The sequence below is a fragment of the Exiguobacterium sp. s192 genome, from assembly GCF_018618795.1.
GTDB lineage: Bacteria > Bacillota > Bacilli > Exiguobacteriales > Exiguobacteriaceae > Exiguobacterium_A > Exiguobacterium_A undae.
Genome location: NZ_JACSMS010000004.1, coordinates 56,755 through 172,097 on the forward strand (window position 1 = coordinate 56,755; position 115,343 = coordinate 172,097).

Genomic DNA, 115,343 nt, shown 5'->3' on the forward strand with positions numbered 1-115,343 from the left:
GACGTACGGACCCGTTTCTCCTTCAAACTTCAGCATTTGTTCGAGATCAAATTCAATGTTGTTCATCCGCTCATTTTTAAGATCATGGAAAATAACAGCGCCGACACCCACTTCACGTGCCGTCTGCTCCGCATTCGCCAGGTTAGGATTTTTCTCGGCGATGTTCTGTTTTGCGACATTAATCGCATCTTGAAGGACTTCTTCTAAGAGAACGATCCGCCCCTTACGTGTCGACATCTTTTTGCCGTCTTTCATGATCAGACCAAACGGTACATGATGCATGCCGTCGACATTTTCAAAGCCAAGTTTTTTCAAGACTGCGAACAATTGCTTGAAGTGCAACGCTTGTTCACCGCCGACAACATAAAAGGCTTGCTCAAAACCGTATGTCTCAAGACGATACACGGCAGCCGCCAAATCACGTGTCGCATACAACGTCGCTCCGTCTTTTTTCTTGATCAAGGCAGGAGGCATTCCTTCTGCTTCGAGGTCGACGACCATCGCACCTTCCGACTCGACCAGCAACTCTTTTTCTTCGAGCAAATCGATGACATGTTGCATCTTGTCATTGTAGAATGCTTCCCCGTTCAAGCTGTCGAAGCTGACACCCAGCATTTCATACACACGGTTGAATTCAACAAGTGACACTTCGCGGAACCATGTCCAAAGTGCCGTCGCTTGCTCGTCACCTTGTTCGAGTTTTTTGAACCAGGCACGACCTTCATCTTCTAAGCCCGGGTTTTCTTCCGCCTCTTCGTGGAAACGAACGTACAGTTTGAGCAATTCTTTAATTGGCTCAGCGCGGACATCTTCTTCCTTGCCCCACATGTTGTAAGCAACCATCAGCTTGCCGAACTGTGTTCCCCAGTCTCCGAGGTGATTGATGCCGACGACTTCGTATCCTTTTTTCCGTGAAATCTGGTTCAATGCGTTTCCGATGACCGTTGAACGGAGGTGCCCCATTGAAAACGGCTTCGCGATGTTCGGAGACGAGAAGTCGGTGACGATTGTTTTCCCGGTCGGCTCACTTGAACCGTATGCCTGTTGCTCGTCTAACACACGTTTGACGATTTCACGCGAAACGATTTCCCGGTTCAAGAAGACGTTGACGTATGGTCCGGCAGCCTGAACATTTGAAAAAAGTGGATTATCGATTTTTTCAGCCAGTTCCGTCGCAATCATCATCGGTGCTTTCCGGAATGCTTTCGCGAGTTGGAAACAAGGGAAGGCCAAATCTCCGTGGTCCTCATGTTTCGGTTGTTCGATCAGTTGTTCAATCTCTTGTTGCGACAAAGCATCACCGATTACGCTGTGTAATACTTCCGCATATTGTTGCTTATAACTCATGTTATTCCCTCCAACAGTTTATTTTTTCCAATAAAAAACGCCCTTTGCGCAACACGCAAAGAGACGGAATGACCGCGGTACCACTCTTCTTGGTGTCGACGGTGCGACACCCACTTTAACTGGGGATAACGGGGGGCCCCCGGCTACGCCTGATCAGGTTGATTCGGATAGCATCTCGGAAGTGCGTTTCACGGTTTTTCAATCCATTCAGGCTTCCACCATTCCCTGATTCGCTGGTCGATCAAATGATCCCGTTACTTTCTTCGTCATTGATTGTTTGATATCTTCCACATTATACGCAATCCGCTTCATTCTCTCAACCTTATTTTTTTGTAAATCCCTCATCATAATTTCCACAAAACGGGTATAAGTAGGGAAGGACTGTTAAAGGAGGGGACGCATTGTGGTCTACTATCAAAAAGTGGCACGGACGAGTTGGCTTGTGTTGTATCTCGTTGCCGGTCTGCTCACCTTTGCTTTACTCGCACGTCCGACGCTGATGGACTTTCCACTTTCTTTTGGTAATGCCGTCTATCTTCTGGCACTCATCATTTTATTCCAATTCGATAACGTCCGTCGTGGCGGGATTTATTATACCTTTCAAGAAGGCATCATCTTATTTATCTTCCTCAACTATGGTTTGTTGCCGTCGATCCTGCTCAGCCAAATCGGCATCATCATCTTTCAAGTTTTCTCTCATAAAAAAGAAATCCGTCTCAAACGATTTTTATACTTGTATCCAATCAACGTCTTGTTTGATTTGTTTTATCTCGCTTGTCCATCACTCGTTTACTTGGCGCTCGGCGGCCCGATCGGTACCGGATTCACGTACTCGGAAGCCATTATTCCCTTTTTAGGGTACTTGACGGCGGTCATGCTCGTCTCTTACGTGCAATGCCGTTTCGTCAATCGTGTCCTGTATCTGAAGTATGATTGGATCCGTCTTGTCCGTTTGCAGACGCTGGTTTACGGGACGAGCATGCTGTGTGCGTTTCTCGGCATCTGGTTTTATGATGAAAATCCGCTCATCGCTGCTTCCGTCTCGGCCCTCATCTTGCTTTTGTTCAAACGGTTGCTTCAGCAACGGGGCGTGACGATCGAAGCCAACGAAAATGCCAAACGGTTTGACGATGCGAAAGAGCACCTCTTGATTTCCCGTTTCGAACGCGAGACGATTGACTCGTTATTGATTGATTTGCCTCGTCTGATCGACTTCTCGGAAGGCTGGATTTCGATTCAACAGCAACGGAAACAAATCATCTATAACATCCGGACAAAGACGGTCATCGATGTCCTTCCCTTGTTTCATTCGTTGTCGGCCGAGCAACTTCAGACGCCAATCATCCACGGTCTCCGGTTTGATTGGGGGCAAGACATCCAAATTGATTTGCCGGTCGACCGGCATTCGATGCTCGCCATTCCTTCGATTACGAACGAAGACGTCGATGTCTCGATTGTATTGTTTCATCAAATAGCCGATGCCTACGATGAGGCAAAGGCGGATGAGTTGTCGCGTTTACTCCGGATTTTCTGTCGTTCGCTGCATCGCTCTCAGGAAACGCATCAGCTCTATGCTGAAAGTCGAACCGATGCGTTGACGGAACTGTCCAACAGCCGTGCTTTTTATGAAGAGGGCGCCTATCAATTCAACTCCGACCGTTATCCGTTGTCGATTATTCTGTTCGACATCGATCACTTTAAGTATGTTAATGACACGTATGGTCATAAAGTCGGTGATCTCGTTCTTCGTGAACTCGGACGCCGTATCCGGTCCTTGCAGCAAACACGGCAGGATGTCTTTGCCGCCCGTTACGGTGGAGAAGAGTTTGTCCTCTTGCTCCATCAGTGTCCGCAGAAGCAGGCGATTGATTTCGCAGAGATCATTCGTCATGCTGTTCTTGACCGCCCTTTTTTGGTCGACGGACACCGCTTATCGATTACAATCAGTCTCGGCGTCGATACGGTCGAGCATCCGGGTGAACGGACCTTTGAAGAGTCGCTTCGTCAAGCCGATCATGCCCTTTATGTCGGCGGCAAACATAACGGTCGAAACTGTACCGCCCATTACGCTAATCTTTGAAAGGTCGTGACTACTTTGTCCATTATTGAAATCGAACACACCATCCCGATGCTGAAATCACCTCGTACCATCCGGATTTATCGCCCGACGGAACTGTCAGCCGAAGAAGCACTCCCTGTCATCTATATGCACGACGGGCAAAATGTGTTCAGTGGCGAAACCGCGTCCTTCGGAAAAGGATGGGAAGTCCATCATGCGTTGCACGCGGTCAAGTTACATGCGATGATTGTCGCCATCGACAGCCCGGACGACGGGATGGATCGATATGACGAATATGCCCCTTGGACGGATGAAGCTTTGCTCATGCGCACTGCCTATCCTTCCCACCGGACAGCGATTGGCGGAAACGGCAAGCAGTATATGGACTGGATCGTCCACGAATTAAAACCGCATATCGACACACATTACGCGACGATTCCGACCGACACGACCATGATCGGGAGTTCGATGGGCGGCGTGATTTCACTTTATGGATTGTTCGCCTATCCTGAAATCATCACACGTGTCGCCGCCTTATCGACCGCCGGCTGGGCCAACTTCTCCTCCTTACTGGAGTTCATCGAACGCAGCCCCCGTCTATCGGAACAGCATCGTTGCTACATGGATGTCGGCACCAAAGAAGTCAGTGGACCGATGACCGAAAATGACTATTTGCACACGAATGATGTGCTCGCCAAAGCGGTACAGAAAAAAGTCGACAGTGCGACCTATACTGTCATTCCAAATGCCGTTCACCACGAAACGGAATGGGCCAAACGGATGCCGGATATTCTCCGCTTCTTGTTTTCATCGTAAAAAAACAGGCTGACGGCATTCCCCGTGAGGATGCCGTCAGCCTGTTCTGATTGGTTGTGTTTACTTGACGAGTGCTTCCGCCTGTTCTTTGATATAACGATTCCGCGGATGCTCACGGCATTCATCTGAACAAGACCGCATCACTTTCGGTTCGCAGTCCTCGCAACAGAAGTGTTGACGATTACATTCCGGGTTCGCACAATTCACATAACGTGTCTCGTCTTTCCCGCAGTAGTAACATGTCGAGACGACGGTCGGATTGACTTCATTGACAGGTACTTGTACACGTTCATCAAACACATACAATTCGCCTTCCCAGTCTTCTCCACGTGTCGCTTCATCTTTTCCATACATGACGACGCCGCCCTTAAGGTGGAAGATGTCATCACTGTTTTGACGTTTCCGGAAGTAGGCCGTGAATTTTTCACAGCGGACACCGCCCGTGCAATACGTCAGGACTTTTTTCCCTTCAAACAGGTGCTCATTTTCATCGAGCCATTGTGGGAATTCCCGTGATGCGTCCACGTCGACTTTGACGGCATTTTTAAAATGCCCGAGATCGTATTCATAGTTGTTCCGGACATCCAAGATGACGACATCTTCATTTTGCATCATGTTTTTCCACTCAGCCGGTTCGAGATAGGCTGCATGTTCTTCCGGCACGTTGAATTCATCTTCAAAACGCCATGTCACGAGCTCACTCTTGTAACGGACAAAGATTTTTTTGAAGGCATGCTCGTCGACCTCATCGATTTTGAACTCGATGTCACTAAACCGTGGGTCCGCAAGCAAGTCTTGCATGTACTGTTCTGTCTGTTCGACCGTTCCGGACAACGTTCCGTTGATTCCTTCCGGTGCGATCAAGATTCTTCCTTTGATGCCGAGCTCTTTGCAATAGGCAAGATGCTCCTTTGTTACTTGTTCCGCATTGTCGATTGGAACATACTTATAAAATAATAGTACGCGATAAGGTTTCATAATCCTCATTGGCCCCCATGTCAGTTTTTTGCAGTAAAACGAACGTTGGCGAACGAAGCGTCATAGCTATTAGCTAGCTGGGAACGCCTGCAAAACGCACCCATTTAAGTATGATACCAACTTCGTTTGAATTGTACAATTGCTATGTTACGGATCACGATTACATAATGTCTCTCCCTTTCTGACGACGAAAGAGTTAAAATAGAAGATAGCAGTTTATTTTGTAAGGAGGATTTCGAATGCTCCAAACCGTCCGTCAGTGGATTGAACAGATGATTACGTTTCTTCAGGATCTTCCAGGCGGAGCTTCGACTGGATTAATTGCCCCGTTTCTTGAATCCTTGTTTCCATTCCTTCCGTTAGTCTTGATCATTTCTGCTAACGCAGCAACATATGGTTTTTGGATGGGTGTGTTAGTCTCGTGGGTCGGAAGTATGCTTGGTTCACTTGTCGTTTTCGCTTGTATTCGTTATTTATTTCGCCGCCCCGTCACACGGTGGCTTGAACAACATAAAGGCGCACAACAATGGATTGAACGTGTCCGGCATATGAGTCCGATTTCACTCGGGTTTTTCTTCTCACTCCCGTTCATGCCGGCATTCATCATTACATCCATTTCGGCGATGATTCAGCTGTCGCTTCGGACGTACTTGATTGCGGCCGGAGCCGGTCGATTGATTGTCGTCATCATCTTTTCCTTAATCGGTAAAGAATGGTCGACTTTTTTAGAACGACCGATTCGACTTGTTTTCCTGTTCCTGATTTTACTCGCCATCTGGGGAGTCAGCCGCGGAGTGGAAGAAATCATCAAACGGCGTGCCCTCGCCCGTCGTTCGAAAGTGCTCCGCGAAATTGAGCAAGACATCGAACACAATAACAAATAACTTACCCGCTAAAGCGACAGATCTCTTTTATCCTCAAAGAGATCTGTCGCTTTTAAGTGATTGAACGGTCAGGTTTTGCGTCCATTTAGACACAGGACTTTTGGATCATTTTCTCACACTATTATTATACTTGAATATCGTTCACATTTTGTCCAACATTGGAAACGCTTACATTAAATTGGTAAGACCAATATTAGTATAATTTCATGTTTTTCCTTCATTAAATTAGGATAGATTTTCCAACCGGACTGTCTCTATAATGAATTTAAATTCATTTTTAAAGGAGGCGTCCCTATGCACCAAGTATCGGAATCGACGAAGACGGAGACGACACGCTCCGCACAGACGATTGTCGAAAGTGCTTCATTTCGACAACTGATGCACGAAAAAAACAGCTTTATCATTCCTGCGATTCTGTTTTGTCTTGTCTTTTATTTTACCCTCCCTGTCATGACGAGCTATTTTACATTTTTAAATCAACCGCTGATCGGAGATATCACAGGTGCTTGGCTATTTGCTTTCCTTCAATTCATCATGACGTGGACGTTCTGTACCCTCTATAACAAAAAAGCCCGTTCGTTTGACCGATTGGTCGAACAGATCAAGGAGGAGTCCCGATGAATTATACAGCTGTCGCCCTGTTTTCGGCGATTGTCGGTTTGACACTCGTCATTACATATTTTGCCGCACGCAAAACCAAAACAGCCAATGACTTTTATACAGCGGACGGCGGACTGACCGGAGCCCAAAACGGAATGGCCATCGCTGGAGATTACATGTCGGCTGCTTCCTTTTTAGGAATTGCCGGTATGATCGCCTTAGCCGGTTTTGACGGATTTTTTTATTCGATTGGTTTCCTCGTCGCTTATCTCGTGGTGCTCTATCTCGTCGCTGAACCGTTGCGAAATTTAGGAAAATATACAATGGCGGATATGATCGCGGCCCGTTTCAACGCTTCCAAAGTCCGGGGTGTCGCCGCGATGAACTCGATCGTCATCTCGATTTTCTATATGATCGCCCAGCTCGTCGGAGCCGGTGCCTTGATTGAACTGTTGCTAGGTATCCCGTACACAACGAGTGTCATCATCGTCGGTATCCTGATGACGGTCTACGTCGTCTTTGGCGGTATGACCGCGACGTCGTGGGTGCAAATTATCAAGGCCGTGCTTTTGATGGCCGGAACAGCCGTCATCTCCTTTATGGTATTTGCGAAGTTTGATTTTTCAATCATGAAGATGTTTTCCGAAGTCAAACAAGCGACACCACTCGGCGATTCGTTCTTGAATCCAGGGAATAAGTTTAAGCTGCCGCTTGATACGATTTCGTTGAACTTGGCGCTTGTCCTCGGAACAGCCGGACTGCCGCATATCTTAATTCGTTTTTTCACCGTCAAGGATGCACCAACTGCCCGTAAATCCGTTGTGTATGCAACATGGATCATCGGTGCGTTTTATATCTTAACGATTTTCCTTGGTTTTGGAGCTGCCGCGTTTGTCGGTTCGGAAGATATCATTGCCGCAAACGCTGCCGGAAACATGGCAGCCCCTCTGCTTGCTCAAGCACTCGGCGGCGACTTACTCTTTGCCTTCGTAGCTGCCGTCGCCTTTGCGACGATCCTCGCCGTAGTTGCCGGACTGGTCCTGTCTGCCGCTTCCGCCTTTGCCCATGACTTCTACAGTCACATCTTACGTAAAGGACAAGCGACGGAAAAAGAACAAATGACGGCTGCTCGGCTGGCATCGATTGCCGTCGCGCTCGTTTCAATGGTCTTGGCACTGTTTGCCCAATCCATGAACGTCGCCTTCTTGGTGTCGCTTGCCTTTGCTGTTGCGGCAAGTGCCAATTTACCCGTCATTCTGCTTACGATTTTCTGGCGCCGTTTCAGTACTGGCGGAGCCGTCACCGGAATGATGGTCGGACTTTTTTCTTCTCTGATTCTCGTTGCGCTCAGTCCGAATATCTGGGCAGTCGACGGTTCAGCCTTGTTCGTCGGGGAAGCTCTATTCCCGCTGGCGAATCCAGGAATCGTCTCGATTCCACTTGGTTTTCTAGGTGCGATCATCGGGACGCTTGTTACAAAATCCGACGAGGTTGCCGGTAACTTCGAACGGATTCTCGTCAAAGCCAATACCGGCATCGATACAGCGACGGAAGTGGCTGCATCCAAAGAATAATCCCCTCGACGGCTCCTTCAACCCCCTTGAAGGAGCCGTTCCCTTTTACATTTTGCAGGTAGATTGCCATACTTACCGTATTATAGATCGTGAAAGGAATGGCATAGATGGACTTTTATTATTTTTTACCTCTCGGATTTTTCATTGGCATCATCTCTGGTTTTTTCGGAATCGGCGGCGGAATCATTCTGACTCCGTTATTGTTGATTCTCGGTTTTGCACCAAGTGTCGCCATCGCGACGAGTTTAATGCTGACATTGGGCTCAACGGTCTCCGGTACGCTGTCCCATCTCCGTTTAAAAAACGTCGTTTGGCGTGACAGTCTGGTAGTCGGTTTAGTCGGTATCATCGGCTCTACCATCGCTACTCCCATCGTTCTTCGATTGGAAGAAGTGAACGGGGCGCATATGGTCATCTCGATCGTCTACATCGGTCTGTTATTATACTTCGCCAATAAATTCTTGCGCCCCAAATCAACGACCGGTCCTCAGACAGGTTGGAAAAACCGCTATCTTGCCCTTGCTTTCATCGGCTTGTTCGCTGGTTTCATCTCGTCTTTACTCGGGGTCAGCGGTGGATTCATCATTACACCGTTACTGGTCGGGATTGCCGGTTATGAACTCAAACGTGCCGTCGGAACAAGTATCGCCTCTGCGTTATTGATTGTGTTATCCGGTCTCGTCAACTACACGGTCGCGAGTACCGATGTTGACCTCCTCGTCGGTATCATGCTGATCATCGGCGCCTTGCTCGGTGCGCCGATCGGTGCCAAACAGTTGGCCCATTTTGAGAGTGCCTTCGTCAAAAAATATTTGGGCATCTTCTATTTGACGGTTGCATTGAGTGTGCTTCTAGAAGTGCTTCATTTCAACGTTGCTTCCTTGATTGTGCTGATTGCCCTCAGCCTCGTCTTTTTATTGACCCTGGTCGTCTATGGTCGGAGACGTTCTGCGAAACGGTAACTTATTTTTCTTACGTGCAGCAGTCTGCACACAACATCAATTGCAAAAAAAAAACGAGGATGGCAGATTGTAAATCTGCCATCCTCGTTTCTCGTTTCATCTGATTTCATCATGCTACCCGTCGAATCGTTCCCGCCTCATATTGTTTCGTATGATCGATGACGATTTTCGACAGCAACAACATACCGATCAAGTTCGGTATCATCATCAGCCCATTCGCGATATCCGCAACCAGCCAAAGCGGCTCCAGATTCGCCACCGCACCGTAACATGCAGCAACCGCAAAAACGATCCGGTACGCTTCATTAAAACGTGTTGCACCACTTAAATACTCCAAACATTTTTCTCCGTAGACGTACCATCCGATAATCGTCGAATAGCCGAAGAAGAACACCGAAAAAGCAACAATCCAGGCTCCGCTTGATCCAAGGACACTTGTAAAGGCGGCTGAAGTCAATGCTGCGCCAGACAGCGACGCATCGTGGGCAACACCCGATAACTCCCCGCCCGTTGGATCCCAAAAACCGGTCGTCATCAACACGAGCGCCGTCATCGTACAAACGATGATGGTCACGATGAACGTACTGGTCATCGAAATCAACCCTTGTTCCGCCGGACGTTCACTTTTAGCCGAACCTGCAATCAAGGCAGCCGTTCCAAGCCCTGCTTCGTTCGTGAAGATTCCGCGCGCGACCCCAACTTGCATCGCAACCATGATCGAAATACCCGTGAACGCTCCCGCCGGCGCAAGCGGTTCAAACGCATATTGCACAATCAGTCCAAGTGCCGGTAACACTTGATCCGCCTGAATGACTAAAATCAAAAGTGCAGCACAAATGTAGAGCAGACTCATCAAGGGTACAAAAATCGTCGAGATCGAGCTGATCCGTTCCAATCCGCCTCGGATTGAAAAGTAGACCGCAATCGCCAAGAGGATCCCGAATGCAAGCAACGGAACGTGGAACGTCTGATTTAATACTGTCGACATCGCGTTGGCTTGAACCGTATTCCCGACACCAAACGACGCGATTAAACCGAAAATCGCAAAGGCAACCGCGAGTGGTTTAAATCCTTTTCCAAGCCCTTTTTCAATATAATACATTGGTCCACTGACTACTTCCCCGCGATCATTTCGTTCGCGGTAAAGAATCGCAAGTAAACTTTCGGCATATTTGGTCGCCATTCCAATCAATCCGATGATCCACATCCAAAAGACAGCACCCGGTCCACCCATCGTCAAAGCGACGGCAATACCCGCGATGTTGCCGTTTCCGATTGTCGCAGCAAGTGATGTCATCAGCATTTGAAAACTGCTGATTTCCCCTTTACCATGCTCGGATTTCGTCAATGCCAGACGAAACGCCTGTTTTAAGCGCCGAAATTGTAAGCCGCGTAAACGAATCGTAAAGTACAGTCCTGTCCCGACCAACAAGACCATGCTGGGAATTCCCCAGATCCATGAAGAAATTAGTTGTAACACATCCATATTCGTTGATCCTCTCTCTCTTTAACCTACACTCTGTCGCCCACCTTAGCACAAGTTTGTTTAATCTTACAATCCATTACGAAACTTTTTGTGATTTTACACAAACCAAGATATACTGAGAACATCAGCATGTTCAGAGAGAAAGAAGGAATGTCTTTATGTTAGAAGCGACCTACCATTCGCTCGATGATTTGGCGGAAGCCATCGGAATTGCCTTAAACGCACCGATCACGATTGAGGATCGAAATCATCGATTACTGGCTTACAGTACCCATACTGCCGATACGGACCCGGCCCGGATTGCAACCATCATCGGTCGACGGGTTCCGGAATCCGTCATCGATCAACTTTGGAAAGATGAAGTCATTCAAAATCTGGCTGCCCAAGATGAACCTCTCATCATTTCGGCTCGGACCGGTGTCGGTCTGAATGATCGGGTGGCAATCGCCATTAAACAAGATACGGAAATTCTCGGCTACATTTGGTCGATCGCCCGGACCACGCCTTTTTCAACAACGGAATTGGCAGATTTAAAAAAAGGTGCCCTGCTCGCCCAACGTCAGTTGCTCGCAATTGATATGCAAAAGAAACGGCAGGAAGAAAAATCGGAACAGTTCTTTTTTGAATTGCTTCATGAAGACATGCCCGAATCGGAAATCCTGAAGACCTTTTCGAAACTCCACTTGGCTCCACCCGGCATCAGTCGGTTGATGGTGATCCGCTTCTCGGAGGCCATCACACCCCGTCTTGCGGATCGGTTGCGTTACTTGCTGACGATTCAGCAAACCGTTCGTCCGCTCCTGTATGCGTATGATGAAACGGATTTTATTTTGTGGATCAGCACAAACGATCAAGATGCCCAACACGAACGGCTTCAATTTGATGCCTTCATCCAATCGTTTCGACAAATGCTCGCGGAGCGGTTCAATTATACGAACTTCATTTCTGCCAGCAGCGAAGTGTTCACCGGTGTCCAATCCATTCCGGACCGTTACGAAGAGACGGGAATCGTCTTACGGTTAAAGGATGCCTTTCCCTTTGAGCTGGACGCGGTGACCCGGTATGAACGGCTCGGGTTATTCCAACTGTTGCCGATCTTTTCCGAACGCTTGCGCCGACGGACCGTCCGGCTTGAAGAGATTGAGCGGTTGCGTGCGTACGACGGCAAACATGCTGCCTCCTTATGTGAAACGTTGGAATGGTTCCTTCACTATGACGGGAACGTCAAGCAGGTGGCTTCCCATCTGCACGTCCATCCGAATACAATCCTGTACCGGATGCGCCGGATCGAAGAAGAAGCCGGCATTCGGATGGAGTCACTCCCGGAACGTGCGCTCCTTTACTTGTATTTAAAAGCAGACCGTTATCCTTTGTGATTTTTCACAAAGGATTGTCTGTATTTTTGAAATCGCCGATAAAGTAGAACGCTTTCATTTCTCGTATACTGAAGGGGAAGTGAAACACTGTTTGTTTATTCGCGAAAGGGGATCGCATTTATGATCATCGGAGTATTAAAGGAAATTAAAAATAACGAAAACCGTGTTGCGTTAACGCCTGCTGGGGTAGCAGCCTTAACGGGTCAAGGACATACGGTCATCGTCGAAACAACTGCCGGTATGGGGAGTGGCTTTACGAACGAAGAATATACGCAGGCCGGTGCACAAATCATCGAAACAGCTGCTGAAGTTTGGGCAACCGCTGAGCTTGCACTTAAAGTAAAAGAACCGGTTGCTTCGGAATACCAATATTTCCGTCCGGAACTGACATTGTTCACGTACTTGCACCTCGCAGCAGAACCTGAGTTGACACGCGCACTCGTTGATTCAAACATTACAGCCATCGCTTACGAAACAGTTGAGAAAAACCGGACGTTACCACTCTTAACACCGATGAGTGAAGTGGCTGGTCGGATGGCGTCACAAATCGGAGCCCAGTTCCTGGAAAAACCGCATGGCGGCATGGGCATCCTGTTAGCAGGTGTTCCTGGTGTCCGTCGTGGTAAAGTCACGGTCATCGGTGGCGGTGTCGTCGGAACAAACGCTGCGAAGCTTGCGGTTGGTCTTGGTGCAGATGTCACCATCATCGATGTCAGTCCGGAACGTCTCCGTCAGCTCGATGACATTTTCGGGAATTCAATCAATACACTGATCTCAAATCCGTACACGATTGCGGAAGCAGTCGCTGAAAGTGACCTCGTCGTCGGTGCCGTCTTGATTCCGGGAGCAAAAGCGCCAAAACTCGTCACGGCTGAGATGGTCGAGCGGATGAAACCGGGCTCTGTCATCGTGGACGTTGCCATCGATCAAGGTGGTATCTTTGAAACCGTCGATCGGATTTCAACACATGATGATCCGACATATGAGAAATTCGGTGTCGTCCATTATGCTGTTGCCAACATGCCGGGTGCTGTTCCCCGCACATCGACACTCGCTTTGACGAATGCGACACTTCCTTATGTTCTGGAACTCGCAAACAAAGGCACACACCGCGCACTCGCTGAGAATCCGGCTCTTGAAAAAGGTCTGAATGTCGCGCAAGGGTTCGTCACGTACGAAGCTGTTGCACGCGACTTAGGTTACACGTATAAATCCGTTGAGGATGTTCTGCACTTGCACGCTTAATCGCATCATATGCAAATAAGAAACAGTCCGTTGCTTCGCGCAACGGACTGTTTCTTATGTCAGATATCCTATATGATTATGATGAAAAGATAACATGACATAAGGTGGACTAGATATGACACATACGTTACACGCACATTCAAACGACATCACGATTCCCTTTGCGGAACTTGATCTCTTAAATCACCTGACTTCTGAAAACGAGATGGACGGACTGCATGAAAAAATCCAATACCTCCAGAAGTTAGCACCGACCCATCCCCTTCTCGGCATCGCACATGCCTATACTTTGTTTCATGCGAAAGAATTTTCAGCGGCACGTCAACAAATCGAGCTAGCGCGAGACAAGACAGGAGATCATGTCCGGGCTCATCTGCTTCTCGGTTTGATGAGCGAAATGGAGCAATTTCAACATGAGGCAGAACAACATTTCTTGACTGCCCTCAAGCTTTTCCCGGGCGAACCGATCGTCCATCGTTACCTTGCCGTTCATTATTATGACCGTACATTTCATGGGGAGGCTGCGCATCACGCTCTCCAGTATTTGAAAAAGATCGGTCCTGACAGAGAAGGGACACTGATGATGGTCGATATGATGCAGTCGATGCCGGATCATGACGACTATGTCTTGGAATCGCTCTACGCAATACTGCTCGAAATCCCTGAGCATCGGCACGATATGGTGTTTCATGCCATTGCCGCTAATAACGCTGAAATGCGGTATGACGCCTTTTGTAAGACACTTGACGGTGAACCGGACGAAGCAACCACTGCGCGGCTCGATTCGCTTCTGTCTTTGATGGTCGAACATAGTATGTGGGCAGCCATCCATGATCAATCCGACGAACGGATGTACCGCAAGATTTTCACCGATATGTGCCGCGACTTGACGTTTCGTCATGCCGGACTGCGATCCGTTCCGTTGTATCTGTCCATCCGGTCGCGGTACTGGATGAATCGCCTGCAGCACCGCGGATGACTTAAAGCGCAAAGGCGACGAGGGCACCAATCGTCAATGGAATCAACAAGTTGTCGGTGTCCCGGTACGAAACGGCTTCAATCAACGTGGCGATATTGGCCAGTAAAAATCCGTAGCTGACGGCGAGCCAAGACGGTAATTCATAAAACAAAAATGTTACCGTCAGGACAAGGAACGAGGCGAGGAACATTGCGATGCTTCCCTCAAACGATCGCTTTATGTTTCCGCGGGTATAAAATGTTTTTCCAAAACGTTTCCCGACGAGAGCGGCCAATCCGTCTCCCCAGGCCAGAACCATGCTTCCCGCGACGAGAGCCATCGGTTCCTGTTCGAAAAATAACATGACTAATAAGGCCAAGGCGACTGGGTAATACACCGTCCCGTATGATACTCGCTCGACTTGATTCATCTGTCCGTCACCTCGTTTTAAGGTGATGAGATTCACAACCGTGAAGAACAGCAACGGGACGATTGCAATGTACCACTGATCGATCCAGGCAAGCGCCAGAAAGACCCAATGTCCGACCGCGATATGAATCCATTTCCGAACCGTTTCGGGTTGTGCCTGTATTTTCCGTCCTGTCCACTCCAATCCGGCTAAGACGATTCCGACGATGACGATTGTTCCAATTGCAGCAATCCACTCCATACGAATCCCCCTTTTTCTGATAGTTCCATTGTACTTCGTTCGATTGGCGTTTGCTCTTTCGAACCTCCATTTGTTAACATAAGGTCAAATGACGTTCTAGAGAGGAAGTATTCTGAATGTATGATGCTCAAGCAGTTCAAACGTTATCTGGCTGCCTGCTTCGTTTAAAAGAAGGCAAAGGAATCGGTACACTCGTTTCTGAAGAGGAAGCTGAGCTTCCAAAAGTAATGACACGTCTCAAACAGTTCGACCCAACAAAAAATGGGTTGTCCATTAATGAAATCGTCCATCTTGCCAATGCATTGATCGGGGAACATATGTCGGCAACGACGATTCAAAACTGGACGAAACGAGAAGTCCGAGACATCATTGGTGTCCCGCACCGTGGTAAAAAATATTCAATCAACCAAGCTGCCATCATCTACTTGCTCGATGATTTGAAGCACCTCTTTTCATTAGAAGAAACACGGGAGTTATTGACGATTGTCTTTAAAAACCCGAATATCGATGAGGATGACTTGATCAGTCCCCTCGATTTTTATCTTGTTTATACACAACATGCCGAAACCAGTGGTCCGATTGAATTGACGGAAAAACGTCTGAGACGCTCATTAGAACGCATCAACGCCTACCGCCCTGAAACGGTCCATGTCCTTCAGCTTTGTCTCTATGCACGCCGTATATCGCATCTGACGCACGAAGCGAAGCAACGCCTGCAACATGTCTTACACACTTAACAAAAAAAAAGATGTCCGCCCGATGAATCGGGGGACATCTTTTGGGTTAGACCGCTGTAAGCGATTTGTAGTTGACGTTATTCGTCAGACTTTTTAAGACAGAGAGCAATTCATACATCGACAGTTTATCCGCATCTTTGACAAGGCGGTACTCATCACCGTCCTGCAATAATTCTGCGACGACTTCGCCTGCTGAACTCCGAACTGAGAATTTTCCTTTTGTCAGGTCGAAGGAAATCGTATACGTGCCACGTTCATACACGTTATACTCACATTTCTTCGAGAAGAGTGAAAATTTCTCACGCATTTGACCTACTTCTTGACCATCGTGGTTCATCACGACCCATTTTTTACATGTCGGGATGAACTTACCAAACGCTACCCCTCTACCTTCACCATTCATTACTTGGACACGACCCGTTTCGTCGTGTTGAACTGCACCAATCATTTGGTGCGATTCATCATAAATCGCGGCATGACCTTGCGAAAAAACGCAACCCTGCACATAGACAACTTTGCGCAACAGAAATTCTCCTCTCACTGCTAAAAAGTGCTGGTATTTCGTCCCCAGTATATTTAGACATTCCTAATAATTTGATTTTCTTTATCTGACTGATATTTCGTTAACGAAAATGATTATTGCACCGTTTGAACAAATTGACAACCCCCTTTTGTCGACAATCATTCGACAACCTTAGCGAAAGCCAATCTCATGGGCAAATTCCAGTAATTCTTTTCGGTCAATCAATCGAATCCGGTTCGGTTCCGCCAACTGATAAGCGGCTTCCGTATAAGTCGAATTCGTAACGACCCATCCTTCATCCATGTCGTAAAACGGGACAGCCGCAGCCACTTGCTGCACGGCTTCCAAACCAACTGCTGAACTGTATCGTTTCGCTTGAATCGCAATCCTATACCCTTGTGCGTCTTCAATCAACAAATCTGCTCCGAAATCACGTGAGGCCGGTGTCAACTCGACACGATACCCGGCTGTTTCAAAAAGCTCGACCAACCATTCTTCAAACTCTCTGCCTTCCATCCGATCCAGTCGATTTTCAAGCGATGGTGTCAGGAAAGAAAGGATTAAAAAGAGTATACACCCTACTATACTGATAATCAAGATTAAAGGTTCCCATGAACTCGAAATAAAATAAGATCCAATTATTCCGATAAATGCGAATAGCAAGGCAATCAGCCTTCGTTTCGTCCGTTTCTGCATCGTCATTTTTACTCCTTTTTCGTATCGTTCGATTTTCGTTTCTTTTTCATCATACTAAAATTTATCGCTCCCTTGTTTCTCAAAGAGGAACGTCATGTCCAAGTGGAGAATAAAGACAAAGAGTACGTAGTGAACAGCACTACGCATCATTAACGGCAATTGGGTCGTTTTATTTCTTTTAAGGAGGCAGCTCATGGCAGAACATTCATCTCCTTCTTCAAGCAGAGTCATCCATGCAACGTTACGCGCTCTCGAAGAACCTGTCGTGTTGGTTGATCGACTAGGTATGATCGACTTTGCGAATCCTGCATTTCATAAACAGTTCCTGACAGCGTCAGCTGATGTTTCGCTTACTTCATTTTTTTCAATAGAAGAAACACTTTTCCCGCTCTCTCGTCAGGTCCGGATCGTCTCTCCCCCCTATGCGTTAACATTTTCACCGGTGGAGCAGACTGATTTTTATCTCGTGACCATCAAATCACTCGACTTAAGACAGCTGTTGAACTCAACGATTGATGCCGCTTTGCTTGTGACCGACTCGGATTTCTTCATCACCTCGATGAATGAAGCGGCGAGTACACTGTTCGGATTTGATTTGACGCATCCGCTCGATCACGTCACACCCATCGCATTGCATGATGCAGACGAATTTCAGCTTCGAAAACAGCACCTGGAGCAGTTGAATCTAAAAAATCTGGCGGATGAAGACATTCTTTTACTTCACGGTCGGGATACGGAAAACGAATGGACCTACCATCGAAAAGACGGCTCACGTTTTCAGGGACGTCTCTATATGACACGACTCGAAAGCGGCGGATTTTTCTTATTCATCACGGACATCAGTTCACAAAAACAAGTCGAAACGCATCTTGCCAAAAGTGAACGCCGTTTCCGGCTGATTGCCGAGTCCGTTCTTGAAGCGGTCATCTTCCATGATCAAGGTGTGATTCTCGATGCCAATCGTGCTGCTGAAATCATCTTTCGGACGAAACTCGAACTGATGAAAGGACATCAGATTCTCGATTTCATTCAACCTGAATTTCAAGAGTCTGTCATGCGACGCATCGCCGCCCACTATGAGGAACCGTATGAAGTCATCGGACAGCGGGCGGATGGAACATCTGTCGAAATTGAGGTTTTCCCGCGTGAAATCACCTACGATAAAACACGGATGCGTGTCGCTGTCGTTCGGGATATCAGTGAACGGAAAAAAATCGAAAAAATGTTGGAGCGTGAAAAAAATGCCATCATGCGTCAGCGGGACATCACCCAGTCCATTCTTCAAGCTTCCAATGAAGGCTTTTTACTGACGGAGGAAGACGGCAGCTTTATCTACATGAACGTCAAAGCGCGAAAATTACTGGATGTCCCGGGCATCGCCCCAAGTAAGATTCAGGAACGGATCAGCATGATCCCAAATCTGGATTTAGCAACCCGCTACGCCATGTTGCAGCAAGTTGAAGAGTTACTGGCCGGAAAACATTCCGAAATTTCTTTCCGGTTCATGTTACAGCAGCCGGATGAATCCAGTAATCATTACTTTGAATTTTATGCGACATCAATCAAAAAAGAACGCAGCCGCTTTTCCCGGCATGGTTTTTTGTTTGTCTTCCGTGACCGGACAGAGGAACAAAAAATGGATCAAGTCAAAGATGAACTTGTCAGCACCGTATCGCACGAATTACGCACACCACTTGCCTCGATTCTCGGCTTCATGGAACTGCTGCGCTACCGGCAACCGACACAGGAGAAAACGACACGATACATCCAAATCGTCCATGAGGAAGCCAAACGGCTGACGACACTGTTAGACGACTTTTTGGATATTCAACGGATGGAAGGCGGTAAACAAGATTACGTCTTCAAGCCGTTCTCCTTACGTCAACTTTTGCTCGAAACGATCGAGACGTTTGGCGAACATGCCGAAACCCATACGATTCAGGTTCATTTGGAGGATGACCCGATCATGATCTTTGCCGACGAAAACAAGATCAAACAAGTCATCATCAATCTGTTATCGAATGCCATCAAATATTCTCCTTCCTGTGACCACATCGATGTTCGCTTGAAGAAAACGGCGGATCAAGCCAGTTTGACCGTCATCGATTATGGACTCGGGATTCCACAAAATGCGTTTGATAAGCTCTTCACGAAATTTTACCGGGTCGATAACTCAGCCATCCGCAAGATAGGCGGCACAGGGCTGGGACTTGCCATCTGCAAGGAGATCATTGAATCCCACGGTGGTGCGATTTCCGTCGAATCGGAACTGAATCAAGGATCGACGTTCACGATCGTACTGGATCTCGATCCACGAAAGGAATTTGAGAAACTATGAAACGAACTTACTTGATGACCGGTTTCCCGGGTTTTTTGGCAACGAAGCTCGTCGAGCGACTCGCACTTGTACCGGAACAAATTGACTGCTTTTATCTGCTTTATCTTAAGCAGGAGCAGGCCGGCGCCGAGGATCAGAAAAATCATTTTTTGAAGACGACTGCCTTACAAGAAGAACAGTTGATTTTAATAGAAGGGGATATTACAAAAGAAGGACTCGGCTTATCGGAAGCAATGCAGCAAGAGCTTGCGTCCCGTGTCACCCACCTTTTTCATCTCGCCGCCCGTTATGATTTAGCGACTTCGTATGACCTGGCGTTTCGGATTAACGTCATCGGAACATCCAACGTGACACGACTGGCGCATACATGCGTCCATCTGGAACGATATGTTTACTTCAGCACGGCTTACGTGTCCGGCTTACGAACAGGGACGGTATCCGAACAGGAACTGCTTCATCACGCTGATTTTAAAAATGCGTATGAGGAAACCAAATATTTAGCGGAAGTCCGGTTCCGCGACGAAATCGGTACGCTTCCGTATACCATCATCCGTCCCGGTATCGTCGTCGGACATTCACAAACCGGCGAAACACCGAAATGGGACGGCGTCTACTTTATCTTGAACGCCCTTCGCCTGCTGGACACGTTTGCCCCCTTGCCGTACGCCGGTCGGGCAAACGCACTCGTCAATCTCGTTCCGTATGATTATGTCGTTGCGGCGACTACTTACTTGAGTCATGCGCCAGCCGGAATCCGGACGACCTATCATTTGACGGATCCCTTCCCGCACGGCGCACGGGCGATTTACGAAATGCTGCATGTCGTCTATTACGGTTCCTATCCCCGCGGGGTCGTCCCGTTTCGTCTCGTCACATCGCTATTGACGCCGCGTGTTGCCAAACGATTACAGATGCAGCGCCAGACGCTCGATTACTTCGTTCACCCGGTCCGTTATGATACGAGCAACACATTACGTGACCTCGACGGGACAGGCATCATCTGCCCTGATTTGGCAGAACTGATTCCCCGCCTCGTCACCTATTACAAAACAAAACATTCACAGATTGGAGAACCCTTATGAACGTTTTAATCACCGGGATGAACGGAACGGTCGCTCCTGTCCTTGCAGACGTCTTCCGTTCCCACCATTACGACATCACCGCCTGGGACCGGTCCGTCGTCTCAACGACTGACCCTGCTATCATGGAAGCGTTCATCGATCGGGTCCAACCCGACCTGTTGCTCCATATCGGGATGGGTCCGGCCGAATTCGCCGAAACGCTTGCGCGGCTGTCGTTTGAACGAAACATTCCGTTTCTGTTTACAAGTACTGCTTCCGTCTATGCCGACGACCAAATAGGACCGCATGATCCTACCGTCGCACCGGCAGCAACGGATGAATACGGCGCATACAAACGAACGTGCGAACGTCTGATTCAAGCGGTCAACCCCGATGCGTACATCGTCCGGATCGGTTGGCAGATCGGACAAGCAGCCGGATCCAATAATATGATTGATTATCTGGAACGCCACGCGGTCACCGGTCCGATTCCTGCCAGCACACAGTGGTATCCTTCCTGCGCCTTTTTAGAAGATACGGCACAGACGCTGTACACGATTGTTACGACGTATACGCCCGGTCTTTATCTGGCGAACGGGAATTCCAATCATTCGTTTTTTGAGATCGTGACAGCCTTGAACACTCTGCACGGTGCAAAGTGGCAGATTCTAGAGGACAACCGCATGACACGCGATGACCGGATGACGGACGCACGCGTCGCCATCCGACCGATTTCAGAACGCCTGTCCTTCGTCCATTAAAAAAGTGTCCTCCGTCCCAATCAATACGGGCGGAAGGACACTTTTTTTGACTGTTATAGAAACTCAACCAATCAACATGTTTTCTTTTGGATAACGAATCGTCCGGTCGTGTTGCATCGCAAAGGTGAAGAGAATCGTCAAGGACCCGACCCGTCCAACCAACATCATGAACATGATCAAGGATTTTCCGAAATCATTTAATTCTGCTGTGACATTCAAGGACAATCCAACTGTTCCGAACGCTGAAACCGTTTCGAAAAACAATCCGATGAACGGCACGTTTGGTTGCGATAAAGCAAGCAGCGTCGTGATCAAGGCGATGAACAACAGACTGAACACGGCAATCGCATAAGCTTTTTGAATCGCTTGTGGCCGAACGGTCCGACGCATCAACACCGTTTCCCGTTGCCCCCGCAAATAGGTCCAGACATTCTTTAGAATGACGGCAGCCGTCGTGACCTTAATCCCCGACCCCGTTGAGGCCGAACCTGCCCCAATGTACATCAGGACCATCATGAGCCCGATCGAGAGCGGCACCATCGTCGTCAGATCAATCGTCTGAAAACCTGCCGTCCGTGTCGTGACGACTTGGAAGAATACAATATGGAGCGCCTCAAAAAACGAATACTCTTTGAGTGAACCGAGATTCGATACCCATTCGTAGATCATCATTGCAATGACCCCAAGACCATTGATGACGAGCAGCGACATGACCATTAATTTCGAATGGAGCGAAATTTTTTTCCAACTGCGCTTCGCTGATAAGTCGGCGATGACTGTAAACCCAAGTCCACCAATCATCAATAACGCGGCAATCGTCAGGATAAAGGTCGTATCCTGCTGGAAACCGATCAAGTTGTCGCCCCATAACGCAAAGCCGGCATTGTTGAAGGCCGAAATGGCGTGGAACAATCCATAGTACAACGATTTCCCGAATGTGTACTTATACTGAATAAACAAGTCGAGCGCAATCAGGACCATACCGATCAATTCGACGACGACGGTCGTGACGATGATATTCCGCACCAGACGAATCGTTCCGCCCGGACTGTCGAGATTAAACATCTCTTGAATGATGATCCGTTGACGAATCCCGATTTTCCGACCGGTTACACTCAATAAGACAAGCGCAATCGTCATGAAGCCAAGTCCGCCGACCTGAATCAACAGCATTAAAATGATTTGCCCGAACAGATTGTAGGCTTCCGCGATATTGATCGGCGATAATCCGGTTACGGTACCGGCAGACGTCGCAACAAACAAACAATCAATAAAGGAAACATCTTGTCCTGCTTGCTGTGAGACCGGCAACCAGAGTAAAAATCCCCCTAACAGAATGGTCAGGGTAAACCCCATCGCAATGAACCGGGCCGGCTTATCAAATTGATGATAAATCAGTTCCCCGAGCCGTCCAAACTTGGCCAATCGCGAACGTCTTTTATGTGAAAACATGTTCGTACTCCTCCTATGTGAAATGACCCAATTGCATCTATCATACTCTCTCCAAAACATTAGTTCTATCTAATTGTACAATCTGCTAAACCTTTTCGTTTTTTTTTGGTAAAATAGATAAAAGTCGACGTTTAATCATAAAAGGAGGTTGAGGGAAACAGTGGACCCTAGGACGGCTGAACATTCGATTGAAGATGTCTCGCGAAGGCTGGAACGCCAATCACAATGGATGCCCGCACAGTTGTATTATCAGTTCGAGGAGTTATTATCACTACATGTGGATCAATCAATTCTGAATGAATTGTATATTGCATTAAAAAAATACGATGTATTAACCGATATAGAGCGTGACGAACGAAACGAAAGCATTCAATTGCTTATCGACGAAAACGGCGCTTGATACTCGGTTTTTGGATTTCCGAGCAGAAGACGCCTCTTCTGCTCTTTTTATTTTTCGTTCACGATCAGACAACATGGGGAAAGGTGGCACAAACAAATGGATATCGTGTCGATTATTGGTATTATACTAGGCCTCATCACCCTAGTCGGAGGAATGATTTTAAAAGGGGCTTCGCCGGTCGCCCTCTTGAACCCGGCGGCACTTGTCATCATCTTTGCCGGAACGATTGCGGCCATCATGATCTCATTTCCGAAAGAGCGACTCAAAATCGTTCCCGCTTTATTTAAGGTCATCTTCTTTGAGCAAAAACTGATGACGAAACAAACGCTGTTGCAACAGTTTTTAACACTTTCGACACAAGCTCGAAAAGAAGGATTGTTATCACTCGAAACAGCACTCGAAGAAGTGGATAATGCCTTCATGCGCCGTGGTGTCATGATGGTCATCGACGGACAACCGTCTGAATATGTCGAAGATGTCATGACCCGCGATCTCGAAAACATGACGGAACGGCATCATGCCAACGCCAACATCTTTACGCAAGCTGGTACATATGCACCGACTCTTGGTGTACTCGGAGCCGTCATCGGACTCGTCGCTGCCTTGTCCGATCTGTCGGATATCGAAAAATTGGGCCATGCGATTTCCGGTGCGTTCATCGCAACCCTGTTCGGGATTTTCACGGGATATGTCCTCTGGTTCCCGTTCGCTACCAAACTCAAGCAAAAATCAGCCAATGAAATCCAACTGTATGAAATGATGATCGAAGGGATTTTATCGATTCAGAATGGAGAGTCCCCTAAAAATCTGGAGGATAAGCTACTTGTGTATCTGACACCGAAGGAGCGTGCGACGTATGAAACGGAAAAAGAAGCCGCATGACGAACATATCTCCGAAGGTTGGCTGATTCCTTATGCCGATCTTCTGACGTTGTTGCTTGCCTTGTTCATCGTTCTGTTCGCTTCGAGTAATGTCGATGCCGTCAAGCTTAAAGCGATGTCCCAATCGTTCAGTTCCGTCTTTAACGGCGGTTCCGGGATGATCACGAACAGTTCGTTGTCGACCTCACAGGAAGAAGAGGACTCCAAAAAGACGGATGCCCGGACAAAGGCGCAAAGTTATGAAATCGCCGAACTTGAAAAAATCAAGGAAGAAGCAAATGACTACATCAAACAACAGAAGCTCGAAAAAGACATCAAAGTCGAAGTGACGAATGAAGGACTGGTCTTTACAATCCGTGACCGTGCGCTCTTCTCCCCTGCCCAGGCCGAAGTGCGTGGCAATGCCGTTCAGATTGCCCAGGGGATGAGTAATTTACTCGTCAAAGCCGGTCAGCGTCAGATTCAGGTGTCCGGTCATACGGACAATATTCCGATCAACACGGCACAATATCCGTCCAACTGGGAGCTGAGCACCGAGCGGGCAATCAGCTTCATGCGGGCGCTCCAACGTAATCCGCAGCTTGCTCCTAAACGGTTTACCGTCAGTGGATACGGTGAATATCAACCGATCGCTTCCAACCAGACGGAAAGCGGTCGGAGTCAAAACCGCCGTGTCGAAGTATTGATTCGTCCGTTGATTGATATTAAAGCACAAAATGTTCTCGACGAGACGAAAGTCACGCCATCATAAAAGAAACGCAAACAGGTCCATCCTCGACTATTCCGGGATGGACCTGTTTGCTGTTTTAATAATACGGACGAATCATCAAGTAGACGATGACACCCGTAAGACTGACGTACAACCAAAGCGGCATCGTAAACCGTGTCCACTTCTTATGTTTTTCGAAATTTTGATTTAACGCATGGGCAAGCGACATCAGAACCAATGGGACGATGACTGCCGCTAAGATGATGTGTGAAATCAAAATAAAGAAGTACAACGGACGGACAACCCCTTCTCCTCCGAACTTCGTTGACTCACTGACCGCGTGATAAGTGACGTACGAAATCAGGAACAGCGTCGTCGTCGTCATCGCACCACCGATAAAACGACGGTGGTTGATACGATTTCCACGGCGGATCGAAATCCAGGCTCCGAGTAATAACATGAATGTGAAGCTGTTAAAAATCGCATTCAAGAACGGAAGGATCGTCCAGTCAAACCCGTCACCGACTTGTAACGGCGGCGCAAAAAATAACAGTGCGACCAACAAATTGATAACGAGCGTCAGGATAATGACGAGTGGAACAAAATTACGTTTTTTTGCGGATTGTTGCATGAATTATTCTCCTTGTTTCCAATCAAAGTATCGTTTTAACCATTTTGGTAATGGACCATCAAACAACCGTTCACGCCAGTACAGATCGGCTGCACGCTGGACGGCTGCTCCTCGGATTGGATACGGATGGACGACACGCGACAGTTGACCAACCTTATCTTTACGGGCCATCGCATAGACGACTTCCTGCATCCATTCGCCCGCCTGTTCGCCAATCGCGTGGGCACCAATCAATTTCCCCCGCTTATCCGCAATCAGTTTGACACGCCCTTCCGTCCGACCGTTAATGACAAAACGATCGACTTCATCGAGTCCTGTTTCGTAGACTTTGATGTCGTCATACTTTTGACGCGCCTCTGCTTCCGTCAATCCGAGATGGAAGAGCTCGGGCGTCGTGAATGTCACCCATGGCACCGCACGGTAATCCGGTTTTGTCCGTAAACCGAACAAGGCATTCGTGACGACCGTTTTTCCTTCAAGACCCGCAACGTGCGTGAACGGTAACGATTGAATCGTGTCACCGACGGCAAAGATGTGACGTTGGTTCGTCCGAAGCGACGCATCAACTTGAACATATCCTTTTTCGACTTGAACACCGGCCCGGTCAAGACGCAATGCTTCGATCCGTGGTTTCCGTCCAACTGCGACGAGTACCGCATCCGTCTCGATGACACGTGATTCGTCTCCCGTTTTGACCGTCACTTCAATCCCGTTCGCCGCTTTCCGGACACTCGTGACCGTCGTGGCGAGATGCAGCGTCAACTCTTGTTCGATTTGGCGTTGCAACACGGTGACCATGCTTCTGTCTTCCTTCGGCATCAAGGAATCTGCGCCTTCGATGACCGTCACCTCGGTTCCGAGATGCGCATAAGCTTGTGAAAGTTCGAGTCCGATTGCTCCGCCGCCAATGACGAGTAATCGTTCAGGACGTTCGGTCTGTTCAAAAATCGTCTCATTGGTTAAATAAGAAATCGTATCCAGTCCGTCGATTGGTGGGACGATCGGCTGTGACCCGGTCGAAATGACGAATTTTTCACCAACAACCAGTTGTCCCGCCACTTCAACTTCATTGGCACTTAAGAAACTCGCTTCCCCGATATAAACATCTACACCCAGATCTTCAAAACGTTTTGTCCCGTCATGCGATTGGATGATGTTACGTGCCCGATCGACACTTGCTTTCGTCTTCGCATAAACGGCGTCCCCGTTCAGTGTGATGTTATATTTAGCTGCCGTCTGCTTCATGACATGGACATCATGGGCGGCTTCGATCAACGCTTTCGAAGGTACACATCCGTAATGCAGGCAGTCTCCCCCTAAATGCGTATGCCGTTCAATCAATGCAACGTGGGCACCGAGACTTGCTGCACCCGCAGCAATCGTCATTCCGGCTGCGCCCCCGCCGATTACGACCAACTGATAACTTTTCATCGGGAAACCTCCTTATATCGTGTTGCAATCTCTTCCATCCGTTTCCGGTTGACACCCCAGTCCGAATATCCGACGCGTGAAGCCGAGCGGAAATGGACGAGCTGAGCCGATGGATCAAAATAAAATTCGACATCATCTTTGAAACGTAGAAGTTTGCTTGAGAACACCGCATGAATGTACTGGGCATCTTCTTTCACGACGTCCACCCGGTCCAAACTTTGGAGAATCCGCATGATTTGAAACTTTGATTCTGTCAGATTGCCTTTAAACGGTAAAGGTGCCATTTTCAACGCTTCTTTGTCCGTTTGTGTCGATACCGCATTCGGTTTCCCGGTCAGCGGACTTAATGTTCCGTTCGATACGCCAAGTGCCATGACTGATTCCTCCATTCGTTTCGTCTTACAGTAAATCTCTATTCCCATTTTACTTTACCAGTTCGGTTTCGAAAGCGCTTCTCATTTGACTTTTTCGTTATGCTTTTGTGACCGGCAGGAGAATCGTCGCGATGGCGCCCCCTTCCGGCTGGTTATCGATGAACAGTTTTCCTTCATGCGCTTCGACGAGTTCGCGGCAGATGGCCAGTCCGAGCCCCGTTCCACCTTTCCCTTTCTGGACCTGATAAAACTTCTCCGTTACGTGACGGAGGTGATTTTTCGGAATCCCGGGTCCTTCATCGCTGAAGGACAGGAACAAGACCCGTTCCGAACGGACCAGACGGATCGTGATTTCGCCGCCTGTCGGTGAAAATCGAATCGCATTATCGAGCAGGTTCAGGAAAACTTGTTTCAATCGATTCTCGTCGTATAGACCAATCACCTGTGCCGGCAGTTTCCGGACGATCCGGATGTCTTTCTCCTCCAGTTTTTGACGCAGCTGTGCCGTCACCGCCTCAATGATTTCCGTGAGGTTGACTTCTTGACGGTATAAAACGAGGCGGCTCGTTTCAAGCTTGGAAAAGTCCAGCAGTTGTTCGACCAGTGAAATCAACCGTTCCGTTTCCGAATGGATGATTCCCATGCCAAGCGAGGCTTCTTCCGGCAAGCGTTCCGGTTCTGCCAGTAAGGTTTCGCTCCAGCCTTTGATTGAGGTCAGCGGCGTTCGCAGTTCATGCGAGATCCCCGAGATGAACTCGTCTTTCAGTGTTTCCTGTTGTTTGATCTGTTGTCCCATATAGTTGATCGTCCGGGCCAACTCGCCTAATTCAAATGTATATTCCTCATTCACTTTGACATCATAATGTTGTTTCGCAATCTGATCGGACGCACCGATGACTTCCTGGATCGGACGGACGATGGATGAGACGAGGCGTGACGAATAAATGTAAGCCAGTCCCCAAATCATGATCCCTAAGACAAGAATCGCCAAACAGATCTCGACAACCCGCTGATCAATTTTGGCGAGTGAGGTCGTATACCGAAGAGCTCCTGTCGTTTGACCAAACGATACGACCGGTTCCGTCACTTCCAACAAATGTTCGTCCGTACTCGGGTCGTCATACCGTTTCGTAATGGTGTCGCCTGCCAACAGACGGGTTGCTTCCTCTTTTGTCAGGTTCCGCTTGGATACGAAGCCGGTCGACGAGTAACGGGGGACTCCCTTGACGTCCAACACTTCGATTTCAGCGTCCGTATACGCATACGAATCGAGGACTTCATGAATCGTCGCCTCAGAATCCTGAAAATCATACGCCAGTCCGCTGTTGGCGAATAAAACGGCGCTGGCATTGGCGTGCCGTTTCAGGACATCCGTTGCCGTCACATAATAATAGTTGTACGTCACGAACGATAAGATGCCGATGACAAGTAACACCGTCACGGTAATGATCGTCATGAAACGCATCAGAATCTGTCGTTTCATTTTTCGTTACGCCATTTGTATCCATGACCCCATAACGTTTCAATGAACTCGGGTTCGGCTGGATTTTCTTCAATCTTTTGACGCAGGCGACGGATGTTGACATCGACCGTCTTGCGATCGCCAAAGTAATTTTCGCCCCAGACGGCATCCAACAGTTCATCACGCGACATGACTTGATCTTCGTTTTTGATGAAGTGACACAATAAATCGTATTCGGTCGGTGTCACTTCCACATCCACACCTGCTTTTTGGACACGTTTCGCCCCAAGATCGATTCGAAACGGTCCGGACAGCAATTCACGCGGTTGTTTACGGCGACGTAACGTCTCGACGCGACGAAGTAACGATTGAATCCGTGCGAGCAGCTCCGCGGGGCTGAACGGCTTCGCGATGTAATCATCGGCTCCGACACTTAAGCCCATGACTTTATCTTCTTCACGCGTCCGTGCCGTCAACATGATGATGCCGACGACTTCATCTTTAGAGCGGGCTTGTTCGCAAACGGCAAATCCATCGACTTCCGGCATCATGATATCGAGCAACAAAATATCAAACGTCTGCTGCTCAAACTGGTCCAATGCCTCCCGTCCGTTTTCTGCTTCAATTACTTCATATCCCGCTCGCTTTAAATTAATGACGATGAAACTGCGAATCGCATGTTCATCCTCAGCCACTAATATTTTCGTCATCTTGATTTCCTCCTGCTTTCGCTTTATTCCACAAGGGCTACGTTTGCTGCATATTCGTCATACGATTGATTGGCATCGATGACGTAGACATAATCAATGCCTTCTTTGATTTTTTTCTTTTGTTGGCTGGCGATATACTGATTTTTCGGAATGATTTCGAGTTCAAAATCAATCATGCCGGTTTCCCGATTGATGAAACGGACCCGGTTATCTTTTTTCTCGATTGTTTCGCGTGTGGCCCAGTTCGCCGGGAAACGCATGACGAAGTTATACTCAAGATCGATGTATTGTTCTTCCCGCAATTCAAATCCGCTTTCGAGAAACGGTTGCACATTGGCGCCGTTCCAGGCATAGTACGCCGTGATACGCGGTTTGTCTTCCGCAGTGCGTCCGACACTTCCTTCCGGTGTGTACTGATGGGCGAATTCAACGACTCCATCTTGATCCACATCTTTCGGGAAGGTGTACATCGGCTCAATGATTTCTGTGATTTGATCAAAATTCACTTGATTGAGCTTGGCTTGATCAAGCTGAACGAGCATTAAATGCATCGCCGCTTCACGCGTAAAGGACACGAGCAGTCCTTTTTCCTTTGCTGCATTGATGATGTCGACCTCAAATAAATCATGATCGGCAAACAGATCACCTTCCCGCATCGGCAGGGATATGGCTTGACGGACGGAAGGAGTCAACGCTTCCTCGTAATAAACCAGCTCTGTCGGTTGACCGGTTTTCAGCAACAGCATGTCTTGGCGTTTGTCTTGATTCAAGTCGGCGATCGTCAATCGATCGTATGTATCGACTTCCGTGACACGCATCGAAGACTTCAGCAGATCCTGCAAGACATAGACGGTATTTTTCTCAAGACTCGTGATGCCGATGACCAACTGATTCAGGGTTTTTGATGGATTGGCAAGGACGTGGAGTTGATCAATCGAACGACCTGCCGCAATCGGCTGACTGACACGCAACACCCACTTCTTTTTCATCCGCTCGTGGACCAACAGGTGGATTTGGAACGTTCCGTCCTGATTGATCCGGTAAAACGTAACCGCTTCTTCCTGACCGTCCCGATCCAAATCAATCAGTTCATACAGTTTGGAAAATGATTGATTGCGGGGCGCCACGATTTCGGCCTGTGCCGGTAAATCGGCATCAATTCTTGTTTTTAACGACTTTTCCCATTCCGGTAAAGCCGGATGTTCCAATAACGAGGCAGGGTGCGGGAATGTGAGACCACATCCTGCTAAATATAGGGTCGATAAGAAAATAACAAAATATTTCATCAGACGAATATCCTTTCCGTACATACTCTCTTCAAACTTTATCACACTCTTTCGAGAGAGAGTAATTGTGGAAGAGGAGTCAACTTGTTAAGATGTAACAGATATTCGAAAGGAGTTTACACTTATGGCTTATGAAATGATCGTACTTGATCTGGATGATACATTATTGACGAGTGATCACACGATTTCTCCAAAAACGAAACAAGCATTACTCGATGCACAGCGTCGTGGAAAAAAGGTTGTCTTGGCAAGCGGACGTCCGACTTACGCCATGATCGATCTTGCGAAAGAACTCGAACTCGCCCGCTACGGCAGTTACATCTTAAGTTTTAACGGAGCTTCCATCATCGACTGCAAGACCGATGAAGCACTCTTCTCCAGTACCCTTCTTCCGGAGACTGTCCATCGTCTCTATGATTTAAGTCAACGGGAAAACATTGACATCCATACGTACGTCGGACACGAAATCTATACCCAACACCCTAATCCATACACGACGACCGAAGGGGAATTGACAGGAATGGACGTCGTCACTGTACCCGATTTTAAAGCAGCCATCACAGCACCTGTCGTGAAATGTTTGATGCTCGCAGAAGAAAACCGGTTGGCGGAAGTCGAACAAAAACTGCAACTCGAATTGGCCGGTGAACTCGCCGTCGCCCGTTCCAAACCATTTTTCTTGGAATTCACAGAGGCCGGTGTCACAAAAGGAACCAGTCTCGAATGGCTTGCCAACCGCCTCGGCATTAAGCGCGCCGACGTCATCGCGTGTGGCGACGGCAACAACGATTTATCGATGATCGAATGGGCCGGACTCGGTGTCGCCATGGCGAATGCCGCCGATACCGTTAAAGAAAAAGCCCAGTACATGACCGCCTCGAATGACGAAGACGGCATTGCCCTCGTCGTTGAAAAATTCATGATGGACTAACAATTTCGACAAAAAAGCATTCGATTCCGGTGTCCTCGGAGTCGAATGCTTTTTGTTGTGTTAAGACATACACCAGTCAATCGTCGGGCGACCTTGTTGATTCAACCACTCATTGGCTTGCGAGTACGGACGGCTGCCAAAAAAGCCGCGACTGGCCGAAAGCGGACTGGGATGAACCGATTCCAAGACCAGATGACGCGTCGTATCAATCAAACTTTTTTTACTTTTCGCATGGTTCCCCCACAGAATGAAGACAATCGGTTGCTCCTGTTGTCCCAATACTTCAATCACACGATCCGTAAACGATTCCCAGCCTTTTTTCGCATGCGAGCCGGCTTTTCCGGCTTCGACCGTCAAAGACGTGTTCAGCAAAAAGACCCCTTGCTTGGACCATGCCTCGAGATTGCCCGTCGTCGGCGTCGGACAATCGAGATCGGTGACGAGTTCCTTGTACATATTCCGCAAAGAAGGCGGAATCGCGACACCGTCATTGACAGAAAAACTTAATCCGTTGGCTTGATTCGGTCCGTGATACGGATCCTGACCTAAAATGACACACCGGACATCAGCTGGTGCCACAGCATCAAAGGCATGAAAGATTTGATCTTTTGGCGGATACACGGTTGTTTCCCGGTAAGCCGTTTTAACGAAATCCCATAAACAGATAAAATATTCTTTTTCTTTCTCTTCTTTTAAGATTTCCTGCCAGGCTGAATGCATACGGCTCGCTCCTTTTTCAGTCTCAAGCCCCTGTTCGTTCGGCTTGATTCTGCTATGATGAGTAATGAGGTGGAATAAACATGATTCAAACAACACAGTTATTTGGTTTGCCTTTTGTCAACGCAACACCATCGACATGGTATACCCATATTAAAACGATTTTACACAATAACGAAAAAGCCTTTCTCGTCACGGCTAATCCCGAACTGGTCCTCCGTTCGTTGCGCGATCCCGCTTACAATCATATCTTACAACAAGCGACATACATTACACCCGACGGAATCGGCGTGACGGCCGCCAGTAAACGGATGGGCGAACCCTTAACGGCGACCTTGCCCGGCATCGAGACGGCACGTGAACTTCTTCGGACGGCAGATGCCTTGAAAAAACGTGTTTTTTTACTCGGTGGTCGACCGGAGGTCATGAAAGCTTTACTTAAACAGCTGTCCATCCGTTTTCCCGATATCCAGTTCGTCGGTACGTTTCATGGATTTGGGAAAGAAGAGGAAGCCGCCGCCGCCATCCGCTCGGCTGATGCCGACTTGATCCTCGTCGCGCTGGGGGCACCCAAACAGGAGCAGTGGATTGCTTCCGTCTATGATCAACTGGATCACGGCATCTTCATCGGTGTCGGCGGTGCTTTTGATGTCTGGTCCGGTCACAGCAAACGGGCACCCAAACTGTTTCGTAAACTCAAGCTCGAGTGGCTGTACCGGATTTCCAGCCATCCGCGTGGATTCGAGAAATTAAAGGATCTGTTGCTGTTCGTGTTACTCGTCTTACGTAAAAAATCACGTCTGTAAACACAAAATACCCGCTGTCCGTTTGAAGGGACAGCGGGTATTTTTGTTTCTTATGCGTTGACTGTTGAGAATGAACGACCGAGTTCTGTTGCTTTAACGATCGCTTCTTCTTTGATTTCTTCTGCTTTTTCAGGGTTCATTGCCATACCTTCGATGAACAATGCGTTGTAGTCTGTTACACCTGTGAAAGCAAGTGCTTGACGGAGGTAGTCATCTCCGAAGTTGAGTCCTGAACCAGTGTAGACACCGCCTGTTGCTTGGATGTGGAGTGCTTTTTTGCCTTCCATCAATCCTTTAGGACCTTCTGCAGTGTAAGCAAACGTTTTACCTGCAAGAAGAACGCTGTCGATGTACATTTTGAGACGTGCTGGGAATGAGAAGTTCCACATTGGCGTCACGAATACATATTCGTCCGCTTCCATGAACTGCTCAAGGTGCTTCGTCATCGTACCGACTTTTGCGATTTCAACTTCTGTGAGCGCTTCGCCTGTTGCGAATTTTCCCCATGCGCTTAATACGTCTGTATCGATTTCTTGAACATCTTCGTTGTATAGGTCAAGAACTTCCACTTCAGCGTTCGGGTTAGCTGCTTTGTAGCTTTCGAGGAAAGCTGCACCAGCTTGAAGGCTGAATGAGTGTTCCGTTGATTTCGGGTTTACAGTTACATAAAGTAATTTAGTCATTTTTATTTCTCCCTTTTATCTAAAGTAATTTCTGTAAGTAAATATACCAACACCGTTTTCTTTTGTCAATTAGTTTGATTTCGAAGAATTCAGCAAAAAAAGCTTAATCATGACGATTAAGCTTTTTTTGAATGCGTATAATGATCTGCTTTATGACCAATCCGTTTCAATTGGTCAATCAACTGTTCTTTTTCTTCAATTGAAAGATCGCTGAATAAGTCCGTTAAAAATGCTTCGTGTTTCGGGAAAGTTTCTTCCATCAACGTCCGACCGGCTTCGGTTAATGTCCCGAATGTCACACGGCGATCTGTCGGGCACGATCGTCGGGCAAGAAGTCCACGGTTTTCCAATTTATCGACGACATACGTCACACTGCCGCTTGTCAGTAAAATCTTATCACCGATTTGTTGAAGCGGTGTGTCTCCTTTGTGGTACAACAACTCAAGTACACCAAATTCCGATAAATTCAATTGATGTGTCTTGATGTCCACCTTTACTTGTTCCGTTACCGCATGCATTGTACGAGATAGAACAACGAGCATTTTTAATGCCAGCTTCGAGTCTGTCGATTCCATTTTACGTTCGCCCCTCTTTATCTTCATTCGAAACAATCATAGACCTCTTTTTTCCATTGGTCAATTCCAGCTCGGATTTCTACCCTTTCGACAGACGCCCCACATTTCCCTTGCCGTGAAACGCGTTCCACAGATTATGGTCTTGATATACACTACAAGGGAGGCTTTCATCATGTCATTGCAAACAATCTTACAACGGCTTTTCCAAAAAAATGTGGCATTTGAATTAGCGATTGAACAACTGTATACACCAACCGGCTACTACCTGTGTAAACATACGCTGGTCGCCCAGTACAAAGAGTTGACGCCGGCTCATCAGGTCGAACTGTTGCAAAAAATTTCCGAACAGATTGAGCGCTCGACCTGGATCGAAGGATCGATTACGAAACAAGACTGGATCCATCTCCACCAGCAACTATCCAACAACCGATAGGAGGAACCTTTGATGACCAACATTCGTGACTTGGCACGTGAAGCAGATGTTTCAGTGACGACGGTCTCGCGTGTCCTTAACCATCATCCGTATGTGGCGGACGATAAACGAAAAGCCGTCCAAGATGCCATCCGCAAACTGGGTTACATCCGGAACCAGACAGCCGTCCAGTTATCCACCGGACAGACCAAGACGATTGGTGTCATGCTCCCTTATGTCGACCATCCGTATCACGCCGCCATCCTCCAAGGAATCGCCCGATGTGCTTTCGAAGAGGACTACCGGTTTTTGACCTGGCAGACGAACTATGTCAAGTCACACGAACAAACCGTTCTGCAAGCGCTCGCCCAACGTGAAGTCGATGGACTGATCATCGTCTCCCACAGTCTTGCCGTCGAGGACATTCTAAACTATGAACAATACGGACCGATTGTTTTTTGTGAACACCATCCAGATGTCTCTGCTGTCTATATCGATCACTATACAGCGTTCCAAAAAGGGTTGGCTGCCTTCCAGTCCCTCGGACATACCGAAATCGGCATTTGTCTCGGCCGACCGGACAGCACCAATAGTCTTGCCCGAAAACGAGCCTATCAGGATACGGTGGCATGTACGCCGTCAGAATGGATTTACGAACATTCGCTGACAATCGAGGATGGTGCAAGTATCGCACGCCACTGGTTAAGTCAGCCCCGACGTCCGACCGCTCTTTTGACGGCAAGCGACCACGTTGCGGCCGGTATCATCCTGGAACTGCGGAAACGGGGCTACCGCGTTCCGGAGGATTTAGCCGTGATCGGTTTTGACGGCAGTGATTTGGCCGTCGTCTTGAACTTGACGACCGTTGCTGTCCCTTATGAGACAATCGGGCGGGAAGCTTTCTCCATCGCGATCAGTGATACGTGGCGCGATCATCCGCAAATCGAAATTCCGACCACGCTCTTGAGTGGAATAACCGCGAATCTCGCTGTGAATGCACGTTAAAAAAGGTCATCAAACGGCTCGTTTCTGCCGTTTGATGACCTTTATTTTATAGTTGTGACCGTTTCAGATCATGTTACTGTGTTGATTTCTTTTTCCGAAAACGGGCAAAGAATTCATAAACGATCGGTACGATCAACAGTGTCAACAAAGTCGAACTCGTTAATCCACCGATGACCGTTACACCAAGTCCTTTCGAAATCAGTGCGCCGCCCTCAAGACCTAACGCGAGTGGTGATAACGCACCGATTGTTGCGAGAGCTGTCATCAAAATCGGACGTAGTCGCGTTCCGGCTGCATCAAGTAATGCCTCCCGCGTATCCAGCCCTTCATTTTCCTTATGAATGACACGGTCAATCAGAACGATCGCATTTGTGACGACGATTCCAATCAACATCAGGGCACCAATCAACGAGGAGACAGAAATCGTTTCACCTGTAATCAACAGGGCAAGTAAACCACCGATGATCGCAAATGGAAGCGAGAACAAGATGACGAGTGGCGTCAATGCTCCACCAAACGTGACGACAAGGACAAGATAGACGATCGCAACTGCTGCCGCCATCGCAAGTCCAAGTTGCGTGAACGATTCTTGAATCTGCTCCGTCACTCCGCCTGCGTCATAGGATACACCTGTCGGAAGGTCAATTTTCTTGACGGTTTTGTCAATCGCCTGGGAGGCTTCCGTTGCTTTATCTGTTTTCAGTTCTGCCGTGACGGTCGCGACGAGTTTTCCATCACGTTCACTGAGTGAATCCGGTGTCGTTCCTTTTTTGACCGACACGAACTCTGATAATTTCCGTACGCCGAGCGGCGTCGTGACATCCGTTTCTTCCAAGTCATTAATCGAATCATACGTCGTCTGTTCGTTTGGTACGATGACGTCCAATTCTTTTCCGTCTACTTTTATAGTAGAAAGTGGTTTTTCTTCCCCTTGGACATTTGCGATGCCTTGGGCCAGTTGTGCAGTCGACACACCAAATTCCGCTGCTTTTTGTTGATCGACTTCAAACGTGTATTGTGTGTACGACTCTTTTAAGTCTGTCGTCACTTTTCGAACGTATTTCGATTCACCCTCGATGGCTTCAACGAACTTAGGTGTCATAGTTTGTAAATCTTCGATCGAGTTGGCATAGATTGAATACGAGACACCCGAAGAGGCCGCTCCGCCGCTGAAGTCTTGTTCTTTCCATTCTCCAGTCGGGATATCTTGATTCAACTGTTTAATTGCTTGTTGTTTAATGTCTGCAAAATCTTCTGTGTCCGGATCATACTGGGCAATGAAGACGGCTTGTTTCGTGTTTCCCGGGTTCAGTGGATTCTCTCCGCCGACCGTAAACTGTAAGTTGTCGACACTGCTTTGTTTGTCAAAATAAGCTTCTGCCTGGTCAGCCGCCTTCAATGAATCTTCCAGTGTTTGACCTGGTTTTGGATTGTAGGTGACATAAAACGTTTTTTCACTCTCTTGATTCAAGAAGTTGACGCCGATTGCCGGGACGAGTGCAAAGCTGCCGATCAGCATCAGAACAGCCAGACCAAAGACCACAAGTTTATGGTTCAAGGACCAGTTGAGTACACCACGGTACCAGTTCGCGAGTTTACCGCCATCTTCTTTTTCCGGTTTTGGTGCCTTCCCGCGTTTGAATAATGAATCGGCAAACATCGGTACAACCGTGACCGCAACGATCAACGAAGCAAACAGGGCAAAGACGACCGTCAAAGCGAATGGCAGGAACAACTCGCCGACGAATCCAGTGACGAATCCAAGCGGCAAGAAGACCGCAATCGTGACGATGGTTGACGAAGCAACCGGAATGAACACTTCACGTGTTGCATCGATGATCAGGGCTTTTCCTTTTAACGGTTCAGTCGGATCCGTCAATCGCCGGTAGATGTTCTCAATGACGACGATGGAATCATCGACGACCCGACCAATCGCAACGGTCATCGCACCAAGCGTCATGATATTGAGTGAGATATCCAGCTGTTTCAAGACGAGAATCGCCATCAACAGAGAGAGTGGAATCGAAATGACGGCAATGATCGTTGATTTTATGTTACGCAGGAACAAGAGAATGATGATGACCGCGAACAAGGCACCAATCAAGGCCTTGCTGACCATCGTCGAGACCGACTCTTCGATCGGTTTCCCTTGATCCAGGGTGACGGATGTTTTTACGGTGCTGTTATCTTTCTCAAAGGCTTGAATCGTCTCTTTGACGGCATTCACGACTTCGACGGTATTCGCATCCTGTGATTTCGTCACTTGAACACCAATCGATCGTTCTCCGTTCGACCGGGAAATCGATTCTTCGATCCCTTTATCCTCGATTGTCGCCAGTTGCGACAATTTGACGGTCGGTACTTGGGTCGGAGCAGCCGTTGCGGGTGCCGCTGGGTTTGAAGCGGGTGCCTCCGTTGCTTGTGTTGGCGCTCCAGTTGGTGCTTGTGCTCCTGCTCCAGATGAAGCCTGGCCTGTTTCCGCTGACGGCTGTGGCGTGTACGGTAAACGCAGATTTTTCAATTCATTGACGGTTGTCGCTTTTCCATCCAATACAACCGCCTGCTCTTGATCTCCCAACTCATACAAGCCGAGCGCCAAGCGGGAATCATTTGCTTGAATCAGTTGTTTGACGTTCTCTTCCGTCAATCCATACTGTTGTAATTTCTTTTCATCAAACTGAATCTCGATCCGGCGAATTTCTTGACCCGCAATTTGTACTGTCTGCGCCCCTTCAATTCCTTCGAGTTTCGGTTGGAGTTCACTTTCAACCAGTTTGGTTAAATCGGACAACGAACGTTTTTCGTCTGATACGGCAAATCCGATGACAGGGAAGGCATCAAAGGAAATACGGGAAACTTGAGGTTCCTGTGCCCCTTCCGGCAACTCGACGTTCGCTAACGCCTCTTTCACTTTCTGCTCCGCTTCGTCCATATCGGTACTGAAGCTGTAGTCGATTTGCAGATTCGATGCATTTTGGAAAGACGAAGAACGGACCGTTTCGACGCCGCCTAAGTTCTCTACTTTACTTTCAAGTTCACGACTCACTTCGTCCAACACTTGTTCCGGGGTCGCACCTGGATAAATCGTCGTTACCGAGACCGTTGGTGTCGTGATGTCTGGTAACGTTTCGAGTTTCATCGTCGTTCCGGCATAAATTCCGGCAACCGTGATGATGATCGTCAGTAGCCAAAGAGCAAACTTGTTATTGACTGAAAATTGAATGATACGCTTCATGGTAAGGATTCGCCTTCTCTCTTCTTTTTCAATTTATTTCTCATGTCCGGATGCTTGATCCATTGCACGTGCTTGTGTAAGTAAGCGGTTAATCAAGGACTGGCGAAGCTCGGGTGTAGGCTGGCCAAATTGAAAATGTTCCGACATCTTTAAGCCGTCTAACGTAAAACGAATCATCATCGCATCAACAGGATCCGTCTGTTCCATCAACCGGTCAAAAAATTGATGGACCTGTTTCTTTCGTTCTTCAACGAAATCAGCATTTTCCTTCAAAAATGACAATAAAAACACGACCGTATCGATATCCAGACAAATCTCTTCGTCGCGCTGGGCTTGGAGCATGACGAATGCTTCCATTTGACCAAGCCCTTCTTCACGATAGGTTTGATATTGCTGAAACTGACGGGCTTCTTGTTCTTCGATGACCCCCATCAGCAATTCTTCTTTTGAAGCAAAATGATACAACAGCCCCCCCTTTGACACGTTGGCCTGTTTCGCCACTTCTTCAAGCGTCAATTGCGGAAAACCCCGAGTCAGCATGATTTGAACCGTCGCATCCGTAATCCGACGTCTTGTTTCTAATGCTTTTGCACTGACCATGGTCTCTCTCCTTTCTTTTTACTGTACCGTCCGGACGGTTTCTTTTATAAATATACGAATTTCTTTTCGACTTTGCAAGATTAAATCGATGTTTCACGTGAAACGCTTTCTGGTTAGACAATCTACATCCGAAACAACAAAAAAATCCACACGATTCCCGCTCTTTTCAGATCGGGAACATGCGGACTTTTTCAGATGATGGTTAAACGTCTTCGCGGGCACTTTCCATTAAGGCTGCATGCATCGCTTCTGCTAACTGATGTTCACGCAAGACATGCACCCCGCGATCCGTCGGTCCTCCGGGAGCTGCCACATCTTGAATCAGTTCTGCCGTCGGCCGTTCTTCATGCAACAGTAGTTCCGCCGAACCCTTCATCGCTTGTGCGATGATTCGCCGTGCAGCGGATTCATTAAAACCAGCTTTCGTTAACACCGGTGTCATGGCGCCGACGATTTCATAGAAGAAAGCGGGACTGCATCCTGCTGCTGCCATCAAATACGGCATGGTCGAAGCATCCGTTTCAACCGTTTCACCGACTCGTTCAAACAACGTCGTTGCTTGCCGTTTCTTGATGTCAGAAACATGATCACCGAACCAAAGACCGGTCATGCCTGTTCGAAAGGCGACAGGCGTATTCGGCATCGCACAAACCGCTCCACACGTCACATGCGCTTCGATCTCGGCGGGTGTGATGTGGGCTGCGACGGAAATCAGAAGTTGATCCGTCCAACGGTGTTGTTTGATGTATTCCAGGACACCGTCCGGTTGCATCGCTAAGACGATGACATCAAACCGATCGATTTGTTCGTCCGTCGTCGTCCGCACCCCATACTGCTCTGCCAAGGCAAAAAGTCGGGCACGATCCGCTCGGTTCGTCATCGTAATCGTCTGCGGTGAGATTCCGGAATCAATCCATCCCTTGACGAGTGCTTCACTCATCGAACCTGCACCTACCATTAAAATGTTCATGTTCATTCCTCCCAACAAAAAAAGGACCAGTCGCTGCTGGCCCTTTTGGATTTCCTAGTCATTATACACGAACGGCTAAATCTTCGACAGCAACGACACGCAACCCTTTTTCATTCAACTTCTTGACGATTTTCTTTTTCGTCTTGTCATCACAATCTGTTGGTAACGTGATCAAGACACGACGCATGACACTACTTTTCGCATCAAGTGTCATGAGACTTGCGACCGTCGAATATTTATTGACGATTTTGGCGATTTTTTCAAGCGCACCTTTTTGTTCACTGAGTGCCACTGTTAAGACATAACTTCCCGAATCACGGTTCCATGCTTCTTCCAGCATACCGAGCATCTTTCCGTGTGGTAAGATACCGAAAAATTGTCCGTCATCGTTCAGTACCGCGATATACGGAAGTTCTTTAATGGAAAAGAAGACTTCAAAGAAGTTGCTTCCCGTATAGATGAACTTCGTCGTATTCTTAATCAATGTCATGACATTGTCGTCTAAACTGCCGCCATTCATGCCATGGCGATAGATGTGCATTTTATAGATGTTCCCTTTGAACTGTTGACCGGATTGATCCAGAACGGGTACACAACGATATCCCGTTTCTTCCAACGTCTGTAACGCTTCACGGAGCGTGGCTGTTTCTGATACTTTGACACACTGGTGTTTCGGGATGCATAAACTTTGAACGAGCATACAAAACGTCCTCCTCTTTCCTCTTCATGGTTCTGGCTGAACTGCCGATCGATCCTACCTAGCTTATCATTCGCTTTTGGTTCTCGTTTTCCTGCTTTCCTTCTATTCCCTTCTCAACACCAACCGAAAACACAACTTTCCTTTAGAATCAGGAGGAAAAACCTACGATTCAGTAGGTTTTTAAATCATTATTAAATCGGCAATCTGCTTTACATTAAGATTTATTAAGATTTCGTAAAGAAGAGCCATAGTTGTATTCTTTTACAATAGCGTCTGATACAATCGAACTCGTGAAGTTACTTCACTATTCTTGTTCTTAATATGGAGGCAGAAAGAATGTTTAGTAAAAAACAAGATCCATTCGCAGTGAAATTATCTGAGATTGCAGGACACCTGAAACAAACGTCACAATTTTTCGTCGATTTTAAAATTAATGGTATTGCCGATGTTAAAGAATTCGCCCATAAAGTAAAAGATTTTGAAACAGCTGGTGATGATCTGATGCACCAACTCATCATTGATTTAAACAATGCTTTCATTACACCGATCGACCGTGAAGATTTATTGGCACTCGCTAATTCGCTTGACGATGTTCTCGACGGTTTTGAAGAATGTTCAGCTATTTTTGAAATTTATAATATCGTACAAGCAGACGAGCACATGATCCGCTTCGTCGATGAGATCCACATTGCTGTCAACGAACTCGCTTTGGCGATGGACCTGTTGGTTGCCCGTAAACTTCAACCGATGCGTGAACACGTCATTAAAGTAAAAGAACAAGAAACGATTTGTGATAACTTACGTCGTAAGTCAATCAAAGCCTTGTTCGCTACAGAAACCGATCCAATTAAAATCATCCAATACAAAGAAATTTATGAATCGCTCGAATCAATCGCCGATTACTGCCAAGATGCAGCAAACGTCATTGAAACGATCATCATGAAAAACGCATAAGTGAGGAGCGAACGAGATGGATAGTCTTTTTATCATCACCGCCATAATCGTCATTCTCGCACTTAGCTTTGATTTCATTAATGGTTTCCACGATACAGCGAACTCGATTGCGACTTCGGTGTCGACTCGTGCTTTGAAACCACGTCACGCAATCATTCTTGCGGCGACGATGAACTTTTTAGGTGCCATTACGTTTACTGGTGTAGCTAAAACAATTTCCGGCGATATCGTCGATCCTTCGACACTTGAACACGGAAGTTATGTCGTCATTGCCGCTTTACTTTCTGCCATCGCCTGGAACCTTTTGACGTGGTACTTCGGTATTCCGTCCAGTTCTTCGCACACGCTGATCGGTTCAATCGCCGGTGCTGCGATCGCCTCAGTCGGATTTGGCGGAATCGAAGCAAAAGGACTTTTGAAAATCGTCCAAGCCTTATTGATTTCACCAATTCTTGCGTTTACACTCGGTTTCATTGTCTATGCCATCTTTAAAGTAGTCTTCAAGAAGGGTAATCTGGCGAAGACGAATCGTCGTTTCCGTCATATGCAGATTGCGACAGCTGCCCTTCAATCGTATACGCACGGAACGAATGATGCCCAAAAAGCAATGGGGATCATCACGCTTGCTCTGATTTCTTCCGGTTACCAAACGGATCACGAAGTCGCGACATGGGTTAAGTTATCATGTGCGATCGCGATGGGTCTCGGTACATCGGTCGGTGGATGGCGGATCATTAAGACTGTCGGTGGACAGATCATGAAAATCCGTCCCGTCAACGGAGTTGCGGCTGACTTAACGTCTGCTGCCATCATCTTTGGTGCAACCGCGATTCACTTGCCGGTCTCGACGACACATGTCATTTCTTCTGCGATTCTTGGTGTCGGTACATCACACCGGAAAAAAGGAGTCAAATGGGGTACGGCACAACGGATGTTGATTACATGGGTCATCACACTCCCGATTTCAATGGCAGTGGCTGCTCTCATTTACTACATTCTTGATTTCCTTTTCATCCGATAATCCCGATTCCCCGTCTAGTTTGAATAGATGGGGAATTTTTGTCCCCGTTAAGCTCAGGGAGTTGTCGCTTCGCCTATAATTCGCTATGATTGATGGCAAGAAGAATCGCTTATTTTATTTAGGAGGAATTCCAAATGACAAAACGTAAAGCCTTAACAATCGCTGGTTCTGATACAAGTGGTGGTGCCGGTATTCAAGCTGACTTGAAGACGTTCCAGGAGCTTGAAGTCTACGGGATGAACGCGTTGACGGTCATCGTCGCACAAGACCCCGATCAATCTTGGCACCATGCGGTTTATCCAATCGATGCCGAACTCGTCCGGACACAAATCCACACGGTCCTTGGAGGAATTGGCGTTGACGCGATGAAGACGGGTATGCTCCCGACTGTCGAAATCATTGAAGTCGTTGCTGAAAAAATCAAGTCATCCGGCGTCAAAAACGTCGTCATCGATCCGGTCATGGTGTGTAAGGGTGAAGACGAAGTCCTCAATCCAGATACAGCTAACGCTTTACGTGATGTCCTGACACCGCTCGCTACGGTCGTGACACCAAACGTCTTTGAAGCGGGTCAATTGTCCGGTCTCGGAAAAACACCTTCGACAATCGATGAAATGAAACTGGCTGCTGCCCGGATTCATGAAAAAGGCGCACAATACGTACTCGTCAAGGGCGGCAGCAAGATTGACCACCCACGAGCAGTTGACGTGCTTTATGACGGAAAAGAGTTTATCCTAATTGAGGACGAGCGTATTGAGACACCGTACACGCATGGAGCAGGATGCACCTACTCCGCCGCCATCACGGCTGAACTCGCAAAAGGAGCTTCCGTGGAACAAGCGGTCCGGACTGCGAAATCGTTTATCACCTCTGCGATTCGTAATTCATTCCGTTTGAATGAATATGTCGGTCCGACTGACCACGCTGCTCACCGAACAGTAACGTCTTAATCGCTCAAGAAGTCCGCGCAACGATCGCGGACTTCTTTCTGTATAGGAAGGGGATACACCATGCAAGCACTTGATTTAACCGCTGTACAAGACTATATCGACAAGCATGCCAATACACCACTGTACGTTCACGTCGAGACGACGAACGGTGCGTATGCGACCCACCAGGATCCGACGTTCCACAGTGCCGGCATGTTTTTCCGCAACGCCGAGATTACGTATGAACGTGGACTGATTACAGGAAACGGTCCCTACCGGATCGGCTTGAAACTGGCACACGGCTGGTTGTACGGAGAAGGATTAACGGATTACGAGTTTGCCGGAGATCAGCTTTTGATTGCCGGTCATGACATCGAAGGGCGTCTTGCGATTGCCTTCGAACTCAGTCCGACCCCATTCGCGCAGGGCGCAGAGGAGGTAGAATGATGGCTTACAACGAACAAGATCATCTACTCGTCATCTTCCCTCACCCGGATGATGAAGCGTTCAGCTCAGCCGGAACGATCATTGAGCATGCTGAAAATCGGGGACCTGTTACGTATGCCTGTTTAACACTCGGAGAAATGGGACGCAACATGGGACGTCCTGTCTTTACGAACCGTGAACAGCTCGCGACGATCCGAAAACGCGAACTGATTGCGGCATCGGAAAAAATGAAGATTTCTGATTTACAAATGTGGGGACTCCGCGACAAGACGGTCGAATTTGAAGATGAAGCAATGCTTGCGGAACGGATTGGCAAATTGATTGAAGAGACTCGACCAACACGCGTGATTTCGTTTTATCCGGGTTACGCCGTCCATCCGGATCACGAAGCAACGGCACGTGCCGTCGTCCGGGCTCTTCGCGCAATCGAAGAAACCGAGCGTCCTGAATTTTTAGCAGTCGCCTTCGCCAACAATACGCGCGATGAACTCGGTGAAGGAACGTTTATCCATGACGTCAGTGCCTATACCGAGCAAAAGATCGAAGCCCTGCAGGCACATGCCTCACAAACCGGCGGATTGATGAAAGTCATCTCAGAAGACTCGAACATCCGCGACCTGCTGGTAACAGAACGGTATTACCATTATCCGCTTTAATTCTTCCACCCTCGAACGCTTTTAGTTCGAGGGTGTTTTTTGTCTGACAAAATCTTGGATTAGCAGTCGACTTTTGGAACACCTTCTGCTAGTGTCAATAGTTGAGACTGTGTCTCCGGAGTTCGTAACCTCCTCCGTCACAAAAACTAGGAATGGAAGTGTACATTATGAAAAATGAACGTGCTCTTGTCGTCTTCAGTGGCGGTCAAGATTCGACGACCTGCCTGTTTCAGGCACTCGCCGATTATTCGCAGGTTGAAGTCGTTACCTTCAACTATGGACAGCGTCATGCCGCAGAACTTGACGTTGCCCGCACGATTGCATCCGAACTCGGTGTGAAACACCATGAGCTCGACCTCTCGCTCCTCAGTCAATTAACAAGTAATTCGTTGACTGACCACTCACAATCGATCACGACGAATGAAGACGGATTGCCCTCTACATTTGTAGACGGTCGGAATCATTTGTTCCTGTCTTTCGCAGCTGTCCTCGCAAAAGGACGTGGGATTCGCCATATCATCACCGGTGTTTGCGAAACGGACTTTTCCGGTTATCCCGACTGTCGTGATTCCTTCATCAAGTCACTGAACGTGACCCTTAACCTCGCGATGGATTATCCATTCGTGATTCATACTCCGCTCATGTGGCTCGACAAAAAAGAGACATGGGCATTAGCTGATTCACTTGGCGCATTTGATTTTGTCCGCGAGCGGACATTGACGTGTTACAACGGAATCATCGGAGACGGCTGTGGCGATTGCCCGGCATGTGAATTACGGAAAAAAGGCTTAGATGCCTACATCGAGGAGGTCCAACATACATGAAATTCAATTATGAAGCACCCGAAACAGTCGAGCGTCCGACGGGCGACTCGCTTATTTATACAAAATCACGTGTCATGATCGTCAAAAAATTGACGTTTGATGCGGCGCACCATCTGTATGACTACGACGGCAAATGCCGGGCTTTACACGGTCATACGTACCATGTCGATCTTGGAATCAGCGGATTTCTCGATCATCGCGGGATGACACTCGACTTTGGTGATTTGAAAAAGATTTTTAAAGAACACCTTGAACCGTTGCTCGATCACCGTTATTTGAACGAATCGCTTCCTTACATGAACACAACGGCTGAAAATATGTCGGCCTGGATTTTTGAGACGCTCGGAAAACATTTGCCGGACGAACGTGGTTTGCGTGTCGAGTTCGTCAAACTGTACGAAACACCAACTGCTTTTGCGGAAGTCCGTCGGGAATGGATGCTTGAGTCATGAGTCAACTGAAAAAAACACCAAAGATTCCTGTACTCGAAATCTTTGGTCCAACCTTCCAGGGAGAAGGACGATCAATCGGTCAAAAAACGATGTTCGTCCGGACCGGCGGGTGTGATTACTCTTGTGCCTGGTGCGACTCAGCCTTTACATGGGACGGATCAGAGAAACCGGATTTGATGACAGCAGAAGACATCCTCACGCAACTGGATGCTCTCGGCTCCTACGGTCACGTCACGATTTCCGGTGGTAATCCGTTACTGCACGCGTCCATCGGGACACTTGTTGATGCCTTGAAGAGCCGCGGCATTACGATGTCGGTCGAAACACAAGGTTCCTACTGGCAAAACTGGATCCTCGATATTGAAGACGTCACGATCAGCCCCAAACCACCGTCGAGCGGTATGACCGTTGATTATGACCGTCTCGATGTATTTTTCAAACGGTTACCCGAGCAGCAACGGGCCGTCAAAATCGTTATTTTTGATGAGGCAGACCTTGATTTTGCCGCTGCCGTCTCCGAGCGCTATGCCTTGAAGACCCTTTATTTATCGCTCGGTAATCCCGATCCCGCGGAAGAAGGTACGATTGCCCCGCGGATGTTGTCCGATTTAAAAACTTTATGGGAACGCGTTGCAGGTGATGCACGATTTAATCATGCACGGGTTCTCCCACAACTACATGCCCTCGTTTTTGCGAACGATCGCGGCGTCTAAGGAGATTAATTATGCGTCCAGAAGATTTAAACGACTTGTCTTTACTTGGTCAAAAGTCCGTCCCTTACATTTTTGAATACCAACCGGAAGTGCTTGAAGCTTTCCCGAACCGTCATCCGGAAAACGATTACTTTGTTAAATTCAACGCACCCGAATTCACAAGCCTTTGCCCGATTACGAATCAGCCGGATTTCGCAACGATCTACATCTCGTATATTCCGGACGAGAAATTGGTGGAGTCGAAATCATTAAAACTCTACTTGTTCAGCTTCCGTAACCACGGTGATTTCCATGAAAACTGCATCAACGTCATCGGGAAAGATCTCGTCAAATTGATGGAACCCCGTTACCTCGAAGTCTGGGGCAAGTTCACGCCACGCGGCGGGATTTCGATCGACCCGTACTACAACTACGGTAAACCGGGAACGAAATATGAACAGATGGCCGAACACCGTCTCTTCAATCACGATCTCTACCCTGAAACGATCGACAATCGTTAAGACTCGAAAAAGCCTCCAATTGCCTTAGGCAGTGGAGGCTTTTTTAAACCGGTCAACTGGACGGTAAATCAATGATTTTTGCCCCTTGTTCGTGTAGACGAATCATTTGGGCCGGCCAGATATGCCGCAATAAATGGTCATACGGGACGTTAAGTGTTTTTGCCAAACGTTCAATCATCGAAAATGACGGGTGTGCGATACTCTGCTCAATCCGTTCCATCATTTCCGGTGTCGTTTCTGTCAGCTCAGCCAATTGCTCCAAGTTAATCTCTTGCCGCTCACGTAATGTACGAATCCGCTCCCCGTAATTTTCGAGAGGACTTATCGTTTCGCTCATAATGTAATCTCCTTTTCTAAGCAAACCACACTCCGCTTTTGTTCCTGTTAACTTATTCCCGAATTTTCTTTTTCAACACCCCTTCCCTTCATGATATTCAGGATATGAAATATAATTTTAAAAAAATCATAAAAAAAGACTAGCTTTTTAAAAAGTTATCGCTTACAATTTTAAATGCAAACGGTTGCATTAATCGCTTACATTATTGCACTAAACAGACAGATAAAAGAGACATAGAGGAGTGAGACCACATGAAAAACAAGATTTCATTTGATTTCTGGCAAAAGCTAGGGAAAGCGTTAATGGTAGTCATCGCAGTCATGCCAGCAGCCGGAATCATGATCTCGATCGGCAAGCTGATCGGAATGTACGGCGGCGATCTCGCCCTAATGCAAACGATTGCAAGAATCGTTGAAGATTTAGGGTGGGCCATCATTACTAACCTGCACGTCTTATTCGCGGTCGCGATCGGTGGATCGTGGGCGAAAGAACGGGCCGGTGGAGCATTCGCTGCCTTGCTTGCCTTTATTTTAGTCAACCGTGTCACAGGCGCTATCTTCGGTGTTAACTCAACTATGCTCGCGGATCCAAAAGCAACCGTCACTTCGTTGTTAGGTTCGGACTTAGTCGTGAAAGATTATTTCACTTCCGTTCTCGGTGCTCCTGCCCTGAACATGGGTGTTTTCGTTGGTATCATTTCCGGTTTCCTTGGAGCCGTACTGTTTAATAAATTTTATAACTTCAGCAAATTACCAGATGCATTAGCTTTCTTTAACGGAAAACGGTTTGTCCCATTCGTCGTCATCGGTGGATCAGTTGTCGCCGCATTCGTCCTGTCACTCGTTTGGCCGTTCGTTCAAGGATTATTGAATGACTTCGGACGCTGGATTGCAACATCACGTGATACAGCACCGATTCTTGCACCATTCGTCTACGGAACACTTGAGCGTCTTCTTCTGCCGTTTGGTCTTCACCATATGTTGACAGTTCCAATGAACTATACGGAACTTGGCGGAACGTACAAAATCCTTACCGGTGCAGCACAAGGTTCAGTCGTTGCCGGTCAAGATCCACTCTGGTTGGCTTGGATCACCGATCTCGTCAACTTAAAACAAGCCGGCAATACACAAGGCTACAATGATTTGATCAACAGCGTCGTTCCAGCACGTTTCAAAGAAGGACAAGTTGTCACATCACTTGCTTCTTTAATCGGTGTCGCTGTTGCGATGTATATGTCGGTTGACGCAGACAAAAAGAAAGCTTACAAACCTGTTTTCTTATCTGCTGGTCTTGCAGTCTTCTTGACAGGTGTTACAGAGCCGATCGAGTTCATGTTCATGTTCATCGCACCTGTTCTTTACGTCGTTTATGCCGTCTTGACCGGTGTCGCGTTTGCGCTTGCAGACGTGATGGATTTACGGATTCATGCCTTCGGGGCCATCGAGTTGCTGACACGTATTCCACTGATCGCCAAAGCAGGACTTCTCGGTGACTTGATTCGTTTCATCGGCGTCTGTATTTTCTTCTTCTTCTTGAACTTCTTTACGTTCCGTTTCGTTATTAAAAAGTTCAACTATGCTACACCAGGCCGGAACGGAAACTACCTTGATGACGTAGTGGTAGCTGACGGTGCCGCAGCGACTTCAGAAGCAGCTGCGACTTCCGATCAGTCACAAGCTTCGCAAATCATCGGTTTACTTGGTGGTCCGGCGAACATTGAGGAAGTCGATGCCTGCATGACACGTTTACGCGTCACGGTCAAAGATCCAAACCTGGTCGCGCCTGAGTCCGATTGGAAGTCAAACGGTGCACTTGGTCTTATCCTAAAAAATAATGGCGTGCAAGCCATTTACGGTCCAAAAGCGGATGTCCTGAAATCGGATATCCAGGATCGAATCGGCGCATAAACCAAATGGATTAGGGTAAATAAGAAAAGGTGAAGCTCATCATGAGTTTCACCTTTCTTTATTGAAAATCAGGAGGAACAGCAGATGCGACTACTTACGTTAAATTGCCACTCATGGCAGGAAGAACAACAACTTGAGAAATTAAATCAAATCGTCACGCACATCATCCAGCAGGATTATGATGTGATCGCTTTACAGGAAGTGAGTCAGCTGATGGATACACCAATCCTCTATGACAATATCCGTGAAGATAATTTTGTCTACTTGATTCAACAGGCATTGCGTAAACAAGGTCTCGACTATTCGTTCGTCTGGGATTTTTCGCATATCGGATATGATGCCTACGAAGAAGGTCTTGCCCTCTTGACCAAACACCCGATCATCAAATCTGATTCCTATTACATCAGCCGGAGTCAGGATACGATGGACTGGAAATCCCGGAAAATCGTCCGGGCGACGATTGATGTCAATGGAACACACATCACGTTCAACTCCTGTCATCTCGGATGGTGGGAAGATGCGGAGGAACCGTTCAGTGAACAGTTTAATCACTTGATTGCACGGATGGACCCCCTCGAATGGACACTGTTCCTCGGCGACTTCAACAATGATGCCTTAGAACGCGGGACGGGTTATGACTACATGGTGCAACGCGGACTGCACGATGTCTTTTTGTTGGCACAGGAAACCGTTGGTGTCGAGACGGTTGAAGGAAAAATTGACGGTTGGGAAGAAAATCAACACGGCTTGCGGCTCGACCTTGTCTTATCGAACCGAAAAATTGATGTCGATCGTGTTGGTGTCGTGTTTGACGGTGTCCTGGCACCGGTCGTCTCCGATCACTTTGGCGTCGAGGTGGATATTTCCATTCAAAAAGAACCGATTTAACTGTTGACAACGCTTTCTTTTCTCATTATGATGAGGGCAACAAGTAAATAGTGCGGATTGTGACAGTACGGCTGGCAAGACCGATTCAACACCTCGTTCGTGAAGGTGTTGTTCGGTCTTGCCTTTTTTTGTGGCCTGTTGCCATCGCACGCCTTTCCTAAAGGAGGAAATCAACATGGATTACAAGCAAACTGCAGCACGTGTCCTTGAACTGGTTGGTGGTCGAGAAAACATCATCACAGCCGCCCATTGTGCGACGCGCCTGCGTCTCGTTTTACACGATGAATCCAAAGTCGATCAAGCGGCACTCGAAGATTTGGATGGTGTCAGCGGGGCATTCTCCAGTTCTGGTCAGTACCAAATTATCTTCGGAACGGGAACGGTTAATAAAGTTTTTGCTGAATTCGCACCACTCGCTGGTGTGAAGCTCGATGGAGAAGAACCGCTCGATGTAAAAAAAGCAGCTTCTCAAAAACTGAATCCCTTTGCCCGTCTCGCACGTTCCCTGTCCAACGTGTTCGTTCCGCTGATTCCGGCAATCGTTGCAGCCGGTTTGTTGATGGGACTGCTTGGTATGATCAAAGCGTTCGGTTGGGTCAGCGGTGACTCGGCAATCGTTCAATTGTTGGATATGTTCTCGTCTTCTGCCTTCATCATCTTACCGATCTTGATCGGTTTCTCAGCAGCACGCGAGTTCGGCGCCAATCCGTACCTCGGTGCCGTCATCGGTGGAATCATGACGCACCCGTCGTTGCTGAACCCGTGGACACTCGGAAACAGTGAACCGGAAGTGATGAACTTCCTTGGGATGAACATTGAATTGATTGGATATCAAGGAACGGTTTTCCCTGTTCTCCTGACAGTTTGGGTCATGGCCAAAATTGAACAACAAGTGCGCAAACGGACACCGGAAACACTGGATCTGCTCGTCACACCATTCGTCACGATTCTTGTGACAGGTTTTCTTGCCCTCATCGTCATCGGTCCAATCGGAACGTTGCTCGGAAAAGGGATTTCATTTATTCTTGTCTTCTTCTACGAACAGTTCTCCGTCGTTGCCGGACTGTTGTTTGGTGGTCTGTACTCAACGATCGTCATTACGGGGATGCACCACAGTTTCCATGCGATTGAAGCCGGCTTGCTGGCAGATAAGAGCATCGGTAAAAACTTCCTCCTCCCGATCTGGTCGATGGCCAACGTCGCGCAAGGTGGAGCCGGACTTGCCGTTTACTTCATGACGAAAAACGTCAAACTGAAAGCACTGGCGCTCCCTTCTGCGTTTTCTGCTTTCCTCGGTATCACAGAACCCGTCATCTACGGTGTAAATCTGCGACTCGGTAAACCATTTATCGGCGGCGCCATCGGTGGTGCCATTGGCGGTGGTTACGTCGTCTTGACACAAGTCGCGGCAAACGCCTATGGATTGACCGGCATTCCGATGATCGCAATCGTCGCTCCACTCGGTGCCTCGAACTTGATCAACTATCTGGTTGGTTTTGCGATTGCCGTAGCGACTGCTTTCGTCGCCACTGTCATCCTGATGCGTCTTGACGCACGGAAACAAAAACAGACAGATTTGGCTGCTTAACTAAACGATGCGACCCCTTGAGAATCCTCTTCGGGTCGCATTTGTCAGTTTTCTTAGTTGAAGGATTAGCCGTATAATATAAATAGAAAGGAGGTAGTCAGACTGATCATCTATAAGGTACTCAACAACAATGCGATTGTTACAAAAGAAAACGGTCAAGAACGAATCATCATGGGACCAGGCATTGCTTTCGGTAAAAAAAAGAAGGATCCCGTCGATCCGTCCAAAATCGAAAAAATGTTTATTCCGTCTTTTGAAAATGCAGAACAGTTCAAGGAAATCTTAACGACGACACCACTTGATATCATCGATTTGTCGGAGCAGATCATTTCCTACGCAGAGGGAGAACTGAAAACACCTTTTCATGACTACATTCACGTCAGTCTGACTGATCACCTCGCCCACGCCGTCCGGCTCGCCCGGGAAGAATTAGTCGTTCACAATCGATTGGCGGAAGAAATCCGATTGCTCTATACCGCAGAGTATCAGATCGGAGAATGGTCCGTAGCCCACATCGAAAAGAAATTGGCTGTTTCTTTACCGAAAGAAGAGGCTGCGAACATTGCACTCCACTTGTACAATGCCCGTCAGCAGCATCCGAATATGGCCACAGCCCTGCAAACGGCTACTTTATTAAATGAATTACGTGAACAAATTGAAGCCTTTTTTGGGCAGACGATTGAAACAACATCGATGACCTATTATCGATTCTTCACTCATATGAAACTGGTTTTGGCCCGGATTGAACAGGGGCAAACGTTACACGATATGGACGATGTGATCTTGTCTGCCGTCCAAACGCGTTATACCGACGCCTTCCGTTGTGCCGAAAACATGGCGGCTTGGCTCGAACAGGAATTACAGACGACGGTCCCGATTTCGGAAGTCGGCTATATGGCCCTTCACGTTGAACGGATTCGTCCTGATTTTGAAAGGAGCAAATCGTATGAGAATTTATAGTCTTGGAGAAGCATTAATTGATTTGATTCCACTGGATACAGACAACCTGACCTTTCAAAAAAATCCGGGTGGTGCCCCGGCAAACGTTGCGGTCGGTTTAGCACGACTCGGTGCAGACAGTTACTTTTTAGGTTCTGTCGGTGACGATTCGATGGGCCATTTCCTCAAAGATACGCTGCATCATTACGGTGTCAAAACGGACCATCTTGTCTTTGATCCGGAGCATAAAACAGGTCTTGTTCTCGTCACGAACTCGGCCGATGGTGAACGCTCATTTGAATTCATCAACAGTTACCGCGCCGATATGAGTTTTCATGAAAAAGACATTCCCACCTCACTCGCAGATGCCGATCTTTTGCATATCGGATCGATTTCATTGATTTCCGGGGACTCGGTCGAGGCGACACGTCGCGCCATCGAGATTGCGAAAGAACATGCTGTACCGATTTCCTACGATCCGAACTTACGCGAATCTTTGTGGTCTGATTTAGAGGCGGCCCGTTCAACGATTCGTTCCGTTTTACCGGATGCGCAGATCGTTAAGCTGGCCGAAGAAGAGCTGACCTTTTTGACGGGACAGACGAATCTCGACGAAGGCGCGGCCGAACTGTTGGCCGAATATCCGATTCGCTTACTCGCTGTGACACGCGGGGCTGAAGGTTCTCTTCTTTACTCGGACCGCTCCATGGCAGAAATCAAGGCGATTTCCGTCGATGCCGTCGATACGACAGGAGCCGGAGACGCATTCATGTCAGGACTTCTGCATCAGTGTGCCATCCGCTCGTTTTCGTTTGACTGGGGTGAAGAGGAATTACGGGACATCGGTCGGTTCGCCGCGATTTCCGGAGGATTGGCGGCATCCGTCAAAGGCGCCATGGCTGCCTTGCCGACGCTTGACGAAGTGTCACGACGATTAAATTAACCCTGCCGTGAGACAGGCAACTTTCCCGCATCACACAACAAGGGTGGCAGAATTATAATCTGCCACCCTTGTTTGTATTGCTTCACTTTTTACTGACCCTTCAGAAACGCCTCGATGACCGTCAACGTTTCATCCTGTTGTTCTTTTGCGCTCAACGGACTTGAATTGTCGCCCTTCTGTTTTCCGTACATCCCGAAGTTAGCATGATTTCCGTCCTTAATCAGATGGAATGTCGCATCAGACCGAACGTCCGCTTTACTTGCTTCAATATCCTTTACGGGCAGGACGCCGTCACGACCACCGTACACCGTCAATGAAGGTGTATCAATGGCGTCGATCGGATAGGAGGCGAGGAAAATGATGCCTTTGATTTTTGGACTCTCGTCTAAAATCGTCGATGCTGCGCTCCCTCCCAGTGAGTGACCGATCAGGTACCACCGTTTGACATCCGGATGATCATCTATGATTGATAATCCTTCATTGGCGTTGAGTAAAGCGATGTTAAACGGCAATTTCGGAATCATGACGAAATGTTCCTTCTCCGCGAGTTGTTGCCCGATATAACTGTACGCCGCAGGGTCTACTTTGGCACCTTGATAAAAAATAAAGCCGGTTTCGCTCTTCGGATCCCCAAACTGATACCCTTGTCCGACTTTTTCTCCGAGATACGTTTTAGCTTCCGCGGTCGGTCCATAATCGAACTGTGACCACACCATAAACACGACGATGATGATGGCTAGAAGACTTGCAAAACCGATTCCGATTCGTTTGATCCATTTCTTCATCTTCATCTCTCCCCTCTCTTTCTTCTACCCCTTACAATGTGATACATCACATATGAAAATTAAGTTTTGAATTTTCAGTTAATGTAAGCGTATCTATCTCTTTTTCAATATTTGGTTTAAGATAAAAAAAGTATCGGTTATTCGAAAGGGGAATCATTTGTTTTGCCACGTACTGTTGTATCTACGATTCAGTGGTTTTTATTTATCATTTGTACGAACATTGCCCCGCCACTCGCGATTGCTGCCTCATTTGAATTATCAAGTGCGGATACCCTCGCTTTCCTCTCACGTTGTTTATTCGTTTTTGCGATTTTAAGTCTGATTCAAGTTTTATTTGGTCACCGTCTGCCGATCATGGAAGGTCCTGCCGGAATCTGGTGGGGTGTATTCGCCCTCTACTCGTCGATCGGCATCACATTATACGGCAGTTATTCCACGACACTGCAGTCACTTGGGTTCCTGCTGATCCTCAGCGGCATCATCTGTATCATTCTTACCCTGACCGGTGTCCTGCGTCGACTCGTTCCGCTGTTCACACCACAGGTCATCGGTGTGTACATGCTACTGTTGTCTGCTCAATTATCAGGGTCTGTCATGAAAGGGTTGCTCAACATCGAAGACGGCAAGATTCAAGTCCTCCCTGCCATCATCTCCATCTTGACCGTCATCGTCTCGCTTTACCTCGAACGCAGTGACCGATTGCGGCAATATGCGTTATTGATTACCTTACTCGTCGGCTGGAGTATGTTTGCCTTAATCGGACGCGCCGAAATGCCGACGTTTGATGGTCCATTCTTTACCTTCCCTGATTTGATGCCGTTTGGCGGCATTCATCTCGACTGGAGCCTGCTTCCGACCGCATTGATCATCTCGTTGTTACTGATGACAAACGTTTTGGCGAACATCAAAGTCATTGAACGCATCATCAGTGCGAAACGCGGAGAGAAGGTCAAAGGACAAGTCGCGACTGCCGGCGTTACGGCCGGAATCGGGCAAATTTTTGCCGGAATGTTCGGAACGGTCGGTCCGGTCGCGATTTCCGGAACAGCCGGTTTTATCGCTTCAACGGATAATACGGACCGTCGAGCCTTTGCGGTCGCTAATATCATTTGTTTATTCCTCAGTGTCGTCACGCCGTTCGTCGGACTGATTGCAAAAATTCCCGTTGCTGTCGGGTATGCGATGGTCGCCCCGATCGTTGCCGGTATGGCAATCATCGGTGTCACTGAAGCGTCTAGGGAACTGAATCGACAGACGGCGATGATTACGGTCGGACTTCCGTTACTCGTCGGGATCGGCTCGTTGCTCTTGCCGAAAGGTGCGACGGCTGACTTGCCGCCCCTCGTCACGACGCTGATCTCAAACGGTCTTGTACTCGGAACACTTGTTGCACTACTCGCTGAATCGCTGCGTCATATTCGGACAAATGATTAAAACAAACGCCCTGAGGAAAATTTCCTCAGGGCGTTTGTTATGCGCTCCGGTACTTAGCGGACACCGCGCATGTATTTTTGAAGTCGTGGTGCAAAGATGAATAAAATGACACCAAAGACGATGGCGACGAATCCTGTGATTCCGAAGTACAAAATCTCAGTATCGGCTGTATAGTATTTAACGATTTGTGCGTTGACTGCTTGACCTGTCGCATTCGTCAAGAACCATAAACTCATCGTCTGTGCCGAGAAGGCAGCAGGCGCCAGTTTAGTTGTTGCCGATAATCCGACCGGTGACAAGAACAGCTCCCCGATCACGACGAGGAAGAAACTCAAGGCGAGCCAAAGCGGACTTACCGTCGTCTCTGTTCCGAACAAGAGGCCCGGTAACGTCATGACGATAAACGATAATCCGGCAAATGTCAGACCAAACGAGAACTTTTGCATCGTTGTCGGTTGACGATCACCAAGCTTCACCCAGAAGCTGGCAAAGACAGGTGCCAACACGATGATGAAGAGTGGATTCAGTGATTGGAAAAAGGCTGGTTCCAGTTTAAATCCAAGGAATGACAGGTTCGTCCGTTCGTCTGCAAAAATCGAAAGTACGTATGAACCTTGTTCCTGAATGGCCCAAAAGATCGCCGCTGCGATGAACAACGGGATGTACGCGATCAAACGTGAACGTTCATCCCCCGTGATTTTCGGACTCCGTAACATGACGGTGAAGTAAGCGATTGGGATCAAAATCCCTAAAATCGTAACCATCAATGTAAATCGACTGATTGTCAGCAGACCGGTTGTTGCTGCAATCGTTCCTAAAATCGCAATCAAGACGACGACGACGGTCGCAATTGTGAAGAAACGTTTCCGTTCACTTCCGACCAGTGGATTCAAGACGTACGTTCCCGCTTGTCCCAGATTCTTTTTCTTCGTCAAGACGAAGACGACAAGACCCACGAACATACCGATTGCCGCCAGTGCAAAACCAGCATGGTAGCCGGAAGTATCCGATACTTTACCAACGACGAGCGGTGCAAGGAACGCTCCGGCGTTGATTCCCATATAAAAGATACTGAAACCCGCATCACGGCGGTTATCAGTCTTACTGTACAGGTCACCGACGATGTTCGAAACGTTTGGTTTCAAGAACCCTGTTCCGATGACGATGAGTCCCATCGAGATGAACAACGCTGTAATCCCTGCCGGCAATGCCAACACGATATGCCCCAGCATGATGAGAATCCCACCATAAAAGACGGTTCGTGAGGTGCCTAACAGACGGTCAGCGACCCATCCTCCGATGATCCCTGACATATAAACAAGTGATCCGTAAACTGCCATGATGGACGCTGCCGTCGTTTTATCGATGCCAAGACCACCATTTGCGACTGAATCGTACATATAGAAGATGAGGATGGCACGCATTCCATAGTAGGAAAAACGTTCCCAAAACTCGGTGAAGAACAGGGTGAACAACCCTTTCGGATTCCCGAAGAATCCTTTTTGCGGAACAGTCTTATAGACCTGATCGCGATCAAACTCTGCCATATGATCGGCTCCTTTCGTCTACCTTCAATATGTGCACATTGTTCAATCTTTTTCCCGCTTTCCCCAAACGATAAGCGTGAACCAACCGATTGAACGTAAATACACTGTTTTGCCTGAATTGTCTCACTTCTTTTTTTGTTTATGAGACAGCACTATATCATTCAACCGTAAATCATTTGATGAGTCAAATATTAATTTTGTTACAAAAAAAGAGCGATACGAAAAGTCGCTCGCTCAAGTCTGCATTTCTTTTGATTCGATTACCGTCACCCCAGGTGGTGCGTGTAATGTATGATGGATCATCGCCTGGGCGACCTTCTCCGCTTCAATCGGAGCAAACGTACTGCGTTTTAGTAACGGACGGAGTACAGTCGAGACACGCGCCGCTGCCTGTTCTCCGAACCGGAACTCATCCCGTTCCCCGAGCAACAGTGATGGTCGGAAAATAAGTAAGGCATCGTAACCGAGTACACGCAAACCGTTTTCCGTATCGCCTTTGACACGGTTGTAAAACGTCTTGGCATTCGGATGGGCACCGAGGGCAGAAATCAAGGCAAATCGCGTCGCTCCTAAATCCATGAGTTCACGACCAACTTCGATCGGATACGTATAGTCCACCTGCCGGAAAGCTTCTTGTGATCCGGCTTGTTTAATCGTCGTTCCGAGTGCACAGTAGACATGATCCACTTCCGGCAGTTCAATTTCCGTCACCCGGTCAAAATCAATCACCCATTCTTCCAGTTTCGGATGAAACCGGTTCATCGGACGACGGACAAGCACGTGTACTTCCTGATAGTCTTCATGCGCCAGTAGTTGATCGACGAGCTCTTGACCTACTAATCCGCTCGCCCCTAAAATAGCTGCTTTCATCATCCATCCTCCTCTTGATTTTTGTGTTGCCCGATTGGTAAAAAGTAAGACCGATTGCCGGTAATTCGTTCACCTGCCCGGACACCGACGGCACTTGGGCGTCCACCCAGCACAAACACGCCAAACATGTAAGCGACTTCCGCTCCGTCTTGCAACTGCCAAGTCGGCAACGGTTGGTATTGTTGGTAAACAGCCGATTGATCGGCAAAGGACCGTTGTTCATTGCTGTACATGACTGCTCCATTCCCTTGATGGATCGTCACCGTGTCCCCTTCTCGCCCAAAAATCGGTTTTTCAACGAACGCTTGATGTCGTTCTAAAAAGGCGGTCGGTTCTAAATAGGTCGGCAAAAAATACCGCTCAATGATGTCATGTTCCGCTGTTGTCAGATACTCGTGGCTCGTTTCATGTAACAGCCAAATCAAGGCCAAGACCGACTTTGCCTGCATCAGGAAAGCGGACGGCGGATTAATGATTTCGAGTAATCCCATCTCGACGAGTTGAAGCAACAAAACCCCCAGTTCTCTTCCGTTTTCATCACGGTCGAGCAACGCCATTTCGATCGGAAACGTTTGGCGGTACAGAATATCGATGCGTCGTCCCTGTTGGTCATACAAGCCATCTTCTGCCCGTATTTCCAGTTCATTGAGCGGACAGTATGTAGCACCGGCTACAAATCGTTGTAAATACTCAGTCGTCCACCGGTCCTCGATGTTGTCGCCGTGCGATGTGAAAACGACATGCGGTACCTGATTCATCCGGTGTTCTGCCGCCTCGACGGCGCGACGTACACTCTCGGCCAACTGTTCTGACTGTCCGTCGTTGATTGAATTCAATCCCACTTTTTCGGCAATTCGATCGTTGACTTCAAACGACTCTTTGATGAACGTCGGTGTATCCGCATTCCATTCCATCACAGAAATTTTTTCCCCGCTGACGATGAAATCAAACCGGCTGATGATCGACAGGGGGCGCATCGTCTGTAGGCGGAGAAAGGGCAATGCGACTTTCGGAAACCCCAGTTCAATCAATCCTTCATCATCCATCGTCCAAAGGATCGGGATGACCTTCTCAAAAATCGAGTAGGCATCCCGTGCCGCCGTCCGCAGATTTTCAATCGTTTCCTTCGGGACAGGCATCGCTTCAGTCAACGCATAGACCTCTCCGTCAAGTACATCCCAAAACGATTCCATGTCCCCATACAGTTTCTGACGCTCGTTCATCCGCCGAAGAAACCGGACGAAGATCCCGTTCCGAACCCTTTCGTCTTGGCGTTATAACTTTTAACTTCTTTCGATTTCGGCGTATAGCCTTTCGTTCGCATGGCACTATGCATCAGGGCACGTGAGGCAAAATAACTTCCTCCCCAATAAAAGAAACCGGAATGGGTCGAGCTTGCATCATCGCAATACCAGACGCCTTCATCATTGTCATATTCATAGTCGTCACAATCCGGATCATCCGGACGCTCCGCCCTCGCATCATCCGCTCCGCACCCACTGAGTGTCGTCCCGATCAATAACGTGGCTGCAAGTGTCGCTTGTTTCATCCAACTCACATCTCATACCCCTTTCATGACCATTTGTTATTCTAAGTATACGCTTTTTCCAGCAAAAAAGTTTCTCTGTCGCACCGGAACTTTTTTTGTTCCACGCAGTAGAACAACTAAGAAGATTCGAGGAGGAAATCAAATGTCACTTGCCTATTATGTCGAAGATCAAAATGAATTCAAATCGATTTATCAATACAGCCGGTTTGCCATCGAGCCGGATGAGATCATCGCCCATCAATTGTGTGAATTCCATATCATCGAAGGTCACTTGTACGAATTACGGTCCAATGAAATGGACGGCGAATACGATCAGTTGATCGTTGATCATGTCGAAGCTTCGCCCCGCGATCCGAGCGACCGTGTCTATCCTCCGCACCAGATTCACTTGGAGTTCAGACGGTTCCAAGATCACGGTCCCCATCCGGTTCTCAAGACGGTGACCGTCCCGAATCATATTCAAGCGATGCGCTTTTTAATCAAGGACAAACTGAGCGTTCCCGATCACGGGGTATTCGAACGAGACAGCTGTGAGGTTGATCTCGACCGGAATTGTTATGTCATTTATCTTGGTGAAGAAATCATTTAATGAAAGAAATAAGCATAGTTCGTTTTCAAGAGACGTTTTTTTTGGCATACTAGATGATAAGAACGAATTAATCGAGGTGAACACACATGAGCGAACAACCAAAAAAATTATCGCTTCAAGAAGCAATGATCGAGCAGTTAAAAGCAAAAAAACAATCACAAACAAAACGTCCGACCGGTTTGCGCGGAACAGAAACAAAACAAATGACAAGCCAAAAAACGAAAAAAACGAACAACCAGAAAAAACGGACAGGCGTCTAATTGAATTCGTGAAATAAGGGAGTAGTTATGAGTATTTTAACGGTATCAAACTTAAGCCACGGTTTTGGCGATCGTGCGATTTTCGAAGATGTCTCGTTCCGCTTGTTAAAAGGGGAACACATCGGTCTCGTTGGAGCCAACGGCGAGGGAAAATCGACGTTCATGAATATCATCACTTCACAGCTTGAACCGGATGAAGGAAAAGTCGAATGGGCAAAACATGTCCGCGTCGGCTACCTGGATCAGCACGCCGTTCTTTCGAAAGGCCTCACGATCCGTGATGCCTTAAAAGGGGCATTCCAATACTTGTTCGACATCGAGCAGGAAATCAATGATCTCTATACGAAAATGGGCGAAGTCGAACCAGACGAACTCGAAAAAATGTTAGAAGAAGTAGGTGTCTTACAAGACATCTTAACGAACAATGACTTTTATACGATTGATGCGAAAGTCGAAGAAATCGCGCGTGGGTTAGGTCTCGATGAAATTGGACTCGATCGTGACGTGCAAGAGCTCAGTGGCGGACAACGGACAAAGATCCTGCTCGCAAAACTGTTGCTTGAAAAACCAGATATCCTGTTGCTGGATGAGCCGACCAACTACCTTGATGTCCAGCACATCGAGTGGTTGAAACGATACCTCAATGACTACGAGAATGCTTTCATTCTGATTTCACACGACATTCCATTCTTAAATAGTGTCATCAACTTGATTTACCATATGGAGAATCAAGGGCTCAACCGTTATGTCGGCGATTACGACAACTTCTTGACGGTCCATGAGGCAAAGAAAAAGCAACATGAGTCGGCATTCAAACGCCAACAGCAGGAAATCTCTGAGCTCAAGGACTTCGTTGCCCGGAACAAAGCACGTGTCTCGACACGAAACATGGCGATGTCACGTCAGAAAAAACTCGATAAGATGGATGTCATCGAACTCGCGCAAGAACGTCCGAAACCAGAGTTTCATTTCCAGACGGCTCGGACCCCAAGTAAGTTGATGTTTGAGGCGAAGGGACTTGTCATCGGATATGATGAACCCCTCTCGCGCCCGCTTGATTTGATGATTGAACGTGGTCAAAAAATTGCCTTACACGGAGCAAACGGAATCGGGAAGTCCACTCTTTTGAAGAGTTTGCTTGGTGAGATTCCATCCGTTTCCGGTACGGTCGAACGCGGCGAAAATCTCCATATCGGCTATTTCGAACAGGAGATCAAGGAAAAGAATTCGAATACGTGTATCGAGGAAATTTGGGGCACATTCCCGTCCTTGACGCAGCAACAGGTCCGGGCAATGCTCGCGAAATGTGGACTGATGACAAAACACATCGAATCGAAAATCGAAGTCCTCAGTGGTGGCGAAAAAGCGAAGGTCCGCCTTTGTAAATTGATGAATACGGAATCGAACATTCTGGTTCTCGATGAGCCGACAAACCACTTGGATGTCGAAGCAAAAGAAGAATTAAAACGTGCGTTGCAAGCATATAAAGGAACGGTTCTGTTGATTTCACACGAACCGGAATTTTATGAAGCCGTCGCGACGGACTTATGGAATTGTGAATCGTGGACGACGAAGGTCTTCTAAGTTTCGCAGGAAACATACGACGGGGTTTGATTTCGGTGTCTCATCGAATCAGACGACCGTCGTTTTTCGATTCTTTTTTAACTAAATTTAGCGAGAATTCTCCCACCTCTATGCATCTTGGCGCGAAGCCAAGCGTAGGTGGGAGATGAATCGCCCGTCTTGGTAAGAATGCAATTATTTGATACAATCAGTCTGACTAACCAAAAGGACTGATATATCAATGAAAATGGATACAAATAAACATTCAGTCTTTCTTCTGAATTATCATCTTGTCCTCGTCGTGAAATACAGGCGAAAAGTGATCGATGACGCCATCTCGGAGTTCGCGAGACAGACCTTCGAACGAATCGGCGCGTCGTATCATATCACGCTGAATGAATGGAATCATGACGGCGATCATATCCATGTGCTGTTCAAAGCACACCCGAACACGGAGATGTCAAAGTTTCTGAACGCTTACAAGAGCGCAAGCAGCCGACTGATCAAACGAGACTTTCCGCATGTCAAGAAACAACTATGGAAAGAAATGTTTTGGTCTCGAAGTTATTGTCTAGTGACGACCGGAGGTGCGACAAGCGACGTCATCAGACACTATATCGAAAAACAAGGGAAGGAGTGATTGCTTTGCTGAAGGCGTATAAGTTTCGACTCTATCCGACGAAACCCCAACAAGAATATTTCATGAAGACGTTCGGTTGTGTCCGTTTCGTCTACAATAAGATGCTCGAAGAGCGGATTCGACTGTATGAAGACTCGAAACTGAACCCTGGCGTAAAGCAAAAGCTCCCAACCCCAGCGAAGTACAAGCCTGAATTCCCTTTCCTCAAAGAAGTCGACAGTCTTTCCCTTGCGAACGCTCAGATGGACTTAAACAGGGCGTACCAAAACTTTTTTCGGGATCAGTCTGTCGGATTTCCGAAATTCAAATCAAAGCATAACGACCGAGCCTCTTACACGACCAACAATCTGAAGGGAAGCATCCGCATTCAAGATCGTAAGGTGAAACTGCCTAAAATCGGTTTTGTGAAGTTGAAACAACATCGTCCGTTCGTTGGTGTCATCAAGTCCGCGACGGTCTCGATGACGAAGACAAGGAAATTCTTCATCTCCATCCTTGTCGATCAATCCGAAGAGCAATGGGTTCCCGCCAAGAATAAAGTAGGAATCGACCTTGGTCTGGAGCACTTCGCCATCATGACAAATGATGAGCGTGTTTCTGAGAAAGTTAATAATCCTCGTTTTCTTCGAAAGTCCGAAGAGAAGATCAAGAAGGCGCAACGCGCCTTGTCCCGCAAGAAAATCGGGAGTAAGAACCGAGACAAGGCGAGGATCATCCTCGCCAAGAAGCATGAAAAGATTACAAATCAACGTCAAGATTTTCTTCATAAGCTGTCGAAACGGATCGTTGACGATAACCAAGTCATCGTCGTCGAGACGCTTAAATCGAAGAACATGATGAAGAACCATAAGATTGCCAAATCGATTGGAGATGTCAGTTGGTATGCGTTCGTCCGACAGCTGGAATACAAATGCAAATTCTATGGGCGAATACTTATCAAAGCGGATCAATGGTACGCCTCTACTCAAATCTGTTCTTCTTGTGGAGTAAAAGGCGAGAAGAAAACGATCGATGTACGCGAATGGACGTGTACTTGCGGCGCCCATCATGACAGAGATATTAATGCGAGTATCAACTTATTGCTGTTAGCAGACTGAGAACCCTTCAGGGTGGGAACCACCCGATGAGCTTGGTCAATAACCGTAGCTAGTAAAAGTACGGTCTTCCCAAGAAGCTCCCACTTCAATTTACGAAGCAAATAAGTGGTGAGTAGTTCACTTCATAGACTTAACGATTGCCTTGTTCGTAGATTTGTATCACACTAAATGACAGAAGAAACTTTTTAGAAGGAGTGGATGTCATGGAAACCATCACCAAGAAAGCGAGTTTATCACTGATTGAACTTCAAAGCGGCGGAGACGAATCCTTGTTTTGTCGTCTGTATTCCCCAGCCTTAACACGTCCCGCTCCTTTGATTGTCTTATTTCACGGATTCCCCGGGAAACAATTGAACATGGACTGGGCCGTTCGACTGCAGGAACTTGGTTTTCATGTCCTCGTCACTTCGTATCGCGGCACGATCGGCAGCCCTGGTGCCTTCCGTTTTCGTCATACGCTCGAAGATGCAACGGCCATCATGAAACACGTTGCTTCTCCTACCTTTACAGAACAACACGATGTTGCAGCCGATCAGATTACAATCGTCGGTCACAGCATGGGTGGTTTTGCCGGACTTCATGCCTTTGCAAATGTCCCGACCATTGCTCATTACATCGGCATCTCGCCCTTTAATTTTGGTTTGATCGGACAGCTGGTACTCGAGTATCCGGAACATGAGGAAGCCTTACGCGGTGTTCTCAGCCGTGGCGCAACCTTCCTGTCGCATACCGACGGGGACACGTTGCTGAAAGAGTTGACCGAGCACCATGCCGAGTGGAATCTACTGGCGCTAAAAGAGCAACTGCGCACCCGGTCCGCGCTGCTTGTCACATCCGAGCGCGACGAGACATCCATTAAATCCCTGCACCATGATCTCTTACAGGATGCCAGTACGTTTGAAGAAATCATCGTCGACAGCGATCACAACTACATCGACAACCGGGAAGAAGCCTTTCAGTCTTGGACAACGTGGTTGCAACAACGCTAAAAAAAACAGGAATCCTCACCCTGATACGGAGGATTCCTGTTTTGTCTGTGTTTTGACGTTTGGTCGTAACTGCATCCGGTACAACACGAGCGTGAATAAGGTCAGTGTCGAGCAGGCATACCAGATCGTCGTAAAAAGTGTTCCCGTATCGGTTCCGATGAAGATGCCGTGAAGGGTCATCAGGAGCCATGCCGGTAAGACGAGCCAGTGGGTCAATTTCCATAATGTTTTCCCGAGCGTTTCCTTCAGGAAGTCGGATGTGACCAACACGAAACCAAACAGGTAGAGACTGATTGTCCCGAAGGCGTTCCAAAGAGGTTCATACGAAGCATTTCCCGGGATGATGATTTCAAGAATCGTTAACGGCGCATACGTATCGACGACAATCAATGTCGCGTGCAGGATAATCGCAAGCAATCCCGCCCACCCGCTGTACAGATGAATGTTGTGCAAACGGGCTTTTTGTTTTTTCAAGGCTGGGAAAGATCCGAGTAATCCCGCCAAAACAGACAGTGTCAAAAAGAAGTGACCCGTCAGTCCGCTTAAACGAATCATCGTCCATGTCGAAAACAACCATTTCACCCAGTCCATATCGATTGTCCCCCTTTCTCTTCCGCCACCATTTTTCCCGACTCATCCATCAATAAAAGTCGTCCCTTCGGAAACCATTTAAACAGTTTGTCCTGTCGCTCCGCCTCCGTCATCTGAAACGCCAGCTTCGTCATCACTTCGGCTTCATACAGTTGTGGCGCCGAAGCCGTGACTTGAACAACGTCCGTTTCAATCGGCCGACCTGTTTTGCCGCTCAACAAATGATGGTTCGTGCGTTGTCCGACCTTCCATGAACGGTATACCCGATTCGATGTCGCAATCGCCCCTTGGCGTAACTGAACTTCGGCAATCGCCTGTTCCGTCTGCGGATCGGTGATCGCAACCTTCCACGGCTGTGTATCCGACCAGACGATGACATCGCCTCCCGCCTCAATCAAACCACGCGGTTGTTTTTTCCGTAACCGTTGTGCCGCGAGCATCGCCGCAGCTCCCTTTCCGATGCCGCCTAAATCAATCGCGCCGTGACTCACTCGTGTCACGTCGCATCCTTCTACTATAAACGGGCTGCTCTCGGGTGGGGATTCGAACCTGAATGATTCAATGGCACGTTGGAATGGAAACGAGCGGTCGTATCCATTTGCCTGTTGCTGTTCCAGTAAAAAGGGCGAAAAATACTGCTCAGTCTGTTCAAAGTAACGAATCGCACGTTGCAATAAGCGTGCAAGCGGTAACGAGACACTGAGCGATTCTCCGACCATCAGGCCATTTAGTCGGCTGACCTCACTCGCAGGATCAAATCGTGACCATTGCCGGTCGACATATTGAAAAAATTGTTCGATGGTTTGCCATTCGTCCTCTGTGATCGGTTGATCGGTGACGAACCGAATGGTGTTATGCATCGCATACAACTGACGATTCATTCCGATTCACCTCCTATTTCGAATGACTGGACTGTCCGTCACTTCCACCGCTCGGCTGTTCAAAGCCGGATGTTTCGTTGCTCTGCCACCCTTCATCATCGTCGTCCTCATAACTGTCCTCATCTGACTCACCCCACTCATCGTCATCACCTTGCGACGGCTGACTTGGAATCGTCGTTTCATCGGAATAGGAATCGCCTGTATTAACGGGGTTCGTCGGCTGATCATTCGAAGCGACACTCAATTGACCGATTGCAAGACCTAAAAAGACACTGCTGCTCAGACCAACAATCCACTTTGCAAATGGTTTTGGTTTCATTGTCCCTGCTCCTCTCGTTTCCTGTTATCTTTACTGTATCGATAAAAACTGACAACTAGCTGATGACAACTGTGGGATAATAAGAAAAACGACGGGACAGGGGGAATGAGGATGCGGGTCTTGATTGCAGAAGATGATGAACGTCTGGCTAAAATGTTACGCCTTCATCTTGAACGCGCCGGTTACCAGGTGGATGTCGCACATGACGGGGTAACGGCCATCGAACAGTGTCAGACGTTTCGTTATGATTTGCTTGTCCTCGATTGGATGATGCCGCATAAAAGTGGCATTGAAGTTGCAACCGAGTTGCGGGGGGAACGCTTCGAGGGCGGTATCCTGATGTTGACCGCACGCGATACGGAAATTGATTTGGTCCATGGACTCGACAGCGGGGCCGACGATTATCTCGTCAAACCGTTTCAGGCAAACGAGCTGTTAGCCAGACTCCGTGCCCTGAGCCGCCGTCAGAAAAAAGCATTCATCTCGATCGTTTCTTATCAGGAACTGGAACTCGATATTACGACGCAGACGATTTCCTATGCCCACCACCCCCTTGATTTGACGCGCCGTGAGTTCGAGTTTTTATCGTTGTTACTGCGTCGTCCGGAACAGGTGATGGGGCGGGAATTGATCATTGAAGTCGTCTGGGGCATCGGGGCCGATATTACCGACAATGCGCTCGATGCACTTGTTCGGCTTGTCCGCAAAAAACTGGATGCAGCAGGTGCACCTTCCCTGATCAAAACCGTCCGTGGTTTCGGCTACCGGCTCGGTGATCCACATGCTTGAGACGATCCGGAAACGCTTGACGTTATTGTTTAGCGGCACGTTTTTATTATTGTTGATTTTGATTTTAATCGGGGTCTATTTCACGACCGCCCGGTTGCTGGATCAAACGGAGTTGAACCAATTGAAGTCGGTTTCGAATCGTGATCTGTTCGAACGCATCGAACACGGGGAAGATCGTGTGATCCGGGATCCGATTTATTTTCAGCTCTTTAATCCGGATGGGACGGAACGCTATACACGACTGCCCGACGATCTGCCAAAAGAACATGTCCGAAAATTCCTGAATTCAAACAAAATGACCGAAAAGATTTTTTCCGACGGTCAGCATTTTTTGCTTTATCAACGGACCAGTCCGGAAGGATCCACCCTTCTTTTAAAGGACATCTCGGCGACAGAAGATACGTTGGAACGGTTGATCGCGATGTTGGCGGGAATCACCGTTCTTTCCACACTCGTCTTAATGGGTGTCAGCTATGTCTTGGCCGGTCGATCCGTCTTACCGGTCCAACAAGCCTTTGATCGGCAACGGCGTTTTACGTCTGATGCGTCCCATGAACTGCGTACTCCTTTAACGATTTTATACAGTGGCATTGAACTATTGGAGACCGAACCGCTCAGCGCGGAAGGAAAAACGATTTTACATGATTTGAAGTCAGAGACCGCCTCGATGCAATACCTGGTCTCCGATTTACTGTTACTCGCCCGGGAAGGTCATCCCGGTCCGATGTCGTTGCTCGACATGAGTACACTCGTCACGCAAACCGCCGACCGCTTCCGCCACACTTTAGCCGGTCGTACACTTCATCTTGACGTGGCTGCTGACCTTTCCATCAAAGGCGACCGGAATCAGTTGATTCGACTGGTGACGATTTTTTTAGAAAATGCCGCTGCTTACAGCGATGCGGACATCGAAGTCCGGTTGCAACACACTTCCTCTGATATCCGGTTGAGCATCACCGATCACGGCATCGGGATTCCGAAAGAAAATCAGGAAAAAGTGTTTGAACGCTTTTTCCGGGGCGATCATGCGCGGCACGGGACCGGGACCGGGCTTGGCCTGGCAATTGCCCGGTCCATTGCGGATGCACATGAAGCCGTCATCTTACTGGATTCGACACCAGATGAAGGAACACGCTTCACGATTGTTTTTCCAATTCCTTGATGGACCGTCAGCTAACTGTCAGATAACCTCGTTACAGTAAGAGTATGTTCTCATTACTATCAAGGAGGGTTTTCATATGTTAGCTGGTGTACCGCTCCATCCCTTACTCGTCCACGCTCCAATCGCACTGTTACTGTTTGCGACCGTTCTGTTGGTATTCAGTTTGAAATGGGTCCAGTTAAAATTATTTGTCTTGATCACCTTATTCGCAGGTCTCTTGACCGGGGCAGCCGCTTATTTGTCCGGTGACGGTGCAGAAGAATATGCAGAAGCCAATCTCAGCAGTGTAACGCATGCTGCTGTCGAGAATCATGAACACTTTGCGTTATTCAGTCTTGTCGCTTTTGGGATCGCGTTTGTCTTCTTGCTGCTGGGCTACCGGTCAAGCAAAAAAACGATGCTGATGTTGAGTTTACTGGTTGCCGTCGTCGGCAGTGGTCTGCTTGCGTATACCGGTCATCTCGGCGGACAGATGGTGTATGCCAAATAATCAGATATGACAAAAAAAGCCCTCCTATCCGTGGATAAGAGGGCTTTTTAAATTCACTTATTTACGGTGCGCACGTCCTGGACGGCGGTTGCTCGAGCGGCGTGTATTGCCACGGCCTTCTGCTGGAGCCTTTGTTCCTTTGCTTTGGTCATGTTGCGCACGAATCATCTCGTCCGATAATTCGACGACGATTGGTGTGACTTCGACCCCAAGCTCGCGTTCCATGTCGCGGAAACTCCGACCGTCTCTTGGTGTGACGATTGAAATCGCCACGCCGTCGTTTCCGGCACGTCCCGTCCGACCAATCCGGTGGACGTAGCTTTCGGCATCATCCGGTAAATCATAGTTGAAGACGTGTGTGACACCCGTGACATCAAGACCACGTGACGCGACATCCGTCGCGATCAAAAACGGTGTTTTGCCTTGGTAGAACTTCGCCATTGCCTTTTCACGTTTTCCTTGTGTCAAACCACCGTGCAATTCATCCGTCGGATATCCTTGCATCTGTAATTCTTCGTTCAGCTTGCTGACACGGCGTTGTGTCCGGCAGAAGATGATGGCGGCATAGGGACGCATCTCATCAAGCATCGTCCGAAGTGTTGCCTGTTTACGACGGTCTGTCGTCTCGACGACAAACTGTTCAATCGCATCGACCGTTACTTTTTCAGCTTCGACTTGGACTTCGATTGGATCGCGAAGATACGTTTTCGCGAGTTGCTCGACTTTCGGCGGCATCGTCGCGGATAACATGACGAATTGACGATCGACAGGTGCTGCCGCGATGATATCTTCGATTTCCGGTAAAAATCCGATTTGCAGCATTTGATCGGCTTCATCCAAGACCAGCGTCTTGAGTTCACTCAAATCAAGTGTTCCCCGTCCGACGTGATCTAAAATCCGACCTGGTGTCCCGATGATGATTTGCGGCATCCGGCCGAGACGTTGGATTTGTTTGAACACATCTTGTCCACCGTACACAGCAAGTGCACGGATGTCTTCCATGTTCCGGATCAACTTGTGTGTTTCGTCCGCAATCTGACGCGCAAGTTCTCGTGTCGGTGCGACGATTAACGCTTGGACGGTTTTGCTCTCTAAATCGATTTGTTCAAGGATCGGCAATAAGAACGCAAGCGTCTTCCCTGTCCCGGTTTGTGCTTTTCCTATTAAGTCACGACCCGCCAGTAAGTGCGGAATCGCCTGTTCCTGAATCGGTGTCGGTTGTTTAATGCCTTGTTTTTGTAATTTTTTCACCCATTGTTCTTGAATGTGTAATGCTTCAAATGTTGACATAGTATCCTCCTAAAAATTATCCACAGAAAAAAGCTGTGGATAACCTGCTTCGAATCGACAAAAACAGTTATCCACAGCCGTGCTTTTACTAGTATACACAATTTACGCGTTCATTGCTTCCTGTTTTAACTTTCGATCAAGTACAAATGTACCAAATGGAATAAACGAAGCGATAAAGGCGATCCCTGCTTTTACAAACGACCAACGGTATTTAAATTTAACGACGGCTAACCATAGTGCATACATGACGAACAAGACACCGTGCAGGGCACCGACGACTGAAACGGCTTCCGGTATGCCCGCCATATATTTTAACGGCATCGCAATCAACAACAAGACCAAAAATGAAATCCCCTCTAACACGGCAATCAATCGAAATTGACCTAACGTAGTTCCTAACATCCCGTCACTCCTTTTTCCTGTTTACTTCTTTTAGTATACGGGACGTCAGCCGGTCTGTGACCTGTGTCACAGGATTGTCAGATTTCGAGCGGACGGAGTCGTGCTTCAATCTCTTGGCGCATTGGCTCGAGGAACGGTGGAAGTGCCAATGTCTCGCCAAGCGTTTCGACCGATTCATCTGTCGCAAATCCAGGTGTATCCGTGGATAACTCAAATAAGATGTGGTTCGGTTCCCGGAAATACAGTGCTTGGAAATAGTGGCGGTCGACCTTCCCCGAATTCGGCAGACGATACTGGTTGAGCCGTTCCACCCATAAATCATACTCTGCACTGTTCGGAACACGGAAGGCGACATGATGGACACCACCACGACCCAAGCGTTCCCGGTCGAGATCCGGACGGGCTTCGAGATGTACCTCAGCGCCGATTCCGCCTTGTCCTGTCGAGTAGACTTCAATCTCTGCAAAATCACCGGCAAGCGACGGATAACTTCCGACTTTTTTAAAGCCCATCACTTCTGTCAAGACGAGTGCTGTTGGTGCCGGATCATTGACGGTCAATGTTACGGCACCTAATCCGACGATGGCATGCTCCGCCGGAATCTCCTCGTGTTTCCAAGGTACACCACCTGCGACACCTTGTTCCCCATCTTCTGCAACGAGAATCAACCGAGTGCCTTCTTGATCACGAAAAGCAAGCGTTTGCCGCCCTGCCCGTTCCACGATGGCATCATGATCGATTCCTTGTGCTGTAAAACGCTCTGTCCAAAACTTGAGTGATTCCGTCGTTTTGACACGGAGTGATGTCGAAGAAATACTCGAAGCACCCGGTACACCCGTCCCGAGATGCGGGATATCAAAAAACGTCAGATCCGTCCCCGGATTGCCTTCAGCATCTCCGTAAAAAAGGTGATACGATGTCGTGTCGTCCTGATTGACGGTTTTTTTGATGAGACGCATCCCAAGAATTTGTGTATAAAACTGATAATTCCGCTCTGCCATTCCGGTTAAGATTGACACATGATGAATACCGAGTAACTCCATGTTTGTCACGTCCTTTTGGTTGTTTTTAATTCGTACCGTCAGTATATCGCACATTTATCTTGAATTCAAGATATTAACTCATTAAAAAAATCGCCCTTTCGAAAAAGGACGATTGAATAGTTAAAATTAAAGTTTTACGACGTTAGCAGCTTGTGCTCCACGTGCGCCTTCAGTGATTTCAAATTCAACTTCTTGACCTTCGTCAAGTGATTTGAAGCCTTCACCAGTGATTGCTGAGAAATGTACGAATACGTCTTCTCCGCCTTCAACTTCGATGAAACCGAAACCTTTTTCTGCGTTAAACCATTTTACTTTACCTGTGTTCATGGGAACAACCTCCAAAAATAAATTACTTAATACATATGCACGGCATATGAAAGAAATTCATTATTGTCCCGAAATACATGGAGCGACGAAAAGATTGTTCGTGACGCAATGTGAATCAGTAGTGACAATAACAATATTAAGCTACCGCTAGTATAGAATGATTGCGCTTTAAAAGTCAAGTTGTCTGACCAGTATTTTTTCCAATTGATTCCACTTTTCAAGCAAAAAAGCAGATTCGGAATGATCCGAACCTGCTTCTGTTTCTTAACGATGGATCCAGACAGCTCCTGCTGAGTTATCTTTCGCTTCACCGATGACTTGAATTTTAAGACCGTTGTTCGGAAGCAGTTTTCCTGCATCCGGGATCAACTGATTGATGTACGATTTTGAATCATCAAACTTCGTGACACCTGCAAGTCCTTTGTAGTCGTACAGACCACGTGTCGGCGAATCGATGACCCAAGCCGGTGCTTTATCATAGCTGAAAGCAGCATCCGCGATTTGGTAACGCGTGCTTCCTGCAACGACCGGTTGTCCTTTAAGCGTTCCGACGATCGCTTCAGGATGCGAATCGACGACACCGAGGAAACCTTCACCCGGGTGAACACCAACCCAGTTATCCGTAAAGCTGCTGTCGGCATACCATACAACGAGACCTGTGTTGTACTTGACACCGCGTGCATGCTCAAGCGCTTTGTCTGAGCCTGCATAGTTCCGCCATTCGAGGTAGTATGCGTTATCGGCATAACTGAAACCATCAGAAGCAATGAATCCGTCTAATTTAAATTTCGGTGTACCTTCTGCATCATCTTCAAAGACGACTTTTCCGTCGACTGTCAATTTCGCGTTATCAAGTGCGAAACCGTCCAGGGCAAGACCCGCATCCCCTGTATAGTCAAACGTCAACGTGACTTTTTTGCCGGCAAATTCACTGAGATCATACGATTTGTCGACCCATGCACCTTTTGAAGATTCGGCACGCTGATCGCCATCCGTATCTTCATCTCCGATGACATCGATGACTTTTGATACGCCGTCAGCTGTTGCCGTGACTTCCAAGAAGTCATAGTCGAATTCGACGTCGAAGTACGCTTTGTAATCAAATTTCGCTGATTTTGCTGCCGTCAAATCGAATTCCGGTGATGTCATTGACGTGTGGAGATCGTTACCTTTCGTGCTGTAGTAGTATTTTTTACCGAATGCCGGCGCAATGCCTTTGACCGGTTTTTTCGGTAAGTTGACTTTGATGATCCCTGGATTTTTTGATTTCGTGACACTTTGATCCAGGTAAGAAGCTGTTCCCGCTTTTGAGAGCGAATCAAAGTCGACGGTTTGAATGTTCGCCCAGTTTCCGCCCATCAATGTTTGGAAGTACTCTTTGTTTTGTGGTGAGAAACTTGTTGGTTCTGTCCCGGCTACGTTTCCGTTCCAGCTACCGCCACTCATGATCGACCATGAAGCCACCGGCTCGCCTTGGCCTGTGTACTGTGTATCGTACTCATCCGGAAGACCTAAATCGTGACCAAATTCATGCGCAAAAACGCCGACTGCGCCGTCTTCTGGTTGCACTGTGTAGTCATAAGCCGCCATTTTGCCGCCCCAGTTTGTTGAGTTCGAAGTCGTGTTTTCGACCGGATAGACATTCCCAAGTGTCCAACGGTGTGACCAGATCGCATCATCACCAAGCTTACCGCCACCTGCTTCTTGACCGGTTCCGGCATGTATGATCATCAAGTGATCGACCAGACCATCCGGCTCATTGAAGTTACCGTCGCCGTCGATGTCATATTGATCAAACGTATCGTAATCGGCCAGGTTGATGCCTGCTTTGACAGCCGCATTCAACGTATCCTTGACGAGATCACGTGGTCCTTTTGGTCCGAGGTTATCGTTTCCACCTTTTGGACTGTCTGCACCGTAATCTTTTGCTGTCCCTGGAACTGTCAACCAATCGGATACTTTCCCGTCGACCGTATAACTTCCGCCTGATTGTTCTTCATAATATTGTTTAAACGTTTTGACTTTCTCTCCATTAAACAATTTGAACTCTTCGTCACCGAACATCAATTTTTCGTAATGTTCTTTATTAAAGTTGTCCGCATACATATAGCCTTCCTCTTGGACGACGTTGTTATGCTTGAAATCGCTGTACTCTGTTAACAAAACAAGGACTTTGTCTGAGCGGACAGCGCCGTTATAAGGTGCTTGTTTGGCTTTATCGACTTTGACAAAACCATCCTTTTTACCCTTTTTGTAGTTGTTATGATTTTTCTTGAGTTGTTTTGCCAACTGTTCTTTTTGTTTCGTCAAAAAGTCTTTTGTTTTTTGATCAAATGCTTCTTCTTTACCTGATTCGTGATCATGCTCTTCATGATCAACAGTCGGTTTTCCGTTGGCTTTTTTGTCCAAGTACTTTTGAACAGCCTTTTGTTTTGCTTCTGCTGATGCTGCTTTTGAGACGACCCCACGTTTTTCAAGCACTTTCAATAAGCGTTCCTGATCGACCGTGTTCAAGTCCATCGGTGCTCCTGCTGCGACTTTTTCAGCAGCCTCAACCGATTTTACCTTCCCACCAGGTAAAACTGGACCGACGGCAAATGCAGCCGCGGTGATGCCGGACAAGACGGCTAGACTAAGCTGTTTCTTTTTTCCCACGTGAACTGACCCCCTATGTAGTAGTGAAAAGTAAACTAAGTGAACTTTTCTGAATATTCAAATCATAAATTGTTTTATTCCGTTAATCAATCAAATTTCAAACAATTAGTGCTTTGTAACCATACCTATTTTTGGGATTTAGTTCATGTTTTTTAAAATCTGCCGATAGATGTAATAAACAGCCTGTCTTTTTCTTTGTCCCAGCCATCAATCTTCATACATACAGAACCAATCTTGATTTCATATTTTATTGAAGGAGGACTTTCATGTCACCTCTACAGAAATTCGAACGCCAGCTTTTAAAAAACTATTTGATCGGCTCATTCGTCGCCGTGTTTGGTGTCGGTTGTCTCTTCATCTTTGAAACACTGACCTTTGATGTACGTGAACGGGTGGTTTTATTGACGATCATGACGATTTCCGTCATTACGATGTTCAGTTTTGAATATACGGTTTACAAAAAACATATGCGTCCGCTTTATCAAGTTTTCCAAAACGCCTTTCCGAGTCAGGAGCAACTGACTGCTGCTTTTCGGACGACCCACCGCTTCCCGTTGTTGACGATCAGACGGATTCTTGGTCCACACTTCCTCGGTCTTTCGATTCCTTCATCCGGATTGACGGCTCTTGCAATCCGTTTTGGATGGCTCGATATGCCCTATTATCTGATTGGTCTCGCTTGTTTCGGTGCTGTACTTGTCGCGATTTTACACGCCTTGATTGAATTCTTTCTGACGTACCGTGTGACGGAAGCGATGTTAGCAGAACTAACGACGCAGGCTCGCATGCGTGGTTACGGTGAGCTGATGCTGACCAAAAAGGATTTTATCAGCCTCCGCCAAAAGATGTTGATCAGCACCTTGATCATCGGTGTTTTTCCGATCCTGTTATTCGTTCTCGCCTCTGCCGTCCAATTGACGGAAAACGAAAGTTTGCGTTCCTACTGGAGTTGGTCGACGTTGATTTTGATCGTCATCCTGTGTCTTGCCACATTCTGCAGTTTACTTCTATATGAAAATATCAAAAAGCCGATTTTGGCTCTGCAGGACGGCGTCGCCCAGATTAAATCCGGACAATTGAATACGATCGCTAATCCGTTTTCCGATGAATTCTCTCAATTGATCGGCGGATTCAACTTAATGGTCGAAGGCATCCAAGGCCGGGATCAGGAAAATGAACAATTGCTCGACAGCTTATTTACCTTGTTTGCCGCGACGCTTGATGCCCGTGATCCTTATACAGCCGGACATTCGTTACGTGTCGCAGAATACTCGGTTGAGATCGCCCGTGCCGCCGGATTAGCCGACGATCAAGTCGAGTTGTTACGTAAATCGGCCCTCTTGCATGACATCGGAAAAATCGGCATCCGGGATGATGTGCTCTTGAAGGAAGGACGATTGACGGAAAAGGAATTCGATAAAATCAAACAACATCCCGTCATCGGGGTGCACATTCTATCGCAAGTTCATCTTCCAATGAAGTTACAACCGATTCTTCCCGGGGTAAAGTACCACCATGAACGCTATGATGGAAAAGGATACCCAGAAGGATTAGCCGGTGAAGCGATTCCTGTCTTCGGACGCATCATGGCGATTGCCGATGCCTATGACGCCATGACATCCGATCGTCCCTACCGAAAAGGAATGCCCGTCGAAAAAGCACTCGCTATCTTGGAAGACGGTAGCGGGACACAGTGGGATGCTTCCTTTACGCAACTGTTCCTGGATTTGAAGAGACGTTCTGTCATTACTGCCTCTTGATCATCATGAAAGGAGTTTCTCATGCATCCTAAAATTGTGGATCGTCACGAACTGTATGTCATCGGACTTGGTCTGACTTGCGAAGAAAATGAACTGCATACCTTGATGCCGGAATTATGGCGTGAGTTCTCACGTCGCTCACATGAGATTCCCGCAGAACCGGGCAGTTATCCGCTCGATTTATCGCTCGGACAACGCGGGACGAAACATACACAATGTATCGGTCTTCCCGTTGCTTCGCTAGATCATGTCCCAAAAGGCATGAAAGGACATCATATTCCATCTGCCCGTTACGTGTTCTGGAAACATGAAGGTCCCGATATCGAGATTTGGAAATCGTTTGAAAAGATTCAACGGTTTGCTCAGAAGCAGGGAATCACCCTTGACCCGCTTGATTTTAAAATTGATGAGACACGTGACAAGACACATCATCTCTATCAACGCATTCTCTAAAACCGCTGTCTGAAGCGGTTTTTTTATTGTCTTCTTCTATTTTTTTCGGTCACTTAACTATTCAGTACGGGTATTAAGTACTATAATCTGAAAATTCTAATTAATGCGAACAGCTTATTCTCGGTTTCTCCTTTCTTTGGCATAGTTAGACTCAACCCAAACAAGGAGGCGATTTATTTTGAAAAAGTTTCTCGCTACATCGCTTGTCGCAAGTGTACTTGTCGTTCCTACAGTCGTCGGAGCAGAAGGTCTTCAATCTGGTAAGCTGACGAAAGCTTCATCAGAACCTGCTGCATCGATCGTCAAAGAGTACGTCAATAAAAAAGGTGACTTCTCTGTACAAGATGTCCAAAAAGATGGATCTTCTAACATCGTACGTCTCCAACAAGAAGTGGATGGCGTCCCGGTCTTCGGTAGTGTCGTCGTCGGTAACGTTGCGAAAGACGGTACATTAAAAGCAGTCGTCAACGATGCCGTTGACGTCAAAGGAAAACCAGGTCTCGCTAAAAAAGCAGCAATCTCTGAAAAGAAAGCACTCAAACTATACAAAAAAGCAATCAAAGCAACTGAATTCGAAGTGGCTCCAAAAGCTGAACTCGTCATCTATCCAGTTAAAAATGATGCGGTCTATGCTTACAAAATCACATCGACTGTCTTAGCAGGCGGCGAGCCGTCACGCTGGACATACTTCATCGATGCGAACTCAGGCAAGGTCATCAACAAATTCGACCAACTGGCTCACGCAACTGGTACGACAGTACTCGGAACAAGCGCAACATTCAACACGACGTTGAGTGCCGGCAAATACTATCTTCAAGATACGACGCGCGGAAAAGGTGTCTACACATACGACGCGAAAAACCGTACATCACTTCCGGGAACACTCTGGGCAGATGCGGATAACGTCTTCAACGCTACTTACGACCGCGCTGCCGTCAGTGCACACGTCAACGCAGCAAAAACGTATGACTTCTACAAAAACACTTACGGCCGCAACAGTTATGACAATGCGGGCGCACGCTTAAATTCGACGGTCCATTACTCGACGAACTACAACAACGCATTCTGGGATGGAACGAAGATGGTTTACGGTGATGGAGACGGAACAACTTTCGTTGCTCTCTCTGGTGCACTTGACGTCGTTGCGCACGAATTGACGCACGCTGTCACAGAATACACAGCTGGTCTCGTCTATCAAAATGAGTCTGGTGCCATCAACGAAGCGGTTTCCGATATCATGGGTACGGTTGCTGAGTACTCTGTCGGATCGAACTTCGACTGGCTCGTCGGTGAAGACATCTACACGCCAGGTGTAAGCGGTGACGCACTCCGTTCAATGTCGAACCCGGCAGCTTACGGTGATCCGGACCACTACTCAAAACGCTACACAGGAACACAAGATAACGGTGGTGTCCACATCAACTCCGGTATCATCAACAAATCAGCGTACCTCCTTGCAAACGGCGGCACATTCTACAATGTATCCGTTACAGGAATCGGTGTACCGAAACTTGGTGCGATCTACTACCGTGCGCTTAATGTCTACTTGACTCCGAACTCGAACTTCAGCTCACTTCGTGCGGCAGTCATTCAGTCGGCAAAAGATCTTTACGGTGCAACAAGTGCAGAAGCAACAGCCGCTGCCAAATCATTTGATGCTGTCGGCGTCTACTAAGAAAACTTCCTCCCAAGGATTTTCGACCTCCTGAGTCCATGACTCGGGAGGTTTTTTACGCGAAAAAAGCGACCTGTCAAAGACAGACCGCTTTTACTTATTTTCCGGGATCACGTGCGAGACGCAATCGTGTCGACCCATTGTCCGGGAAGGCTTTCAGTTGCAGTTTTTCGCCCTGATACCACGTGCCGTAACTCGTTTCGACGACCGGCTCCCCTAAAGCAGACAGCCCGGAAGCCGAAGCATTCGTCCAGTCGATGGCTTCGATAATGCCATCCGATACGACAAGCAGATAACCTGCATTTGAGAAATGATACGTGTTGACGGCATCCTTTTGCGTGTTTCCAAGTGCACCGTACTTCGCTTCGAATTTCTCAAGCGGCTGACCAAGATATTGTTCCGGTTTCTCGATCGGTTGATTGGCGACAACCTGTTGTAACGTCGCAAGCAGTGTCTTGTCTTTGACATCGGACGGAACATCCATCCGGACGTCCGTTTCCGGAATATATCCTTCGACAGCATCACTTAGTTTCAAGTGCACCATTCCATTTTCTGCATCCAGAATTTCGTAGACGTCACCTAAATCCGCTTTATAGATGACGCTGCTCCGGTTTGCATCCTGATAGACATCAGCAAAGGGACGTGTTACCCATGCGGCTTGGCTGATTTCGGGTTTATCCGCCTTCTTCTTTGCTTTTGACTCTTTTTTCTTTTGATCAGTTTTCTTTTGATCGGTCGAGGCTGACTTTTCCGTGTTTGTCTCTTTTTCTTTTTCGCCGTCGACGGACTTAGGTGATTCCACAGTCGATGTCGCTTGACTCGCATCATTCGTCGACACCATGTAACCCCATCCACCAACAATCAGGACGGTTGCTAAGATCCCGCCCAGCGCGACACTCCGCCGATTCCGTTTCTGCTTCCGGCGCTCTTTTCGTGATAAGCGTTCTTGTTCCGTTTGTTGTTCATTTTGACTCATCTATTGTTCCTCCTGAATTGATCGAGACACTTTTTAACCACTATACCATCCAACAACGTGTCCACAGTGGTTAAATTTCGATGACAGTTCTGCCTTGATGGGTTCCGTCGAGCAGAGACGATACGACGTCCGGAAGATCGTGTAAACTTTTTGTTTCGACCCATTCCTGAACCGGTAATCGCCAGTCGTCTGCGAGGTGCTCCCAGAGACGGGTACGCTCCGAAACCGGTACTTGGACGGCATCGATTCCAATCAAGCGAACGCTGCGCAGGATGAACGGGTAAACAGTCAGCGTCATTTCAGCACCGCCGACGTTGCCGCATGTCGTGACTAATCCGCCGTATTGGACATATCGAATAACGGACGCAAGCAACGGTCCACCAACCGTATCGATGATGCCGGCATAACTTCCCTTCTTCAAGGGACGCGTTGTTTCATCCAAAAACGATTGCCGGGATAATACTTTCGTCACGCCTGCTTGTTTCAAACGATCTGCTTCCGCTTCTTTTCCCGTGACGGCATGAACGGTGAATCCGAGCTTCAGAAGAAGTGCGACAGCAACACTGCCGACACCACCCGTCGCGCCTGTGACGAGCACCGGACCATCATCCGGTTTCACCCGTTGCAACAGTTCCTCTACTGACTGCGCGGCGGTCAAACCGGCCGTACCGTACGCCATCGCTTCAAACGCCGTGAGTCCGTCCGGTAACGGTGTGATCCAGTCCCCGGGGACACGTATGTATTCCTGAAAGCCGCCTGACGTGTTCATCCCAAAATCAAATCCATTGACGACGACTGCTGTTCCCTCCTGGAACCGTGCATCGGTCGAGCTGACGACATGACCTGCTGCATCGACACCCGGTGTATGCGGATACTGTTTCGTCACCCCCCGGTTCCCCGTGACGGACAACGCATCCTTGTAGTTGACGCACGAGTAGTCGACACGAATCAACACGTCTCCTGCCGGCAAGTCGGCGATCTGCTTCTGTTCGAGTGCTCCTGTCAACTCCCCCTCCTGTTCCCGGACAACAAATGCTTTGAATGTATCTTTCATCTTCAGGTCCCCTTCCATGAATGACTCCAGTAAGCTATACCCGAACACAGTCATCGGCATACCTTTTATATACGTTTTGTTCATACAAAAAAACCGTGAATGCCGAAGCACTCACGGTTTTTGGCGTCTGACGAAAAGAAACGTTTTTCCGCAGGTAGTCACTGGTGACAGGTCAGAACGTCATCGGTCAGTGGTCATGGGTGTGCCGTGGCCGTTGAAATTCCCTATTGGAAGAGGTTTGTGTCAGAATCGCCGTCCCTGATCAGGAGTCTCACCTGACCAGAGTCTTACATGTAACGTGTACCGTCAAAATCAATTTCCGTCCGGTAATTGGCGGCATTGATCGCATTTGAAATCCGATGTGCTGCCCGTTCCATCTCCTGCGCTTTAATCCGGTAGGCGTCCGGATCATACAACGCATGCCGGATGACGGTCGTCCCTTCAAATCCATATTGGAATTCGCGTTTCGGACGGGCGGCGAGTTCTTGGAACTGTGTGGCTTTTGCCCGGAGTTGGGTTGCCAGTTCAATCGCTTCGACGAGAGGTACTTCACCTTCTGTCGTCTCGATCGTCGTCGACAAGTTCGCCGCATAAACTAACCGGTCCAGTGTCCGCATATCCCGGCGAACTTCATCCATCGCCGATTCGACATCCAGTAGCGTCCGCTCTTGACCGGTCGGCAAAGCCTCCCCTTTTTCAAGATCAATGAACGCAATCCGGTCCACTTCTTCGACTAATTGTTCGAGTTGTTTCCGTAAGATACTTTTTAATTTCACGGCATCTGCTAAGTACATTGTTCAGCCCCCCGTTTCCTGATCCTGCTCTAGTGTTTATTACGTCCTGAGATTATGAAAGGTTTCATTTGAGTTGCCCGAGATAACTGGAAAAATCATTTTCAATGTCCACTAATACCGTTACCGTCACATCGGTTGATTGATTCGGATCATAGCGCACCATTTCATATAACCGTTGTAACTCAAGGGACGGTTGAAAACCGATCCGTTCGAACCATTCCCGGAACGACTCGGTCTCCCTGCGTTTCAATTTTGGCGGGAGCTGACGGTTAAACAAGACGACTTGTTGCCGGACCTGCTCGACCGGTAAAGGCGGAAGTTCCTCTTCTGGATTCGTTTCTCCCAGGCGTTTTTTTATTCGAACCGAACGTGGTACTAACTCGTCTTCAGTACTGTCCCATTTCTTTCGTTTTCGGAAACGGCGTCCGATCAGAAACAGTAATACTAAACCGGCGAGACCGGTTGCGACCAGCAGATACGGAAAGCCGTTCTCGCCCTCTTCGCCTTCTCCTTTTGAAAACGGATGAAATCCAAGGGAAATAAATTTTTCTTTTTGTGGTTTTCCTCCGCCTTCTACCGGTTCATTCGTCTCATATCCATATTTAACTTGTCCAGGCGGTAATTCTTTTTTCTTGAACAGGTACGACCACCAAAACGTCAAAGGTTTGGATTCACACTCTCTTACACACTGTTGTTGTGCACCGCCCCCCGGAAATACTTCAACGGTTTGTAATGTCTTGTATCCTGCCTGAACTAATGGTTTCATGATACCCAGCCCTAGAATGACCACACCAATCAAAATGAACAACCGACTTCGAAAGCGCATGTCCCCACCTCTTTAATGTAATTTTTATCCATTATATACGAGTTCCATCCTAATTATCGGAATTTTTTGTTTTTGTCAGAAAGGGGCTTGAATCCGAAAGGGGACGGGAAAAGGAAAAGAGTGATTTTTAGAGAGGGGTTTCCAGATGCTGAGATTAGATGAAACACATGATCCGTATCAAAATGGTCAATTGATTGCGGAATATACCGAAACGAAGTCGAACGGGGAGGCCGTTCTTCGGGCGGAGCAACTGATGAAAGACAGTCCGTTCGTTGCACCGCGTCGAACACCTCATCCGAGCCGTTATCTCCGGTCTTTGATTTCGCCGCTCTTTTTGACGGATCGGGATAAACATATTCTGCCGTTGACGAAGGCTTTTGTCAGTGAACAGGACGAAATCCGACCAAGTTGGTTCGGTCGGCTGACGTATGAATTTGAACAATTGATCAGCCAGGTTGAAAAGGTTGATGTCCGGGCTTACGGAGCGGTCGGGGACGGTGTGACGGACGATACACTCGCCTTTAAGGAAGCACTCGCTGACGGACACCGCCAAGTCCATGTCCCGGCCGGCACGTATCTCGTCCGCGGCATCCGTCTGCCGAATTATACGATTTTGACTGGAGACGGCAAAGGACAGACGATCATTAAGCTCCACGATGCGGCTCCCAAAGGACGCCGGTTGATCACGAATCAAAACTACTTACTCGGTAACCATCATCTGCTCGTCGAACGGATGACACTGGATTGGAACATCGAACGGATCGGGGATGCGAAAAAGAGCAGTACGTGGGGCAATCATTCCAGTTGTTTGACCTATGCCCATGTGACGTACGGTTGGGTGTTTGACGTCGATGCCGTCAATCCGGGTCTGCACTGCTTTGATATCTCAACCCCCTATTACAATTACAACGGGGACGGTGCACGCGCCAACCTCAGCAGTTCGTTCATCTGGTTCGACGGACTGACGGGATCCGGTTTTGGGGACGACGGCATCACGACCCATCACAGCGATCATCTGTTCATCTCAAACTGTTTTATGCGTGATCCGAGCGGACGGGCGCATGCTTCAGGTTTTTCGAATTCAAACGGGATTGAAATCGATGACGGTTCCCGTGATGTCTGGTTGTTCAACAATGCGACGACACGTTGTTTCGGCGGACTTGAAATCAAAGCGCACGCAACGTCTTCCGCCGCATCGACCGTTAAAATCGTCGGTCACTTATCCGTTGATGACCATCGTTCGTTTAACTTCCGGCATATCGGACATCATCAAGCAACCGATCCGACATCGCAAACCGCCTACAATATCGTCGCGACACGTCTGATTGCCCAGACACCACAGTATACGCCGCTGTATCAAAATTCGAAGCCGCGTGCCCTGATCGTCTCCGCCTATCGGAACGTCGTCATTCATGACTTCACAGTGCTCGGTGATCCCTATTATGATTACCAGGAACAACCGGTGATCGGGATTCAATACAAAGCACGTAACGTGACGTTGAGCCAAGTCAAGATGGGTGGTTTCCGACGCGCCAAAACGGATATTCAAATATTCGGGGGCGACAACCGGGCGGAGGATGTCCGATTGATCGACGTCCGGATCGAGGACTCTGCCAAACACGGCATTACGATTGGTCCAAGCATCGAGCACATCCGCTTAGCAAATGTCGCCATCAAAGGCGATGGAACGGTCGGTCTGAATGCCAAGTCCGAACCTGAACTCGAACGGTTTATCGCGACCGGCTATAAAGTACCGGTCCGCACGCATTCGACATAACTGGTTTCCGGATGATTCCGAACACAAAATAAGGCTGATTCGACGCGTGTCGAGTCAGCCTTATTTCTATTATTGGGCCCGAAGGTATGCTAAGACCCGGGTATCAATCGACCGGTCTTTTTGTTCCCGCATCTCGAAGTTTTCGGTATGCAAATACGTCCGGAATGCTTCGTCGAACGAACCGCGGTAGCCGAGTTCGAGCAACTTATCCATCACTTCTGACTCCAGCGCATCGTCAATCGGTTTGATTTCTTCCGGTTTACTTGGCTGTAGATACAGCGTATGCAATTGATAAATCCGTTCCAGTTCCTGAATCGGACTCGTGTGATCGTCGACCCGCAGATCGATGTACCGGTCGTTGAATCCACCATATCCGCCACCTTCTTTGACGACCAACAAAGCGGCTGACTGCATCCCCCGCGAATCCCCTCCCGCTGCTTGACCGGCTGCCAGTGCGCGTAATAGTCGTTCCGCGAGCGGTCCTTCCGTCGTCTCGAACACACGAGCCATCTCCTTGACTGTGTTGCCGTCAACTAAAATGTTGCCTTGCGCCGCGAAGTGTTTCCCGGCGATTCCGCCCGCCCAGTCGTTGCACCCTTCACCTGTGAACGTCGCACTTTTACCGGAGGCATCCACGATTCCGACCTGGCGATCCGCTCGCCCTTCGTCCGCTTCCGTCAGACGTTTCAAGACTTCATCCGCCGACTTGCCTTCCGTAATCATCCGCAGCCCGTCTGGTCCGTAGGCTGTATTCGCAAAGGATTGTGTTGCAATCGCACCTACACCGGCCTTCGCAAACGGAACCGCACTGCCGACCGCTAAAAATTTAGATTGAACCGCTACACCCCAAGCTTGTTCCTTTTCACAATACCCAACGATTGAATATGTCATGTTCTAAAATCCCCCTTGATTGTCATAACTATCCGTTCGTCGTAGGGATTCCCGTTTCCTGCACACAAAAAACCTTCCGTCCCTTTCGAACGGAAGGTAAAGCTTCATTGAATCCCTAGTACAACGGCGAGCAGAAGAGCACCACAGGCGAGCGAAATCCAAATCGCAAACAATTTCCAGACAAACCGTAACCACTTTTCATAAGGAATGCCGGCAATCGCTAGAAACGCCATCAAGTGGGCACTTGTCGGAAAAATCATATTCGTCAATCCATCTCCGTACTGGAAGGCTAGTACGGCAACCTGACGCTCGATCCCGAGCAGATCAGCGAGTGGTGCCATGATCGGCATCGTCGTTGCTGCTTGTCCACTTCCTGAGGGAATAAAGAAGTTCGTAATCAATTGGACGATATACATACCGATGACAGCAAGTGATGTCGGTAACTGTCCGACGGCGTTCGATAAACCGTAGATCACGGTATCGATGACACGACCGTCCTCTAAGATGACGACGATCGCCCGGGCGAACCCGACAATCAAAGCACCAAACGTAACCGCTTTCGCTCCGTCAATCAAACTCTCAAACGTCCGGTTGACTCCCATCGTCACAATTCCGGCAAGGAGACCGATGATCAGGAATGATGCCGTCAGTTCCGTCAAATACCAGCCCCATTCGAAGATCCCGATGACATTCAGTGTAATGCCGCCAACCAATACGACCAGCACAAACAGATGTTTTTTCGAGAACCGTGAAAAGGTTGTCGTCGTCTCTTCTTTGCGGTGTTGTTCCAGATCATGAACCAGACTTTTCGTCGGATCTTTTTTAACTTTTTGCGCATAATTCATCACATACAGAATCGTGACGACTAAAAAGACAAGATAGACTGCCGTCCGATAACCGAGTCCACTAAACAGAGGCACTTCGGCAATGGATTGCGCGACACCGACCGTAAAGGGATTCAACATCCCGCCGGCAAAGCCGACTGCTGCTCCGAGACTGACGATGGCGGCACCCGTCATCGCATCATATCCAAGTGCACGTGCTAACATAATGCCGATCGGAACGAAGATGATCGTTTCTTCCGCCATTCCGATCGTTGCGCCGGCGACCGAAAAGACGAACATCGTCATCGGAATCATGATGTGTCCCTTCTGACCAAATCGGTTGATCAATTGATTGATGCCGGACTCGATTGCCCCGGTCTGTCGGATTATTCCGAAGACGCCACCGACCAAGAAGATGTAGAAAATGATGGCAGCGCCTGCTTCCATTCCTTTCGGGATGGCTTCAAACAAACCAAACAAGTTGACTGGAGCCGACTCGACCGCACGATACGTACCGTCAATGACAACGGTTTGTCCGTCCTGTTTTTCCCGATCGAACTGTCCTGCCGGTAATGTATACGTCAAGATGACTGCAATCAATAAAATTCCCATGATGATAGCATATGTGTGAGGCATCTTGAAGAAAGACCGGGCAGAAGCGTCTGTCTGTGGTTTCTGTTCGTTCATTCGTTTGCCTCCTGACCTACTTTTAAAATTTTACTCTCTTAAGAGATAATGCCCTATTTATGGAAAAAATAACAGAGTATTTCGTCATTTAATTTTTTTGTAATATATTATTCACTGGTTTTTCTTTATCAGAAACCACAAAAAAACCTGACAATTGTCAGGTTTTACGACGTTCTCTGCTTAGGCGTTGAAAGATTGAACATCTAACGGTTTCGCAAGCGCTGTTTGAGCAAATGCTACGAACTGACCGAAATGCGCACTTGTGTTGTGTGATTCGATTGCTGCTTGATCTTCCCATTTCTCAATCATCATGAAGACATTTTCGTCTTCGATGCTTTGAAAGAGATCATAACTGATATTGCCTGCTTCCATACGTGATCCTTCGATCAGTGTTTTCGTCGCTTCTAAAAATTCTTGGCGTTTTGCAGGTTGTACTTCTAATTTTGCTTCAATGGCGATCATTGGAAAGCCTCCTCTAAAATTTCATTAACTTAAGTATAGTAGCATCTTCCCTTTCGATTCTCCATTAAGATGCTTGTACGATTAAAGAAGTTATATTTCGGGTAAAAAAATGTATCATTTTGACATCAGAGAGGAGTCCATTCAAATGACGGTCGAGATTTTTTATTTCGATGATGATGGCGAGATTCCAAACAACCCAGATCTACCTGTTCTGATTTATCGTCATGTCTTTGACGATCCGTCTTCCATCGAAGACACCTTTCATTCGCACAATTGGCAGAATAGCTGGGTCGACGGCATTTTTGATTTCCATCATTATCACAGCGTCGCTCATGAAGTCATCGGTATTCTTGAAGGACATGCCAGCATCCAACTCGGTGGACCACTCGGAAAAACCTTTACTCTGACGGCCGGTGATGTCGTCGTTCTTCCTGCCGGTACGGGACATAAGGCGCTGCACACCAGCCGACAATTTAAAGTCATCGGGGCGTACCCAAACGGTCAGGATTACGATACTTTGACGGGTGATCCGTGCGAACGGCCGGCGAACTTGGAACGGATTGCTCAGGTCGAACGGCCGCAAACAGATCCCGTTTATGGAAAACAAGGACCGTTATTTGAACACTGGTAGCCACGTCTGCTTTCCCTCCATTGGAAAGCAGACGTTTTTTTCTGCCACATCAGTGGTAAACCCTACTATTGTGTTTTTTTAAAAGGAGGAAGAAAGATGAATGAGACAGAACGGACCGTCATACTTGCAGCACTGAAGCAACAAACCGTCACGCTTCCGGATCAGACTCACGTACGCGCACTCGGTCAAGGAACATGGCGCATGGGTGAAGATCAAACGAAACGTCAGGCTGAAATCGAAGCGTTGCATGTCGGGCTCGACAGCGGAATGGAACTGATTGATACCGCGGAAATGTACGGGGAAGGTGCATCCGAACAGCTGATTCGTGAAGTGCTCAAAGAGCGACGCGACGAAGTGTTTCTCGTCTCGAAAGTCTATCCGCATAATGCCGGTGGGGAAAAGTTACGCACCGCCTGCGAGCGGACACTCGAAAACCTCGGCACCGACTATCTCGATCTTTATTTGTTGCACTGGCGCGGTAGTATTCCGCTACAGGAAACAATCGATGGACTGGAACAGTTAAAAGCCGAAGGGAAAATTCGCCGTTGGGGCGTCTCAAACTTTGATGTCAAGGACATGAAGGAACTTCTTTCGCTCGATCAAGGCGATCAATGCGCCGTCAATCAAGTGCTGTACCATCTCGGTTCACGCGGAATTGAGTACGAGCTGATGCCGCTTCTCAAACAACACGGGATACCGGTGATGGCGTATTGTCCGCTTGCTGAAGGCGGCAGTTTACGGGATCAGTTGCTGGACCATCCGACTGTCGAACGCCTCGCCGAAGAACACGGCGTCAAACCGGCACAAATCCTGCTTGCCTGGGCTATCCGAAGCGGTGACGTCATCGCGATTCCAAAAGCCGGACAAGCGCAGCATGTGGAGGAAAACGGGAAAGCCGCTTTGGTCGATTTAAGCGAAGAAGAGTTGGCTGCACTCGACGAAGCGTTCCCGGCACCTACAAAAAAAGAGCCACTCGATATCGTTTAAGGAGGAGTCAATGATGAACAAATCAGTCAAACTCGGAAAATCTAATTTAACGGTTAACCCAATCGGTCTTGGGACCAATGCGGTTGGAGGACATAACCTCTACCCGAACCTCGACGAACAGGCAGGGCGGGATCTTGTCCGCGTCGCCTTAATGAACGGAATCAACTTTTTAGATACCGCATACATTTACGGACCGGAACGTTCAGAAGAACTGGTCGGAGAAGTCTGGAGTGAAACGGTGGAGCGTGAAGAGGTCATTCTTGCAACAAAAGGGGCGCACCAACTGGTCGACGGAGATGTCGTCATGAACAACTCACCTGAATTTTTAAAACAATCGGTTGAGGACAGCTTAAAACGTCTGCGAACAGACTATATCGACCTCTATTATATTCATTTCCCGGACGAGCAGACGCCAAAAGACGAAGCAGTCGCCGCACTTGCCGAGTTGAAAGCCGAAGGAAAAATCCGGGCAATCGGGGTTTCGAACTTCTCACTCGAACAATTAAAAGAAGCGAACAAAGATGGTCATATCGATGTCTATCAAGGAGAGTACAACCTCTTTAAGCGCGATGCCGAAAAAGAGATTCTTCCGTACATCCGGGAACACGGCATTTCGTTTGTCCCGTACTTCCCGCTCGCAGCCGGTCTGCTTGCCGGAAAATACGATGCCGAAACGAAATTTGATGACCTTCGGAAAAATGATCCGTTGTTCCAAGAGGATGTTTTCAAAGACAACTTGGCGAAAGTCGACTTATTACGTCCGATCGCGGAAGCGAAAGATGCCGAAGTAGCCCATATCGTCCTCGCGTGGTATTTGGCACAAGACGGTATTGATGCCATCATCCCAGGTGCGAAACGGGCTGAGCAAGTCACGGATACAATCCGGACACTTGATGTGGAATTGACGGAAGAGGAAATCCGCCAAATCGATCACATCTTTAGCTGACCCAACAAAACCACGCCATTTTGACTTGGCGTGGTTTTGTTTGAGCAAATTAAGCGAAAATCGGACGAATGACTCGTATGATAAATAAAGAAGGAGGCGATTATTCATGAAACACCATTTTCATCTCACAGCCGACTGGCCCGGCAATCGGAATGATGTCGGACAGATCGAGACAGGTGAACTGAAAACGAAAATTTCGATTCCGGACGCGATGGACGGTCCCGGTGTCGGAACCAATCCGGACGAAATGTTGCTGGGGGCGGCAGCGACATGTTACATCATCACGCTGGCCGCGATGCTCGAGCGCAACAACATTCCGAAAGTGTCCTTGACGATGGAATCGGAAGGAATCGTCGACGTCACGAATGGGGTCTTCACCTATGACGCCATCATTCATCGACCGACATTGATTCTTCCGGCGGACACAACAGAAGCGAACCTGACAAAAGCACGCCGTCTTGCCGAAAAAGCGGAAGGCTCGTGTATGATTACCCGGGCACTGGCGGGTAACGTGAACGTTTCGTTAGAAGCGGTCGTGGAGTTGGCAGGTTAAAGATTACTTTATACTTCCTCGTTTAATAAAACAGTAAGCTGAACTCTTAAAATTCAGCTTACTGTTTTTGTTAATTATTGATTTCTTTTTGTAACACTACCTTCCAGGTTTCATACGTACCATCCGGTTGGATTTTCATTATTCTATGTATCATCCGGTGGCAATTAGCACATAAAAGTGCTAGATCCTCTATTTTAGTTGTTGTTTGACCATTCAAACCTAAAGGATTTTTATGATGCGCTTCGATATATCTGCTCCCCAGAGATCCGTAAACTCTAAAATAGTCAAAATGACAAATTTCACAAAACAAACGACCGTTTATTTCTTCAAATTTTTCCTTCGCTTTTCTTACTACTGTTGAGTTTCTTTCTAACATATAATGATTCATCATTTTCTTTGTACCTTCATCGTATGATTCGCTAGCGTAAGTAGCCATCTGTTCTTCGATAAAAGAATTTAGTTGTTCTACTTCATCAACGAAGTATTCCATATTTTCTTGAATATTATTTTGAAAGTCACTTTTAAATTCTTCAAAGTTTATAAATTTATAGTGATTATCCATTTTAAAAGATTTATCAGATGTTCCAAGAGTCTTTTTTAAATCTACTAGTTTTGAACGCTCCAATAATACAAATTGCAATTCATTGATCGTTTGGGGAAATTCTAGTTCAGACACACTAAAAATTAAATAGTCATAATCACTTTCTTTCGTTTCACGTATTCCGAAACGGTTAGTTGAGACTCCACCTTTAGATCCTCTAATACCAATTTTTTTCTCATTTAAAATTAAACGGTCACCTTCTTTTAATAATGGTATGTTATTTGTAATAGCAAAGACTTCCAACCATTCTTTCACTAGTTTTTTTATTAATTGAACATTTTTTTGCTGTGTCATACAGCGTTCACCTACTTTCTTAGTACATTGGAGGAAAACTATTCGTGGGCCAAACACAAAAAACATCTGGTGATACACATACTAAGCAAGTGTCACTTTACTTAAAACATTTAATCCAAAATAGTTCGAGTAATCCATCTACAAACGATCCAAGCTGGATGACCGCACATTTTTTATTTACACAATTTCCTGGTTTAACCGATGTTCAATCCAAATTCGAGTTTTCTAACTTCGATCATCGTGCTGATCTTTATCTTTATCAAAACGATCGAATCATACCCATTCATCTGTTTTCACTAAAAAAAACAGGAAGTATTCAACCAAAAAATCCAGGTGCAAAGTCATTTCTAGACAAATACTTTAACCTTCCTGAAGCACAAATTCAGTTAAACTCCATTATTGATCAAGAGCGTGAACGTTTATATCGATACATTCTTGATCAAAAAAACCTACCGCATCTTTATTTATCGGAGCGGGATCTAAAAAAACAAGTGAGTCTCCTACAACTAAATCAACTAGAATCTAAACAGTATCGCAAAATGATTTTAGAAAGTATTCGTGATCAGTGCTATTCCATTTTGCTTAAGTTATTGAACACGAACCACTCTCTCATTTTTAATGGTTTTAAGGAGCTCTCACTCATTGAAGAGTACAAAGTGCTCTCGATTCAAGATATTAATAAATCAATTCATGTTGAAATGCAGCAACAAACACTTAAATCATTTCACAACATTTATCTATTAAAGAAAAACACTTCTTCAATCTATATTTATATTGATGATTTTGAATTAGAATTACGTTTTAAATTTGAATCTTCTTTATCTTCGTCAATCAAGTTAGCAACTAAACTATCCTCTTCTATCCATTTAACAGAGCAGCTCCCTCAACAATTTGAGAGCATAAACAATCAGTTTTTAAATACATTTGAAGATATATTAGATAGTCATACATACGTTCCTGCATCAAATAATAGTAATGCAATTGGTAGATGTAACGAAGCACTCTTAATCTATCGGTTCATCAAGAAAAATCCATCAATAAATATAGTTGATGCTGAAATTATACACAGTACATTTGAAAAACATTATGGAAATTTAAATAGTGAAATGCTTGAACAATTGATTACTTGTTCGGAAACTACTTATCATTCACTTTCAGTGTTTCTAAAAGAGCGTTTTGGAGAGTTTTACACGATTCAGCAAGTCCAACTTGTAGCGGATAGTTATGTATCAAATAAACTCGAAACCGCAGATGTTATTTTTACAATCAATTATAAAAATACGTATATTGAAATCCCTTTATCATTAAAAGCTTTAAAAAAGAGGAATTCGATGATGACACTCAAAAATCCGGGAGTTGGTAGTATTTTATCCTATCATTACTTTGATATTTATGATGACATGCAACTATATATTGCTCGAATCAAAGAAAAATATCAGTCGGATCTGTTGACTAGGAAAGAAGTACTCTCAATCGTATCTCATAAAATTACTGAGCATTTAAAAAAAGCCAGTCAAACTTCATTAGAATCAGGTCTAAGAAACATGATTGGAACGAACACTTCTGTCATTTCTTTTTATCAACAAAATATGTGTAGCATTCATTCCTATTTGCAGGTAAAAGGACCCGTTGAAGTACAACAAACCAGTTCGACTACAACACGTCTATCTTGGATGTCCGGTCAAGAAGAAATTCGCCTTCGTGTTAAGTTTAGTTCTGGTGCTTCCCATGGTTGGTCTTCCTTAAAATTATCTTGCGAACGATTGATAAAGTAAAAAACAGGTGATACTTCATTGGTATACTGAAGTAATCACCTGTCTTTTAAAATAGCTCAAGTTGTTTTTCTGTATTATTTTTAATAACTTCTTCAGTCTTTAACCAGTCAGTGATTGGTTGAAGGATACGAAGTGCGAGTAATACAGGAACTGCATTTCCGATCTGTTTATACTGCTTATCTAAACGATTGTTCAATTGTGTGTTCATATTTTCACCATCGTGAAATTCCCACCAATCTGGGAATGTCTGAATTCGTGCAGATTCCCTAACACTTAATCTCCGATTCTCCCCAATCAACTTCCATTCATCAATACCGACTTTCAGCATTTTTTCTCCGCCCGGCCAAAGTTGAGCCTGTCTACCTGATGCTTGAATCGTAAAAGCTTGATCGGTCCAATCTTTTTTTCGATTTCTTGACAAGTACATGGAAGAAAATCCTCCACTATACACATCTAAAGGATTTACAGGTAAATCTGAAATAGCATTTTCTAATGTAACATATTCATTTTCTCTAGAAGGACCGTGTGTCGGTTCAGGAAATTTGTAGTCAAAATCTACATCTTGCCGAACTCCTACAATAAAAACACGCTCGCGTAATTGCGGTACACCGTAGTCTCGTGCATTTACTAACTGATACTTAATCTTATAACCTGCGGAAGCAAAATCTTCCATAATTTGTTTTGCAACTTCACCTTTTCCAAGCGTTAATAATCCTTTCACGTTTTCTGCGACAAATACCTTAGGACTTGCTTGAATAATTGCTCGAATGAAATGAATATATAAAAAGTTTCGTTCATCATCAATTAAACGTGGACCGGCAGAACTAAAACCTGGGCAAGGAAACCCTCCGAGTATTAAATCACAGTCTGGAAAGTACTTAATATTTCTAATATCACGTGAATCTTGGATCACTTGATTAGGGAAATTTGTTTTATAGGTAATAGCAGACTCTCTAAAGATATCGTTAGAATAAATCGTTTCTGTTACTGTTCCTTTATCAATAAGTTTTTTAAATTCTTCCTTAGAATTAAATGATTTCGTAACTGCCTCTTCTCCGTGAAGGCTTACTAAACTAGCTAATTCAAGACCTAAGTCGAGACCGCCAGCTCCCGAAAAGAGACTGATTACACTATGTGAATCAGTTGAACGCTTAATTGTATTAAAGAAACTTTCTTCTTCATTATTTTCAATGATTAAATTTGTTTCTTCATAAATTTTTTCGAATAAGATATTTTTTATATCACTATTTTCGTAATTACTAAGAGGCTTGAACTTTCCTCTTCCACGCTTGTTAATTTTCATTGTTTTCACCTCATGGTTAGAGTACCTGTCTTTACTATAAAGGACTTTTGTAAAAAAGGCCAGCACTGTTTTAGATAGAGGTAGCTTAAATAATTTCAACTTTTTTTACTCATGAACTATTTAAAATAAAGTTATCAACAGTTAAAGCATTTAAAGCGTAAGCTAACTAAAAAAACAATTATCCACATGTGGATAACTTCCCCTATGGTATAATAACTGAACTTATCCACAACTAGAAATGAGGAACTTATGTGCCACGTGAAATTTATCCGGTCGTCGTTAAAACGACGGCCATCGAACAAATTACAAACGGACAACCGCTTCTGTACAAAGAACTGTTTCAAAAGAGCAATCATCTAAAAGAAGCCGGTGCCTTGCTCCGGCTGACAACAGAAGATAAAGAATACCTTGCGACCGGTTACTTTGGCAAGCAGGAAAAAGGTCTTGGCTGGTTACTTTCAACCGATGAACTGCAAGACATCGATGAAACTTTCTTCAAAGAAAAAATCGAGGTTGCCCTCGATCGTCGAAATGATTTTTTTGAAAATGATTTGATTGATACGTTCCGGGTCTTCAACGGTTCGGGCGACGGCATTGGTGGACTGACAATCGATTGTTTTGATCATCATTACTTAATCACGTTTGAGAACGAAGGTATCTATTCCTTTAAGCAGGATATCGTCTCGGCTCTCGAGTCACTCATTCATTTTAAAAGTATCTACGAAAAACGGGCTTTCCAGATTGACGGTCAACCTGTCAAAGGCGATGACTTCTTAGCCGGTGAACGTGGTGACTTCCCGGAAGTCCTGCAAGAAAACGGTCTACCGTTGTTGTACCATTTGGATGCCGGTATGCGTACCGGACTCGATATCCAACAACGCGAGCTCCGTTCGATCGTCAAAGAACATGCCGCAAACCGACGTGTCTTGAATCTCTTTTCGGATACCGGGACGTTGACCGCCTCGGCGTTGCTCGGTGGTGCTACTGAAACAACGAGTGTCGATTTCTCGACCCGGAGCCGCAATAAGACAATCGAACAACTCGAGCTGCATCAACTGGATCCGGCGACACAAACGATCCTTGTACAAGATGCGTTTGATTACATCGACCAAGCGGACAAAAAAACACGGTTTGACTTTGTCATCGTTCATCCACCGGCGCTCGTCAAAACACAGGCACGTCATTTCCGGGCTGAAGTCGATTTGACGGCATTGATTCAACAGACGATTCATATGACGCATCGTGGCGGGTTGTTGCTCGTAACGACGGATTGTCCGCTGTTTGATCAAGTTCGGTTTATGAAGATGGTCGACCAAGCCTTCAAAAAGCTTCGCCAAACGTACGACATCGTTTGGGAAAGTACGCCGTTACCTGATTTTCCGGAACACCCTTCTTTAAAAGAAGTCGCGTTAAAATCGGTTTTAGTCCGCCGTAAATAATCAATAATCCAACGATTCTGCTGATGGTTTTTTCATCAGCAGAATTTTTTTGGGATTAAAAGGAAAAGTATACTGAATAGCGAATCATTATTCTTAGGAAAAATAAACACTCACATAGTGATACTCACTTTTCCAAAATGCGACCGTTGATCAAAAGTTTGATAGGCAGCGTTCAATGCATCGATCTGACGAGGCACGTGCTCTTCGATCACGAGTTCGATGACACCGTCTGCTACGAGTTGCGCGATTTCTGCCAAGTGCTTTTTTTGCTGTAACATCTCTTCCTCTTTCCCTTTCAGCAATGGAAGAGCAACAAAGACGGCTTCGAGCGTTAGTGCCTTACTGTGCATCGGGGTCAAATCTTGTGTCGTCCGCGTCGCGATAGAAATGATTTTGCCGCGTTCTTTTGCCAGGATGAAGGACTCTTGCAAATGATCTCCTCCGACCGTATCGATGATGACATCAAATCCGTCATGTCCAAGACGTTTTAAAAGTTGTTCGCCTGATTCTTCCCGGTAACGGTGTGGACGAATCCCGTGCTCGTCCAGCCACGTTGCTTTTTCATCATTTGCCGCACTTGCCGTCACGTCACACCCATAGTGTTTGGCGAGTTGTCCGACAAGATGTCCGACACCACCTGTTCCACCAGCTACATACAATCGCATCCCCGGGTAAATGGCTGCCCGTTCCTTCAATACTTCCATCGCTGTCAGACTGATGACCGGCAAACACCCTGCAGTCGCAACGTCAAGATGTTCCGGTCTGTGGACCGCCATCTGTTCCGGAACCAGCATTTCCTCTGCCAATGCCCCGGACCGATTTCCGAGTCCACCACCAAAGGCAATGACGTGATCGCCGACGGAAAAAGACGTCACACTCTTTCCAGTTTCAATGACTGTCCCCGTAACATCGCCCTGGAGAATTCCAGTTGACGGAGCTGCCGCCACATGACCAAAAAACATCTTTGTGTCCAGTGGATTCAGGCTCGTCCCCTCAACTTTGATCTTTAAATCGTAGTTCCCCGTTTGATCGAGTGTGACGTCTTTTTCTGTTAGCGCAGCGTCTTTCCCGTATTGTTCGACGACAAATGCTTTCATTTTAAATCCCCCTTTTTCACAACCAGTTTAACATGATTCAGAATACTCTAACATTCTCGCTTCGTGATATGATGAAGTTACCTTAACTCAGAAAGGACGTTTTTTTCTTGAAACATGATTTGATTCGTCGTTTGACTACATATGCAAAAATCGATACCCAGTCGAACTACGCCAGCACAACCGTCCCGACCACCGAAGGACAATGGACGCTTGCTCGACTCCTCGTTAACGAGCTGAAGGAAATTGGGATGAGTGATGTGACCGTCGATGCCAACGGATATGTCATGGCGACACTCCCTTCAAACACGGACGCCGACGTTCCAACGATTGGATTTTTAGCCCATCTCGATACGGCGACTGACTTTACAGGAACAAACGTTAATCCGCAAATCGTAGAAGATTATGATGGCGAAGACTTGGTCCTCAACGCGACGCTCCCTGTCATCCTGTCACCAAAGGATTTCCCGGCCCTGAAAAACTATGTCGGACATACACTGATGACGACAGACGGGACAACTTTGCTTGGAGCAGATAATAAAGCCGGCATCGCCGAAATTATGACCGCGATGCACTATCTCATTACCCATCCGGAAATCAAACACGGTCGGATCCGTGTCGCTTTTACACCGGATGAAGAAATCGGTCGTGGTCCGCACCATTTTGATGTCGCGACCTTTGATGCAAAGTTTGCTTATACAGTCGACGGTGGTCCACTCGGCGAACTCGAATATGAAAGCTTTAACGCCGCTGCGGCAGAAATCGTTTTCCATGGCACGAACGTCCACCCAGGGACGGCGAAAGACAAGATGGTCAATTCGCAAAAACACGCGATGGCTTTCCAAAACCGGTTACCGGGTGACGAAGCTCCTGAATTTACGGATGGTTTCGAAGGATTCTACCATTTGATTTCGTTTGAAGGATCGGTCGAAAAAACGACGGTCCAGTACATCATCCGTGATTTTGACCGTTCTAAATTCGAAGCCCGGAAACACTTCCTGACGGCTTTGGTTGAAGAATGGAACAAGAAATACGGGGCAGGCAGTGTCGAAATTAAACTAAATGATCAATATTACAACATGCGTGAAAAAATCGAACCACACATGGAAATCGTTGATATCGCCCATGCGGCGATGGAGTCACGTGGTGTCACACCAATCATCAAACCGATTCGTGGCGGGACAGACGGCTCTCAGCTCTCTTACATGGGACTTCCGACACCGAACATCTTCACGGGCGGCGAAAACTACCATGGAAAGTTTGAATTCATTTCTGTCGATAATATGGTCAAAGCAACCGAAGTTGTGGTTGCGATTGCGGAACGATTCGCTCAGTCTTCGAAATAAGATCACTCAAGAAAAGCAGATTCTCGACATGAGAACCTGCTTTTTTTCATGAAGAATGCTGTTGCTTCTTTAAACGATAAATGTATCCGAGTAGCAGAAAAATAATCAAGGTCGAGGCAATCATTAATTCCTTTGACCATTCTCCGATGAAGGAGTTCGGATTCTTTTCGATTTTTGGCATCTTCTCTTCCATTTGCTTAACTTGTTTTTCCGTCACCTTAAATTCATCGTTCCATGTCCACGTCCGTTCTTTTCCCTCGACGCGAATCGCCACTTGGTACGTGCCGGCTTTTAAAATCCCCATCGTCTCAATCGGCACTGTCATATAGGTCGACGGTGCAAAGCGAACGTCCATTTCTTTTCGAACGACGACCTTTTTATTTTTCGAAATGACCGCTTCAAATTTCATCGGTTTCGTAATCGTCGCGGCTTGGTTCGCAAGCTTCACCAAAACGTTGGGGCGTGTCAGGTAGGATTTGGTTTGAATCCCTTCATACGTCAATTCAGGAGAGACGTCTTTAATCTCGGAACGGACCTTCAATCCGATAATATAGGCATGTCGGTTTTGAATCCCAATCGTATCTTCTTTTGTTTCGTTTTCGTCGAATTTTTTTTCGACCCGGATCCCTGCCAGAACGGTTCCGGTCAGTTCATTTGGAATTTGCAGGGGTAAGGAAACAATCTTCGATTCGCCGCCTTTGATGAAGGTCGATTTCGTAGCCGGTCGAATCATTTCCGTTAAGGAAACAGGAGCAAGCGGAAGCGGTTTTTTCTGCTCATAGACGATTAATCCGTTCCCATTCGTCGTCGCGTTGCGAACGGATGTCAAAAATGTTTGATCGTCCGAACCGTGATTGTAAATCCGAACCCGGACATCCGTTTTTTGATTGCCCGCCATTCGTAAATCAAAGTACGTGACACCCGAGTCGACTTGAAAGTCGTTCGGTATCGCTTCAATCGAAAAATTAACAGGTGCATCTGCTTTGACAAAAGACGAACTACCTGCACCGAACAACAGATACAATATAACGGCAAGACTGCTGATTCCCCATGTTTTCATCTCTATTCCCCCTCTATCTCACATCAATTCACGACGTCAGAGAGTACCCACTCGAGGGTAGCCGTGTGTGTTCCTTCAACTTGTGTATTGACCGGGACGTTTAATGAAATACGGTCGTTAGGATCTTGTCCCACTAGGTCTCCCGGCCAGTACACCAGCCATGTCGAAAACGTACCGGCAGCTGAAGATAAAATCGTGGTTCCGTCTGCTGCACCCGCGGTTAATTCGATGTCTTGGGTCGTCGGAGCCGCAACACCCGTCAATCCAATGACTGATTTAACGATCCCGTTTTTGATGGATAGCTTCGTCCCAGCCAATGATTCCTCAGAGGTTTCGGAATTTTCGAAGGCCCCAAGCTTCACTTTCACATCCCACTGTGAACGAATCGCGCGTCGATCGGTCACTTGCAGGAATGGTTTTTTATCCAGTGCTTGATACACTGCTGAATTGGTCGCAAGCGCTTCATGCGAACCAAAATTGAAATCCGGTGCATAGTCAAGCGTAAGAGGACCCGTATTACCTGTCGGCTCGTTTCCTCCGTCGCCAATCGGATCATACGGATCTTCCGGGTCCGGATTTTCCGGATCGACGATAATAGGCGGTTTAATGGTTGTAAAAGTAATCGTCGCCTGCGAGTTTCCGGTCGACGTCGTAGCCGCGAACGCGGAAGTCGTCCCAAGCAGTAAAGCAGCACTCATCAATACCGATGTCACAACAAATTTTTTTCTCATCTCAGTTTCCCCCTCTTTTTAAGGCGCATTGATCAAATTCCATTGAATATCTGCACTGTACGTTGAAGGTGTAGCCTGTTTTCCTGTCAGATCGAGAATGATTCCTTCCTCTTTGGCATAGACGAGTGGTGATTGATTTTCGTTCGCTGTCATCTGTCCGGTTGCAACTTCAATCTCTGTTGCTTGCAACAGCTGTTTTTGAGTCGATGTCTTGAAATACAAAACATCCTTCAATATATCGCCTTCCGTACTGGTCATCGGACGCGTCAGACTCGCTTGCAATCGCCAGTTGTACCCCGTTGCATTTTCATGTGCAATTGAAATGGTCATTGGTGCGAGGCGGGCGATGATGGTTTCCCGCCCCGTCAACTCGTGACTGCCAAAGTCAAGCGTCGGCGGTACGGTCAGGCGAAACGTTGGTCCGATTCCGAGTGTTGCCGTTGCTGTGTTCCCACTTAATACATTTAAATCAATCACACCATCGGTCAATGCACTGTTGAAGGTATAGGTTTTATCCAGACCAACCGGTAGTTTGCCGACTTTAAATGATAACGTGAAGCGATCGCTGCTTAATAGAGACAGCTTTAGTAAGGAGCTCACATCAGCATAAATTTGATTGTTTATCCGATCAATCACCGGTACAACATCGACCGTTCGTGTGCCGATTCCTAATAATCCGCTGTATCGATACTGAAGTTGAATCGATTCTGCCTCAATACTTTGCATCACTTCTGGGGGCAATCGAAAAATCACATAGCCACTGGATAGATTGACATTTAAGAGACTCGACACCGTGTTAACGAGTTCAATTGTCTGTGTTGTCGCATTGTACGTAGCACTTAAACTCGAGTTTCCTAATAACGCGCCACCCGCAAGGCGAGGCGAAACAACTGGTCGCTGGGATGGCGTCTCTTTTTTAGGTGCTTCCGCGACTGGTAGTTCTTCCAGCGACGATTCCGTGTCTTCTGAGGGAAGTTGATTCTGCTCTTCGTTCAATTGATCTTCTGACGACGAAGGTTCAGCAATCGGAGATTCTTCATTTTCAGAAGCAGGAGGTTTAGGTAAATCAGACTCATTAGAATGCTTCGGAATATCTTCCTTGGATGCTGGAATATCGCTCTCAGGTGTGGGTGGTTCAGGGGTCATCGGGCTCTCATTCTCGGATGTGGATGGTTCTGGGGTCGTCGGGATGTTGCTCTCGGGTGTGGAAGGGACCACCGGTTCATCTTTTTTTGAATCAGGTGGTAAGATTACTTCATTTTCATTTGGTTCTTCCGGAGATTCCGCGTCGGGCGTTGATGCTTCCTCTTCTTCGTTTGTTACCTCCGGTTCCGTTTGTTCGATCAAGATTTCGCACGCTTTCTTTTTTTCCAAAAGAATCGGATCATCGAGCGAGTTCGTCTCGATCTCCATGTCTTCTAATAAATTTTTACAGACTTCAATCGTTAACGGTTCTTCTGATTCAGTCTGATTTGTGATTGCCCGGCTTGTGTCGACCGGTATCACGAGAGAATAGAGAAAAATCATGATTATGATGAGATTCGGAGAACGGTTTTTATGCATGCATCTCTTTCCCTCCCATTGACCTATTTCATTAGACCTACTCATATTATCGATAATTTCCTTTAAAACAGGTAAATAAACCAATTAATGGGTATTTCAAAAATGTACTTTAGAGATTTTTTTCTTGAAATATGATTTTACATGTCGATTGCTCATTTTTTTACTTTATTTTACTTTTTCAGAATTACAGTTTGAATTAAAATTTCAACAAGAAAAATACGCCTTTCCATCGAAAGACGTATACTTCCCTTACTTTTCTTCTGTTGTTGTTTGTTGGTCTGGAAGCGGCAATTGCACCATGCTGCCTGATCCGCTGACAAGCGGTGATTTTCCGTCCCACTTCTTGACGGCTTCGTACTGAATCATCTCTTCCGTCAACGTCTTCTGTAATTCTTTTTGGGCTTTGGCGAGTCCTTGTGCTTCAATCAACCGGGCATCTGCCGCCCCTTTTGCTTCTACCCGCAACCGTTCTGCTTCCGCTTTCGCGATTGCCAGGTCTGTTTTCTTTTTATCTAATTCTTGTGAGGCCTTGACCCGTGCATCGATGGCTTCCTGCGTCTTCGCATCTGGTTTCGGTGCTCCGAGTGCGACGTCTTCGATGATGAATCCAATCTTTTTCACATCTTGAGCGAACTGTGTCTGAATGCTTGTCGAGACATTTCCGGACTGTTCTCCGAATAGCTCAAGGACCGTGACTTTTGAAATTTGCTCACGTGAGGCATCATAGAGACGTTGCTTTAAATAACCCGCAGCAATCTCATCGATTTCGATCGGACCAAATTTATTAAAGACTTCCGTCACTTGATCAGGTGATACCGAAAAGCTGTACGTAAAGTCGACGACGATATTTTTCCCGTCTTTTGTCGCCAGTGTCATGTTGTCGAGTGATTTTGTCTGTGTCCGGATCGGATACTCGGTTACGCGCGTAATCGGTGAAACGATATGCCAGCCTTGTGACAACGTCTCATCTTGCACACCACTCGATGGCTTATAGACGACACCGACTTGACCCGGTTCGATTTGTTCGACGATGAATGGTGTCATCGCAAGAAGGGCAACAACGATCACCCCCGCAATGATCATCGATGGGCGGATGCGTTTTTTTGGTTTGATTTCTCTCATTTAGAATCCCCTTTATCAATTTTGTCTTGGATGTACTTGTACAGTTCAATGGCTAGCAAGACGATGAGTGCAAAAAATAATAATGTGAAAAGTGCTGCCATGCCGTCCTCCTCCTTTGTCAACTCCTTACTTCATCTTACGCTTCAGACTGGAAAATGTTTCATTTTGATTAAAAGCATGGTTGCTAATTTTCGCAATCCGGTCTAAGATGTAAAGAACTTTGTCCTTGAAACGAAGCGTATCATTTTGTGGTACACTCGTAACAGCACATCACACACTAGAAACGAGGGTTCATCTCTATATGATTACAGTACAAAACGTCGGTCTCCGCTTTGCGGACCGCAAATTATTCGAAGACGTCAACATCAAGTTCACACCAGGTAACTGCTACGGTCTCATCGGTGCAAACGGTGCCGGTAAATCAACGTTCCTTAAAATTCTTGCCGGCGATATCGAAGCGCAGCAAGGAGACGTCATCATCACTCCGGGCGAACGTCTTGGTGTCCTGCGTCAGAACCATTACGAATACGAAGAGTTCCAAGTCATCGAAACGGTCATGATGGGACATAAACGTCTTTATGAAGTCATGAAAGAAAAAGATGCCATTTATATGAAAGAAAACTTCTCGGATGAAGACGGCATGCGTGCCGCTGAACTCGAAGGTGAGTTCGCGGAAATGAACGGGTGGGAAGCAGAGTCGGAAGCGGCGATGCTTTTACAAGGTCTCGGAATCAAAGAAAACCTGCATACGAAAACAATGGCTGAATTGACGGGTGGCGAAAAGGTCAAAGTCTTGCTTGCACAAGCTTTGTTCGGTAAGCCGGATATCCTGTTACTCGATGAGCCGACCAATGGTCTTGACTTGAAAGCCGTTAAATGGCTCGAAGAGTTCTTGATCGGATTTGAGAACACGGTCATCGTCATTTCCCACGACCGTCACTTCCTCAACAACGTCTGTACGCACATGGCCGATCTCGACTACGGAAAAATCCAACTCTACATCGGAAACTATGATTTCTGGTATGAGTCAAGTCAGCTCGCTTCACGTATGGCCGGCGACCAAAACAAGAAAAAAGAAGAGAAAATCAAAGAACTTCAAGCCTTTATCGCCCGTTTCAGCTCAAACGCCTCAAAAGCGAAACAAGCGACATCACGGAAGAAATTGCTTGATAAAATCACACTCGACGACATCCGTCCGTCTTCACGCCGTTATCCGTTCGTCGGCTTCACACCGGAACGTGAAATCGGAAACGATTTGTTGATTGTTGATGGCATTTCGAAGACAATCGATGGCGTCAAAGTACTGGATAATGTTCGTTTCTCATTAAACAAAACGGATAAAGTCGTCTTTATCAGCCAAAATGACATTGCCATCACGACACTCTTTAAAATCCTCATGGGTGAAATCGAAGCAGACAGCGGGACTTTCAAATGGGGCGTTACGACGTCACAATCGTACTTGCCAAAAGATAACTCGGCCTTCTTCGAAGGATCGGATAAAACAATCCTCGACTGGTTACGTCAGTATTCACCAGCCGATGAGAGCGACACGTTCCTCCGTGGTTTCCTCGGCCGGATGCTCTTCTCAGGCGAAGAAGTTATGAAAAAAGCGTCTGTTTTATCCGGGGGAGAGAAAGTCCGTTGTATGTTATCAAAAGCGATGCTCAGCGGCTCAAACGTGCTTGTTCTCGACGATCCGACGAATCACTTGGATCTTGAATCGATCACAGCCCTCAACGATGGCTTGATCGCTTATAAAGGCGCAATGCTCTTCAGCTCGCATGACCATCAGTTTGTTGAAACAATCGCAAACCGGATCATCGAATTGACGCCAAACGGTATCGTCGACAAAGAAACGACGTATGATGAATACCTCAACAATGACTCTGTCCAACAACAATTATCAACGTTGTATGCGACGAACTAAGTAATGAAACAAGAGACCTGTCCTAGCGGATGAGGTCTCTTTTTTGTAGACTGAAGACATCATATCCATCAGAGGAGGAAAAATGTTGCGCCATCGTGCCTGTGCAGCCTTAATCGAGAACGGTCGGATTTTAATGGTTCGTCTTGAGACAAACGATCGAAGTTTCTGGACATTACCCGGAGGGGGTCTCGAGGAACATGAATCCTTCGAACAAGCGGTCATTCGGGAGATGCAGGAGGAAGTGAATCTCGCCATCCATATCATCAAACCTCTTTACTCAGAAACTCACGCAAACGGACAAGAGATCTGCTTTTTAGTCAGACAGATCGATTCACGTGAACCGATTTTAGGATATGATCCAGAGCGTCAGGAGGGAGACCAAGTTCTGACCGGAGTGAGATGGATACCACTTTCGGAGATGACCGCCGATCGACAAGTCGCAAAAATTTTAACGGCTTTAGGATAAGACATACTCTTTTTTGTAAAAACAAACGAAAGGCATCTGCTCCAGTCGAGTAGATGCCTTTCTTGATCATGTACGCAGTTGACTCGCCTCTTCTTCCACACGACGGAGTAACCCTTGCACGATTTTTTCCGTCTCCCGTTCACCTCCGAGTGACAACAGGCTCCGGCCGACAAAGTTGGCGCCTTCATTTTTGCCGGTATAAATCAGCTGACAGCTCGTTTCGTCGAGCCGTTTCAGTGTAAACGTCATCTCGAGTTGAAAGATTTTAGCAAGAGTAAAGCCAATCGTGTTTTGCTTAAAGTCCGGTTCGCTTGTATACGCAAGATCCGTCACGATGTACGTCTCTAACCGGTTCCCCTGCATGTACGTTTGCCGATACGTCGAACCGACGACACCCGGTTTGCGTTCAATCACTTCGTGCTGGACGACACCCGGAATTAACCGTTGCAACCGATCGTGATCAAATAAATGCCAAGCCTGATCGATTGGAACGTCGAGGACTTTTTCTTCGTGCCATGTCACCATCCGAACACCTCCTTTACTAAAAAATACCCTGATGTGTGCAGTTCTAACTTCAGACTACACACAGACAGGGTATTTGGCTTATTTTAATCGGCAATCACGATTTACTTTACCGTTTGACGTTCCAACGCATTCCCAAGGAACTTCGCGAGCTCCAGCATTCCGAACTTACCGGCAGCCGCTTCCGCATCCGAGTTGTAGTTCGTATTCGTGTTGACATCATACGTATAGATCGTTCCGTCCGCATCCTTAATGAATTCAATCCCGGCGACAGCAATCTGATTCGCTTGCAGGAAAGCTTCGTATTGCTGGATGATCGGATCATCGAATCCATCAACGACTTTAAACTTCATCGGAGTTTGTGGTGCTTCTTCCCCGACCGGGCAGAACAAGTCATCGATCACACACGCATCCGCCGGGCACAGTTCAAAGCCTTCTGATGTATCAACTTGTACGGCGTAAACGAATTTTCCGCCGACGAATTCACAACGCGTGATATACGGTTCAGGCGCTTGGATATACTCTTGGATCAGGGTGATGCCGTCGACCGGCTCATCAAACGTCGGGCCATCGAGATACGTTTCAAGTGCTTCAATCGAATGGAACAACTGGACACCGAGTCCTTTTCCGGCACGATTGTGTTTCGTGATGAACGACGACACCCCGATGTTTTTCGCCGCTTCAACAATCTGATCACGTCCGACGGCAGCCGTCGTTTTCGGAACACGGATACCGGCTTTTCGAAGAGCCGTATATTGATTGATTTTACTGACTTCCAGTCGCAACGCACGTGTTCCGTTGAAGACGGTCCGGTCGTGTTCCTCGAGCCATGCGAGCACCCCTTCCGTCAGTTCCGGCGCGTAGCGGTGCCCGCGCGTATGCGAAGACGCACTCATCCGGCTGTAGAAGACGCCTTCTGGCGGGATTTCATCAAGCGGGACCTGTCCTTCATCGAGATGCCACTGTTCATACGGCAACTCCAGTTCTTCGAGTCGTTTAATTAAATGGTCCGTCCATTCCTGGTTTTCGTGTAAGATATGAATTTTTGTCATTTGGTTTGACCTACCTTTCGTTTTTCTTCGACAAGCGGCATGACGTCGCGCGCGAAGCGTTCCATCTCTTCAAGTTGTGGTGAGAATTGAAGTAATAATAAGGAGACACCCACCTGCTCAAACGCAAGAATCCGTTCGGCAATCTGTTCCCGTGTTCCAATCAAATCAGGACGGAGTCCACGGTTGGAGACCGAATAATCGTTCCGTTTCACCTGTTGTTCGAGTTGCGATTTGCTGACGAAATCGTCGTACCCGACGTACCCGGCACCGTCTTCCTTGACGTCCGTGATCCGCTGCCACTCTTGAACAGCCTCTTCTTCCGTATCGCGGCAGATGATATAAGCAGCCAGTCCAAAACTTTCAAGCGGCGGTTGCCCGGTCGCTTGTCGACGCGCCTTCATATCCTCAATCTTGACGGATACTTCTTCCACCGTTCCGCCGTGCATGACATAGGCATCACAATGATTGACGATGGTTTGTTTGCCGGCTTCACTTTCCCCGCCTGCGTACAACTTGATGCCCGGTCGTTGAACCGGCTTCGGATACAGTTGTGTCTTCTCGAGCGTATAGTAGTTCCCGTCGAAGCTGTACGGTGAAGCGTCTGCCCATAATCCTTTCATGATTGTGACAAACTCTTCCGTCCGCGCATACCGTTCGTCATGCGCCGTGAAGATCCCGTTGTATTGCCGCGCTTCTTCTTCCCACCAGGCAGAGACGACGTTCAGTGTAAAGCGTCCGTTGCTGAGTTGGTCGATATTTGCTGCCATCTTCGCGGTCGTCGCCGGATTATGGAACCCCGGGCGGACAGCTGTCATGATTTCCAGCCGTTCCGTCGTCGCAGCAATCGCCGCTGCTGTCGTCCAGGCTTCAAGACTTGGTGCTTCCAGCCCTTTGATGTCATTTAAATTCAATTCCGCAATCAGCGTCGTCGAAAACCCGATTTGTTCTGCTGTTTGCGCCACCTGTTTGGCATAATCGAACGTCGCCGGCATCTGTTCGTCCTCGACGTTTCGTAACCACCCTCCAAAAATCGGTAACCAAAATCCATACTCCATCCGTTATGTCCCCCTTATTAAAAAAATCGCTCTTCTCGAAAATCGAAAAGAGCGACGGATTAATCGTGTCTGCTCTTATCTGTAAAGGGGTTAATCCCTTTAGGAAGTAGCACCTTCCGCTTATGATGCGGGGTTGCTGAAGTGTCTTCGGGCCATTCCCTCGACTTCTCTTGATAAGAATTATTGGAATTATCGTACACTTTTTAGCAGAGTAAAGCAACCATTAAACCTTGTTTTCCAATCGGAATTAAAAACAGTATCAAAAAAGGACGAGAGCTGGGCTCTCATCCTCCTTGTCTTAATATGGGGCAACAAATGTCGACTCTTCGACAGGTGCTTCTTCACCGCGGATGCGGTCATAAAACTTGGCGAGGGTGACGCTGAAGTAAGGTCCGACCCAGAGGAAGGCAATTCCAATCGTAATCAAACCGAGCAGGAACCAACCAATGAAGGAGAGGACAAGCATAAAGGCTTCCATCTTGTGACCATCCATCATTTGGCGTGAACGCGTAATGGCATCCAAAATACCGATTGACGGCTCGTCACGTAAAATGTAATAAGTCAGCATATACGAAAATGACTTAATGATTCCCGGAACGATCAACAGCAAGAACCATAATCCAAGAAGAATACCTTGAACAAGCGACAGACCAACTGCTTTCAAGAACAGCTTATACGGTTCGAATAAATCGACGATTTTTGCTTCTTCTTTACGGGCGACAGACAGCGCAAGCCATGCCCAACCGATCGCAAGCGGCAGGAACAGGATGTTCAACACAAATCCAATCAAATCGATGAACTGAAAGTCTTCGTTCGGAGCAGAAGAAAACGTAGTGGGAATCCCTTGAATGATGAGAAACAGTAAAAACATGAGTGCCATGAAGACCCAGCGACCGTTAAGTGACTCACGTGCCGATAGTTTTAATTCTTTAATCATAAAGATCCTCCTTAAAATAAGTTCTACTCCTATTTACGGCTTAAGCAGTAAGGAGTTTCAGTTATTTTCAGGATTTTCCTGTTTTTAGCTTGTGCAGGCGTGCTTTTTCGAGCTGACGTTGGCAAGCCGTATAGAGCGAACGCCGACCATCGAGACGTTCCATCGCAAATGGGATAGCATGTTTTTTGGCTTGTGCGATGACATGGGCTGACGCCGCATGCGAAACACGACTTGTGATAACGACGATGGCATCCGTCTTTTGCGCGAGACAGGCAATTTTCTTCGCCGACTGGGCATCCCCTGCTAAATGAATCAGCTCGATTCCGGTCTCAGCAAAAAATGTCCGGTAGACCGGTGCCTGCTGTTCGTTTCCGACGATGACGAGCCGCATTCCTTTAAATGCTACAAACTCAAGCGGCTCCTTGTCGACGTAATCGATGGGTTGTCCCGGCAGCGACGTCGTGACGAGCGGTGTCATCGGTTGTTGTTTCTTTTCGCGAATCCGGCGTGGTTGCCGGATCTTTTTCACGGTCGGTTTTCGCTTCATCTGCTTGGCATATCGCCCGGTCGATTTTTTTGATACGGATGTCACGGCCATTTCTGCCGTCGCGTCTGTCGGTTTCGATTCTGTTGACGGATCGAACGGTTGAATAATCGGTTCTTCATATTGGAAGGGATACTTCCAGGCAATCGTCAGTGTTTCCGGATGACCTTTCCACATCACCAAGTCGACAAGTTGTCCCTCCTTCAATTGAAAGAATCGCATATCTTCGACCGGAGTTGCGTAGTAAAACGGTTTTCCCGTCTCATCCTTCAACGGACCGTTGACCGTCGACTCGATGATGCCGTGATTTTTGACGATACATTTTTCAAAGACGATTCGTTGCTCCAGCGCCTTCATTTGATCGGTTGCGACGACTGCGAGCACTTCCAGTGACGTCCGCCGGTGGTCTTGATGGATAATCTGAACACGGACTTCCATGCCGTGCTCAAGATTCCATTGGCGGATTTCCTTTTCCGAGATATGGCTGTTCGGCCATTCCTGCAACGATCCGCCTTTTAATTCCCGGACAAACGTATACGCATACCGTTGTTCGACGATCGGTTCGTCCGATTTCGGCAGTTCTGTCAGCGGACCGGGTGACGCCGGCTGCTCTTCTTTCGTCGGTTGAAGCACCTCTTGCGGATGTACGCGTGGTGTATAGTAACGCGACAATTGGACCCATTCATCGATTCCCCGGATTTCCTCAAGCAGCAATTCCCAATCTTCCGCCGTTTCAACGATCTGTAATTTACCGGCGACCAATTCTTTCGCCCGTTCCATGATTTGTTGCATCATCTCAAACAACCCCTTTGCTTTTTTTCAACTATAGCAAGGGGGTTTCGTGTAGGTTGGTCTAAAAATAACCAGGTATTTTTTTGTTTAAGGTTAGGTTTTAATTTCGATTGACGGGTCGCCCAACCGGTATTTTTCGACGGCCACAATTAAGATTGTGATGATCACAAGCAAAAACCAAGACGACAGTTTTCCGAAGTCAACCAGCTCCCAGCCCTCTTCTTGATTCGGATAGACCCACCCTTTAAAAAACGTCACGATATTTTCCGCGAGCCAGATGAACCAGGCGATCAGACCAAATGACAGGACCAGCGGCATCCGGTAGACGGTCTCATCCAACCGGTAATAGACCCAGGATTTTAAAAAAACAACGGCAACAAGTCCCATCAACAGCCAGCGGAAATCAAATAACCAGTGATGGGTAAAAAAGTTTAAGTAGACTAACAGTCCGATCAAGAAGGCGAGAAGCGGACGGGGAAATTCGGTGATCCGGAGATCAAACCGGCGAAAGGCCTGGCAGATGTAGCTCGCGACACTCGCATACATGAAACCGGCATAAAGCGGCACACCAAACACCTTGCTCCAAGCGTCTTCCGGATAACTCCAGGAACCGACCTGGACTTTAAACAACTCGAGTCCCAAGCCAATCGCATGAAAGATTAAAATCAATTTGAACTCTTCTTTTGTTTCGTACCGTGTTACAAGCAGCACGATCTGAACAACAAGACACCACACTAAAAGCAAGTCATAGCGCGCGATCGGTTCCGACGGAAGGTACCGGGATACCGCAAGCGCCAAGAAAATCGCAACCGGAAAGACACAACAGATGGCTTCGAGATATGTAAAACGGATGAAATGGCGGGTTTTTTGCATGAGGTGACCTCCTTTTCATTAGTATACGCATCCGGAGAAGTGATTCCCTCCACCTCAAGATGGAAAATATCGGATTCACTTCAATTTTCTCCATCAAACATGGTACAGTTAATGAATCAATTTTACTCCGAAACGAGGTGTCTTCCGTAAATGAGACAGGCAATTCAAACGTCCTGGCTGTTACGCTCCGTCCTGAAATGGACATTGTTCTTATTTGGTCTGTTTTTACTCGCCGTCGGTTCATCGATGATGATCACGGCACAGCTTGGCGTCTCGACATGGGACGTCCTTCATTTGGGTCTTCAAAACAAAACGCCCTTTTCCGTCGGGACGATCATTCTCCTCGTCGGACTGTTGCTCGTGTTCGTCAAGTATTTGCTCGACCGGATCACACCGCAGATCGGTACGCTCGTCAACGCGATTTTTGTCGGGGTGTTCATGAACCTCGTTCTCGGTTCAGGTCTTTTGCCGTCGTTTTCGTCCGTTTGGCAAAACACGCTGTGGCTGATTGCGGGAATTTTTATCATCGGAATGGGCGCCGGCCTTTATGTCGCCGTCGGTTACGGTGCCGGACCGCGTGATGGACTAACACTGACACTGGCGGAACGATTCGGAACATCGATCCGGATGATGCGGACATTCATGGAAATCACCGCCTGCGGAATCGGTTGGCTGCTCGGCGGACCGGTGTTCTTCGGAACGATTTTATCGATTTTCTTGATCGGTCCGTTCCTACAGTTTTGGTTGGGTCATTTCCGCCGGATGATCGCCGCCATCGATGCCGGAACGATTCCCCGGAAACAACAGAAAATTAGTTAAGTCGTTTGACTCGATACCTTTTCATCCGAAATGGTATCTTTTTTTGTGGATGAAGCATATTAGTTGCAGCATGAAAACAGACACGTTATATTCGTTTACATATCAATCTTTGATACGTCAAGGATTTTTCGAACGAAGGGAAGGATGTGATGACTTGAGTATTTCTTGTACTGAAAAAGGACGATTGATTTATGCGCTCGTCTCCGTCAATAAGACAATCGCTCAAAAATTTGATCTTTGTACGGACGGTTTCAGCCAAACCCGGATGGATCTGCTCGCTCAACTCGAGGTGGATACGACGATCAGCCAAAAAGAACTGCAACAACGCGTCAACGTCGATAATGCTGCCGTGACACGCCACTTGAAGCATCTCGAAACGAACGGGATGATTGAACGTGTCCGTTCAGCAACGGATAACCGCGTCATTCTCGTTTCATTGACGCAAGAAGGTGCCACCCGCATTGCACGACTACGTGAGCAAAAAGATGAATTCCTCGAGCAATTGCTTGAAGGATTCACGGCAGACGAACAACATCAGCTGGCTCAAATGATGCAACGAATTGAAACGAATGCCCTCACTTTACCTAAAACAACGGTTAATTAAAAAGGAGAATGTCAGATGACTACACAAACTACAACTGATTTCATGGAAATCGTTAAAGGACGCCGCTCGATTCGCAACTACGACACAAACGTCAAGATTTCTAAAGAAGAAATGACACAAATTCTCGAAGAAGCAACCCTTGCTCCCTCTTCTGTGAACATGCAACCGTGGCGTTTCCTCGTCATCGACAGTGCTGAAGGGAAAGCGACACTCGCACCACTCGCTAAATTCAACCAAGTCCAAGTCGAGACATCATCCGCTGTCATCGCTGTCTTCGGTGACATGAATGCGATCGATCAACTCGAAAACATTTATGATACAGCAGTCGCACAAGGGCTCATGCCGCAAGAAGTCCGCGATCGTCAAGTACCTGCAATTCAAGGCATGTACGAAAGCGTTCCGGCGAGTGCTCTCAAAGACAGCATCTTGATTGATTCAGGTCTCGTCTCGATGCAATTGATGCTCGTTGCCCGTGCGCACGGCTATGACACAAACCCGATCGGCGGCTATGAAAAAGATCAAATCGCCGAAGCCTTCGGTATGGAGAAAGACCGTTACGTTCCTGTTATGCTTCTATCGATCGGAAAAGCCGTCGACGCTGGATACCCATCCGTTCGTCTGCCGATCAACGACATCACAGACTGGAAATAAGCAGTACCCGTACTAACCAAAAATAGAGAACAAACAAAAGGGAGATTATTACTATGACAACTCAAACAACTACAGACTTTATGGAAATCGTTAAAGGACGCCGTTCAATCCGGAACTACGACACGAACGTCAAAATTTCTAAAGAAGAAATGACACAAATTCTTGAAGAAGCAACACTTGCTCCCTCTTCAGTCAACATGCAGCCGTGGCGTTTCCTCGTCATCGACAGTGCTGAAGGGAAAGCGACACTTGCACCACTCGCTAAATTCAACCAAGTGCAAGTCGAGACATCATCTGCTGTCATCGCTGTCTTCGGTGATATGAATGCAGTCGACAGCATCGATACAATCTATGATATGGCTGTCGAAAAAGGCTTGATGCCGCAAGAAGTCCGTGACCGCCAAGTTCCTGCCATCAAAGGCTTCTACAGCCCAGAAGATACAGAGACACTTCGCGACAGCATCTTGATCGATTCAGGTCTCGTCTCAATGCAATTGATGCTTGTGGCACGTGCGCACGGTTATGATACAAACCCAATCGGCGGCTACGAAAAAGATCAAATCGCCGAAGCCTTCGGTATGGATAAAGACCGTTACCTTCCTGTCATGCTCCTTTCCATCGGAAAAGCAGTTGACGCTGGTTACCCATCGGTTCGTCTGCCGATCAACGACATCACAGACTGGAAATAATCACAAACAACCAATCGGATTCCTCAACAGGAATCCGATTTTTTTGTATACTGACCAAAAGGAGCTGGTCAAATGATGTATGATGTCACGATTATCGGTGCCGGGATCGCCGGAATCTTTTTAGCCCATGAACTGGTGGAACAGGGACAGACAGTTCTGTTGATTGATGCCGGAAAACCACTTGCGCAACGGACGAAACAGGAAGCCTATCTTGGCTTTGGCGGACTTGGTAAATCAGAAGGAAAATACAACTATTCTGCCGGATTCGGAGGTGAACTCGCCGAGAAGCTTGGAGCAGAGACGACGCTCCGCTTGATGCACCAAGTCGATGCGCTCCTTTGCAGCTACGGAGCAGATCAAGTCGAGTCGTACTCCACGTCCAATCCCGTTTTAGCTGATCGGGCCAAAGTGGCCGGTCTTGAGACAATCGAAACGACGGTCCGGCATTTAGGGACCGCACTATCGGAACGGATTTTAAGACGGCTCGAAGCCGCACTTCACGAACACGTTACCTTTCGTTTTGAGACGGCTGTTGCGACAATCGAACGGCAAACAGACGGATTTCTGCTCACGACTGAACACGAAACATTTTCGAGTCAACGCGTCGTCTTCGCGACCGGACGCTCCGGTACTGCCTGGATGCAGGAGCAACTTCAGTTGTTAGGTCTGGCTCAAAGCAAAACCCGTCTCGACCTCGGCATCCGGATCGAGATGGAAGAAACGGCATTCCGGACGTTGTTACAGGACACGTTTGAAACAAAATTCGCCTATGCGTCAGCAGCAGGGACCGCCGTTACATACTGCATGAATCCGAAAGGACGGATCATCCGCAAACATCAGGAAGGTCTCGTCATGCCGGACGGGCAAAACTTCCGCGAACAGCATTCCGGCACGACCAACTTGAACTTCACGCTGTTTTTACCCCGCTACTTTGCGACACTCGAAGAAGCGAATCATTATGCCGCTTCCGTCATCGGACAGATCAATCAAGGGACAGACCGGATTGTCGTGCAACGACTCGGGGATTTGCGGACCGGTCGTTCGACGCAGTCAGGTGCTCTCGCCGAAAACAAAGTGCGCCCGACACTTGAAGCGACAGCGGGGAATCTGATCGAGGAAGTCCCGGGCACGGACATCACGGTCTTGTTGGAATTTCTGGAACGACTTGAGCAGTTACTCGATACGCCGCTCTCAAACGACACATTGCTGTACGGCATGGACGGAAAATTTTATGCTCCGATGCTGTCGACGTCTGTCACCTTTGAAACGGACATCCCGGGACTGTATGCCATCGGCGATTGTTCCGGTGTGACGCATTCGTTGTCGCAAGCCGCTGCGAGCGGACTCCATCTTGGACAACACCTGACACAAAAACA

116 protein-coding genes, 1 riboswitch and 1 other annotated feature (2 of these 118 only partly in view) are annotated in these 115,343 nt (G+C 47.3%); of the genes, 62 read left to right on the forward strand and 54 right to left on the reverse strand.

What is annotated here, in order from left to right:
* Positions 1-1,347 carry the 5' portion of an arginine--tRNA ligase gene (gene argS, locus KNP87_RS08890; protein WP_026831757.1) on the reverse strand. It extends 336 nt beyond the left edge of the window, so only the first 1,347 of its 1,683 coding nucleotides appear in the window; it begins with the start codon at positions 1,345-1,347; its stop codon lies beyond the left edge, outside the window.
* A 56-nt stretch (positions 1,348-1,403) separates the two neighbouring features.
* Positions 1,404-1,626 (reverse strand) — a binding site (T-box leader).
* Positions 1,627-1,750: 124 nt separating this feature from the next.
* Between argS and KNP87_RS08895 the strand changes: the two genes are divergently transcribed.
* A complete protein-coding gene (locus KNP87_RS08895) occupies positions 1,751-3,427 on the forward strand; it encodes a GGDEF domain-containing protein (protein WP_214721472.1) in 1,677 nt (558 codons plus the stop codon).
* 6 nt (positions 3,428-3,433) lie between these two features.
* Entirely contained in the window at positions 3,434-4,222 is a 789-nt protein-coding gene (locus KNP87_RS08900; RefSeq protein ID WP_353049363.1) for an alpha/beta hydrolase, read from the forward strand.
* Between the two features lie 60 nt (positions 4,223-4,282).
* Here the strand turns inward: KNP87_RS08900 and trhO are convergent, their stop codons facing one another.
* Positions 4,283-5,200, reverse strand: a complete 918-nt coding sequence (gene trhO / locus KNP87_RS08905; protein WP_035387556.1) for an oxygen-dependent tRNA uridine(34) hydroxylase TrhO — start codon at positions 5,198-5,200, stop codon at positions 4,283-4,285.
* A gap of 239 nt (positions 5,201-5,439) precedes the next feature.
* On the opposite strand from trhO, the gene KNP87_RS08910 reads away from it, so the two are divergent.
* The 4 genes from KNP87_RS08910 (at position 5,440) to KNP87_RS08925 (ending at position 9,220) form a co-directional block, all read left to right on the forward strand.
* Entirely contained in the window at positions 5,440-6,084 is a 645-nt protein-coding gene (locus KNP87_RS08910; RefSeq protein ID WP_026831753.1) for a TVP38/TMEM64 family protein, read from the forward strand.
* 294 nt (positions 6,085-6,378) lie between these two features.
* Entirely contained in the window at positions 6,379-6,705 is a 327-nt protein-coding gene (locus KNP87_RS08915; protein WP_028105470.1) for a DUF485 domain-containing protein, read from the forward strand.
* Positions 6,702-8,258: a solute symporter family protein gene (locus KNP87_RS08920; RefSeq protein WP_214721474.1), complete on the forward strand. Its 1,557-nt coding sequence runs from the start codon at positions 6,702-6,704 to the stop codon at positions 8,256-8,258. The genes KNP87_RS08915 and KNP87_RS08920 overlap by 4 nt, the downstream gene beginning before the upstream one ends.
* Before the next feature lie 107 nt (positions 8,259-8,365).
* On the forward strand, positions 8,366-9,220 hold the full coding sequence (locus KNP87_RS08925) for a sulfite exporter TauE/SafE family protein (protein ID WP_214721475.1): 855 nt from the start codon (positions 8,366-8,368) through the stop codon (positions 9,218-9,220).
* Positions 9,221-9,329: 109 nt separating this feature from the next.
* Here the strand turns inward: KNP87_RS08925 and KNP87_RS08930 are convergent, their stop codons facing one another.
* Complete coding sequence (locus tag KNP87_RS08930; protein WP_119923475.1) at positions 9,330-10,706, reverse strand: alanine/glycine:cation symporter family protein; 1,377 nt, start codon at positions 10,704-10,706, stop codon at positions 9,330-9,332.
* Between the two features lie 158 nt (positions 10,707-10,864).
* Here KNP87_RS08930 and KNP87_RS08935 point away from each other — a divergent pair, with 158 nt between their 5' ends.
* The 3 genes from KNP87_RS08935 to KNP87_RS08945 all read left to right on the forward strand — a co-directional run bounded on the left by KNP87_RS08935 (position 10,865) and on the right by KNP87_RS08945 (position 14,306).
* Complete coding sequence (locus tag KNP87_RS08935; RefSeq protein WP_026831748.1) at positions 10,865-12,082, forward strand: PucR family transcriptional regulator; 1,218 nt, start codon at positions 10,865-10,867, stop codon at positions 12,080-12,082.
* 120 nt (positions 12,083-12,202) lie between these two features.
* Complete coding sequence (gene ald, locus KNP87_RS08940) at positions 12,203-13,327, forward strand: alanine dehydrogenase (RefSeq protein ID WP_026831747.1); 1,125 nt, start codon at positions 12,203-12,205, stop codon at positions 13,325-13,327.
* Positions 13,328-13,442: 115 nt separating this feature from the next.
* Complete coding sequence (locus KNP87_RS08945) at positions 13,443-14,306, forward strand: tetratricopeptide repeat protein (protein WP_214721476.1); 864 nt, start codon at positions 13,443-13,445, stop codon at positions 14,304-14,306.
* A 1-nt stretch (position 14,307) separates the two neighbouring features.
* Here KNP87_RS08945 and KNP87_RS08950 read toward each other — a convergent pair whose 3' ends face one another.
* Entirely contained in the window at positions 14,308-14,955 is a 648-nt protein-coding gene (locus tag KNP87_RS08950) for a diacylglycerol/polyprenol kinase family protein (protein ID WP_028105465.1), read from the reverse strand.
* Positions 14,956-15,071: 116 nt separating this feature from the next.
* Between KNP87_RS08950 and KNP87_RS08955 the strand changes: the two genes are divergently transcribed.
* Positions 15,072-15,692: a DUF1836 domain-containing protein gene (locus KNP87_RS08955; protein ID WP_026831744.1), complete on the forward strand. Its 621-nt coding sequence runs from the start codon at positions 15,072-15,074 to the stop codon at positions 15,690-15,692.
* A gap of 46 nt (positions 15,693-15,738) precedes the next feature.
* Here the strand turns inward: KNP87_RS08955 and KNP87_RS08960 are convergent, their stop codons facing one another.
* Positions 15,739-16,215 (reverse strand): LURP-one-related family protein, encoded by a 477-nt coding sequence (locus KNP87_RS08960; RefSeq protein ID WP_026827182.1) that lies wholly within the window; start codon positions 16,213-16,215, stop codon positions 15,739-15,741.
* A gap of 171 nt (positions 16,216-16,386) precedes the next feature.
* Positions 16,387-16,911 (reverse strand): restriction endonuclease, encoded by a 525-nt coding sequence (locus KNP87_RS08965; protein ID WP_026831743.1) that lies wholly within the window; start codon positions 16,909-16,911, stop codon positions 16,387-16,389.
* Between the two features lie 193 nt (positions 16,912-17,104).
* Between KNP87_RS08965 and KNP87_RS08970 the strand changes: the two genes are divergently transcribed.
* The 3 genes from KNP87_RS08970 to KNP87_RS08980 are packed head-to-tail and all read left to right on the forward strand — an operon-like array spanning position 17,105 to position 21,071.
* Complete coding sequence (locus KNP87_RS08970; protein WP_214721477.1) at positions 17,105-19,249, forward strand: PAS domain-containing sensor histidine kinase; 2,145 nt, start codon at positions 17,105-17,107, stop codon at positions 19,247-19,249.
* A complete protein-coding gene (locus tag KNP87_RS08975; protein WP_214721478.1) occupies positions 19,246-20,331 on the forward strand; it encodes an SDR family oxidoreductase in 1,086 nt (361 codons plus the stop codon). Before KNP87_RS08970 ends, KNP87_RS08975 begins: the two co-directional genes overlap by 4 nt.
* Complete coding sequence (locus tag KNP87_RS08980) at positions 20,328-21,071, forward strand: sugar nucleotide-binding protein (RefSeq protein ID WP_214721479.1); 744 nt, start codon at positions 20,328-20,330, stop codon at positions 21,069-21,071. Before KNP87_RS08975 ends, KNP87_RS08980 begins: the two co-directional genes overlap by 4 nt.
* A gap of 63 nt (positions 21,072-21,134) precedes the next feature.
* Here the strand turns inward: KNP87_RS08980 and KNP87_RS08985 are convergent, their stop codons facing one another.
* Positions 21,135-22,523, reverse strand: coding sequence for a TrkH family potassium uptake protein (locus tag KNP87_RS08985; RefSeq protein WP_214721480.1), 1,389 nt, complete (start codon positions 22,521-22,523; stop codon positions 21,135-21,137).
* A 160-nt stretch (positions 22,524-22,683) separates the two neighbouring features.
* Between KNP87_RS08985 and KNP87_RS08990 the strand changes: the two genes are divergently transcribed.
* The 3 genes from KNP87_RS08990 (at position 22,684) to motB (ending at position 24,556) form a co-directional block, all read left to right on the forward strand.
* A complete protein-coding gene (locus KNP87_RS08990) occupies positions 22,684-22,923 on the forward strand; it encodes a hypothetical protein (protein ID WP_026827175.1) in 240 nt (79 codons plus the stop codon).
* 96 nt (positions 22,924-23,019) lie between these two features.
* Complete coding sequence (motA, locus tag KNP87_RS08995; protein ID WP_026831738.1) at positions 23,020-23,805, forward strand: flagellar motor stator protein MotA; 786 nt, start codon at positions 23,020-23,022, stop codon at positions 23,803-23,805.
* On the forward strand, positions 23,780-24,556 hold the full coding sequence (motB, locus tag KNP87_RS09000; RefSeq protein ID WP_026831737.1) for a flagellar motor protein MotB: 777 nt from the start codon (positions 23,780-23,782) through the stop codon (positions 24,554-24,556). Before motA ends, motB begins: the two co-directional genes overlap by 26 nt.
* A 55-nt stretch (positions 24,557-24,611) precedes the next feature.
* Here the strand turns inward: motB and KNP87_RS09005 are convergent, their stop codons facing one another.
* From KNP87_RS09005 to KNP87_RS09030, 6 genes are all read right to left on the reverse strand, one after another.
* The gene (locus tag KNP87_RS09005) at positions 24,612-25,145 is read right to left on the reverse strand and encodes a DUF420 domain-containing protein (RefSeq protein WP_214721481.1); all 534 of its coding nucleotides are present in this window, start codon (positions 25,143-25,145) and stop codon (positions 24,612-24,614) included.
* 3 nt (positions 25,146-25,148) lie between these two features.
* Positions 25,149-26,576 carry a dihydrolipoyl dehydrogenase family protein gene (locus tag KNP87_RS09010; protein WP_026831735.1) on the reverse strand — a complete coding sequence of 476 codons (1,428 nt, stop codon included), beginning with the start codon at positions 26,574-26,576 and terminating at the stop codon, positions 25,149-25,151.
* Positions 26,573-26,950, reverse strand: coding sequence for a DUF1499 domain-containing protein (locus KNP87_RS09015; protein WP_026831734.1), 378 nt, complete (start codon positions 26,948-26,950; stop codon positions 26,573-26,575). The genes KNP87_RS09010 and KNP87_RS09015 overlap by 4 nt, the downstream gene beginning before the upstream one ends.
* Positions 26,951-27,047: 97 nt before the next feature.
* Positions 27,048-28,433, reverse strand: coding sequence for a sensor histidine kinase (locus KNP87_RS09020; RefSeq protein WP_026831733.1), 1,386 nt, complete (start codon positions 28,431-28,433; stop codon positions 27,048-27,050).
* Positions 28,430-29,122, reverse strand: coding sequence for a response regulator transcription factor (locus tag KNP87_RS09025; RefSeq protein WP_026831732.1), 693 nt, complete (start codon positions 29,120-29,122; stop codon positions 28,430-28,432). Before KNP87_RS09025 ends, KNP87_RS09020 begins: the two co-directional genes overlap by 4 nt.
* A 23-nt stretch (positions 29,123-29,145) precedes the next feature.
* Positions 29,146-30,408, reverse strand: coding sequence for a hypothetical protein (locus KNP87_RS09030; RefSeq protein ID WP_251135527.1), 1,263 nt, complete (start codon positions 30,406-30,408; stop codon positions 29,146-29,148).
* 124 nt (positions 30,409-30,532) lie between these two features.
* Between KNP87_RS09030 and KNP87_RS09035 the strand changes: the two genes are divergently transcribed.
* Entirely contained in the window at positions 30,533-31,339 is an 807-nt protein-coding gene (locus KNP87_RS09035) for a Cof-type HAD-IIB family hydrolase (RefSeq protein WP_214721483.1), read from the forward strand.
* Between the two features lie 60 nt (positions 31,340-31,399).
* Here KNP87_RS09035 and ung read toward each other — a convergent pair whose 3' ends face one another.
* Positions 31,400-32,059: a uracil-DNA glycosylase gene (gene ung / locus KNP87_RS09040; RefSeq protein ID WP_214721484.1), complete on the reverse strand. Its 660-nt coding sequence runs from the start codon at positions 32,057-32,059 to the stop codon at positions 31,400-31,402.
* An 80-nt stretch (positions 32,060-32,139) separates the two neighbouring features.
* Here ung and KNP87_RS09045 point away from each other — a divergent pair, with 80 nt between their 5' ends.
* The gene (locus tag KNP87_RS09045; protein ID WP_026831728.1) at positions 32,140-32,862 is read left to right on the forward strand and encodes a WecB/TagA/CpsF family glycosyltransferase; all 723 of its coding nucleotides are present in this window, start codon (positions 32,140-32,142) and stop codon (positions 32,860-32,862) included.
* A gap of 50 nt (positions 32,863-32,912) precedes the next feature.
* Here KNP87_RS09045 and KNP87_RS09050 read toward each other — a convergent pair whose 3' ends face one another.
* Both KNP87_RS09050 and KNP87_RS09055 read right to left on the reverse strand, forming a co-directional pair.
* The gene (locus KNP87_RS09050) at positions 32,913-33,545 is read right to left on the reverse strand and encodes an NAD(P)H-dependent oxidoreductase (protein WP_026831727.1); all 633 of its coding nucleotides are present in this window, start codon (positions 33,543-33,545) and stop codon (positions 32,913-32,915) included.
* Positions 33,546-33,661: 116 nt separating this feature from the next.
* Entirely contained in the window at positions 33,662-34,120 is a 459-nt protein-coding gene (locus KNP87_RS09055; RefSeq protein ID WP_026831726.1) for a MarR family winged helix-turn-helix transcriptional regulator, read from the reverse strand.
* 172 nt (positions 34,121-34,292) lie between these two features.
* Between KNP87_RS09055 and KNP87_RS09060 the strand changes: the two genes are divergently transcribed.
* Both KNP87_RS09060 and KNP87_RS09065 read left to right on the forward strand, forming a co-directional pair.
* The gene (locus KNP87_RS09060; protein WP_026831725.1) at positions 34,293-34,553 is read left to right on the forward strand and encodes a hypothetical protein; all 261 of its coding nucleotides are present in this window, start codon (positions 34,293-34,295) and stop codon (positions 34,551-34,553) included.
* A 12-nt stretch (positions 34,554-34,565) separates the two neighbouring features.
* Positions 34,566-35,537, forward strand: coding sequence for a LacI family DNA-binding transcriptional regulator (locus tag KNP87_RS09065; RefSeq protein ID WP_214721485.1), 972 nt, complete (start codon positions 34,566-34,568; stop codon positions 35,535-35,537).
* A gap of 73 nt (positions 35,538-35,610) precedes the next feature.
* On the opposite strand, the gene KNP87_RS09070 is transcribed toward KNP87_RS09065, so the two are convergent.
* From KNP87_RS09070 to cbpA, 4 genes are all read right to left on the reverse strand, one after another.
* Positions 35,611-38,772 carry an efflux RND transporter permease subunit gene (locus KNP87_RS09070; RefSeq protein WP_214721486.1) on the reverse strand — a complete coding sequence of 1,054 codons (3,162 nt, stop codon included), beginning with the start codon at positions 38,770-38,772 and terminating at the stop codon, positions 35,611-35,613.
* Positions 38,773-38,805: 33 nt separating this feature from the next.
* Positions 38,806-39,372 carry a TetR/AcrR family transcriptional regulator gene (locus tag KNP87_RS09075; protein WP_214721487.1) on the reverse strand — a complete coding sequence of 189 codons (567 nt, stop codon included), beginning with the start codon at positions 39,370-39,372 and terminating at the stop codon, positions 38,806-38,808.
* A gap of 202 nt (positions 39,373-39,574) precedes the next feature.
* A complete protein-coding gene (locus KNP87_RS09080) occupies positions 39,575-40,342 on the reverse strand; it encodes a pyrroline-5-carboxylate reductase family protein (protein ID WP_119923466.1) in 768 nt (255 codons plus the stop codon).
* A 61-nt stretch (positions 40,343-40,403) separates the two neighbouring features.
* A complete protein-coding gene (cbpA, locus tag KNP87_RS09085) occupies positions 40,404-41,042 on the reverse strand; it encodes a cyclic di-AMP binding protein CbpA (RefSeq protein WP_026831721.1) in 639 nt (212 codons plus the stop codon).
* A gap of 336 nt (positions 41,043-41,378) precedes the next feature.
* Here cbpA and KNP87_RS09090 point away from each other — a divergent pair, with 336 nt between their 5' ends.
* The 9 genes from KNP87_RS09090 (at position 41,379) to queF (ending at position 47,538) form a co-directional block, all read left to right on the forward strand.
* Complete coding sequence (locus KNP87_RS09090) at positions 41,379-41,996, forward strand: DUF47 domain-containing protein (protein ID WP_026831720.1); 618 nt, start codon at positions 41,379-41,381, stop codon at positions 41,994-41,996.
* A gap of 16 nt (positions 41,997-42,012) precedes the next feature.
* Complete coding sequence (locus KNP87_RS09095) at positions 42,013-43,017, forward strand: inorganic phosphate transporter (RefSeq protein ID WP_026831719.1); 1,005 nt, start codon at positions 42,013-42,015, stop codon at positions 43,015-43,017.
* A gap of 134 nt (positions 43,018-43,151) precedes the next feature.
* Positions 43,152-43,967, forward strand: coding sequence for a bifunctional hydroxymethylpyrimidine kinase/phosphomethylpyrimidine kinase (locus KNP87_RS09100; RefSeq protein WP_026831718.1), 816 nt, complete (start codon positions 43,152-43,154; stop codon positions 43,965-43,967).
* A gap of 60 nt (positions 43,968-44,027) precedes the next feature.
* Entirely contained in the window at positions 44,028-44,393 is a 366-nt protein-coding gene (locus tag KNP87_RS09105; RefSeq protein ID WP_026831717.1) for a YojF family protein, read from the forward strand.
* The gene (bshB2, locus tag KNP87_RS09110; RefSeq protein ID WP_251135528.1) at positions 44,393-45,049 is read left to right on the forward strand and encodes a bacillithiol biosynthesis deacetylase BshB2; all 657 of its coding nucleotides are present in this window, start codon (positions 44,393-44,395) and stop codon (positions 45,047-45,049) included. Before KNP87_RS09105 ends, bshB2 begins: the two co-directional genes overlap by 1 nt.
* A 167-nt stretch (positions 45,050-45,216) precedes the next feature.
* Positions 45,217-45,873, forward strand: coding sequence for a 7-cyano-7-deazaguanine synthase QueC (queC, locus tag KNP87_RS09115; RefSeq protein WP_026831715.1), 657 nt, complete (start codon positions 45,217-45,219; stop codon positions 45,871-45,873).
* Positions 45,870-46,325, forward strand: a complete 456-nt coding sequence (gene queD, locus KNP87_RS09120) for a 6-carboxytetrahydropterin synthase QueD (RefSeq protein WP_012371768.1) — start codon at positions 45,870-45,872, stop codon at positions 46,323-46,325. Before queC ends, queD begins: the two co-directional genes overlap by 4 nt.
* Positions 46,322-47,038, forward strand: coding sequence for a 7-carboxy-7-deazaguanine synthase QueE (gene queE, locus KNP87_RS09125; protein ID WP_035387553.1), 717 nt, complete (start codon positions 46,322-46,324; stop codon positions 47,036-47,038). The genes queD and queE overlap by 4 nt, the downstream gene beginning before the upstream one ends.
* Before the next feature lie 11 nt (positions 47,039-47,049).
* Positions 47,050-47,538: a preQ(1) synthase gene (gene queF / locus KNP87_RS09130; RefSeq protein ID WP_012371770.1), complete on the forward strand. Its 489-nt coding sequence runs from the start codon at positions 47,050-47,052 to the stop codon at positions 47,536-47,538.
* A gap of 52 nt (positions 47,539-47,590) precedes the next feature.
* Here queF and KNP87_RS09135 read toward each other — a convergent pair whose 3' ends face one another.
* Positions 47,591-47,875, reverse strand: coding sequence for a helix-turn-helix domain-containing protein (locus KNP87_RS09135; RefSeq protein WP_026831712.1), 285 nt, complete (start codon positions 47,873-47,875; stop codon positions 47,591-47,593).
* 251 nt (positions 47,876-48,126) lie between these two features.
* Between KNP87_RS09135 and KNP87_RS09140 the strand changes: the two genes are divergently transcribed.
* From KNP87_RS09140 to KNP87_RS09160, 5 genes are all read left to right on the forward strand, one after another.
* Positions 48,127-49,782 carry a PTS transporter subunit IIBC gene (locus KNP87_RS09140; protein ID WP_214721489.1) on the forward strand — a complete coding sequence of 552 codons (1,656 nt, stop codon included), beginning with the start codon at positions 48,127-48,129 and terminating at the stop codon, positions 49,780-49,782.
* A gap of 84 nt (positions 49,783-49,866) precedes the next feature.
* Positions 49,867-50,670, forward strand: coding sequence for an endonuclease/exonuclease/phosphatase family protein (locus tag KNP87_RS09145; protein ID WP_026831710.1), 804 nt, complete (start codon positions 49,867-49,869; stop codon positions 50,668-50,670).
* Positions 50,671-50,845: 175 nt separating this feature from the next.
* Entirely contained in the window at positions 50,846-52,258 is a 1,413-nt protein-coding gene (locus KNP87_RS09150) for a sucrose-specific PTS transporter subunit IIBC (RefSeq protein ID WP_026831709.1), read from the forward strand.
* A gap of 108 nt (positions 52,259-52,366) precedes the next feature.
* The gene (locus tag KNP87_RS09155) at positions 52,367-53,218 is read left to right on the forward strand and encodes a PRD domain-containing protein (protein ID WP_353049365.1); all 852 of its coding nucleotides are present in this window, start codon (positions 52,367-52,369) and stop codon (positions 53,216-53,218) included.
* Positions 53,205-54,140: a carbohydrate kinase family protein gene (locus KNP87_RS09160; protein WP_026831707.1), complete on the forward strand. Its 936-nt coding sequence runs from the start codon at positions 53,205-53,207 to the stop codon at positions 54,138-54,140. Before KNP87_RS09155 ends, KNP87_RS09160 begins: the two co-directional genes overlap by 14 nt.
* Positions 54,141-54,229: 89 nt before the next feature.
* Here the strand turns inward: KNP87_RS09160 and KNP87_RS09165 are convergent, their stop codons facing one another.
* A complete protein-coding gene (locus KNP87_RS09165; protein WP_214721490.1) occupies positions 54,230-54,925 on the reverse strand; it encodes an alpha/beta hydrolase in 696 nt (231 codons plus the stop codon).
* 162 nt (positions 54,926-55,087) lie between these two features.
* Here KNP87_RS09165 and KNP87_RS09170 point away from each other — a divergent pair, with 162 nt between their 5' ends.
* Positions 55,088-56,359: a purine/pyrimidine permease gene (locus tag KNP87_RS09170; protein WP_214721491.1), complete on the forward strand. Its 1,272-nt coding sequence runs from the start codon at positions 55,088-55,090 to the stop codon at positions 56,357-56,359.
* Positions 56,360-56,412: 53 nt separating this feature from the next.
* Here the strand turns inward: KNP87_RS09170 and KNP87_RS09175 are convergent, their stop codons facing one another.
* From KNP87_RS09175 to KNP87_RS09190, 4 genes are all read right to left on the reverse strand, one after another.
* Entirely contained in the window at positions 56,413-57,906 is a 1,494-nt protein-coding gene (locus KNP87_RS09175; protein ID WP_026831704.1) for a peptide MFS transporter, read from the reverse strand.
* Between the two features lie 234 nt (positions 57,907-58,140).
* Positions 58,141-58,776, reverse strand: coding sequence for a Rossmann-fold NAD(P)-binding domain-containing protein (locus KNP87_RS09180; protein ID WP_035414005.1), 636 nt, complete (start codon positions 58,774-58,776; stop codon positions 58,141-58,143).
* Entirely contained in the window at positions 58,776-59,999 is a 1,224-nt protein-coding gene (locus tag KNP87_RS09185; RefSeq protein ID WP_214721492.1) for a glutathionylspermidine synthase family protein, read from the reverse strand. Before KNP87_RS09185 ends, KNP87_RS09180 begins: the two co-directional genes overlap by 1 nt.
* Positions 59,996-60,325 carry a hypothetical protein gene (locus KNP87_RS09190; protein ID WP_028105438.1) on the reverse strand — a complete coding sequence of 110 codons (330 nt, stop codon included), beginning with the start codon at positions 60,323-60,325 and terminating at the stop codon, positions 59,996-59,998. Before KNP87_RS09190 ends, KNP87_RS09185 begins: the two co-directional genes overlap by 4 nt.
* Positions 60,326-60,467: 142 nt before the next feature.
* Here KNP87_RS09190 and KNP87_RS09195 point away from each other — a divergent pair, with 142 nt between their 5' ends.
* From KNP87_RS09195 to KNP87_RS09220, 6 genes are all read left to right on the forward strand, one after another.
* Positions 60,468-60,914 carry a hypothetical protein gene (locus tag KNP87_RS09195; RefSeq protein WP_119923459.1) on the forward strand — a complete coding sequence of 149 codons (447 nt, stop codon included), beginning with the start codon at positions 60,468-60,470 and terminating at the stop codon, positions 60,912-60,914.
* An 86-nt stretch (positions 60,915-61,000) separates the two neighbouring features.
* On the forward strand, positions 61,001-61,174 hold the full coding sequence (locus tag KNP87_RS09200; RefSeq protein WP_012371785.1) for a hypothetical protein: 174 nt from the start codon (positions 61,001-61,003) through the stop codon (positions 61,172-61,174).
* A gap of 27 nt (positions 61,175-61,201) precedes the next feature.
* Positions 61,202-62,758: an ABC-F family ATP-binding cassette domain-containing protein gene (locus tag KNP87_RS09205; RefSeq protein WP_026831699.1), complete on the forward strand. Its 1,557-nt coding sequence runs from the start codon at positions 61,202-61,204 to the stop codon at positions 62,756-62,758.
* Between the two features lie 220 nt (positions 62,759-62,978).
* Positions 62,979-63,377 carry an IS200/IS605 family transposase gene (gene tnpA / locus KNP87_RS09210; RefSeq protein WP_012370514.1) on the forward strand — a complete coding sequence of 133 codons (399 nt, stop codon included), beginning with the start codon at positions 62,979-62,981 and terminating at the stop codon, positions 63,375-63,377.
* Between the two features lie 5 nt (positions 63,378-63,382).
* Positions 63,383-64,474 (forward strand): IS200/IS605 family element RNA-guided endonuclease TnpB, encoded by a 1,092-nt coding sequence (gene tnpB, locus KNP87_RS09215; RefSeq protein ID WP_214721493.1) that lies wholly within the window; start codon positions 63,383-63,385, stop codon positions 64,472-64,474.
* Positions 64,475-64,677: 203 nt separating this feature from the next.
* Positions 64,678-65,463, forward strand: coding sequence for an alpha/beta hydrolase (locus KNP87_RS09220; RefSeq protein ID WP_214721494.1), 786 nt, complete (start codon positions 64,678-64,680; stop codon positions 65,461-65,463).
* Positions 65,464-65,478: 15 nt separating this feature from the next.
* Here KNP87_RS09220 and KNP87_RS09225 read toward each other — a convergent pair whose 3' ends face one another.
* The 3 genes from KNP87_RS09225 to KNP87_RS09235 are packed head-to-tail and all read right to left on the reverse strand — an operon-like array spanning position 65,479 to position 67,254.
* A complete protein-coding gene (locus tag KNP87_RS09225; protein WP_119923457.1) occupies positions 65,479-66,054 on the reverse strand; it encodes a ferric reductase-like transmembrane domain-containing protein in 576 nt (191 codons plus the stop codon).
* On the reverse strand, positions 66,042-66,935 hold the full coding sequence (locus KNP87_RS09230; RefSeq protein WP_214721495.1) for an FAD:protein FMN transferase: 894 nt from the start codon (positions 66,933-66,935) through the stop codon (positions 66,042-66,044). Before KNP87_RS09230 ends, KNP87_RS09225 begins: the two co-directional genes overlap by 13 nt.
* Positions 66,936-66,948: 13 nt before the next feature.
* Complete coding sequence (locus tag KNP87_RS09235) at positions 66,949-67,254, reverse strand: hypothetical protein (protein WP_026831696.1); 306 nt, start codon at positions 67,252-67,254, stop codon at positions 66,949-66,951.
* A 111-nt stretch (positions 67,255-67,365) separates the two neighbouring features.
* Between KNP87_RS09235 and KNP87_RS09240 the strand changes: the two genes are divergently transcribed.
* From KNP87_RS09240 to KNP87_RS09250, 3 genes are all read left to right on the forward strand, one after another.
* Positions 67,366-68,043 (forward strand): response regulator transcription factor, encoded by a 678-nt coding sequence (locus tag KNP87_RS09240; RefSeq protein ID WP_214721496.1) that lies wholly within the window; start codon positions 67,366-67,368, stop codon positions 68,041-68,043.
* Positions 68,036-69,205, forward strand: a complete 1,170-nt coding sequence (locus KNP87_RS09245) for a sensor histidine kinase (protein WP_214721497.1) — start codon at positions 68,036-68,038, stop codon at positions 69,203-69,205. The genes KNP87_RS09240 and KNP87_RS09245 overlap by 8 nt, the downstream gene beginning before the upstream one ends.
* A gap of 76 nt (positions 69,206-69,281) precedes the next feature.
* Positions 69,282-69,695 carry a DUF2231 domain-containing protein gene (locus tag KNP87_RS09250; RefSeq protein WP_026831693.1) on the forward strand — a complete coding sequence of 138 codons (414 nt, stop codon included), beginning with the start codon at positions 69,282-69,284 and terminating at the stop codon, positions 69,693-69,695.
* A 57-nt stretch (positions 69,696-69,752) separates the two neighbouring features.
* Here KNP87_RS09250 and KNP87_RS09255 read toward each other — a convergent pair whose 3' ends face one another.
* The 5 genes from KNP87_RS09255 to KNP87_RS09275 form a co-directional block, all read right to left on the reverse strand.
* Positions 69,753-70,985 carry a DEAD/DEAH box helicase gene (locus tag KNP87_RS09255; protein ID WP_026831692.1) on the reverse strand — a complete coding sequence of 411 codons (1,233 nt, stop codon included), beginning with the start codon at positions 70,983-70,985 and terminating at the stop codon, positions 69,753-69,755.
* 102 nt (positions 70,986-71,087) lie between these two features.
* Positions 71,088-71,387, reverse strand: a complete 300-nt coding sequence (locus KNP87_RS09260) for a DUF3817 domain-containing protein (RefSeq protein WP_026831691.1) — start codon at positions 71,385-71,387, stop codon at positions 71,088-71,090.
* A 77-nt stretch (positions 71,388-71,464) separates the two neighbouring features.
* Positions 71,465-72,430: a ring-cleaving dioxygenase gene (locus KNP87_RS09265; RefSeq protein WP_214721498.1), complete on the reverse strand. Its 966-nt coding sequence runs from the start codon at positions 72,428-72,430 to the stop codon at positions 71,465-71,467.
* A 126-nt stretch (positions 72,431-72,556) separates the two neighbouring features.
* Positions 72,557-72,757: a cold-shock protein gene (locus tag KNP87_RS09270; protein ID WP_012371797.1), complete on the reverse strand. Its 201-nt coding sequence runs from the start codon at positions 72,755-72,757 to the stop codon at positions 72,557-72,559.
* Between the two features lie 264 nt (positions 72,758-73,021).
* Entirely contained in the window at positions 73,022-75,412 is a 2,391-nt protein-coding gene (locus tag KNP87_RS09275) for an immune inhibitor A domain-containing protein (RefSeq protein ID WP_214721499.1), read from the reverse strand.
* Between the two features lie 266 nt (positions 75,413-75,678).
* On the opposite strand from KNP87_RS09275, the gene KNP87_RS09280 reads away from it, so the two are divergent.
* The 3 genes from KNP87_RS09280 to KNP87_RS09290 all read left to right on the forward strand — a co-directional run bounded on the left by KNP87_RS09280 (position 75,679) and on the right by KNP87_RS09290 (position 79,300).
* Positions 75,679-77,172, forward strand: coding sequence for an HD-GYP domain-containing protein (locus KNP87_RS09280; RefSeq protein WP_214721500.1), 1,494 nt, complete (start codon positions 75,679-75,681; stop codon positions 77,170-77,172).
* Positions 77,173-77,193: 21 nt separating this feature from the next.
* Complete coding sequence (locus KNP87_RS09285; protein WP_026831687.1) at positions 77,194-77,625, forward strand: GyrI-like domain-containing protein; 432 nt, start codon at positions 77,194-77,196, stop codon at positions 77,623-77,625.
* A gap of 178 nt (positions 77,626-77,803) precedes the next feature.
* On the forward strand, positions 77,804-79,300 hold the full coding sequence (locus KNP87_RS09290) for a M4 family metallopeptidase (protein WP_026831686.1): 1,497 nt from the start codon (positions 77,804-77,806) through the stop codon (positions 79,298-79,300).
* Positions 79,301-79,397: 97 nt separating this feature from the next.
* On the opposite strand, the gene KNP87_RS09295 is transcribed toward KNP87_RS09290, so the two are convergent.
* The 4 genes from KNP87_RS09295 to KNP87_RS09310 all read right to left on the reverse strand — a co-directional run bounded on the left by KNP87_RS09295 (position 79,398) and on the right by KNP87_RS09310 (position 82,950).
* The gene (locus KNP87_RS09295) at positions 79,398-80,276 is read right to left on the reverse strand and encodes a hypothetical protein (RefSeq protein ID WP_119923450.1); all 879 of its coding nucleotides are present in this window, start codon (positions 80,274-80,276) and stop codon (positions 79,398-79,400) included.
* Positions 80,277-80,346: 70 nt separating this feature from the next.
* Positions 80,347-81,330: a YhdH/YhfP family quinone oxidoreductase gene (locus KNP87_RS09300; protein ID WP_214721501.1), complete on the reverse strand. Its 984-nt coding sequence runs from the start codon at positions 81,328-81,330 to the stop codon at positions 80,347-80,349.
* A 287-nt stretch (positions 81,331-81,617) separates the two neighbouring features.
* The gene (locus tag KNP87_RS09305) at positions 81,618-82,124 is read right to left on the reverse strand and encodes a hypothetical protein (RefSeq protein WP_214721502.1); all 507 of its coding nucleotides are present in this window, start codon (positions 82,122-82,124) and stop codon (positions 81,618-81,620) included.
* Between the two features lie 64 nt (positions 82,125-82,188).
* The gene (locus tag KNP87_RS09310) at positions 82,189-82,950 is read right to left on the reverse strand and encodes a hypothetical protein (protein ID WP_214721503.1); all 762 of its coding nucleotides are present in this window, start codon (positions 82,948-82,950) and stop codon (positions 82,189-82,191) included.
* Between the two features lie 145 nt (positions 82,951-83,095).
* On the opposite strand from KNP87_RS09310, the gene KNP87_RS09315 reads away from it, so the two are divergent.
* On the forward strand, positions 83,096-84,727 hold the full coding sequence (locus tag KNP87_RS09315) for a glycoside hydrolase family 55 protein (protein WP_214721504.1): 1,632 nt from the start codon (positions 83,096-83,098) through the stop codon (positions 84,725-84,727).
* A gap of 69 nt (positions 84,728-84,796) precedes the next feature.
* Here the strand turns inward: KNP87_RS09315 and KNP87_RS09320 are convergent, their stop codons facing one another.
* The 3 genes from KNP87_RS09320 to KNP87_RS09330 all read right to left on the reverse strand — a co-directional run bounded on the left by KNP87_RS09320 (position 84,797) and on the right by KNP87_RS09330 (position 87,591).
* The gene (locus KNP87_RS09320; RefSeq protein WP_026831681.1) at positions 84,797-85,618 is read right to left on the reverse strand and encodes a DUF1028 domain-containing protein; all 822 of its coding nucleotides are present in this window, start codon (positions 85,616-85,618) and stop codon (positions 84,797-84,799) included.
* Positions 85,619-85,722: 104 nt separating this feature from the next.
* On the reverse strand, positions 85,723-87,129 hold the full coding sequence (locus KNP87_RS09325) for a YfcC family protein (protein WP_028105420.1): 1,407 nt from the start codon (positions 87,127-87,129) through the stop codon (positions 85,723-85,725).
* Positions 87,130-87,309: 180 nt separating this feature from the next.
* Entirely contained in the window at positions 87,310-87,591 is a 282-nt protein-coding gene (locus KNP87_RS09330) for a putative quinol monooxygenase (protein WP_026830437.1), read from the reverse strand.
* A gap of 145 nt (positions 87,592-87,736) precedes the next feature.
* Between KNP87_RS09330 and KNP87_RS09335 the strand changes: the two genes are divergently transcribed.
* The 4 genes from KNP87_RS09335 (at position 87,737) to KNP87_RS09350 (ending at position 90,708) form a co-directional block, all read left to right on the forward strand.
* On the forward strand, positions 87,737-88,222 hold the full coding sequence (locus KNP87_RS09335; RefSeq protein WP_026831679.1) for a cupin domain-containing protein: 486 nt from the start codon (positions 87,737-87,739) through the stop codon (positions 88,220-88,222).
* A gap of 96 nt (positions 88,223-88,318) precedes the next feature.
* Positions 88,319-89,209 carry an aldo/keto reductase gene (locus tag KNP87_RS09340; protein ID WP_028105419.1) on the forward strand — a complete coding sequence of 297 codons (891 nt, stop codon included), beginning with the start codon at positions 88,319-88,321 and terminating at the stop codon, positions 89,207-89,209.
* 13 nt (positions 89,210-89,222) lie between these two features.
* The gene (locus tag KNP87_RS09345) at positions 89,223-90,155 is read left to right on the forward strand and encodes an aldo/keto reductase (protein WP_214721505.1); all 933 of its coding nucleotides are present in this window, start codon (positions 89,223-89,225) and stop codon (positions 90,153-90,155) included.
* A 106-nt stretch (positions 90,156-90,261) separates the two neighbouring features.
* Positions 90,262-90,708: an OsmC family protein gene (locus tag KNP87_RS09350; RefSeq protein WP_026830441.1), complete on the forward strand. Its 447-nt coding sequence runs from the start codon at positions 90,262-90,264 to the stop codon at positions 90,706-90,708.
* A gap of 70 nt (positions 90,709-90,778) precedes the next feature.
* On the opposite strand, the gene KNP87_RS09355 is transcribed toward KNP87_RS09350, so the two are convergent.
* The gene (locus KNP87_RS09355; RefSeq protein WP_214721506.1) at positions 90,779-91,603 is read right to left on the reverse strand and encodes an HNH endonuclease; all 825 of its coding nucleotides are present in this window, start codon (positions 91,601-91,603) and stop codon (positions 90,779-90,781) included.
* Positions 91,604-91,647: 44 nt separating this feature from the next.
* On the opposite strand from KNP87_RS09355, the gene KNP87_RS09360 reads away from it, so the two are divergent.
* The gene (locus KNP87_RS09360; RefSeq protein WP_214721507.1) at positions 91,648-93,378 is read left to right on the forward strand and encodes a hypothetical protein; all 1,731 of its coding nucleotides are present in this window, start codon (positions 91,648-91,650) and stop codon (positions 93,376-93,378) included.
* A gap of 46 nt (positions 93,379-93,424) precedes the next feature.
* Here KNP87_RS09360 and KNP87_RS09365 read toward each other — a convergent pair whose 3' ends face one another.
* On the reverse strand, positions 93,425-94,681 hold the full coding sequence (locus KNP87_RS09365) for a DNA cytosine methyltransferase (protein WP_035414001.1): 1,257 nt from the start codon (positions 94,679-94,681) through the stop codon (positions 93,425-93,427).
* 251 nt (positions 94,682-94,932) lie between these two features.
* Here KNP87_RS09365 and KNP87_RS09370 point away from each other — a divergent pair, with 251 nt between their 5' ends.
* Entirely contained in the window at positions 94,933-96,120 is a 1,188-nt protein-coding gene (locus KNP87_RS09370) for a class I SAM-dependent rRNA methyltransferase (RefSeq protein ID WP_214721508.1), read from the forward strand.
* Between the two features lie 110 nt (positions 96,121-96,230).
* Here the strand turns inward: KNP87_RS09370 and KNP87_RS09375 are convergent, their stop codons facing one another.
* Entirely contained in the window at positions 96,231-97,217 is a 987-nt protein-coding gene (locus KNP87_RS09375) for a zinc-binding dehydrogenase (RefSeq protein WP_214721509.1), read from the reverse strand.
* A 107-nt stretch (positions 97,218-97,324) separates the two neighbouring features.
* On the opposite strand from KNP87_RS09375, the gene pepT reads away from it, so the two are divergent.
* Complete coding sequence (gene pepT, locus KNP87_RS09380) at positions 97,325-98,560, forward strand: peptidase T (RefSeq protein WP_214721510.1); 1,236 nt, start codon at positions 97,325-97,327, stop codon at positions 98,558-98,560.
* A 46-nt stretch (positions 98,561-98,606) separates the two neighbouring features.
* On the opposite strand, the gene KNP87_RS09385 is transcribed toward pepT, so the two are convergent.
* From KNP87_RS09385 to KNP87_RS09400, 4 genes are all read right to left on the reverse strand, one after another.
* On the reverse strand, positions 98,607-99,620 hold the full coding sequence (locus KNP87_RS09385) for a WxLIP family cell surface protein (protein ID WP_214721511.1): 1,014 nt from the start codon (positions 99,618-99,620) through the stop codon (positions 98,607-98,609).
* Positions 99,621-99,643: 23 nt separating this feature from the next.
* Positions 99,644-100,351 carry a WxL domain-containing protein gene (locus tag KNP87_RS09390; RefSeq protein ID WP_214721512.1) on the reverse strand — a complete coding sequence of 236 codons (708 nt, stop codon included), beginning with the start codon at positions 100,349-100,351 and terminating at the stop codon, positions 99,644-99,646.
* Positions 100,352-100,369: 18 nt separating this feature from the next.
* On the reverse strand, positions 100,370-101,878 hold the full coding sequence (locus KNP87_RS09395) for a hypothetical protein (protein WP_214721513.1): 1,509 nt from the start codon (positions 101,876-101,878) through the stop codon (positions 100,370-100,372).
* 285 nt (positions 101,879-102,163) lie between these two features.
* A complete protein-coding gene (locus KNP87_RS09400) occupies positions 102,164-103,036 on the reverse strand; it encodes a prohibitin family protein (protein ID WP_035414000.1) in 873 nt (290 codons plus the stop codon).
* A 301-nt stretch (positions 103,037-103,337) separates the two neighbouring features.
* Here KNP87_RS09400 and KNP87_RS09405 point away from each other — a divergent pair, with 301 nt between their 5' ends.
* Positions 103,338-104,963, forward strand: coding sequence for an ABC-F family ATP-binding cassette domain-containing protein (locus tag KNP87_RS09405; protein WP_026831669.1), 1,626 nt, complete (start codon positions 103,338-103,340; stop codon positions 104,961-104,963).
* 85 nt (positions 104,964-105,048) lie between these two features.
* Complete coding sequence (locus tag KNP87_RS09410; protein ID WP_214721514.1) at positions 105,049-105,429, forward strand: NUDIX domain-containing protein; 381 nt, start codon at positions 105,049-105,051, stop codon at positions 105,427-105,429.
* A 66-nt stretch (positions 105,430-105,495) separates the two neighbouring features.
* Here the strand turns inward: KNP87_RS09410 and KNP87_RS09415 are convergent, their stop codons facing one another.
* From KNP87_RS09415 to KNP87_RS09440, 6 genes are all read right to left on the reverse strand, one after another.
* On the reverse strand, positions 105,496-105,954 hold the full coding sequence (locus KNP87_RS09415) for an SRPBCC family protein (RefSeq protein ID WP_214721515.1): 459 nt from the start codon (positions 105,952-105,954) through the stop codon (positions 105,496-105,498).
* A gap of 101 nt (positions 105,955-106,055) precedes the next feature.
* A complete protein-coding gene (locus KNP87_RS09420; protein WP_147512140.1) occupies positions 106,056-107,003 on the reverse strand; it encodes an ATP-grasp domain-containing protein in 948 nt (315 codons plus the stop codon).
* Positions 107,000-108,058 (reverse strand): LLM class flavin-dependent oxidoreductase, encoded by a 1,059-nt coding sequence (locus KNP87_RS09425; protein ID WP_214721516.1) that lies wholly within the window; start codon positions 108,056-108,058, stop codon positions 107,000-107,002. Before KNP87_RS09425 ends, KNP87_RS09420 begins: the two co-directional genes overlap by 4 nt.
* Before the next feature lie 72 nt (positions 108,059-108,130).
* A riboswitch (SAM riboswitch) is annotated at positions 108,131-108,238 on the reverse strand.
* A gap of 118 nt (positions 108,239-108,356) precedes the next feature.
* A complete protein-coding gene (locus tag KNP87_RS09430; RefSeq protein WP_214721517.1) occupies positions 108,357-108,995 on the reverse strand; it encodes a DUF975 family protein in 639 nt (212 codons plus the stop codon).
* 67 nt (positions 108,996-109,062) lie between these two features.
* Positions 109,063-110,334, reverse strand: a complete 1,272-nt coding sequence (locus tag KNP87_RS09435; protein WP_214721518.1) for a DUF2325 domain-containing protein — start codon at positions 110,332-110,334, stop codon at positions 109,063-109,065.
* 90 nt (positions 110,335-110,424) lie between these two features.
* Positions 110,425-111,204, reverse strand: coding sequence for a DUF817 domain-containing protein (locus KNP87_RS09440; protein WP_214721519.1), 780 nt, complete (start codon positions 111,202-111,204; stop codon positions 110,425-110,427).
* Positions 111,205-111,354: 150 nt separating this feature from the next.
* Here KNP87_RS09440 and KNP87_RS09445 point away from each other — a divergent pair, with 150 nt between their 5' ends.
* The 5 genes from KNP87_RS09445 to KNP87_RS09465 form a co-directional block, all read left to right on the forward strand.
* Positions 111,355-112,023 carry a YczE/YyaS/YitT family protein gene (locus KNP87_RS09445; RefSeq protein ID WP_214721520.1) on the forward strand — a complete coding sequence of 223 codons (669 nt, stop codon included), beginning with the start codon at positions 111,355-111,357 and terminating at the stop codon, positions 112,021-112,023.
* Between the two features lie 154 nt (positions 112,024-112,177).
* A complete protein-coding gene (locus KNP87_RS09450) occupies positions 112,178-112,627 on the forward strand; it encodes a MarR family winged helix-turn-helix transcriptional regulator (protein WP_028105401.1) in 450 nt (149 codons plus the stop codon).
* 15 nt (positions 112,628-112,642) lie between these two features.
* Complete coding sequence (locus KNP87_RS09455; protein ID WP_026831660.1) at positions 112,643-113,278, forward strand: nitroreductase family protein; 636 nt, start codon at positions 112,643-112,645, stop codon at positions 113,276-113,278.
* A gap of 53 nt (positions 113,279-113,331) precedes the next feature.
* Positions 113,332-113,967 carry a nitroreductase family protein gene (locus KNP87_RS09460; RefSeq protein WP_028105400.1) on the forward strand — a complete coding sequence of 212 codons (636 nt, stop codon included), beginning with the start codon at positions 113,332-113,334 and terminating at the stop codon, positions 113,965-113,967.
* A 75-nt stretch (positions 113,968-114,042) separates the two neighbouring features.
* A protein-coding gene (locus KNP87_RS09465; RefSeq protein WP_214721539.1) for an NAD(P)/FAD-dependent oxidoreductase crosses the window boundary here: on the forward strand, positions 114,043-115,343 show its 5' portion. It continues 10 nt past the right edge of the window; only the first 1,301 of its 1,311 coding nucleotides appear in the window; its start codon is at positions 114,043-114,045; the stop codon falls past the right edge of the window.

What these genes read in the sequence shown, in the direction of transcription:
- KNP87_RS08930 (WP_119923475.1), bottom strand. Translation starts at nt 10,706, where the DNA reads ATGGATGTGTTACAACTAATTTCTTCATGGATCTGGGGAATTCCCAGC.
- KNP87_RS09160 (WP_026831707.1), top strand. Translation starts at nt 53,205, where the DNA reads ATGAGAATTTATAGTCTTGGAGAAGCATTAATTGATTTGATTCCACTG.
- motA (WP_026831738.1), top strand. Translation starts at nt 23,020, where the DNA reads ATGGATATCGTGTCGATTATTGGTATTATACTAGGCCTCATCACCCTA.
- KNP87_RS09365 (WP_035414001.1), bottom strand. Translation starts at nt 94,681, where the DNA reads ATGAAAATTAACAAGCGTGGAAGAGGAAAGTTCAAGCCTCTTAGTAAT.
- KNP87_RS09245 (WP_214721497.1), top strand. Translation starts at nt 68,036, where the DNA reads ATGCTTGAGACGATCCGGAAACGCTTGACGTTATTGTTTAGCGGCACG.
- KNP87_RS09455 (WP_026831660.1), top strand. Translation starts at nt 112,643, where the DNA reads ATGACTACACAAACTACAACTGATTTCATGGAAATCGTTAAAGGACGC.
- KNP87_RS09090 (WP_026831720.1), top strand. Translation starts at nt 41,379, where the DNA reads ATGTTTAGTAAAAAACAAGATCCATTCGCAGTGAAATTATCTGAGATT.
- KNP87_RS09315 (WP_214721504.1), top strand. Translation starts at nt 83,096, where the DNA reads ATGCTGAGATTAGATGAAACACATGATCCGTATCAAAATGGTCAATTG.
- bshB2 (WP_251135528.1), top strand. Translation starts at nt 44,393, where the DNA reads ATGGCTTACAACGAACAAGATCATCTACTCGTCATCTTCCCTCACCCG.
- ald (WP_026831747.1), top strand. Translation starts at nt 12,203, where the DNA reads ATGATCATCGGAGTATTAAAGGAAATTAAAAATAACGAAAACCGTGTT.
- queC (WP_026831715.1), top strand. Translation starts at nt 45,217, where the DNA reads ATGAAAAATGAACGTGCTCTTGTCGTCTTCAGTGGCGGTCAAGATTCG.
- KNP87_RS09035 (WP_214721483.1), top strand. Translation starts at nt 30,533, where the DNA reads ATGGCTTATGAAATGATCGTACTTGATCTGGATGATACATTATTGACG.
- KNP87_RS09390 (WP_214721512.1), bottom strand. Translation starts at nt 100,351, where the DNA reads ATGAGAAAAAAATTTGTTGTGACATCGGTATTGATGAGTGCTGCTTTA.
- queD (WP_012371768.1), top strand. Translation starts at nt 45,870, where the DNA reads ATGAAATTCAATTATGAAGCACCCGAAACAGTCGAGCGTCCGACGGGC.
- KNP87_RS09135 (WP_026831712.1), bottom strand. Translation starts at nt 47,875, where the DNA reads ATGAGCGAAACGATAAGTCCTCTCGAAAATTACGGGGAGCGGATTCGT.
- KNP87_RS08935 (WP_026831748.1), top strand. Translation starts at nt 10,865, where the DNA reads ATGTTAGAAGCGACCTACCATTCGCTCGATGATTTGGCGGAAGCCATC.
- KNP87_RS08955 (WP_026831744.1), top strand. Translation starts at nt 15,072, where the DNA reads ATGTATGATGCTCAAGCAGTTCAAACGTTATCTGGCTGCCTGCTTCGT.
- KNP87_RS09330 (WP_026830437.1), bottom strand. Translation starts at nt 87,591, where the DNA reads ATGATCGCCATTGAAGCAAAATTAGAAGTACAACCTGCAAAACGCCAA.
- KNP87_RS09080 (WP_119923466.1), bottom strand. Translation starts at nt 40,342, where the DNA reads ATGAACATTTTAATGGTAGGTGCAGGTTCGATGAGTGAAGCACTCGTC.
- KNP87_RS08925 (WP_214721475.1), top strand. Translation starts at nt 8,366, where the DNA reads ATGGACTTTTATTATTTTTTACCTCTCGGATTTTTCATTGGCATCATC.
- KNP87_RS09420 (WP_147512140.1), bottom strand. Translation starts at nt 107,003, where the DNA reads ATGACAAAAATTCATATCTTACACGAAAACCAGGAATGGACGGACCAT.
- queF (WP_012371770.1), top strand. Translation starts at nt 47,050, where the DNA reads ATGCGTCCAGAAGATTTAAACGACTTGTCTTTACTTGGTCAAAAGTCC.
- KNP87_RS09240 (WP_214721496.1), top strand. Translation starts at nt 67,366, where the DNA reads ATGCGGGTCTTGATTGCAGAAGATGATGAACGTCTGGCTAAAATGTTA.
- KNP87_RS09415 (WP_214721515.1), bottom strand. Translation starts at nt 105,954, where the DNA reads ATGGTGACATGGCACGAAGAAAAAGTCCTCGACGTTCCAATCGATCAG.
- KNP87_RS09020 (WP_026831733.1), bottom strand. Translation starts at nt 28,433, where the DNA reads ATGAAACGACAGATTCTGATGCGTTTCATGACGATCATTACCGTGACG.
- KNP87_RS09205 (WP_026831699.1), top strand. Translation starts at nt 61,202, where the DNA reads ATGAGTATTTTAACGGTATCAAACTTAAGCCACGGTTTTGGCGATCGT.
- KNP87_RS09065 (WP_214721485.1), top strand. Translation starts at nt 34,566, where the DNA reads ATGACCAACATTCGTGACTTGGCACGTGAAGCAGATGTTTCAGTGACG.
- KNP87_RS09165 (WP_214721490.1), bottom strand. Translation starts at nt 54,925, where the DNA reads ATGAAGAAATGGATCAAACGAATCGGAATCGGTTTTGCAAGTCTTCTA.
- KNP87_RS09320 (WP_026831681.1), bottom strand. Translation starts at nt 85,618, where the DNA reads ATGACATATTCAATCGTTGGGTATTGTGAAAAGGAACAAGCTTGGGGT.
- KNP87_RS09105 (WP_026831717.1), top strand. Translation starts at nt 44,028, where the DNA reads ATGCAAGCACTTGATTTAACCGCTGTACAAGACTATATCGACAAGCAT.
- KNP87_RS09335 (WP_026831679.1), top strand. Translation starts at nt 87,737, where the DNA reads ATGACGGTCGAGATTTTTTATTTCGATGATGATGGCGAGATTCCAAAC.
- trhO (WP_035387556.1), bottom strand. Translation starts at nt 5,200, where the DNA reads ATGAAACCTTATCGCGTACTATTATTTTATAAGTATGTTCCAATCGAC.
- KNP87_RS09140 (WP_214721489.1), top strand. Translation starts at nt 48,127, where the DNA reads ATGAAAAACAAGATTTCATTTGATTTCTGGCAAAAGCTAGGGAAAGCG.
- KNP87_RS09405 (WP_026831669.1), top strand. Translation starts at nt 103,338, where the DNA reads ATGATTACAGTACAAAACGTCGGTCTCCGCTTTGCGGACCGCAAATTA.
- KNP87_RS09230 (WP_214721495.1), bottom strand. Translation starts at nt 66,935, where the DNA reads ATGAATCGTCAGTTGTATGCGATGCATAACACCATTCGGTTCGTCACC.
- KNP87_RS09095 (WP_026831719.1), top strand. Translation starts at nt 42,013, where the DNA reads ATGGATAGTCTTTTTATCATCACCGCCATAATCGTCATTCTCGCACTT.
- KNP87_RS09055 (WP_026831726.1), bottom strand. Translation starts at nt 34,120, where the DNA reads ATGGAATCGACAGACTCGAAGCTGGCATTAAAAATGCTCGTTGTTCTA.
- KNP87_RS09435 (WP_214721518.1), bottom strand. Translation starts at nt 110,334, where the DNA reads ATGATGCAACAAATCATGGAACGGGCGAAAGAATTGGTCGCCGGTAAA.
- KNP87_RS09285 (WP_026831687.1), top strand. Translation starts at nt 77,194, where the DNA reads ATGCATCCTAAAATTGTGGATCGTCACGAACTGTATGTCATCGGACTT.
- KNP87_RS09325 (WP_028105420.1), bottom strand. Translation starts at nt 87,129, where the DNA reads ATGAACGAACAGAAACCACAGACAGACGCTTCTGCCCGGTCTTTCTTC.
- KNP87_RS09345 (WP_214721505.1), top strand. Translation starts at nt 89,223, where the DNA reads ATGAACAAATCAGTCAAACTCGGAAAATCTAATTTAACGGTTAACCCA.
- KNP87_RS09350 (WP_026830441.1), top strand. Translation starts at nt 90,262, where the DNA reads ATGAAACACCATTTTCATCTCACAGCCGACTGGCCCGGCAATCGGAAT.
- ung (WP_214721484.1), bottom strand. Translation starts at nt 32,059, where the DNA reads ATGCATTCAGCCTGGCAGGAAATCTTAAAAGAAGAGAAAGAAAAAGAA.
- KNP87_RS09175 (WP_026831704.1), bottom strand. Translation starts at nt 57,906, where the DNA reads ATGGCAGAGTTTGATCGCGATCAGGTCTATAAGACTGTTCCGCAAAAA.
- KNP87_RS09045 (WP_026831728.1), top strand. Translation starts at nt 32,140, where the DNA reads ATGATTCAAACAACACAGTTATTTGGTTTGCCTTTTGTCAACGCAACA.
- cbpA (WP_026831721.1), bottom strand. Translation starts at nt 41,042, where the DNA reads ATGCTCGTTCAAAGTTTATGCATCCCGAAACACCAGTGTGTCAAAGTA.
- KNP87_RS09050 (WP_026831727.1), bottom strand. Translation starts at nt 33,545, where the DNA reads ATGACTAAATTACTTTATGTAACTGTAAACCCGAAATCAACGGAACAC.
- KNP87_RS09310 (WP_214721503.1), bottom strand. Translation starts at nt 82,950, where the DNA reads ATGCGCTTTCGAAGTCGGTTGTTCATTTTGATTGGTGTGGTCATTCTA.
- KNP87_RS09255 (WP_026831692.1), bottom strand. Translation starts at nt 70,985, where the DNA reads ATGTCAACATTTGAAGCATTACACATTCAAGAACAATGGGTGAAAAAA.
- KNP87_RS08950 (WP_028105465.1), bottom strand. Translation starts at nt 14,955, where the DNA reads ATGGAGTGGATTGCTGCAATTGGAACAATCGTCATCGTCGGAATCGTC.
- KNP87_RS09075 (WP_214721487.1), bottom strand. Translation starts at nt 39,372, where the DNA reads ATGGTCAGTGCAAAAGCATTAGAAACAAGACGTCGGATTACGGATGCG.
- KNP87_RS09250 (WP_026831693.1), top strand. Translation starts at nt 69,282, where the DNA reads ATGTTAGCTGGTGTACCGCTCCATCCCTTACTCGTCCACGCTCCAATC.
- KNP87_RS09300 (WP_214721501.1), bottom strand. Translation starts at nt 81,330, where the DNA reads ATGAAAGATACATTCAAAGCATTTGTTGTCCGGGAACAGGAGGGGGAG.
- KNP87_RS09030 (WP_251135527.1), bottom strand. Translation starts at nt 30,408, where the DNA reads ATGAAATATTTTGTTATTTTCTTATCGACCCTATATTTAGCAGGATGT.
- KNP87_RS09280 (WP_214721500.1), top strand. Translation starts at nt 75,679, where the DNA reads ATGTCACCTCTACAGAAATTCGAACGCCAGCTTTTAAAAAACTATTTG.
- KNP87_RS09150 (WP_026831709.1), top strand. Translation starts at nt 50,846, where the DNA reads ATGGATTACAAGCAAACTGCAGCACGTGTCCTTGAACTGGTTGGTGGT.
- KNP87_RS09190 (WP_028105438.1), bottom strand. Translation starts at nt 60,325, where the DNA reads ATGAAACAAGCGACACTTGCAGCCACGTTATTGATCGGGACGACACTC.
- KNP87_RS09060 (WP_026831725.1), top strand. Translation starts at nt 34,293, where the DNA reads ATGTCATTGCAAACAATCTTACAACGGCTTTTCCAAAAAAATGTGGCA.
- KNP87_RS09440 (WP_214721519.1), bottom strand. Translation starts at nt 111,204, where the DNA reads ATGCAAAAAACCCGCCATTTCATCCGTTTTACATATCTCGAAGCCATC.
- KNP87_RS09295 (WP_119923450.1), bottom strand. Translation starts at nt 80,276, where the DNA reads ATGAGTCAAAATGAACAACAAACGGAACAAGAACGCTTATCACGAAAA.
- KNP87_RS09185 (WP_214721492.1), bottom strand. Translation starts at nt 59,999, where the DNA reads ATGAACGAGCGTCAGAAACTGTATGGGGACATGGAATCGTTTTGGGAT.
- KNP87_RS09025 (WP_026831732.1), bottom strand. Translation starts at nt 29,122, where the DNA reads ATGACGAAAATATTAGTGGCTGAGGATGAACATGCGATTCGCAGTTTC.
- motB (WP_026831737.1), top strand. Translation starts at nt 23,780, where the DNA reads ATGAAACGGAAAAAGAAGCCGCATGACGAACATATCTCCGAAGGTTGG.
- KNP87_RS09235 (WP_026831696.1), bottom strand. Translation starts at nt 67,254, where the DNA reads ATGAAACCAAAACCATTTGCAAAGTGGATTGTTGGTCTGAGCAGCAGT.
- KNP87_RS09225 (WP_119923457.1), bottom strand. Translation starts at nt 66,054, where the DNA reads ATGGACTGGGTGAAATGGTTGTTTTCGACATGGACGATGATTCGTTTA.
- KNP87_RS09200 (WP_012371785.1), top strand. Translation starts at nt 61,001, where the DNA reads ATGAGCGAACAACCAAAAAAATTATCGCTTCAAGAAGCAATGATCGAG.
- KNP87_RS08910 (WP_026831753.1), top strand. Translation starts at nt 5,440, where the DNA reads ATGCTCCAAACCGTCCGTCAGTGGATTGAACAGATGATTACGTTTCTT.
- KNP87_RS09305 (WP_214721502.1), bottom strand. Translation starts at nt 82,124, where the DNA reads ATGTACTTAGCAGATGCCGTGAAATTAAAAAGTATCTTACGGAAACAA.
- KNP87_RS09425 (WP_214721516.1), bottom strand. Translation starts at nt 108,058, where the DNA reads ATGGAGTATGGATTTTGGTTACCGATTTTTGGAGGGTGGTTACGAAAC.
- KNP87_RS09180 (WP_035414005.1), bottom strand. Translation starts at nt 58,776, where the DNA reads ATGAAAGCAGCTATTTTAGGGGCGAGCGGATTAGTAGGTCAAGAGCTC.
- KNP87_RS08920 (WP_214721474.1), top strand. Translation starts at nt 6,702, where the DNA reads ATGAATTATACAGCTGTCGCCCTGTTTTCGGCGATTGTCGGTTTGACA.
- KNP87_RS08965 (WP_026831743.1), bottom strand. Translation starts at nt 16,911, where the DNA reads ATGCAGAAACGGACGAAACGAAGGCTGATTGCCTTGCTATTCGCATTT.
- KNP87_RS09375 (WP_214721509.1), bottom strand. Translation starts at nt 97,217, where the DNA reads ATGAAAGCATTTGTCGTCGAACAATACGGGAAAGACGCTGCGCTAACA.
- KNP87_RS09445 (WP_214721520.1), top strand. Translation starts at nt 111,355, where the DNA reads ATGAGACAGGCAATTCAAACGTCCTGGCTGTTACGCTCCGTCCTGAAA.
- KNP87_RS09430 (WP_214721517.1), bottom strand. Translation starts at nt 108,995, where the DNA reads ATGATTAAAGAATTAAAACTATCGGCACGTGAGTCACTTAACGGTCGC.
- KNP87_RS09270 (WP_012371797.1), bottom strand. Translation starts at nt 72,757, where the DNA reads ATGAACACAGGTAAAGTAAAATGGTTTAACGCAGAAAAAGGTTTCGGT.
- KNP87_RS09015 (WP_026831734.1), bottom strand. Translation starts at nt 26,950, where the DNA reads ATGGCACTTGGCGTATCGAACGGAACATTAAGTCCGCTGACCGGGAAA.
- KNP87_RS09265 (WP_214721498.1), bottom strand. Translation starts at nt 72,430, where the DNA reads ATGGAGTTACTCGGTATTCATCATGTGTCAATCTTAACCGGAATGGCA.
- KNP87_RS09460 (WP_028105400.1), top strand. Translation starts at nt 113,332, where the DNA reads ATGACAACTCAAACAACTACAGACTTTATGGAAATCGTTAAAGGACGC.
- KNP87_RS09070 (WP_214721486.1), bottom strand. Translation starts at nt 38,772, where the DNA reads ATGAAGCGTATCATTCAATTTTCAGTCAATAACAAGTTTGCTCTTTGG.
- KNP87_RS08915 (WP_028105470.1), top strand. Translation starts at nt 6,379, where the DNA reads ATGCACCAAGTATCGGAATCGACGAAGACGGAGACGACACGCTCCGCA.
- tnpA (WP_012370514.1), top strand. Translation starts at nt 62,979, where the DNA reads ATGAAAATGGATACAAATAAACATTCAGTCTTTCTTCTGAATTATCAT.
- KNP87_RS09355 (WP_214721506.1), bottom strand. Translation starts at nt 91,603, where the DNA reads ATGACACAGCAAAAAAATGTTCAATTAATAAAAAAACTAGTGAAAGAA.
- KNP87_RS09005 (WP_214721481.1), bottom strand. Translation starts at nt 25,145, where the DNA reads ATGCAACAATCCGCAAAAAAACGTAATTTTGTTCCACTCGTCATTATC.
- KNP87_RS09220 (WP_214721494.1), top strand. Translation starts at nt 64,678, where the DNA reads ATGGAAACCATCACCAAGAAAGCGAGTTTATCACTGATTGAACTTCAA.
- KNP87_RS08975 (WP_214721478.1), top strand. Translation starts at nt 19,246, where the DNA reads ATGAAACGAACTTACTTGATGACCGGTTTCCCGGGTTTTTTGGCAACG.
- KNP87_RS09100 (WP_026831718.1), top strand. Translation starts at nt 43,152, where the DNA reads ATGACAAAACGTAAAGCCTTAACAATCGCTGGTTCTGATACAAGTGGT.
- KNP87_RS09145 (WP_026831710.1), top strand. Translation starts at nt 49,867, where the DNA reads ATGCGACTACTTACGTTAAATTGCCACTCATGGCAGGAAGAACAACAA.
- KNP87_RS09260 (WP_026831691.1), bottom strand. Translation starts at nt 71,387, where the DNA reads ATGTTAGGAACTACGTTAGGTCAATTTCGATTGATTGCCGTGTTAGAG.
- KNP87_RS09385 (WP_214721511.1), bottom strand. Translation starts at nt 99,620, where the DNA reads ATGAAAACATGGGGAATCAGCAGTCTTGCCGTTATATTGTATCTGTTG.
- KNP87_RS09340 (WP_028105419.1), top strand. Translation starts at nt 88,319, where the DNA reads ATGAATGAGACAGAACGGACCGTCATACTTGCAGCACTGAAGCAACAA.
- KNP87_RS08970 (WP_214721477.1), top strand. Translation starts at nt 17,105, where the DNA reads ATGGCAGAACATTCATCTCCTTCTTCAAGCAGAGTCATCCATGCAACG.
- KNP87_RS08945 (WP_214721476.1), top strand. Translation starts at nt 13,443, where the DNA reads ATGACACATACGTTACACGCACATTCAAACGACATCACGATTCCCTTT.
- KNP87_RS09395 (WP_214721513.1), bottom strand. Translation starts at nt 101,878, where the DNA reads ATGATTTTTCTCTATTCTCTCGTGATACCGGTCGACACAAGCCGGGCA.
- KNP87_RS09010 (WP_026831735.1), bottom strand. Translation starts at nt 26,576, where the DNA reads ATGAAAAGTTATCAGTTGGTCGTAATCGGCGGGGGCGCAGCCGGAATG.
- KNP87_RS09195 (WP_119923459.1), top strand. Translation starts at nt 60,468, where the DNA reads ATGTCACTTGCCTATTATGTCGAAGATCAAAATGAATTCAAATCGATT.
- queE (WP_035387553.1), top strand. Translation starts at nt 46,322, where the DNA reads ATGAGTCAACTGAAAAAAACACCAAAGATTCCTGTACTCGAAATCTTT.
- KNP87_RS08985 (WP_214721480.1), bottom strand. Translation starts at nt 22,523, where the DNA reads ATGTTTTCACATAAAAGACGTTCGCGATTGGCCAAGTTTGGACGGCTC.
- KNP87_RS08980 (WP_214721479.1), top strand. Translation starts at nt 20,328, where the DNA reads ATGAACGTTTTAATCACCGGGATGAACGGAACGGTCGCTCCTGTCCTT.
- KNP87_RS09400 (WP_035414000.1), bottom strand. Translation starts at nt 103,036, where the DNA reads ATGAGAGAAATCAAACCAAAAAAACGCATCCGCCCATCGATGATCATT.